Below are 115,343 nucleotides of genomic sequence, written 5' to 3' on the forward strand. Positions count from 1 at the left end.
AAAGTACAAGTCAAACTCCATCCCGAAGTTAGTGCCGATATAGAAATTAAAGTAATTGCACAATAACAATTATCGGGACCTAGTTATCAGTAATCAGTGAAAACTTATCAGAGCAATTAACTAGCTGATGGCTGATAGCTAATAGCCATTCACATCTCAAAAACTATGACTCATCCCACGGATATAAAAACCCTAGCACGCTGGATGGCGGCGGATTTTAGTAATCAAGAACAAGCTTTTGCTAATCCGCCTTTTTTTGCCCATATTCGCGTGTGTATGCGTCCTTTACCCGATGAATTACTGGGGGGAACCAGTTTATTTTTAGAGCAGGCCTACGATTTTATGCTCAATACTCCCTATCGTTTGCGAGTATTTAAATTATCGGTAGTCGATGACCATATTGAACTAGAAAACTTTAAAGTTAAAGAGGAAGCTAACTTTTTTGGTGCTTCTAGAGAACCCCAGCGTCTCAAAAATCTCAGCTTAGAACTATTAGAACCGATGCTGGGTTGTGATATGAATGTCACTTGGACAGGTAACAGTTTTAAAGGGGTGGTGAAACCGGGTAAACAATGTTTAGTCTTTCGCAAAGATAGAATGACTTATTTGGATAATAGTTTTGAAATTAGTGAACAGGGATTAATTAGCGTTGATCGCGGTTTAGATCCCGAAACCGATCAATTAGTCTGGGGTTCGATCGCAGGTCCCTTTGAGTTTGTGCGTCGCAGTAGTTTTGCTGAGGAAGTGTGAGAAAAATTCTTGGTTTTTAGCTATGAAAATCGCCACATGGAATGTCAACTCGATTCGCAGCCGACAAGAGCAGGTAATTAACTGGTTACAACTCAATCCCGTTGAGGTTTTATGCTTGCAAGAAACCAAGGTAATCGATCGAGATTTTCCCAGAGAAGCTTTTGAATCTTTGGGTTATCATCTCTATATTTCTGGACAAAAATCCTATAATGGTGTGGCGATTTTTAGCCAGAAACCCATGGAGGATATCACTGTGGGATTTAGTCCAATTATCGGCGAAAATTTAACAGGAGAACTAGACGAACAGAAACGGCTAATTACTGGAGTAATCGGCGATATTCGGATTATTAATCTCTACGTTCCTAATGGTTCTTCCCTAGATAGTGACAAGTATATTTATAAGCTTAAATGGTTAGAAACTCTGAGGAAATATCTAGATAAAATTATTAATTCTCAACCTGAAGAATTATGTATCTGCGGAGATTTTAATATTGCCTTAGAAGATAAAGATATTTATGATACCAAAGGCAAAGAAAATCATATTATGTCTTCAGCTAAAGAAAGAGAAGCTTTAGAAAAGGTCTTAGAAATTGGCTTACAAGATGCCTTTAGAAAATTCACCTCGGACCCAGGACATTATAGTTGGTGGGATTATCGCAGCGGCGGTTTTGCTCGTAACCGAGGTTGGCGAATCGATCATCTTTATTTAACTCCTCAGCTATACGAAAAAGCTGTCAATTGTCTGATCGATCGAGAACCCAGAAAACAAGAAAAACCTAGCGATCATACCCCTGTTATTCTGGAAATATCAAGCCAAAAATAGCTAAAGGATCAACCTAGACTTTGCACAGCCAGAATTTTGCTCTGTTAGCTTCCCTAACCGGGGACTTTCAGCTTGAGGATTTATTAGGTAACGAGAAAATGCTATGATTCGGGTTGAATTTACCAAGTTTATTAAATTATGCGTTCTCCCCAATTAATTGTTCTATTGCTCGGTTTATCCCTTCTCCCCAGCATCTCCCCCGCTTTTGTCCATGCTAATCCCTCGATAGTGCCGGTGAAACAATCGAGTAATCGCGATGGGGGACAAACAATCAAGGAAGCGGAAATTAAAGCAATGATTCAAGACATTGAAACCGCTATTAAAGATAAAAATATCGCCCTAATCCTCAAACACTATGCCCCGTTTATTTCCTCGCAATTGACCATTAAAACCGATGCTAGTACCGAAATTTTTGAGTTAAATGGCATCACGGAACATAAAATATTTTTAGAGGAATCCTACAAAAATATTAGAAGTATAGAGGTTCTTTCTGAGAATTGGGACGTGGATATTCTTGCTAATAACGAGATGGCGATTATCACTCGCGAGCGGGTAGTCAATATTACCAACACCGAGGGTGATAACTATATAGTGGCATCGGAAGCAGTGGCTAAAGTCGCTCCCATCGACGGCAAATTGAGGATCTTTTCCATTCAAGAAACCGCCGAAGTGGGACGCAGACCAAAAAAATAATCAACCTCTCCGGTTGGGACTAGACCAACCCGACTCCCGCCGTCTTCTTCCCTCGATAAAACCGTCATCATAGTCTCTAGAATTGCGCGGATTATCATAGCGGGCAAAGTTAAACCCGTCCTCTAGTCCGCGCTGAAATTCTTGCTCTGGTGGCACAAATCGATAACGTTGTCTATTATCCTGTACCGCCCGGTTGATTAACAAGGCCCCCGCTCCAATACCAACGGCCTCACCAAAGGTTAAAGACCTAGCATAATCGATGTTAATTGTCAAGAAAGTTGTTGTTAAAATTAAGGCTTTTCCCCAATGCTGACCCATAAAATCCTCCTTCAAAAAATCAAGTTGGCGACAAAACCAGTACAGATACAGAGTTTCTCATAAAATCGACCACCGACTTGCCAAAATGAAAACTTTGTACCTCACGATTACGATAACTGCTATGAGCTAGATTTAGAAGAATGGGAGTGAAAGCGAATCCCCAAGAAGACATCGTAGAGGAAACTCCAGAAATTCTTACCTTGCAGTAAACCTAAAGACTGTTCACAATCTTTCGCGTCTAAAAGCGGTTTAGTGGCATAGTATGCCGGTTGGTATTTGTACCAAGGAATCGACGGCCAGAGATGATGCACGAGATGATAATTCTGTCCTAAAATCAGCAGATTTAAGAGGGGACTGGGGTAAACGCGGGCATTTTTCCAACGATTACGCTCTTGGAAAGGACGATGGGGGAGATAATCGAAAAATAAACCGAGGGCAATTCCCACCACTAAAGCAGGAACAAACCAAAAATTCATCACATAGCTGATAAAACCGTATTGACAGGCGACGATGACTATGGTAGCCACAAAAAGACGACTGAGGAACCATTCCAGCAGTTCGTATTTCCGCCAGAGTTGCCGCTTAAAAAAGAAAATCTCGTGATAAAAAAATCTGGCCGCAATCATCCACAAAGGGCCACCAGTGGAGACAAAATGATCCGGATCATTTTCGGGATCGTTAACGTGAGCGTGGTGCTGTAAATGGACTCTAGTGAAGACCGGAAAGGCAAAACCGAGCATTAAAGCACTGCCATGACCTAAAATAGCATTAAATAGCCGATTACTATGGGCAGAATTATGAGAGGCATCGTGGATAACTGTCCCCGATAAATGTAAAGCGAGGACATTAGCACTAAAACAAATCCAGTCAGGCCAGGACCATAGCCAATAGCCACAGGTAGATAGGGTTATTAGGCTCAAGGCACTGAAAAACATGGTAACGTTTGGGTTGAAGCCCCCCGGTGCTTTTAAATACTCTTTGGGGACTGTCAGCAACATCTCGGCCGACTGCATTATGGGTGTTGCTCCTTATTGTGTTCGCTTTACTGGCGTAAATTATCATACTACGGCTTTTTCATAAAGTTTTGTAACATTATCTTAATTAATCTAAAGTTATGAAGAAAGTAAGGATTTGTTATATGGTCTTCCCCCCTCAGTCCCCGAAGGAAAAGCGAGGCTACAAGAGAAAATCACGGGCACTTAACGCCAGTTTCGCACTTAAACGATTAAAAAATTCGGCCAGAGACTCGGCTTGAGAGGGAGCGATCGCCTGTTTCCCCCCTATCACCGATTCTACTCTATCCCGATCGCCGAAAATATCGACAAGACACTCCCTATCGATATCGAATTCATCAAGTAAAGATTCTAACGTAGCGGTAGGATTTGTTCGGGCGATCGGATAATGTTTCCGCTCGTATTCTTCCACTAATAACACCAGTAAATCAAATAATAGTCCTTCGTCATTGCTTAACTCCCGTGAGATCATCCCTTCAATTATGCTTAAAAATCGCTCGTATTCTTGGGAGTTATTAATCGGTTTCGGTTGATACTGCAATAGTAAATCACCATAGGTTAATGGATTAGAAGTAGGGATCATTTTTCCAGTTCTCCTTATTGTATTCAGCGTGACTTAGAATATATTTAACGAAAATGGTTTGACGAGAATAATTGATGTCAGCGATTAAACGGTATTTGTTTCCCTTGATATTAAAAACTGTAAAATTTCCCACCGCCTCCGCCTTCGGGTAGCGACCTTGAACCTCTACTAAATTTTTCCAGTTAGCCTTACTAGCGAAGTTATACCAATCGCTCAGAGCGTCTTCCGCGTCCGAGTGGCGTTGCCAAAACTCTCGTAATTTAACTTTACTGATCACGCCCATCGATCGCTAGTTTTATTGTTGTTTTTAACTTAGATAAGTAGCTGGTTATAATTAAATTAAAAATGGATTTTAGGTTCGATCCCCCCTGCCCCCCTTGATAAGGGGGGTGCCGATAGGCGGGGGGATCACCCTTAATAAGGGGGGCATCTGATAATTTTTAACGCCTACCTACTTAAACATCGATCGCTCTGATAATTATAGTGTATGTCAATTTGACCGATCGCTCCCCGCACCCCAGAAAAGCGCACCACTTCGCCGCTCTCTTGGCAGATCCCCCTCAATCCCCAATCGAGTAATCAATAGCTAGATAAAGCATAATAAATATAAATAGCAACAACCTTGACAAAATCGGGGGGGGGGTAAGATTTGGCTAGATTTTAAACAAATTCAAGTCAGAATTATGTCCCTGAAAAAATCCTTCAACAAACCCCTAACCGTCGCCCTCGCCACGGTAGCCACCGCCACCCTCGCACCGGTTGCCAGTGCCGCCACTTTTAACTTCTCCTTCGGCAACGTAACCGGTTCGGTCTCCGGAACCGTACAGGGGACGCTCACCCTACCAGACGGAGATGGAACAAATTTGGCCGCCACTTCGGTCATCGTGACTTCCGCTCCCGCCGCCCTAGGCTACACACTCCCCTTTAATGTTCTGGCGAATTTTACTGATTTAGCGAGTAATAGTTTTACGGTCAGTGGCGGGGTGATTACCGCGAGTTCATTTGGCGCTCAGAGTATTGGCGGAGCTTTGGCTCTAAATTTTCTCCCTGGCAGCTTGGGGAGTTTATTCACTGTCCAGGGATCAGCATCTCCATTCAGTGGTGTCGCCGATGTCAATAGTACAACCCTAACCTACTCTCCCGCCGCTCCTACCACCGTTCCCGAACCAGCGACGGTTCTCGGTTTACTCTCCGTTGCCGGGGTGGGTTTATTGTGCAAAGGCCGGAAACTGGAAGGGTAATTTTGACCGATTGATCCCCCCTGCCCTCCTAGGGTTGATTATAAGTAGGGTTGATTCATGAATCAACCCTACTTATCAAGGGGGGTGCCGATCCCCCCTTAGTCCCCCCTTGATAAGGGGGGTGTCTGACAACTTTTAACACCTACCTACTTAACTAAAAATTAAATTGATTGGGAACGGGTTGTGCGATTGTGGCAGCCCGTTTTAGTCTTTGATCAGGATCGAGAGATCGATCGCACGATTAACTAAAGGGAGTAAATTAGATGGTAGATAAAATCACCGCCAACGAGATATTGGAACATTTACGAACCCTGAAACCCGAACTGGAGGAACGATACGCGATCGATCGAATCGGCATTTTCGGCTCGGTAGCCAGAGAGGAAACCCGACCGACGAGCGATATAGATATAGTGGTATGTATGCCCCCCAATCTGCTTAAAAGAGTCAGACTAAAAGCCGAACTAGAGAACCTATTCGGTCGGGAAGTGGACGTGATCCGCTATCGGGATTCTCTGAATCCTTACCTCAAGGCACGGATCGATCGAGAGGCCATCTATGTGTGATCGATCGCTTCTATTCGAGTTATTACTAGAGCTTGAAGAGGCGATCCGCCGGATCGAGCGGCGATTTACCCGGATTCAAAAAGCCGATGATTTCATCGCCGATGATGATGGACTCGATCGATTGGATGGCATTAGTATGATGTTGATCGCGATTAGTGAAAATATTAGAAGACTCGATCGGCTAATGGCAGAGAGTTTAGCGAATCGCTATCCGGAAATTCCTTGGTCGGAGATTAAGGGAATCAGAAATATTCTCGCCCACGATTATTTTGACATCGATCCAGAGGAAATTTATCGGATTTGTAGGGAGGATCTGGCGATTTTGAAGCGGGTACTCGGGAAAATACGTCACGACCTCTTGTAATTATCGAAATTTCCCAATCAAACTGCTCCGCTCGGTCTTCACCCCGACATTTTTGATCAGGTTAAAAATCGCTTGGAGGGCTTACGGTGATGGACGAAAAAGAAACAGGACTAAATGAACGGGAACTAGAGGAAATTCTGGAAATGGCACGGGATGCGGCGGAAAAAGCCCGATCAATGTGCGAGGTAATTACAGAAAATTCAAAAAAATGGCGAGAAAGAGCAGAAAGAATCAATCGAACGGGATCGAGATAGCGATCGAGTATTTCTTCGATTATAGGAGCGATCGAACTTGTATCGGAAAAGCGATCTCGATCAGGGGGTAAAGCAGCGAGAGGAACCCTTGTCACATCGAAACATTTCCTTAAGATATAAGACCGAAGGTCCAGTCTGGATACAGAATTGATATACCTAGAATCGCTACTCTGGCTCACCCTCTAGGCCCTTCCCTTCCAGACTGCTAGGCTATTAGACAAGATGAATAACAATCAAACTCCACGGAAACAAGGACTATACGATCCCCAATTTGAACATGATGCTTGTGGTGTCGGTTTTATCGTTCATAAAACGGGTAAAAAGTCCCACGATATTGTTGAACAGGCCTTAACAATTTTACTAAACCTCGATCACCGTGGCGCGTGCGGTGCGGAAAAAAATACGGGAGATGGGGCGGGTATTTTATGCCAAATCCCTGACCTATTTTTCCGGAAAGTGACCAGTAATCTAGGTTTTACCTTGCCGGCAGCGGGACAATACGGGGTAGGAATGCTCTACACGGCCCCTGATGCCGAAATTCGCGGGAAAAGTCGCCAGGAATTCGAGAAAATCGCCGCCGAAGAGGGGTTAAAAGTTCTCGGTTGGCGTGATGTTCCCACGGATAACTCTAGTTTGGGCAATTCGGCCAAATCTACCGAACCCTTTATCGAACAGGTTTTCATCGAACGCGATGCCAATTTAAGCGATGATCTGGCCTTTGAACGCAAATTATACGTTATTCGCAAGCGTTCCCACCTCAATCGTCAATCCTTTAATCGTTACTGGTATCCTTGCAGTATTTCTAGTCGTACGATTGTCTATAAAGGGCAATTAATGCCGGTACAGGTGGGTGACTATTTCCCCGATTTACACGACCCCGACTTTCAAAGTGCTTTAGGATTAGTCCATTCCCGTTTTAGTACCAATACCTTCCCCAGTTGGGAACGCGCCCACCCTTACCGTTATATTGCCCACAATGGCGAAATTAATACCCTGCGAGGTAATATTAACTGGATGCACGCCCGTCAGTCGATGTTTGCCTCACCCTTATTCGGGGAAGACATCAAAAGAATCCAGCCGGTTATTAATATCGAGGGTAGTGACTCCTTAATTTTTGATAATGCCCTAGAATTAATGGTTTTATCGGGGCGTTCTCTCCCTCACGCTGTCATGATGATGATTCCTGAACCCTGGGCAGCCCACGAATCGATGAGTGATGAGAAAAAAGCCTTTTATGAATACCATTCCTGTTTGATGGAACCCTGGGATGGTCCGGCCTCGATCGCTTTTACCGATGGTACGATGATGGGAGCAGTGTTAGACCGCAATGGTTTACGTCCTTCCCGTTACTACGTCACCAAAGATGACCTAGTAATTATGGCATCGGAAGCGGGAGTTTTACCCATTGAACCAGAACGCGTCGCTTTTAAAGGTCGTCTGCAACCCGGCCGGATGTTCCTTGTGGATATGAAAGAAGGTCGTATCGTGGCCGATGAGGAGATAAAAGAAGCTATTGCCAAAGATCATCCCTATCGCCAGTGGTTAAACGAAAATTTAGTCAATTTAGACGATTTACCAGCCGTTGAAACTGCGCCACCAGAAACTGCTGTTTCCCTAATTCAACAGCAAACCGCTTTCGGTTACACTTTTGAAGAATTACGTCTTTTATTAGCCCCCATGGGCCGGGATGGAGTGGAAGCAGTGGGTTCCATGGGTTCCGATACACCCCTAGCCGTCTTGTCCGATCGCCCAAAACTGCTTTATGATTACTTTCAGCAGTTATTCGCCCAAGTCACTAACCCCCCGATTGACTCGATTCGCGAAGAAATTATCACCTCTCCCATCACCACTATCGGCGCGGAGAGAAATCTCTTGGATCCGCAGCCCGAAAGCTGTCACCTGATTAAACTTAACTCTCCCATCCTCACTAACGCCCAATTAGCGCGTTTACAGGGCAATAGCGAATTTAAAACCGTGACTATTCCCATTCTCTTCGATCCCACTTCGGGAGTCGAGGGGATGCGTAGCACAATTGAGGCAATTTGTCAAGAGGTGGACGAGGCAATTTTAGCGGGCGCAAGCATTATTATTTTAAGCGATCGAGGTATCGATAAAAATCACGCCCCGATTCCCTCACTGCTGGCGGTTGCCGGTTTACACCATCACCTCATCCGGCAGGGAACCCGCACCAGAGTCGGCCTTGTCCTGGAATCCGGCGAACCCCGGGAAGTGCATCACTACGCCCTTTTACTCGGTTATGGTTGCGGTGCGATTAATCCCTATCTAGCCTTTGCCACCCTCGGCAGTATGATCGAGGAAGGTTTATTGGTAGGAGTTGACCACCAGAGTGCCTGTAAAAACTACATAAAAGCCGCCACCAAGGGCGTAATTAAAGTGGCCTCTAAAATTGGCATTTCTACCCTGCAAAGCTACCGTGGGGCGCAAATATTCGAGGCTATTGGCTTAAATCGATCGGTAGTTGATCGCTATTTTACTTGGACAGCTTCCCGCATTGAAGGGGCCGATTTAGAAATTATTGCCCGGGAATCCCTACTCAGACACGGCCACGCTTTCCCCGACCGGGACGTGAATGTGCATACCCTCGATATTGGCGGTGAATATCAATGGCGTAAGGACGGGGAAGCCCATCTTTTTAGCCCAGAAACCATTCATACCCTGCAACAAGCGGTAAAATTGGGCAAATACGACCTCTTTAAGCAGTATTCCCAACTGGTCAACCAACAAAATCAAAAATTCTTCACCCTGCGGGGATTATTAACCTTTAAAAACCGGGAAAGTATCCCCATCGAAGAAGTGGAACCGATTGAAGCGATTATGAAACGCTTTAAAACCGGGGCCATGAGTTACGGGTCCATTTCCAAAGAGGCCCACGAATCCCTCGCTATTGCCATGAATCGTATCGGTGGCAAGTCTAACACCGGGGAAGGGGGCGAAGATTCCGAGCGCTACACTTGGACAAATGAACGGGGAGACTCGAAAAATAGTGCCATTAAACAGGTGGCTTCCGGCCGTTTTGGTGTCACCAGTCTTTACCTTTCCCAAGCGCGAGAATTGCAGATAAAGATGGCCCAGGGGGCAAAACCGGGCGAAGGCGGTCAATTACCGGGTAAAAAAGTCTATCCTTGGATTGCCAAAGTCCGTCACTCCACCCCCGGAGTTGGTTTAATTTCTCCCCCACCCCATCACGATATCTACTCGATTGAAGACCTCGCGGAGTTGATTCATGACCTAAAAAATGCCAATCGTGCGGCCAGAGTGAGCGTAAAACTGGTTTCTGAGGTGGGAGTTGGCACAATCGCCGCCGGAGTCGCTAAAGCTCACGCTGACGTGGTTTTAATCTCTGGTTTCGATGGTGGGACTGGTGCCTCACCCCAAACCTCGATTAAACACGCGGGTTTACCCTGGGAGTTGGGACTAGCAGAAACCCATCAAACATTGGTGTTAAATAATCTTCGCAGTCGCATTGCGGTGGAAACCGATGGCCAGATGAAAACCGGCCGCGATGTGGTGGTAGCAACCCTATTGGGGGCCGAAGAATTCGGTTTTTCGACCGCGCCACTGGTAACGTTAGGATGTATTATGATGCGGGTTTGTCATCTTAATACCTGTCCGGCGGGGGTAGCGACTCAGGATCCGTTATTACGGAAGAATTTCATCGGGGATCCTGAATATACGGTGAATTTCATGAAATTTATCGCCCAGGAAGTGCGGGAAATTATGGCCGAATTGGGATTCCGCACCTTAAATGAAATGGTGGGGCGAACTGATGTATTAGAGCCGAAACAGGCTGTAGAACATTGGAAAGCGAAAGGAATTGACCTAACTCCAATTCTCTATCAACCGGAGGTAGATGCAGAGGTAGGGCGTTATTGTCAGATTCCCCAGGACCACGGTTTAGATAAGTGCTTGGATATAACCGTTTTACTGGATTTATGCAAGGATGCCATTGAAAAAGGCGAAAAAGTCAAGGCGACACTACCGATTAAAAATATTAACCGCGTGGTGGGGACGATTTTAGGCAACGAAATCACTAAACGTCACTGGGAGGGTTTACCCGAAGATACCGTACATCTCCATTTTCAGGGCAGCGCGGGGCAAAGTTTCGGTGCTTTTGTTCCCAAAGGGGTGACACTGGAGTTAGAAGGGGATGCCAATGATTATGTGGGTAAGGGTTTAAGCGGTGGCAAAATCATCGTTTATCCGCCCAAAGGTTCCACTTTTGTGGCCGAGGAGAATATTATCATCGGTAATGTGGCTTTATACGGCGCGACCAGTGGTGAGGTGTATATTTCTGGGGTTGCTGGGGAACGTTTTGGGGTGCGTAACTCTGGGGTGACTACGGTGGTTGAGTCCGTTGGCGACCACGCTTGCGAGTATATGACGGGGGGTAAAGTCGTTGTTTTAGGGCCCACCGGTCGCAATTTCGCCGCCGGGATGAGTGGTGGTGTCGCCTACGTCCTCGATGAGTCGGGGGATTTCGCCACTCGTTGCAATACCCAAATGGTGGCTTTAGAGGCGCTAGAAGGGGAAGAAATCGACGATTTACGCGAGTTAATTCAACGCCATGCTGATTACACCCAAAGTCAAAAAGCGTCCCTAGTTTTAGCAAATTGGTCGGAAATGTTGCCCAAGTTTGTTAAGGTAATGCCCAAGGATTATAAGCGGATGTTGCAGTGTATTAAAGAGGCGTTAGATTCTGGTTTAACCGGCGATTCTGCCCTCGATGCGGCTTTTGAAGCCAACGCCCGCGATGTGGCAAGGATTGGCGGTAGTTAGAGGTTAAGGGGGGGCGTAAATGCCCCCTAGTATTTTATAGAAAAGTCTGGTATTTACACTATTTTTTCCTTTTAGTTATAGTATCTCATTCCTACCTACATTCAATGGTTGTGAAGCGATTAGCTCCTTCATTAGAGAAAAAATTAGCTTGTAACTGTCCATCAACATATCTCTCCTTCCATTTCCAATTTATAGTCCGATTATCCCATCCAAAATCATAGCTCTGCCATTGTTTCCAGTCTGAGTATCCTTTATAGCGACAAAATTGCCTAGCGATCTCGTTCTTAGCGGCTTGATTACAACCATTTTGAAATCGGTAAGATTCAAGACAGGCATCAATATACTTATTCTCGATCCGTGGATTTAGAAAAGTTTCTGCATCGGCGCTACAAGGAATTGCCAAAAAGGAAAAAAGTAGTGCATAAACCTTGGTGTGTCTTTTCATGACTTTTGGCTGTTAGCTGAGAGAAAAAAATTAGTTAATTGGTAATATCGATTCTTACATAAAATCAAAAATCCGTCAATCACATACTTACATATAGCGGTTTTCACAGAAGTGAGTCCCGATTGAAACGCTGAAACGCCTATCTATCAAGGGATTTACTATAGCGCTTTTCACGTTAGTGAGGTATCGACAAGTTTTGCAAACAAAGGGTTTAAGCTCCTTGCCCATACCTCATTTTAATGAAAACTGCTATAGATTGTATAAATCAAAAAAATTAAGCATGAAAATTAACCCGATAAATTAGTGTCGGATTTTTGGTTCTTCCGAACTTACACTGTAGAAAATTCCTCAAGTTCCCTCTCTGCCCAGCAATGCTCTAAAGTTGATAAATATCAATTTAATAAAAACTCAAAACCTTATTATATAAGCTTTTCAAGCATGAGTTGTTGATAGTTTTACATGACAGGTTTGGTAGAGCCGGATTTTTTGATATGTTGGGAAAAACGATTACTGTTGTCACCATGGCCGAAAATTCCCTCCGTTTCCCCGACCCGCTAAGGACCCGTGTTAAACTGATTAATTATGCTGGTGTCTAGAAGCGACCTATGCCGAACTTAACCTTAAGCAACGAACAAGTTATCGACTTATTCAAACAACTTCCCGAAGCACAGCAAGGATGAGCCTTAATAATATGAGCAAAATTTCGATCGAAGTCAGTCCCGAAGCGGCAGAAGTCTATCAATCCGCATCCCCAGAGGAACAAGAACGCGTCCGGGTTCTTGTCGATTTGCTAATTAGAAAGCCAGTTAACAGCGATATCGATTTCTTGAGAAAACTAATGGACGAAATTAGTGATGAGGCGGAAGCTAGAGGATTAACACCCGAAATCCTAGAATCTTTATTAAATGAGCCTTGAATACTATTTCGTTTTCGATACAAATGTTTTAGTAAGTGCGCTTCTCTCTAAAAACGGTAAAGCTCGTCAGGCATTAGACAAAGCCCAAAATATCGGCAAGCTTTTAATGTCCGAATCTACTTTGTTAGAATTGATCACTGTTTTCAATCGTCCCAAATTCGATAGATATGCCTCCTCAGCAAAAAGGCGGCTATTTATAACGGCGATAGAAAGAACCGCGGAAATTGTCGTGATTCGAGAGAAAATCAAGGTTTGCAGAGATGAGAAAGATAATCAGTATTTAGAACTAGCGATCGATGGTCAAGCTACCTGTATTGTAAGCGGTGATTCTGATCTATTAGTTTTAAATCCATTTCGAGAAATCCCAATTTTAACGATTCAAGAATTTCTAGATCATGACTTTTCCCGTTAGCGATCAGTCCCCCCACCCACGAGCCGGCTAGAGACTCGTGTTAAACTGATTAATTAGGGTTTGCTGAAAAAGTTTGTTGGTGGGGGCAGGGTGTGGGGTGTGGGCTTCGGCCGTGAGCTCAGCGTTCGACTGAGCTCACGCCGAAGTCCGAACGGGTGTGGGGTGTGGGGTTTTACCCATTTTCAGGCGGTCAATTACCTATGTCACTACGCCATTGACAAAGCTCGAATCGTAGCCAAAGAACGAGGCTATAATTGGGATACTATGACGGAAGAAGAAAAAGAAGAGTTTATCGATAATATCGTTCACGAACCATCATAATATCCACCGAATTATACAGAGTATATTTTACCATAAATATTACCTTAAATCCCGAATTATAACAATTAATTAACTCTCAATTAGCGACAGGAAACTATAACAGCATTGAAGATTTATTAAAAGACGCTTTGTTAAATTTAGCGGACAAACAAAACCGTCAGACTTTAAGCCAAAAAGTTAAAGAACTCTTTGATAAAACTCAATCCTTAGCCGGCGTTCAGGATATTACCGAAGAAGATATCGCCGCGGAAATTGAAGCCTATCGGAGAGAGGACTTAAAAGAAAAATGGACTAAATGGTTTCAAGAAGTTGAAGAAATGGCATTGACTGGCTCTGAAATTAGCGAAAAGGACTATGAAAATATTTTGATGGATAAATATAAACAACAGGGATTGATCCTATGATACTGTGCGATACTGTTCCTTTATTCTGTTCGGTAGATAAATCTCAACCACGACATCAAGCAGTTAAAATTTTTATCGAGAATGAGTCCTCTTATCTAATAACAACTTGGTCTTGTTTTACTGAATCCATGTATCTCTGCTTGAAACGTGGGGGATGGTCGATGCAAGCTCAACTCGGTAAATTGCTATTGAAGAAAATGGTACGGTTAGCCTCGATCGAAGAAAAAGATTATCCTCGATTACTGTCACTGATGGAAAAATATAAAGATCGCCCAATGGATTTAGCTGATGCGACTTTAGTAGTAACGGCTGAGAATTTAAAAATCAAACTAATTTTAACCTTCGATTCTGATTTTTTCTTTTATCGAATTAACGATTCCCAAGCATTTGAGGTGATCGATCTATACAATTGATAGATTTAAATCATGTTGATCATGGAATAATTCCGATTTAATCGTTTCTAACTAATAAGATTAAGATGCTTTGTTTAATCACTTAAATTAGCAGTTTCTAGCCATTTTTTACCCATTTAAATGGGAATACCGAGGGGAGGACAGAGAATTTTAATTAATTCAATTCCTCCCGTGATTAAAATGTTTCTTAGTTGAGAATTTTTCTTGATTTTTGCGTCAACTTGTGCGACAAAAGTTTGTTTTTCAATTTCGGTATTAGTGGGATAAGTTTGGGTGAGTTGGCTGATAAATTGTTGGATTTCTTGGGCGGCTTCGGCTAAATTTTGGGGTGTGGCGTAATTATGTTGAACTGCTTTTTGATCTCCTTGCACCGTATCGGCAAAGTTAGCAATATTTGCTCCACGAAGGTCATATTTAGGAGTTTCTGACATAGGATTAAAAGATTGAAGATTACTGATGACAATTATAGCATCCATAATGGCAAAACTGACATTAAGATCGGCTTCAATTTCTAGGGCTTGGCATAGAGTGGGAATGGCTTTTTCGGTGGCAAGTTTAGCTAAGGATTGAGCGGCTTTAATCCGAATACTTGGATTCTTGTCTGTGAATAGTCTTTTGGCAAGAGTTCTGATAATTAAATCGAGGGATTCTGTACTCAATTTCATATCAGTTTACTGCATAACGAGAGCCAATTTTACCGAGGGCATCAACAGCACTGAAACGAACGCTATCATCTTCATCGGAACAAACATTTACTAGATAAGGAATAACATCTTCTAGTCCAATTTCACCTAAAGCAATTGTGGCTGTGACACGAACTTTTACTTCCTTGTCTTGTAGGGATTTAATGAGATAGGATATTGCTTTTTCACTACCAATTTTTCCGAGAGATTCCGCCGTGATTATCCGAATATCGGGATTAGTATCAGATAAGCAGGAAGCTAGATAAGGAATTGCGGATTCATTGCCAATTTCTCCTAAAGCTCGAATCAGATTTAGGCGAACATTAAGATCATTTTCTCCTATAGCAAAGAGCGGGATAGTTAGGACATAATAGAGAAAAAGAAATGAGGAGAAGCTTTCATGGCAGCACCCTATAGTGATGATTTAAGACAGAAAGCAGTGAGTGCCGTAGAGCGAGGGGAGAAAAAAAGCCATGTCTGTCGCACCCTCAATATTAGTCGTAATACATTAGACATCTGGCTGAAACGGAAGAAACAAACTGGGACGGTGGCCGCTAAAACTAACTATCGTCGAGGGCCCAAGCCCCAAATTGACGATTTAGAAGCCTTTCAAAAGTTTGCCGAACAATATGGGCATTTGACCCAAGAAAAAATGGCGCAAAAATGGGCTAACCCAGTCAGTAGGATGAGAATTGGTCAAGCCCTCAAAAGAATTGGATTTACTAGAAAAAAAAAACTTATGGCTACAGAGAAAGAGAGGAAGAAGCCCGAAAAGAGTTTCTCCAAAAAATCAGAGGTTATGCCCCGGAAAGATTTGTCTATATTGATGAAGCTGGAATAGATAACACCATCGATTACCCTTATGGATATTGTCACAAATCAGAAAGATTTGAGGCTTTAAAGTTAGGTCACTGTAGCGAACGAGTTAGTGTGATCAGCGGTTGGTGGCGTGGTTCCACTATCGCGCCAATGGTGTTTGAGGGGTACTGTAATACAGAGTTGGTGTGTGAGTGGATAGAACAATTGCTATTACCCGAACTACTACCCGGTCAAATTATCATCATTGATAACGCCAGTTTTCATCCCAAAGAGAGAATCAAAAAATTGTTAGCTAAAGCGGGATGTGAAGTGCTATTTTTACCCGCCTATTCTCCAGATCTCAACAAAATTGAAAAGTTCTGGGCTAGATTGAAAAACTATGTTAGTCAGATTATCAATGATAGTGAAAACCTTGTGGATGCTGTGAGTAAAGCCTTCAGGCATCTGTCCTAACTAACTCGTTTTATGCCATAGCAGGAATTTTGTTCTGATTATCATCAAAAACTGAACAAAGCATCCACAAAAGTAGAGGAGTTTCTCCCAATTCCTTGAGACGATTTCCCAACTGTTTAAGCATTTCTTCGCCTTTTTCAGGCAAATAGGCCTTGACAAAATACCGCATCTGTGGTTCAGTCAGGGGAAGCATTTCCAGCTTTTTTTCAATATCTAAGTCGTCGCTGCCTAAATCCCTTGTCGTGAAAATCATCGGAATTTCTGCATACTGATGGCGAAAGTTTTTTAAATTCTGTCGTGCAGTATATGAGGGCAATTCATTGATACCATCAAATAATAATAATGGGCTAAAATTCTGATTTTCTAACAGCCAACTTTCTAGGGTATTACTATCAATAATTAATTTATGGCGTTTCAGGAATTGTAAAATTAAATCAAGAATTGAGGTTTCATACAAGCGTAATTCGATGAGAATGGGAATTTGAATGATTTTAGCTTGATTTTGTTGATTTAGGCGCAAGCTTTGCGCCCCTACAGATTCTTCTAATAATAATCTGGCTAAAGCGGTCGATTTTCCTGAACCGGGACGACCTTTTAAAAGAACGTGATTAGCGGCATACTTGCGTAAACCATCTAAAACCGTGAATCTTTCGTTTTTTTCTGGTCTTTCTGGTCTTTCTTGTCGGTTTTGTGGTTCTTTTTCAATCGTCTGTACCCACAAATCCCTTAGCAAAGGTGCAGTTTTCGACGGGCGTGTTTTTCCCTCTACGTCCGTGAGGGTGTAAAATGTCTCCCATTGGGCGTACTTTTCCGAGATTGATTTGAGATAGGGAGTCCAGTCAATCATTGATGCTGTCAAGTATTTAAATTACCTGTTGAGACGAGGAAAAAGGCAACCCCCCAACCCCTAGCAGGGGTAGGGTTGATTCATGAATCAACCCTACTATGAATCAACCCTACCTTGCTTATTTTTAATTGTAGGCTAAGAAGATTTGGTCATGACTTACAAGATAGAATCGGAGTTTCTGCTTATCTCTCTCCTGTCAGACAGGGAAAACCCCATCCGAATATAAACACTCACGCTGCTGTCGTACCTTGTTCCAAGCACTTTAGCGTATATCTGGCACGAGTTTTAAGAATTGTTAATTGATCTGTTTTTGCCAACAACTCATCTAACTCAGCTACTTCATCAGCGCAGAGTAAAGATTCTGCATTTCTCGTCACTAAATCATCTAAACGGGTTTGCTCTACTAGGGACAATTGACAACTTGCCAGTGCTTTTAATTCATCCACACTCAAACCAATCAAACAATCTTCATCGAGTCCTAATGAATTGGCAAATCGAGAATAGGTGTTCCAGTCTAATAAAACCCCAACTCGTTCCCCTTGCTCATTTGTTAAGTATTCTACTGGCTTGGACATATTAGAAACACTCACAATACAATATAATACTATTTTAGTAATTAATTCCAGAAAATGCCATTGATCGCCGATCAGGTTATCTTATTTTTGTTTTCCTAATTGTTGGCTTTTCTAAAAAGTTGGTGCGTTACGGCAATATTTAGACCTTGATTTTTTCCCTAAAAACAATGGATGCCTAACGCACCCTACGTTTATTTTTGTTTTCCTAATTGTTGGGCCTTATAAAAAGTTTCTAAACTGTGACTATCCCCGACAAAACGCCAGTGCCAGGGTTCATAATTAATACCCTGGGGATTATTTTCGGGGAAAGATAACTCGAAACTATACTGGGCAGCGTTATTTTGCAACCAACGAAAAGCGGCAGTATTAGCAAAACTGCTACTTAAATTCGTTGCGGGAGCGCGACCATCGCCAATATCGATCGCATAACCGGTATGATGTTCGCTGTAACCCGGAGGTGCGCTCACTTCTGCTCGTTTGCGGGTTTGCTGATTGCGTTGTTTTTTAACTTCAAAAAAGAGCTTTTCTTGGGTTGCTTTCGATCGAAATGCGGAAATCGGCATTAAAATCACCCCCGACCTTCTCGCGTCACTCTGCATCTGGATAAAAGCCTTGGCTGCTGCCTTCCTTAAACGCATAGCACCATCCCCAGTAATAGGGGCTAATTCCGTCTCCGGGGCCTCTTGATAGGGTAAATGACCTAGAATGTTCTCAATGGGGCTAGGAGTGGCTTTAATCAGGGGGGAGGGGTTAATAACCGGTTTTTTTACGGAAGCAGGGGGACGATTCAAGACTGCTATGGCAATTAGGCCGGTTCCCACCAGAGCAAGTAAACCGCTTGCGATCGCTATTAGACCATTAGGATTAGTAGTTTTTCTGTACTGGTTGTCCCGCAAAGCTTCGGGAATATCATCGATCGGTTTCACGGTTTACTTACCCTCCTGCACCATAATTACATTATTCCCCGGCCACTCCATCTTGACGAGCAGCCTGTTGAACGGCGGCGGCCACAGCCGTAACTACACGACCATCAAAAACCGAGGGAATAATATTCTCTCGATCGAGATTAGCAGGAGTGATCAAAGAAGCGATCGCTTTGGCCGCTTCCAGATACATATTATCGGTGATTGCCCTAGCGCGACAGTCCAGGGCCCCGCGAAATAATCCGGGGAAAGCGAGAACATTGTTAATCTGATTGGGATAATCGCTGCGTCCGGTAGCCACCACGGCCACTAAATCATTGATTAATTCCGGTTGAATTTCGGGAATGGGATTAGCCATGGCAAACACGATCGCATTTTTAGCCATTCCCTTAACCATTTCGGGAGTCAATACCCCCGGTGCGCTCACCCCCAAGAAAACATCAGCTCCTTTGAGAGCATCCCCTAGCTTACCACTGGCGGCCACGGCCCAAGCTTGTTTTTCTGGGGTTAAATCGTCCCGTTGTTGGGAGAGGATGCCATGGGAATCACAGAGGATGATATCTGTGGCTCCTGCGGTTTTAAAGAGAGTAGCGATGGCGATTCCCGCCGCACCCGCACCATTAATGACGATTTTGACTGTATCAAGCGATTTTTTGACAAATTTGAGGGCATTAATCAGGGCAGCCAGGGAAACGATCGCTGTACCGTGTTGATCATCGTGGAAAACGGGAATATTTAATTCTGCTCGCAGACGTTTCTCGATTTCAAAACAGCGGGGAGCGCCGATATCCTCTAGGTTAATACCCCCAAAAACCGGAGCGATTCTTTTAACGGTTGCGATGATTTCTTCGGGGTCCTGGGTGGCTAAACAGATGGGAAAAGCATCAATTCCGGCGAATTCCTTGAATAACATCGCTTTCCCTTCCATTACCGGCAAAGCAGCCTCTGGTCCGAGATTTCCTAATCCTAATACCGCGCTACCATCGGTCACTACAGCGACGGTGTTGCCCTTGATCGTCAATGAGTACACAAGTTCGGGTTGGTGAGCGATAGCGGTGCAGATGCGACCAACTCCGGGGGTGTAGGCCATGGCCAGGTCATCTTGGGAGGTGAGGGGAATACGACTTTCAATGGAGATTTTACCCCGACGATGGAGATCAAAGGTGCGATCGGAAACTTTGAGCAGTTTAACATCCGGTAGCGCTTTAACCGCGGCGATAATCTGTTCCGCTTGGTCGGTACTAGCGGCATCAACCATCACTTCTCTGGTGCTAATCTTTAAATTGCGTTCGATTAGAGAAATTTGCCCTAAATTCCCCCCCACATCGGCGATCGCATTGAGGACAGAAGCGAAGGTTCCCGCTTGATTGGGGATTTCTATCTTGAGACTTAGACTATAGCTAGGATTGGGCGTTAAATGAACCATGCTGAAGGCTTCCAATACTGATAAATATTGATTATCTTCTATCTGTGAGAGACTTTGGTATCTAATCGTGCAGTTTCTTTGGCTATTAGGGTCTCTCTGGGCCTAATACCAGGGGAGCGGGGTGTGGGGTGTGGGGTGTGGGGAGAGGGGAGATGGCAAATTAGGTTAGACTTCATCTTAATGAGAAAGACTGTAAATATGACTAGAGAATTATATCCGGCGATCAATCCCTATTGTACTGGTTACTTAAAAGTATCGGCTCTCCACACAATTTATTATGAAGAAGTGGGCAATCCCCAGGGTAAACCGGTAGTATTTCTCCATGGCGGGCCTGGAGGTGGTATTGAGGGGATTTATCGTCAGTATTTCGATCCACAGAAATGGAGAATTGTCCTTTTTGATCAACGGGGTTGCGGTAAAAGTACCCCCCACGCTGAGTTAAGAGAAAATAACACTTGGCTGTTAGTGGCAGATATCGAAAAACTACGAGAATTATTAAAAATCGAGCGCTGGGTAGTTTTTGGCGGTAGTTGGGGAAGTACCCTATCTTTAGCCTACAGTCAAACCCATCCCGAACGCTGTTTAGGCTTAATTTTGCGCGGGATTTTTCTACTGCGAGAAAAAGAATTAAAATGGTTTTATCAAGAGGGAACCAGTTATATTTTTCCCGATATTTGGCAGAATTATTTAGCACCTATTCCCCCAGAAGAAAGGGGGGATTTGCTGGCCGCTTATTATCGGCGCCTGACTAGCGATAACCCCCAAATCCGTCTAGAAGCTGCCAAAGCTTGGTCAATTTGGGAGGGAAGTACCAGCAAATTAATTCCCGCAGACAATTTAATCGAGAGATTCGGTCAGGATAATTTTGCCGAAGCTTTTGCACGCATTGAATGCCATTATTTTGTCAATAAGGGTTTTTTAGAAACGGATAACCAACTGATCGAAAATGTTGATAAAATTCGTCATATTCCTGCGGTTATCGTGCAAGGACGTTATGATATTGTTTGTCCGATGATTTCTGCTTGGGAATTACATCAAGCTTGGACGGAAGCGGAATTTATCATTGTTCCCGATGCGGGACATTCGATGACAGAAGTGGGAATTCGTAGTGCTTTAATTGAGGCTACCGATAAATTTGTTAACTTATAAATCACCTAATTATCGTGATGATTTTGCCAAATTTGTTCGTAGGCTTTTTCCATATCTAGGGTAAATTTTTTTCCATTCCAGAGGGGAGATCTATGACGAGATTGACGTAATTGATAACGAATTTCTTCCCTTAAATTTTGATCTAATCCTAACTTAATTCCCCACTGCACATATTCCTCATCACTCCAAGCTATACCCTGACTAATGCCGGCATTTTTCATAAAAGTATAGCTATTGCGGGCCGCGAATTGTTCACCAACCCTAGTGACTAAAGGAATCCCCATCCAGAGGGTTTCTAGGGTTGTGGTAGCACCATTATAGGGATAGGTATCGAGAACTATATCAGCAATTACTAGATTAGCGCGATGGGTTTCCTCATTGAAATCATTGGGCAAAAATCTTAATCTATCTTGACTAATTCCCAATTCGTCGGCACTTTTGAGAAATAATTCTCGAATGGTTTCTTTGTCGGCAAAACCTTTGATTAAAAGATAGCTATTAGGAACCTGTTGAAGAATCTGCAATTGCAGATAAATCATGTTTAAGGTGCGTTTTAATCCCGATTGCACGGTCAGATAAATAATAGCATCATCGGGAATATTTAAATCAGTTCTTCTCCTAGTGGGAACACCCACTTCAAAACCATCTACAGATAAATAAGAGTTAGGAAGTCGGATGATTTTTTCTGAATAAATTTCTTCAGCATTTTCGGGTAAAACGTAGTTATCGGCAATAAAATAATCAATCGCAGGGATTCCAGAGGCATCTAATCCTAACCAAGTTACCTGTATCGGTGCTGGTTTTAAAGCCATTACTAGACAAGTTGTATTATTAGTTAAGCTATCAATATCCACTAAAATATCTAAGTTATCTTGACGAATTTGGGCAGTTATCTGTTCAATTTTTGCGGGCAAATTATAGCTATAATCTGAGTTATTTATAAACCATTTCTCAGTAATTTCATCCGCTGCTTGGTTGACAAAATAGGTGTAAATTTCAAATTTATCTCGATTATGATAGTGAAATAACCAGCGACTTAACCAACCCACAGAATGACGACGGAGAGTATAGGCAATATAACCAATTTTTATTTTTCTTGCTGGAGATTTTGGAGAAGAAACAGGAGCAATATAGTTATAGCGGATTCTTACATCTGCTTGAAAAATTTCTGCTAGTTTACTTTGTAAATAGCGATTGATTTTCGGATTATCTTGATAGTAGGGAAGACAGATAGTAACCCCTAAAATAGAGTCAATAATAAAAGGACGTGCATTAAATTGTTTAGCATTAATTTGTCGCTCGATTAGTTGTATTAATTCATCAATAAATTTAGGTAAATTTCCCCAGTCTCCTTTAGCTTGTGAAATAGCAATTACTAGAGAAATTCCCAAGAGCTTTTCAGTAGTTGTCTGGCAACTTTTATAAAAATTATCAGCAATTTCTAGAGCTTTTTTATAGTCAACAGTGGTGGTTTTATAAAGATTAAACAAACTATTTTGTAGGTATAAATCCTCTGGGAGAAAGCGCAAACAAAGTTCTACTAAATTAATGGCAAATACACTTTGCTTTTGTTGATAAGCATAATTGACAATTGCTGAGATAACTTTGGCTGCAATTATTTCTGGATTATTGATATGTAAGGCTGCTAATTCTAAAAAGTGGATGGTATATAGCACTTCTTGGAGCTATGAGGTACAATGAAAAGCAAATAGACAAATAATAGAACTCGCCAGCTTCCTATGAGACCCTATTCCGTAGATTTTCGCCAAAAAATTATCGATGTCTGGAAGAAAGAAAAAATTTCTATTCGAGGACTAGCCCAGAGATTTGACGTGGCTAAAAGCTTTATTCAGAAGTTATTGAAGCAACATAAAGAAACAGGAGATATCCGTCCTCGTCCACAAGGGGGAAGTCCGCCAACCAAGTTAAATAGTGAACAACTGATAATTTTAATAGAAATCATCGAATCTAACAATGATGCAACTCTCGAAGAATTATCGGACTTACTGTATGAAAAGACACAGGTGAAAGTCAGTAGAGCCACCCTGGGGCGGCTTACGCAAAAACTCAATTACAGTTTCAAAAAAAAAACACTACACGCGGCGGAAAAAGAAAGTGACAGGGTACAGCAAAAAAGAGTGGAATACTGGTCTCAAGTTCGGGAAATTGAGGCATCAAAACTAATTTTCATCGATGAATCGGGGGTAAATTTAGCCCTTTTGAGACTCTATGCCAGAGCCTTAATTGGTCGAAGAGATCGGGGAAGAAAACCACAAAAAAGAGGGAGAAATATTTCAATAATTAGTGCTATAAGCTTAGAAAAAGTTGTGGCATCAGTCAACATATACGGTGCAGTGGATGCGGTAACATTTGAAGGATTTATTCTGAAGGAAGTGCTGCCAAAAATTAAAGAAGGAGACTGTTTGCTCATGGATAACGCCAAGATTCATCTCGGAGAAATGGTCAGAGAAATAATTGAACAAGAAAAAGCTAGACTCATCTATTTACCTCCTTATTCTCCCGAATTCTCTCCTATTGAAAACTTTTGGTCAAAAGTCAAAGCGATATTAAGAAAACTGAAGGCGAGAACTTACAAAGACTTAATAGAAGGGATTGAATTAGCTATGTTAGAAGTTACTCAAAAAGATATTCGCAATTGGTTTACTCACTGTTGCTACTGTACCTCATGAGTCAGAGAATTGCTATAAGACATCATCTAAGCTTTCAAATCTTAGGACTAATGTTTCAAGTGAGTGAATCAACGGCTCATAATATCTTTACCTATTGGCAAAAACTTTTTGAATAAGAGTTACCGACAAGTTTGTTATAACAAATAAAGAAGTGCCAAAAAGAGGAAATAATAATTGAACAATTAAGGGATTATGAGTTGATTGTCGATAGCGCAAAACAGCTCGTGGAGAGGCCGACCGATTATCAAGAACAAAAAATATATTATTCGGGAAAGCAAAAAAGACATACTTTAAAAAGTCAATTTATTGTTTTGCCAAAAGCTGAAGATATTGTTGATGTATTTATTGGTCAACCTAGTCCGACGAGCGACATAAAAATCTGTCGGGAAACTTTAAGCAAATTCGATTATCAACAAGCTTTTATTGGAGATAAAGCTTACCTGGGAGAAAATCAAATCAGAACTCCTGATAAAAAACCTAAGAACGGAGAATTAACCGAGAATCAAATTAAAGAAAATAAAGTTTTATTATCTCGGCGAATTTTTGTTGAGCATTTAATTCGAGTTGTCAAAGTATTTAAGGTAGTTCAAGAAAGATTTAGATTAAATATAGCGTTTTTCAGTCTGCTGAGGTACAAAAGTTATGGGTTTTAGGCAAAAGGCAAGAGGCAAAAGGCAAAGGGGAAGAAAAACAGGTGTACCTCACTAGCTTAGGAAACGCTATAAAAGTCGATATAAATCGGTTTTACTTACCGTTTGTGGCTTAGTAAGGTTGAGAATTAGTGCGCTAATTTTAGAATTAATAGAATGGGAGCAATCAGGGGAAGTAATTGACGTTATAATTAGCCATAGTTTTCCGTAAAAATTCGATTTTGTCTCTTAAAACCCTGATTAATCGGTTTTTAGAGCTAATTTTGACTCTTGGTCTAATCTGCCTGTATTCCTTGCTGTGACTGACTTACAAATTTTTGGAGATGTCTATTGCTCTTCTCTCTATAATCCCTGCCACCATGAATAAATTCTTGTCTTTCCATTGGGTTCTATCTATTGCTAAGTACAGTCGTTTCCCTGGCTTGAATTTAATTTTAATTATTATTCGATCGAATAGACCGCCGTTGAGATAGGGAATCTTGCCCCATTTTGAATCGAGATTGGGACGCTGTTGGTTCAACGTCTGGAAAAATAAGGGTTCGAGGACGCTAGTGTAATATTCTGTGTCATCGGGGTCGGGTCTTAGATGTTTGTATTGGGTAGTGAGGAAACGACGATCCCCCGCCAAAAACTCTTTCTTCTGGAGAAAGTAGAGGAACATTATCCTTCCTAACAGTCGCTGAGAGAACTGGTGTAAACGGTCTGAGTCCTCAAAATAGGGGTGGTCATTGTGCAACTTTACTGCCTGCTGAACCTGATCAAACAGTTGTTTATATCCCCTATAGAAACTCTTAGTCAGCTTCTCAACATCAAAGGCTTCACACTGTACCTTGTAGAGTTCCTGCGGTGACTTATCTCTGACAGCGATCGCTTCCAATCGATCGAGGTCGTAAGCGGTAGGATTGGTACGGTCAATTAAAAGTTTTCTGATGCTGGCCTTGAGATTCATCTTATCGTCAAAGCTCTTGCGGGGATTGACCAACATCAATTGGTTGTAGTCTTTGGTTGCCAATAAGAGAAACTCGGTATCACGACGACCTACCTGAGAAGCGATCGCTTTCATGCGACTACTGGCAACACTGGGGGAAGACCACTCCTCCGGCTGCAATTGGAACAGCAACACCTGTAATCCCCCATTCCCCTGATCGGCAATCAGGTAGGCATCATAGACGGCTTCGGCACTTCTGGAAGTTAACTGCAAGTCCTCTAGGTTTAGAGGTTGCGCTTCGGCATCGTAACCTAACCGATGGAATAGGGCCGCTACCCCATCGGGGCTAGTTAAAGTCTTTAAATCGTCTAGTCTTAGTAATCGTTCCGGCATTTCCCCAACTTCCAAAACTGATTTCGATTATTCCTCTTAGGCGATCGCCTACCCGCCCTTTGGTGATGGATCAGCAAAACTATCGATTATTATCAATGCAATTGTCAAGGTTTACCACCTATCTCTAGGATGCCACGAATAGCGGTCAATACTTCACTTTCTCTCACCAGAAGTAAAGTAGTACAGAGTTATCCCTTAGTAAAGATGAAGGGGAACTATAGTTAAGAAAGGGAACTGGGAATCGGAACGATGATCGAGCGACACAGAAGGAGATTGGCTAACGGGGAGGAGCGGGTCTATACTTACGGGGTTGGAGCGGACGGTGAGCGTCAGTCTTTGTCGATCCGTTCCGTTGATGGTTCCGTTTCAATCTCCTGCTATAGGGGAGCAGAAAAAGAGCGGGTGGTGGCCGCCCTACTAGCCAATGCCAGTTTGTTGGTGGTGGGGGAAGACGGAGCGGGGAAGACCTTTTTAGCGGAGCGGGTAATCGAGGACTTGTGGGGGCGGGGGTTTCCGGTGGCCGCCCCTGCCATCGGCACGGTCAAACAGATGCTTCTGGAAATCGCCGGGGATTTGGGGGTAGATACGGAAACGCTAGAGGGCAAACCGATGACGGCACAACAGTTACAGGAAACCATCGCCGAATGGTTAGAGGGTAACGTCGCTTTTCTAGTCATGGACAATGCCCACAGGTTCCCCGTTTCCCTGCGTTGTTGGCTGGAAAAACTGCATTTACAGGGACAGCCGATATTATTGTTGGCCACTTACCCCCCGGCCCGAGATATTTTTTTGAAGCTTCCCCGCATCGAATTGGAAGCTTTACCAGAAAGGGCGATCCGCGAAATTATGGAAGGAGAAGCGGTCAGTTTGGGATTGCAGGTGACACCGGGTAAACTAGCCGATTGGCAACAACGGGCGATCGGTAATCCCATGTTAGCCAAACGGGTGGTCAAGGAAGAATATTTAGGATTGGAGGGTAATAATTATGACCATACCCAGTGGATCGACGGTACTCCCCTACTAATTGCGGTTCTCATGTGTTTTATGATTCTGCGATTCTTGGGACTCGGTTTTAATAACACCAGTCTTTATCTGATCGGAGGGATACTGACTGTAGCGGTGGGAATGGTCAGGTTGATGATTTATTCCTTACCCCGACAGTCTAACCGTTTGGGACGCTGATCTTATTGATCAGTTGTTAGTTATCGGTTATCAGTTATCGGCTATTAGTTGTCAGTTTACCTATTACCTATTACCGATTACCGATCACAGCCAAAAACCAACCTTTGCCGATCGATAATTTAATTATAATTTACAATTCTCACCTCCCAATTCAGAACTGATAAACTATAATTTGTAATCTATAATTCACAATTTATAATTCATAATTTATAACTCATAATTTATATTATGATGAGCGTCACTCATATAGCCTTTTCGGTAGCTTTGACGAGCATAACGTTGGGAACCGCCAATCCGGAGATATTGGGCATAGCGGCAGTGGCGGCCTTGTTGCCAGATATTGACACGGGCAAAAGCTCGATCGGACGGCTCTTGTTTCCCGTCAGCAGTTGGCTAGAAAAGAGAACGGTTCACCGGGGCATAACCCACAGTTTCTTTGCGTCGGGTGTCGTCACCCTTGCGGCTTATCCCCTAGCCCTACTGGGTTATAGTCAACTCTGGTACGGTCTGATTCTCGGTTACTTTTTCGGCTGGTTTGCCGATGTTTTTACCAAGTCGGGAGTGCAGGCGTTCTATCCCGGTCGGGGAAGGATGATCATCCCCAGAAATCCTCGTTTGAGGTTGGCCACGGGCAGTAATGCCGAGTGGTTCCTGCTGTTTGTTCTTGTGGTCGTCTCGGTTATGAGTATTTCTATCAACAGTGGTGGTGGTCTGATTCGCGGATTCAATCAGGTGTTGGGTTTGCCGTCGGGAGCGATCGAGACGGTGAACGAGGATGCTTCCCGTTATCTGTTGCGAGTTAGGGTTCAAGGGAGAAATGCCATTACCGAACAGCCGGTGGATGCCACCTACGAGGTAATCGAACCGTTGACCGTTAGCGATCTGCTGGTCAAGGACGAAGGGGGAACGTTGTACCGACTGGGTTCGAGTCAGGAATCTCAGATCATCGCGTCCCGCATTCGGGTGGAACGGGTCGCACCAGTCCAAGTAAAGATCGAAAATATTGTCTTGGAAGATGAGTATTTAGATAGGCTCGCTAATTTAACGGAACCCTTCGGCGTAGCTCAGGGTAACAGGGTATATTTAACGGGAACGCTGACCATTGCCGATGGTTCGGGTCTAAGTTTGCCCAGTCATGCCGACCGTTTCGATACTATTACCCTACAACCGGGTCACGTCGCCTACGCCCGACTTACCGCCGCTAGTCCCCAGTATGTGATCGACAAGTTGGGAGAATACAGCGTTTCAGGTCATCTCATCGCTAGGATCATAAATGTTTAATAAACAGCAGAAACCATTACCCACCGCCGTTTTACGGGCCACCAATTCCCCATCGGACGAATCATCGCCACCGTCTGGCATTCTCTTGGGGGATAACTGTTATTGGAATCCTGGTCATCTCCCCAACGGTCACATCGTCGCCATCGGTGCATCCGGTAGTGGCAAAACCCAGACCCTCAAAGCGATCGCTTATTCCCTCAGACAGACCTATCCCGATATTCAGTTATTTATCATCGATTTCCACGGTGATCAAGAGATTATCGGCGAAACTTGTTATCCCCTGCACATGGCCAGTTCTCACGGCATCAATCCCCTGATTGTCAACCTCGATGCTGAAGGGGGTGGTCCCCATCTACAGGCCATCGCCGTTACCACCACTCTAAAACGTTCTTTGCAGTTGGGACCAAATCAGGAGGGTTTACTGTTAGAAATATTGCAATTTTGTTATGACCGGCGGGGTATCAGCCAAGAACAACCGACAAGTTGGACAAGGGAAGCGCCCAATTTTACCGATTTGCAGCAGGAGATCGAGTCGCGGGTGGAGAGCGGCTGTAAGGAATCGCAAAAACTGAAACTGAAACTGATAGCCACCTTCACCTACGGTGTCTTCTGCCGTCCTCAACCCAACTTCACCGAGAAACATATCCGCATCGACCTCTCGAAATTACCGCCGGAGATCGGGGCGATCGCCGCCGAATCCTTGGCCTGGCAATTGATGAACCAACACCGGTTAACCGGCGAAATCGAAGGGAAACTACCCCGTACCTACCTATTCATCGATGAGGCTAAAGAATTGCGGAAAAGTCGGGCCTGTGACCGCATCATCGCTGACGGTCGTAAATACGGGCTGGGTTTGGTGTTGGCATCCCAATCGGAACGACATCTCAGCGACGACGTGATCGGTAACTCCTCTACCAAAATCGTTTTGCCAGTGGACCAATCGGAAGTGAAACGGGTGGCCGCCAAATTCCGGTTTGCCGAGAAGAAAGTAGCCGAGTTAGTACCCTTGACCGCCCTATGTCGTTTCGGCAAACAGGCAGAAGTGACCAGTATCTTTCCCTATCACCGGAGGGTAGAAGATGGTTAGCACTCTTTCTAAGTCAAAACCCCACCAGCGACGCACCGAGAAGGTTTTTACTATCCTCGACGGCGCACCCCCTGGTACGACCTACGAAGGTCTGATCTCGTTGGTACGGGAGAAAACGGGTAAGGGTTGTTCCCGCAAGCTGATTAGTCGCTGGAAACGGGAACGCACGGGAGAAACCGTCTCAGAAATTCCAACTGTCTTGGAAATTCCAACTGTCTTAGAAATTCCAACTGTCTTAGAAACGATCGCTTCTCAAAAAACACTCAGACAAAGTTCAGTGCCTGGCCTGAGCCACGTCGAAGGGCTTGCCCTGAGAGAAGCCGAAGGGTTTACCCTGAGAGAAGCCGATACTTCCCCCATTGTCCCCAGAATCGAGAAACACAGCGAGAAAACAAGCGAGAGTGTTGCCCTGAGAGAAGCCGATATTTCCCCCATTGTCCCAGAACCTTTCTATTCCCCCCGTCCTGATTTCTTTCGTTACCTGACCGTTGCCGCCGCCGCCATCATCGCCCTAGTCGGTTGCAGTTACACCACCGCCCAAAAAACCCCCAGCACACCCGTTACACCCGTTACCACCTCTTACCCCCCTTATCAAGGGGGGATTAAGGGGGGATCCTCTCCGAAAAAAACCTACTCCACCGTACCGAGGGAGATCAAAATCCGATTGACCCTTACCACCCCCGCAGATCTGCGGGTCAAACAAGGTTCTCGGATCGTTGCGGGTCAGATACTAAGCGATCGCATTACCGAGAGACAACGACTCCAAACCCAACGTCAACAGTTGGAACTCTCCCTAAAAAAGTTACAGATTCCCCTCCCCGAACTCACCTTACCTTCACCACCCCCAACATTAAATAAACTTCCCCCCGTTTCCTACAGGCAAGAAACCGCCCAAATTACTCTGAAAACAGGAGAATTACAAGAGATAGAAGCTAAAATAGCTCAACAACAACAAAAAATCACCCAATTACTTAGCTTGAGTCAAGTTGAAGGTCTGGCCATGAAACCTACGGACGTTCGGGTAGCTTCCGTTCCCACCCGAACGTTCCCTACTTTTGTCAGCATTGATGGGCAAGCCCTGAAACAAGTTGATGGGCAAGCCCTGAGCCAAGCCGAAGGGCAGAAAATATCCGTGGAGAAGATCATCGAGCATGAACGGGCGAAACTCTCCCAAATGGAAACGGAGCGAGAAAAAGCAAAAATACAACTGGAAATCGCCCGTGCCGCTTTATCAACCGCCAAGGAAAAGCGTCTTCAGGAAGAATACCAATTGGCTCTAGAAGAAAACCGACGGGCGATCACCCTTCAGAACCAACAACTGGAAGTGGAGAAACAGAGGGCAGTTCGCGCCGCACAACTTCAGGAACGGGAATACAACCAAGCGGTGATCAGGACGAGAATACAGGAGATCGACAATGCACTGGTTCAATTGGCTACGGTTAAGGCTCCCTACCCCGGAACGGTCAAACGGCTTAAATGGCAGGGTCAGGATGATCGCCTTCTCACTGTCGAGCTTACTGTTGATGTTGACCCTGAGCGAAGCCAAAGGGTTAACCCTGAGCGAAGCCGAAGGGTTGACTCCCCTACAGGCCGCTCCCCTTCCCTGTCTCGATAGTGGTAACGATTGTCTCCGTACCCTCACCGACGCGGCGATCGAATGTTCCCCTGAATTGCAGACCCTCGACGAACGCATCGCCCTGATCGATCGCCGGTTACAGTTGGCTGGACAACGTATCGACCAAGCCAACGCCCGACAATGGACGGGTTATCTCACCACCGACCCGATCGCCATTCTGCAAAATCTGTTTGGGGGTGGTCAGGTACAACAACAGAGGATGGCCATCACCGACCTCGAAATCAGGGCGGCCGACCTAGAGGCGGCCAGGGCTGAATTGGAACGTCAACGGGCTGCCAAACGCTCCCAACTCGGAGAACAGGTCTTAACGCTGGTGATCGCCTACGAAACCGCAGGCGATCGAGAACGGGCGATATTAGCCCAACTGTCAAACCACGACCTCTTGACCAGGATTACCGAGATCGATTACCGTCTGGGCGGTTCATCCACCGAAACCTATCTAACAAGAATCGCCCAACGAGAACAGTTAGAGATTCAGTGGAACCGTTACCGTCTCGAACGGGAAACCGCTAAACGACAACTTCTATCCCTGACGGGGTTTTCTACTCCTGAAACCACTGGGGAAACTACTGGGTAATGGGTTGATATTGTCATGTACATATCCAGCGACTCCACACTTGACGAGGCAATGCACTTGCATTACCATCAAGATGTTTTTACAGGCGTTGCATAATAGAGATATGAATGGAGGAAATCAAAATGCAATGCCCTGAATGTAAATCTACCCATATCCGTAAAAATGGCATCAATAAACAAGGTAAACAAAATCATATTTGTGTAACCTGTGGCCGTCAATTTATTAATAACTATGAAAAACAGAAAGGCTATGACGAAAAAACGAAGCGAGAATGCCTAACTGCCTATGTTAATGGGATGGGATTTAGAGGAATAGAAAGGCTAAAGGGAGTTCATCATACGACCGTAATTAATTGGGTAAAATCTGTGGGAGAATTATTGCCAGTCGCCTATGACCCAGAAACAATTCCTGAAGTAGGGGAACTGGATGAATTGGAAACCTTTGTTGGCTCAAAAAAAACAAAATCTGGGTGTGGACAGCCGTTGACCACTTTAAAAAAGGAATTTTAGGTTGGGTAATCGGAGACCATAGTAGCGAAACGTTTCGCCCATTATGGGAATTAGTTAAGTCTTGGGGATGCTATTTTTATGTGAGTGATGGATGGTCAGTTTATCCATGTTTTATAGCAGAGGGCGACCATATAATTAGTAAGACTTATATGACCAGAGTAGAGGGTGAGAACACACGTTTAAGACATTATCTAGCCCGATTGCATCGCAAAACACTCTGCTATTCTAAGTCTACAGAAATGTTAGGATACTCTATTCGTTTATTAATTCATTATCTGAAGTTTCAAGAAGTGCCTATTCCTTACTGATTCATAGCTTAATTCAGCAACGCCTTTTTACAAACAGGCTGAGAGGTTCCAATGGATGCAACTATGGCTCTATGGCCAGAATCCACTCTTACCGATCGCTATCAGACTACAATTCCCGATTCCGTTCGCAAAGCCCTTGGCTTGAATAAGCGCGATAAAATCTGCTACAACATACAGCCCGACGGCAAAGTATGGATTTCCAGGGCTGACGGGACAGAAGAAAATGATCCGGTGCTTGGGAAATTTCTGAATTTTCTTGCCCAAGATATGGAACAGAACCCTCAACACATACAGCCAATTAGTTCTAACCTAGTCAATCATGTTCAATACTTGGTCTCTGGCGTTGCTCTGGATCTTGATGCACCACTTCTGGATGAGGACGAATAAGGTTGTCTATAGATCAGCCCCTAGTAAATGTATGGAGCATATTTGCTCAACCTCTGTTCCTTGAACAGTTTGAAGAACTTGTGACGCAGATTGAAGAGCTGCACCACAAGTTTCCTCAAGATTACAAAAGGAAAAATGCGACAAAGCGTCTAGCTGCCATAGCAAAGTTAGCCTTTGATACTAAGTACCTAAGCAAAATTAATTACACATATCTAACCCCCCCTTGCCTCTTGCCTTTTGCCTTTCTTCACTAGGAAATTTATTTTGCACGACTACTTAGGGTTTGCTGAATAATGGTAAAAACCTTACAGGAAAGGGCTTTTAGCTTGATTGAGAGCTTCCCAAATGCACTTAAATCTGCTAGAATCTCTTAAAACCCTTGCATCACCCTTGCATCTTCTCTAATTAGTGCTAATGTACCGTAAAAGCGAGTTACCCTCAACCCCACCAGAAAACTTCGAGCTGCCCTTTGAGGGGAAATTATCCCAAGACAATCGTTGGGTAATTATGGCCAACCTCATTCCCTGGTCAGAATTTGAAGCGGAATACGCATCACTTTTTTCAGAAGAAATGGGCACACCCGCCAAAACATTCAGGACAGCACTCGGAGCATTAATTATTAAAGAAAAATTAGGAACAAGCGATAGAGAAACGGTAGAACAAATCAAAGAAAATCCTTATTTACAATACTTCTTGGGGTTTTCATCCTACAGCAATGAACCCCGGTTTGAAGCGTCAATGTTGGTTCACTTTCGAGAAAGAATCACTCTGGAACTAATTAATAAAGTGAATCGCTTTATGGTCAAAAATTCGAGAGAAATAAAAGAAGAAGAAAACACCGAAAAAAAGTTAGAGAGCGAAACCCAAAGTCAACCAGAAAATCGAGGTAAATTAATTTTAGATGCCAGTTGTGCGCCCGCAGATATTAGTTATCCTACGGATTTAAACCTGTTAAATCAAGGAAGAAAACAAACCGAAAAAATTATTGATATTCTCTATGAAACTTTAAAAGGAAAACTTGTTCAAAAACCGAGAACCTATCGTCTTCTAGCCAGAAAAAGTTATTTAGAAGTAGCGAAAAAAAGAAAACCTACCGTCAAACAAAGACGAAAAGCTCTGAAAAGACAACTGCAATATCTGAAAAGAAATCTCGACCATATTGAACAACTTTTAGCAGAAGGAGCCTCTCTACAAAGCTTGAAAAAAAGAGACTATAAACTGTTGTTAGTAGTCACAGAAGTTTATCGTCAACAACTCTGGATGTACCAAAATAACAAACAGAGTATTGAAGACAGAATTGTCAGCTTAACTCAACCCCACATCCGTCCGATAGTCAGAGGAAAAGCTGGAAAACCCGTAGAATTTGGGGCTAAATTCTCAGCAAGCTGTATAGATGGTTACATATTTTTAGACCGAATTAGTTGGGATAACTTTAATGAATCAGGAGATTTAAAAGCACAAATAGAAGCTTATTATGACTATACAGGATACTATCCAGAATCAGTTCATGTGGACAAAATTTATCGAACCAGAGAAAACCGAGCTTGGTGTAAAGAAAGGGGAATCAGAATCAGTGGTCCCCCATTAGGAAGACCAGCCAAAAATGTTAGTAAAGAACAAAAGAAACAAGCTACCGATGATGAGAGGATTCGGAATTGTATAGAGGGCAAATTTGGACAGGGGAAAAGAAGATTTAGCTTAGGTAAAGTGATGGCTAAACTTCCTCATACTTCCTTTTCAGCGATTGCTATTACTTTTTTAGTCATGAATCTTTCTAACCTGTTGAGGCAGGTTTTTTGGGCTTTTTTATGTCTGAAATGGAAAAACAGCACTTTTTCTCGGTCAATGATTAGGATAAGTTATAACTTAAAAATTAATCAACAACTAAAGCTTATGCTTGTAGCTAAGTGAAATCATTGATTAAGAGACCTGTACTTTTCAATGACTTTTTCAGCAAACCCTACTTAGATATACATTACAGCCATCGAACTGCTTGTTTAGTACATAGACCAAAGGCAAGCTGTGACTGGGTTATAATTTTTGGAGATGTCTAATTCACAAGAGATATATTTCCGATCCTGAACAGCTTAATCAGCAAAGGTTTAACTGTGCCACACAGGTGTGAGAAACGCTATAGTTTCTACAATGAAGGTTTTTCACAATCTTTCGTGTATTTTTTTATTGCTGGAAGTGTCGTAAATAGATCTATCAAAAGGCTCTTACCTAATATAATTGGGAGAAAATTACCGATCAACATTTCCCCGATGCTTGCCTCATCACGTCTTCAAGCCAGTAGGAGTAACCCCACTGGACTCACTTCACCTCCCACGGTCGGTTCAATCGTGCGGTGCAGAAATCGTCAGTGGGTTGTTCTACCGAGTGAGCGAGAGGAGGTAATCATTCTACGTCCTTTATCGGGGAGTGAGGAACAAATCTGTGGAATTTACACCGTTTTAGGTGAAAAAATCGAATCCGCCACTTTCTCACCCCCAGAACCGCAAACTTTACGCGACCACGAAGCTGGGCGATTACTCCTTGATGCGGCCAGATTAAGCCTTCGTAGCGGCGCGGGGCCGTTTCGGTGTCTGGGTCGCCTGTCAGTACGTCCCCGTCCGTACCAGATCGTTCCCTTGTTGATGGCACTCCGTCAGGAAACCGTAAGATTGTTAATCGCGGACGATGTGGGGATCGGTAAGACCGTAGAAACCGCGTTAATCGCCCGCGAACTGCTCGATCGAGGGGATATCCAACGTATCGGAGTATTATGTCCCCCTCAATTATGCGATCAGTGGCAGAGGGAACTAAAGCAGAAATTTAATATTGACGCGGTAGTTATTCGATCGGGAACGGTAGCGAAACTGGAAAGAGAATTACCTTCAGGAAATAGCCATATTTTCAGTTATTACCGCCATATTATCGTTAGTCTCGATTATGCGAAATCCGATCGCCGTCGGGCTAGTTTTCTGGCGCATCGTCCCGATCTTGTGATCGTAGATGAAGCGCATACCGCCACACAGAGTAAGGAAGGAGCGAATCAACAGCGACATCAATTGGTGAGTAAACTGGCGGAAAACCCCGATCAGCACCTGATCCTGTTAACCGCGACCCCTCACAACGGGATTGAAACTTCTTTTTTGTCCCTCCTGGGCTTTTTAAAGCCAGAGTTCAGCACTTTTCAATTAGACGCTCTTAGCGAGAAACAACGCGCCGAATTGGCCAAGCATTTCATCCAGCGTAGGCGTGCCGATGTTCAAGACTGGATGGCAGAAAATACGCCTTTTTCCATCCGAAAATCGATCGAGTACCCCTATCAACTATCCAACGAGTATCGAGAGTTATTCGATCGGGTTTTTGATTTCGTCCGTGGCCTAGTTCGTTCGGTCGATGAAAGTCTCAGCCACGCCCAAAAAAGGGGAAGGTATTGGGCGGCCTTGGCGATTATCCGATGCGTGATGTCCTCTCCTGCCGCCGCTATCGCTACCCTATCCAGACAGGCGGATAAAAACGCTAATCTCGACGATCTAGCCGAAAAAACCAGAGATGAATCGGTGGAAGATATCGATCGAGTTGCCTCTCCCTACGTCTATGACGTGACAGAAGAAGAATTGTCGGTGGACAGTACCCCGACCGCATTAGTCGAACAGAGTATCCGCACCTATCCGGACTCGGCGAGAAAAAGGCTGAGAGATTTCGCGAGAGCGGCGGAACAATTAACGAGCAAAAAAGACCAAAAACTTCAATACACACTAAAAATCGTCAAAGAACTACTGACAGAAGGCTATAATCCCATTCTCTGGTGTCGCTATATCGCTACCGCCAATTATTACGCCCAAGCTCTTAAAGCGGAGTTTGTGGGAAAAAGGGGCGTTCAACCGAGGGTTATCGCAATTACCGGCGAACTATCGGAAGACGAGCGGGAGATTCGCTTGGACGAATTAAAATCCTGTCCGCAAAGGGTTCTAGTGGCTACGGACTGCCTGAGTGAGGGGATTAATCTACAGGAACACTTCAACGCTTGTTGCCATATAGATTTGCCGTTTAATCCCAACCGTTTAGAACAACGGGAAGGAAGGATTGATCGCTACGGACAGACGACCCCGCAACTCAAGTGTATTCTTCTCTACGGACAGGATAACCCTGTTGATGGTGTAGTGTTGGATGTTCTCTTGAGAAAAGCGGTGACGATCCATCGTAATCTAGGGATCACCGTACCGATCCCGATGGACAGTGCAACGGTACAGGAGGCGATCTTTCAATCCCTGTTCGAGCGATCGACAACGGTACGTCAATTAAGCCTTTTTGACAGTAACCCAGCCCTGGCCTCACTTCATCAGGACTGGGAGAAAGCGAAGGAAAAAGAAATTCAAAACCGTACCCGTTTCGCCCAACGCTCGATCAAACCGGAAGAAGTTCAACAGGAATTGAATGAGTCCGATGAAATTCTTGGAAATGAAGCGGATGTGGAGCGATTTGTGCGGAACGCGCTCGATCGATGGGAAATATCGCTGGTTAAAAAGAAAGTTGGCTGGCAACTCTCCAGAATTCCCGATTGTTTGGAGATCGAAAATCGACCCCGAACGATCGCTTTTACTACCCCCGTTGCTGAGGGAGTGGAGTATGTGGGGCGGAATCATCCCCTTGTGGAGGGTTTAGCCCGTTATCTATTCGAGGAGGCACTAGAATCCTCCCACTCGATCGCCGAGAGTTCATCTCCCCCGTTCGCCTCCCGTTGTGGCGTTACCGTTACCAATGCGATCGCTAAACCGACTTTTATTCTGTTACTGCGCTCACGTCTCCTATTAACGGGACGGAACACGCGTCCGCTTCTAGCGGAAGAATGTTTGGCAAGAGGTTTTACGGGAACTCCCGATCGACCGTGTTGGTTATCGGGAACGGAAACCCTCGCCCTGTTCGATACCGTTGTTCCCACCACAGATATATCTCAGGAGGAAAAACGAGAGTGGATCGAGATGGTGATTGATCGTCTGGAAGATTTAACGCCCAGTCTGACGGAGATCGCAACCGAAAGAGCCGAGACATTACTCGCCTCTCACCGACGGGTAAGACGGTTTACTGGCGAGGGAATGTTACAAAAAGTCGAGCCACAATTACCGATGGATATTTTGGGCGTTTATATTCTCTTGCCGCCATAAAAATTCCCGAATTTCAACTCTTCACGCTATTTTCGCCATGAATAACGCCGCCGCCTACCGTATCGCCGGAAATCTACTCGCGTCTGACATGACCACCGAAATCGCTTCGGGAGAAAAGGATGGTCAGAGCAATATTCATTTCGGTCTGGAGCGATCGATCAAGTTGGAGGACGAGATCGCTTTCGTTTGGGGCGAGGCCAAGGATCAGTGGCAGATTTTCCAACGTCGTTTAAAACGACTGGGGGAAAGCGATACGGGAACGTCAACAACGCGGGAATTTTGGGTGATTCCCCTGCTTAAACTGCTCGGCTATCAACCCGTCTTACAAGAGAGAGCGGAGACGGTAGATGGTCAAACTTTCGCCATCTCCCATCGGGCTGGTTTTGGAGACGGGACGGGCGATCTTTCCCCTCTCGAATCGCCCCCGGTTCATATCGTCAGTTGTAAGCAATCCCTAGAGCAACGTCCGCCCTCCGGTCGTCCCCGACTTTCCGCTCACGCTCTAGTACAGGAATACCTGAACCGTACCGAGCATTTATGGGGAGTCGTTACCAACGGGTTACGATGGCGACTCCTGCGGGATTGCTCTTTGATGACCCGATTGACCTTTATCGAGTTCGATCTAGAGCAGATCGTCCAGAATGAGAATTACGCGGAATTCTGCCTGTTTTATCGGCTTTTCCACCGTACCCGTTTACCGTGGGGAGTCGAGGATGTGGATAGCTGTTTTCTGGAAGTCTATCACCAAGATGCGTTAGAACAGGGGGGACGGGTACGGGAGCGGCTACGCGACGGGGTTGAACAGGCTTTACTACTATTGGGAACCGGTTTCTTACAACACCGCCAAAATCAGCGTTTAAGAGAGGCGATCAACTCCAGGGAGTTGTCGGAACGGGATTATTACCGGTCCCTGTTGTTGTTGATTTACCGCTTGTTATTTCTAATGGTGGCGGAGTCCCGTAATCTACTGTTAGCAGGGGAAGACGAGGGAAAAGCTCGAATTTACAGCGAGTATTATAGTGTCTTCCGGTTGCGAGCCTTGGCCGAGCGGAAAAGTTACCTTCGGGAGGGTTTTCAGGACAATTGGCAGGGGTTGAGGGTCACGTTTAGTCTATTCGACGAGAGTTGGCGCGGGGAATTATTGGGGTTATCGCCCTTGAACGGTGATCTGTTCGGCTCGAATTCCTTGAAATTGCTAGAAGATTTGGCGATCGATAATCACGATCTACTTCTGGCTATCCGTCATCTCTCTCTGTACGAGAATCGCGGTCAATTACGCCGCGTGAATTACGCCGCGCTCGACGTGGAGGAGTTGGGAAGTGTTTACGAGAGTTTATTGGATTTCACACCGAGAATTGTCAATGAATCCGTATCTTACCGTTTTCTCTTGGTAATCGGGAGCGATCGTAAAACCACCGGATCCTATTACACCCCCCCCGCGTTAGTCGGACAGTTAATCAAATCGGCTTTAGAACCGGTTATCGCCGACAAGCTGAAAGGGAAGGAATCGCCTGAAGACAAGGAAAAAGCTTTATTATCCCTGACCGTATGCGATCCCGCTTGTGGGAGCGGTCATTTTCTACTCGCGGCGGCGCGGCGTATCGGCAAGGAATTAGCCCGCGTCCGTAGCGGGGAAGATCAACCCTCTCCCGAAGAGATCGGGAAAGCCACCCGCGACGTGATCCAAAATTGTATCTACGGGGTGGATTTAAACCCTCTCGCGGTGGATCTGTGTAAGGTCGCCCTGTGGATCGAGGGTTTTTGCAAGGGATTCCCGCTTAATTTCCTCGATCACCGGATTAAATGCGGGAATTCTCTAGTGGGGGTGATGGATCTCGATGTGCTGAAAGAGGGGATTCCCGACGAAGCTTATAAAGCGGTCACGGGCGATGATAAATCTCTCGCTACCAAGCTGAAAAAATCTAACAAGGAACAGTGCAAGGTTCCGAAAGGTCAGTTGTCGCTATTCCAGGATATAGATTTCGAGGTTCGGCAGGGGAACTATGCGGAAGGCTCGCGGCATCTCAACCGCATCACCGATTCGACTCCCGCGGAATATCACCGCAAACAGGAACGCTACGAGGAATTACGCGCTGATTCTCAATGGTGGCAGGATTTTTCCGCCTGTAATCTCTGGACGGCGGCATTTTTTATGCCTTTAACCGAGGCGAATTTACAGCTTATCCCCACTACGGAAGCCCTCCGTCGTCTCCTACGGGAAGCGGAACAGCGTCAGCAACGGAACCCCCTTCAAGGTTCTCTCTTCGCTGACGGGGAAACCTCTTCCTCGACTCCTTTTAGCGTGACGCGAATTGTCGAGGCGGCGAATAATCTCGCGAGAGAACAGCGATTTTTTCACTGGTGTCTGGAATTTCCCGAAGTGTTCGCCGAAGGGGGATTTAGCTGTGTTTTAGGAAATCCACCGTGGGAACTATTACAAATAGCGGAGAAGGAGTTTTTTGCTTCTAAAGATGAAAGTATCGCTAATGAAAAAGATAGTTCTAAAAGAAAAAAACAAATCCAGCAATTGGCAAAAACAAATCCTCAGTTATTACAAATGTTTGAAAATACAAAGCATGATGCAGACGCACAAAATAAATTTATTCGAGAGTCAGGAAGATTTTTATTAACACTAAGAGGGAAAATTAATACTTATTCTGTCTTTGCTGAACTAGTTAAAAACCTAATGTCTTCTCAAGGAAAAAGTGCAGTAATTATTAAATCTGGTATTGCAACAGATGATTCTAATAAAGATTTCATTCAAAACGTTGTTAGTAATTGTTTACTAACTAGCTTTTTTGACTTTAACAATGAAGATTATATTTTTAAAGACATAGAACATACAGTTTCATTCGCTATTCTGACTTTATCCAACATTCCATGTAGTCAGGTATATTTTGCTTCACAGCTAAGAAATTTAAATCAACTTAAAAATCCTCTAAAGCTTTATGGATTGAGTAGTGACGAAATAAGACTTTTTAATCCTAATACTCTAAATCTTCCTATTTTTCAGTCTATAGAAGATCTGAAATTGGTCAGAAAAATTTATCAAAAAGTTCCTGTTTTAAGCAATCTTAAAAAGAAAGAAAACCATTGGAAAGCTTTCTTTAGACAAGGATTGTTTAATATGACATCTGAACGAGAAATATTTTGGATAGAAAGTGAGTTAATCACCAATAATTTTAATTTAAAACGAAATGTATATTTTAAAGAAAATATTATTTATTTGCCTCTTTATGAATCTAAAAACACAGATCAATATAATCATCGGTTTGCAGGTTTTGAAGGAATTAAAGAAGAAGAAAGATACCGTAATAGACCTCCCATTAATGAGGCTAATCAACAGCAGTTGGCTAATGTTACTTGGCAAATTACACCGAGATACTGGGTACAGAATCAATCTGTTGATTTAAAAATCCCCGAACAGTGGAAATATAACTGGTTAATAGGTTTTCGGAATGCTATTAATGCTTTTGCCGATTCAAGAAGCGTAAGATTTACACTTATTCCTAAGTGTGGTGTTGGCAATTCTATGCCTTTAATCTTTTCGGAAGAAAAGCCTAAAATGTTATGCTGTTTAGTAGCTAATTTTAATTCATTGATTCTTGATTATGTTGCAAAACAAAAAGCAAGTGGTGGAAATTTAAACTTTTATGTTGTCAAACAACTCCCTATCATTCCCCCAAACTGGTACACATCAGAAGACATCGAATACATTAGCGATCGAGTCCTTGAATTAGTATACACCGCTTACGACATAAGACCCTTCGCTGAAGATATGGGATACTACGGCGAACCCTTCATCTGGGATGAAGACCGACGGGCGAAACTGCGCGCCGAACTCGATGCGAAATACGCCAAACTCTACGGCTTGACCCGTGACGAGCTAAGGTATATCCTAGATCCCGCCGATGTTTACGGCGAGGATTTCCCCTCGGAAACCTTCCGAGTCCTCAAGAATAACGAGATGAAGAAGTACGGCGAATACCGCACCCGTCGCCTAGTTCTAGAGGCTTGGGATTCAATGAAATAATCGAACAATTTTTTATCTTTCTGAAACATTATGTAGGGTCTGCTGAATAAATCTAAAAACCTTGTTGGGTAAGACTTTTAGACTTTTTGTCAATCAAAAAGTACCAGGCATGGGAGTGATCAGGGGGAAAATTGAGGTACTTTTTCCCTGAAAATTAGGTAGTTGACCACGGCGGTTCGACAAGCTCACCGTCCTACTCGACTGAGCTTCGCCGAACGTCCTGAAAATGGATAAAACCCCACACCCGTTCGGACTTCGGCGTGAGCTCAGTCGAACGCTGAGCTCACGGCCGAAGCCCACACCCCACACCCTGCCCCCACGAAAAACTTTTTCAGCAGCCCCTAATTATGATAAATCTCTTTATCGAGCCGGGCATTTTAAGAGAAAGGACTCATCCACGAAATACCCATGATTCTCAAAGACCTCCTCGCCGGTGGAATTCCCGCCATAACCGCTACCAGCACTTTTATCGGAATGGGAATGCTTCCCCAAAAGCTCAATGCAAACGGGGTGGATACCCTCACTGACGAACAAATCGAAGCCCTTTTCTCCAATATTCCCGCGGATTGGAGTTTCTCCGACCTAGCCGAGAGAGTCTTTGACGAGTCAACCGTAAGTGAGTCTCTAGCCGATCGACTGATCGCCTATATCGATCAAAAACACGGCGGGGAATCTCTTACCCCCGAACCGCGGGAATCATCCGAACCCGAAGGGGATAGCCCCCGAAAATTCGATATTTTTACCCTCCGAGATGAAATTGTCGAGGATTACCGGGGATACATCGAGAGCTTTCTGAGTATTAAGGACAAACGGATAAAAGAGTTCGTCAATAGGGAATTAGACCGGGGACAACTCTGGAAAGATCCCCTCGTCCAACTCAATCCCCCTTACAAACGTGGCGCGACCGTCGGCCAGCTGATCGGACGCGGGATACTCCATCAGGACTGCGATCGCTACTTCCCGAACTTCACCTTTTTCGAGCATCAAGAAACCGCCTTTCAACTAGCCCGCCAGAATTTACCCTACGTCGTCACCACGGGAACCGGGTCGGGAAAAAGCTTGACCTATGTAGTCCCGATCATTAACGACATCCTCGAAAACCCGACATTACAGGGAGTTAGAGCTATTTTGGTCTATCCGATGAACGCGCTCATAAACTCTCAAGAGGAAGAATTCAAGAAATTTCTAGAGAATATCCCCGATAGCCCGATTAAAGTAGCTAAATATACGGGACAAGAATCTTTAACGGAAAAAGCCGAGATACAGAACAATCCGCCCCATATCCTCCTGACGAACTATGTGATGTTGGAGTTGATGCTTACCCGCGTCCACGAGGATAAACTGGTAGCTTCGCCCGACCTGAAATTCTTGGTACTCGACGAACTGCATACCTATCGCGGTCGTCAGGGCGCGGATGTAGCCCTAGTAATCCGAAAACTCAAAAGGCGATGCGATAAGTCCTTAGTCTGTATCGGCACATCGGCCACCATGTCCACCGAGGGCGATCGGGCCGATCGGAAGCGAACCGTCGCCGAAGTCGCCAGTAAACTTTTCGGTGTCGAGATCTCCCCCGATCGAGTGATCGATGAAACCCTGGAACGCGCTATTTCCCGCCCCGATCCAACGGTAGCCGAACTACAACAGTCTCTACAGCAAGAAGTCTCCCCCGAAGAAGAACAAACCGACGAAGCTTTCCAACAGCATCCGCTCGTCGCATGGATCGAGATGAATTTGGGATTAGAGGAGGAAGATGGCTATTTAAAACGCCGTACCCCCATATCTCTTAAGGAAGCAGCTGACCAGTTAGCCAAGTTAACCAAGATCGATACCGGTGTCTGTCTCGATCGATTACGGGAGATGTTACTCTGGAGCGGTCGGTTAAACGCTAGTAAAACGAAGAATTCCAGAGAGGTCAGAGGTCTTCCCTTCCGCCTACATCAGTTTATTTCCCAAGGTGGCAGTGTCTATGCGACCATCGAACCCCACGAACGACGGGAATTAACCCTAGAAGGGCAGTATCGAACTACTCGTGATCGATTGCTCTTTCCGATCGTGTTCTGCCGAGAATGCGGTCACGACTATTATGTGGTTCGCTACGATTCCGAAAAGTACCAGATTACGCCTCTAATTCCCACGGCGATCGACGAGGAAAACGACGAGGATATTACCGAGGGATATTTAACTCTCGACGAACCCGATCTATGGGACATCAATGACGAGGAACGCTTACCAGATACTTGGTTTAACTTAAATAAAAGCGGACGGAAAGTCAAAAAAGATTTCGCTAAGTTTATCCCGCGAGAACTGTATGTTTATCCGGATGGCAGGATCGTCACGGGAGCGTTTAGCACCGACGATCCGATTCAACCCGTTCGTTGTTGGTTTATTCCTAAACCCTTTTTAACTTGCTTGAACTGCGGTGTTGTGTATGATCGCAAGACTACCGAATACCGCAAACTATCCCGTCTTAGTAGTGAGGGGCGTAGTACCGCCACCACTCTACTCTGTCTCTCCACCGTCAACCGCTTAAAGCTGAATCTGAATATTCAAGAAACTGCGGCGAAAATCCTTAGCTTCACCGATAATCGTCAGGACGCTTCCTTACAAGCAGGTCATTTTAACGATTTCGTGCAAACTTCCTTTTTACGGGGCAGTTTAAATAGAGCTTTGCAAAACCACGGATATCTAACCCACGCGGAATTAGCGGCAAAAGTAGTGAACGCGATGGGGCTAACTCAAGAACAATACGCTGAACAACCTGTCACCTTCGGTACCGGCAAAACTCGCAACGAGAAGGCTTTTGAGGATCTGATTCAGTATCGCCTCTACGACGATTTAAAACGGGGCTGGCGCATTGTCCAACCGAATTTAGAACAATCCGGTTTACTGGCGATCGAGTACCCGGATTTAGAAAACAACTGTCAAAATCTCGCTCCCTGGCAAAAATACCCTCATCCCGTTCTCGTCTCGGCAACTCCAGAGCAACGTTTAAAAGCGGCCAGCTTTTTACTGGATCATTTACGGAAAAATTTAGCCCTAGACGCAGACTTACTTCAGTCAAATCGTCTCAACGAGTTACAGAGACGAGTAAATCAAGCTCTTAACCAGGCTTGGAAATTCGATGATCATGAATACCTTCCTCCCGCAACAAAAGCTTCTCACCTTAACAATCCTCGATCGGGAGCCACGGTGAAGTTAACCGCGAAAAGTAAAGTCGGGAAGTATTTGCGATCGGAGCAATTATGGGGACACAAGGTTACGGAAGCCGAATATGAAAGCTTAATTGTATCTTTAATCAATGCTCTAGCGGATTCCGGGTATCTCAAGCGAGAGGGAACGGAAATTCAGCTACGGGTGGATTCGATGGTATGGAAAGCGCAGAAAGTCGATCGGGTAAAACTCGATCCCACCGTTCGGAAACTCCGGGATAGCCTTCTCGAAGAGCGGGAAGTGAACGCTTACTTTCAGAACTTTTATGATCGACAGGCCACGACGATCCGCAAAATGGAAGGGCGGGAACATACTGGACAGGTTGCCAACGACAAACGCCAAGAACGAGAGGAGAAGTTTCGGAAAGGGGAACTAGCGGCTTTATTTTGCTCACCAACAATGGAGTTAGGGATCGACATTTCCGATTTAAGTATCGTCCATCTACGCAACGTCCCTCCCTCGCCCGCAAATTACGCTCAAAGAAGTGGACGGGCCGGTCGGGGCGGACAGGAAGCCCTCGTTATCACTTATGCGGCCTACGGAAACGGTCACGATCAATATTTTTATAATCGACAGGCACAAATGGTGTCGGGGGTTGTTGTTCCCCCGAAATTGGAACTAGCTAACCCCGATCTGGTTAAATCCCATCTTTATTCGCTCTGGCTTTCCTACACGGGGGTCGATCTAGGTAACTCGATGAATCAAATCCTCGACTTAGAGAAAGACGGATACCCGATTAAAGACGGTATCTGGCAACAGTTAAAGTTATCTTCCAATAAACTCAACCTGTGTTGGGATGATGCTCGCACGATTCTCGGTGATGTTTATTGTCAGGGGGATCTCGCTCAAACAAACTGGTACAGTGCAGACTGGCTGAAACAGACTCTAGAAAATGCCTCTGACGAGTTCCACAATACTTGCAATCGCTGGCGTAGGTTGTACCGAGAAGCGACCGAGCAGTTACAAAAAGCCCGCGAGACTATCGATCGAGCCGTTAGAGGTGGAGTGACCGACGAGGAGAAAAAGAAAGCGAATGTTTCAGAAGAAGATGCCAAGCGTCAACGGGACTTATTGGTAGGATCGGACAGGAAAGGGCGTTCTCAAAGCGAGTTTGAATTTTATCCCTACCGTTATTTTGCCAGCGAGGGATTTTTACCTGGATTTAATTTCCCCCGTCTCCCCGTGCGTGGTTTTATTCCCGCAGGGAACAAGGGAGAATTTATCTCCCGCCCTCGTGCCGTCGCTATTCGAGAACTAGCTCCCAGAAATATCATTTATTACGAGGGCAGTAAATTCCAGATCGCGAGAACGAGAATTTCGCCTCAAGGAGAACAGCAGTTCCGCCGAATTTCGGCTTGTTCTCGATGCGGTTATTTCCATGCCGATACGGAAGCGAATCGAGATACCTGTGAAAACTGCGGTGCTAGGCTCCAAGATCGGCTCTACCATGTTCTCGTACTCGATACGATGATTACCCGTAGAAGGGAACGGATCACCTGTGACGAGGAAGACAGACTCAAGTACGGCTATATTCTGACCACCCATTTTCGCTACGACTCCCATAAACGTCGTAAAGCTCTAGTAACCGCGGCGGACAGTACGGAACTTCTAAAAATTTCCTACGGGGAAACCGCCAGTATCCGACGAATTAATCGAGGTTTACGATTTAATCAAGAGCGAGGATTTAGATTGGATACCGCGAAGGGAGAATGGTTAGATGCGAAACAAGATAACCCATCCAGTAACTCGCAAGCGGGCATTAGCCTGATGGTAGAAGATACCCGTAATATTCTCGTCGTCGAACCCTGTTGGGGTAAGGCCGATCTCGCTCCGGAATTCCTAATCACCTTTCAACACGCTTTAGCGAGAGCGATACAAGCTCATTACAAATTGGAGGCCGAAGAATTAGCCTCGGAAAAATTGGGCGAGGGAGGATACATTCTCTTTTGGGAGTCTGCCGAGGGAGGAGCGGGAGTCTTAGCTCAAATTCTCGATAATCCCACATCTTTCCAGAATTTAGCCCAACAAGCCCTTGATATATGCCATTTTAAGCAGGATAAGCCCGATTGCGCTCAAGCCTGTTACGAGTGCTTGTTATCCTATCAAAATCAGTTTGACCATCCCTATCTAAATCGACATTTGATTAAAGATTTTCTAGAACAGCTTGCCGGAAGTCGGTTATCCTTCTCCCAAGAGGGCGATCGGGAACAATCCTATCAAATCCTTCTCCAACAAAGCGATCCCAATTCGGAATACGAGAAAGTCGTGTTAAAGGCTATTTATGAGCAGGGCCTGCCACTGCCAGATCGGGCGGGAGTATATATCCCCGATGCGGACTGCAAACCTGATTTCATCTACGAGAATCTTAAAATTGCAATTTTCTGCGATGGCTCGGTTCACGATCATCGCGATCAACAGGAACAAGATCGCGTCAAACGAGAGAATCTAAAATGGCACGCCCGTTATAAAGTTTTTAGTTTTAATTACCAATCAGACTTACAGGAGCAAATAGATAAACTACAAGCCATGTTAAGTCCAACATAAGACCCTTTTTCGTCCGATTGTGGTTTAACGCCAGTTCGGTTTAAGGGAATTTTGCCATAGCTTCCACGAAAGAATAGGAGTTTCAGGCTACGGTAGTATCAGGGTTTTAGCTTATCCCGAACTGAGGTTAAAAAATTAACAAAACCCTTACTGCATGCAGCTTCTCAGAAAAAATTGACAAGCCGTCACTGGGTACATTTTTCGCTTGAACATGGCTGTATCTGGAGTAGAGCGATTCCCTAAAGTTCGCTGTATAGCGATCGCTAACCTGATGGCAATTAATCTTTAGAGTAAGGGATACCTCTGTAGCCATGTTTTTACTGGTTTTCTGACCCGAAACAAGCTATAATGGTCTAAAGGTCAAATTTGAAAAATTTTGCCTCAAACCCTATCAGCGTAAAGACTTCAGGATTTTGTGTCTAATAGTTCATCAGTATTATATCGCTTTAACTCAGGCTCTCTAAGACTTTTAGCGATAGCTAGTATGTTTATACAGGGGAAGTCAAGTAATGAGATGCTTCCCATAACTTTTCTCTCTAAGTAGTCGTGCAAAATAAATTTCCTAGTGAAGATAGGCAAGAAGCAAGAAGCAAAAGCTTTATCGCAATGTGTAATTAATTTTGCTTAGGTACTTAAAATCTCCAACCTTGGTTGGCAAATATTTAGAGTAGCCAACATTAAACTGTTTTACAAGTAAACTTAAGTTTTTTTCATAATAGGTTTGGTATGGACGATAATTTCACGCTAAAAAATCTTTGCAGAAAAATAAGATTGACACTTACGTCGCTAAAAAATAGGTCAGAAATCATTCGAGATTTTATTCTGGACTTAGAGACTTATTTATAGTCGTATGAGCGGCACATAACAACATTAACTACTTTCAATTAAAATCAATAATCAAAATGAGCAATGTCAAGATAAGACTAAATTTTACAACTAATTTATTTACAGGTATTTTAATTACCTTTGGAATTGCTATATCTGGAATTATTAGTCAAAACAGTGCAGTAATGGCTACTAATATCGACAATCGAATAACTCCAAATTTATCAAAAACAACTAAAAAGACCGTGGCAATTTGCATCTTTGGTTTTTGTGTAGATACTCCTTCTCTTCCAACGCAAATACAAAATACTATAGAACAAGGTGCTTCTTCAATTATATTGCAACAATTCCGTTCTTTTCTCAGTAACGAAATTCCTATATCAGGAACAGAACATAAACTGTATCCTGTTACATATTCTCTCTTTGGCGAAGCATTTTTACCATCTAAATTATATTTAAATCACTTTAAAGACTCTCATTTTATTCAGTCTGGAGACTATCAAATTCCTGCACATTTTTATTGTACTCATGTTTATACTTTCAATGGCTCTGGAAATCGTTATCGCCTTGCAAAAATTAATGGCAAAATGTCACAAGCACTAAGTGCATTGTATAAGCGTGCCAGTTTAAGCGAAGTGCCAGTTCAAGATATTCAGAAATTATCTTGGAGCATTCAAACAGGAGTTTCTTACCATAAATTACCTGAATCTTCTCAAATATTAGTCGATCAGTTAATTCCTGAATATCGCCAAAATATGAATGATAGTTTTATGACTAATACAATAAATTTTTATGATAATCTTTCTCGTCAATTCTCTTTACCATCTTTGGATAAGTTTCTAAGTAATTTGGGAGAGATAGGAACTCTTGTGAAGGCTTTACTCCGCGCACGAGAGCAGGTTATCAATACAAGACTAGATTATTCCACACTTGCTAATTCTTTTGTTATTCAACAAAATCTTAATTTAATGGGAGGCATTGAAAGTACACCTTGGAGCCAAGTAAATGAGCAACTGTACCTACGGTTAATTGCTCCACAAGGAGCGATGAATGATGGAATTATACAAGTTAGAATTCTTAGGACAAACAAACAATCTAAAAAGGTTACTTCCCATCGTCTATTTGCAATGAATACCGATATAAATTCATTTAAACTGCTGACCGTAAATGATAATTCTGTTTCTTCATTACCTACGGCAGGAGAATTAAGGAATATAATATCTCAATTAATTGGTATTCCTGAAGCAAACGGTCATCAAGCAATTACTGCAAGTATTTTATCTCCCCCTGAAATAATGTCAAGGACTGATAGATTGGGAGCGCTTCAAGCAACTAAAGAGTTTAAACCTGGTACTGTTGGCTACGGTGTATATAAGGCAATTGAAGCTCTGTACTATGGAAACGAATTTTTAGGTGGATATGGAGCATTTGCAAATAAATATAGCGCAGAAATTGGTGCTTTTTTTCAGCGTTCAGATATTCAAGAATTAATGAAACAACCAATTAATAGTCAAGCAAATTTATTAGTTGCTAAGGCAGAATTTGACTATTGGACTTTCGTACAAAATAACCCACGATCTACAGCAGAAGATAAAGAAGGGGCAAGAATAGCTCTTAAGTTTTCACCAGAGGTCAGAGCCAAACTACAAGTGTATTATGCGAATGGAGACTATACACGCGCTAATTTGTTAATTATCAAAAATTATCCTGGAATTATTTTTCACTAAAGTATGAACAAAGACTACTTATTAACTAGCACAAATATCTCGAATTCTTACCGAACAACGGTTTTATACAAAATCAGTGTGACCAAATCTCAAACGCTATTGACAATAGGTCAATTTTGTAATCCGTTGAAATGTTTACACTGATATCCGCTAGGTGCTTCTTATTTATAGCGTTTATGCTATCATACCCTTGACCCTTCTGAACCGTTATAAAAGCTATGACATCTCTTAAAAAGATAGTAAATTTACTTAACTGTTTTCTTTGTTTAAATTTATTAAATTTAATTGCTTACAAACCAATGTTAGGACAATTATTTATTGCCAGTCCTATTTTGAAGAATAGTGATGATAAGCAAATCTTAGAAGAACCTAAATTAGTGTTAACTAGAAACAAAAAATATGCAGAATACGAAGGTCAACTTGTCGCACCAGGACATGGTAATCAAAATTATAAAATTATTCGCATAGATACAACTAATTTTATTACAGGTGGAACTTTAAGAATAGATATTCAGGTTGGCTCTGGTCAAAGCCAAGCCTCTTTTGATTTATTTGCAGAGGATGCAGTCATTCCTATTGCGGGCAGACCACAACAAAGTTTAGCTGGTGCTTATGATATTTCACCTGATTCGGGGACATCTCTTACTTATAAATTTGATAAGGGAGAAGTCTTCCAATTTGGTGCAACTGGCAATTGGTTTAGTCCAAAAGGAAGTCGTAATAGCTATAGAATTAAAGCTTATGTAATTCCCAAAATTTAGTCTTTATAATTGCCTTTTAACAAATAGATGAGGAAAATCTATGGTCAATCTTTTAACTTATAGTATGGCTAGTGTTTTTATATTGCATGAGTAATTCGGTTATACACTGCCTGTAAGAATTGCGATAATACCAAGAATTGTATGGCTAAGAGTAATACTATAAAAATTCTTAAAGCGATTATAGTGATATGCCCAATATAAACCGATAATTAAACTTAATAAAACTGTTAGCAGGTCTTGATAAATGCTATGAGCAAAACTATAAAGAATAGCAGTGATGATAATGATAGAACCTTGATTAAGTTGAATTTGAGCAAGTCGATTAAAAAGGTAGGAACGGTATAAAAATTCTTGTAGTGGAGATGAAAGTGAAATGTAAAATACATAGAAATACCAAGGAATACCAGTGTTATCAATTCGCATTCCATGATTAAGATAAAAAACAATCATTAAAACGGAAGATATTATGGTTACGGGTAAAATATCTTTAATCGCTGGTAATAAATTTTGATGATTAAAGCCTAAATCTGCTGGAGCAATCTCGTTGAGCATCGCTAGACCGATAATCAAAGCTCCTGTGATGGTTAATACTAAAAAGCGATCACTAAAGGAAATAACCTTTGTTAGAATTAAAACAACAGGTAGGATATAGAGAAAAGAGATCACTACAGAAGTTGTTATTTGTGATGATGATAAGAGTTTCATGAGCGTAAGAAATTAATAAGTTTTTTAAAGCTTACAAGTTTTTTTTCTAATTGTTTCCCTTCAATCAAGAAAATGATAATAGGATATATGACGAGCATCAAAAAGAAAAACCCACCTGTCCAAGTAACAAAGAGACTTTTACTAGCAATACCGAAGGATTGGTTTATTTTTGACAAAATAAATTGATTTATTGAAATTGAGAAAACGAAAATGGAAATAAAAAGAAAAGCTAAACTTGCTTTGTGATTCCATATTTTAATTCTAGGATTTTTGATTATAAAAACAATAGTCATTAATAGAAGAAAAGCAATAAATAAATAAACAAAAATTCTGAGATTGGTTTCTAAGTTATCTGTTTGAAATAATAAACTTTTAACTTGTTTGGTATAATAATTATCAAAAGGTATCCAGAGAAGTAATCCGATATCACACAACAAAATATATTTGAGATACTTATCAATGTTAAATACAGAGTTGTCATTAAAAATATTTTCCGACAAAAAAGCTGTCAATTCAAAAGCACAGAAAAAAATTGCCCAGTAATTGAACAAATAAAAAAAGCGACTTATAGAGTAATGCTTTGACCAAAGTTGATGACTATGGGCAATACTCAAAAAAATTCCATTAGCTTCATTATTTTTTTCAGGACGCTGAATAATTCCCTTAATAAAAGCTTCGATATATTGTTTATCAAGATTAACTTTCTCTTTTAAATTAATTTCATTTAACCATTGAGGAGGAAGTTGATACTTATTAATATTTTTACTGATTAGAATTGCATTTAATTCCTGTATTTCAAGAATAATACTGCTATCGGGTTTAATTTCAAATAAGAATAAAGGATCAGAATTTAATTCCGTAAAAATAGCGATTACAGATGTAAATGCAATAAGAGTAGTAATTATCAAAATTATGCCTGTTTTTTTTAGTATTAAGCTAAAAGCTCTATAAAGAGAGAATAGTGACAAAGGCAAAAATAATGAGGGATAAACAATGATATGAGGATAAAGCTGTGCATAAAACTGCAAAGTATTAAGACTGCCAAATTCTCCTAAAATACTTAATGGTAATCCAACTACTATAACCATTAAAATAACTAATAAAATTAATTCAATTTTGGAACTAAAGCGACGTTCTATAAACAAACTATCCCAAGTTAAATCAAAGGCTTCTGGATTAGCGACAATAACGGGTAGCCAACTTTTTCCTGATGGTTTAGCTCCCTTATCATATTCCAATAAGAGTTGTTCACGAGCATAACGCATGGATGCAAATATAGATTTTTCCTTTTCAACAAAAGCCTTTAGCAAATGATTAAGTAATGTACCTGCAAAGAAAGAATCAACTCTTTCCCGCATTACGATACAGTAAGGAAGATTCAGAGAAGTTAATTGATTGGCTAATCCTAAACCGTCACAGGAGTTAAAAATTGCCAGTTGTAGTTTGTCATTAATCAATTTTTGCATCCATTTGGTTAATTCATTAATCTCAATTTCTTTTGTTTGAAGTTTTTGATTATCATCTAGCCAACTAATTTGTAGCCAGCCAATTCTACCGTCTGGATTACTATGACTATGACCCGCAAAAAAGAAGATATGCCAACCGGCTGGTTCTTCTAGTGCTTCAATTAATTTTGAGTAATTCGGCTGGTAAAGTGTCTGAATAAAAGCACCATATTTTTTTAATCGATCAAGAGATTCTTTTTCTTGCTTATATTCATTATTTTCATCTAATTCGTTATCTGCGAAAATAGCTAAAATCCGAACTCTTGTATCTAAGCGGTTAATGGTTTGTTTTTGTTCGGGACGTGCGAAATCCGTTGCGCTCACAGATAACTCTGTATTTTTGTGCAGACGAAATAAAGGATACAAAAATTCCCATTCTTGCCAAGGAAATCCTCTTAATATTCGATCTTCAGTTTGTATAAAAAGTTGAATTTCTTCTTGTGAATTTGCGTATTTTTCTAAGGTATTTTGAATTTTTGAGTCAACTTCACCCCTTTCGTTAATCCAACTTTGAGTATCTGTTAACCATTGATTCATTTCTGTTTTTAAATTTTCAGCCAGTTTCTGTAAACTAATATTACCATCGGTACTTAATAGTTGCTCAGAAAGAGATTTTATTTTAGGTCGTCGGGGAGAGTCTGGAATGATGTAATTTTTCCAGATATTAAATGTCTGACTAAGTTGCTCTGGCATAATTGAAAGATAGGAGCTTCTTTCTTCCAAACGTCCTTTAGAGTCAGAGATAGTCAAAGTGACGGGTAGAACTGCCATTCGGTTTGGCAATTGAAGACAGGAACCAATTTTAAAATAAATTTTTTTTGACATAGCAATCTCTTTTCTATCCTGGAAAGCTTTCTACTATCGTAATTTCATTGAGAGTAAAACTAATTTTAAAAGAATCATTGCTTTTACAAACAAAACTATGTGCTATCGTAAGATCAAGAATATTAGTTTGATCATTAGTTCTTTGAGGGGGAAAAAATTCTCCTTCTTCATCGAAAACAGAAACAATTAGGTTTTCAGGCAAATAACCTTTACCATTTTGAGGTCTAACTTTCAAATAGATGCGAATTTCTTTGTTATTAATTTCGTCAATCGTTAAAATTAATTCGAGTAGATGTTGGTCTAATTCAATTACTTTTTTTCGACTAATTGATTTCCCAAGTGTTGCCGTTTTAAATCCTTGATTCTCAAGACAATTTTGCCAGAAACTCAATAGGGAAACTATATCACTTTTTATAGATTCAATAGTGGTTGATGTTTCTCTAACAGCAGATTCTTGAATCGTTATTGTATTTTTAGATATATCTAAAATTTTAGCGTTTGATTTAGCTTCTTCTAACACTATAATTTTTTTTAGACTAAAGGCTTCTAATTCTAAAATAGAAATACCGAGTGCTTTTTCTAATTCTCCAGACTCAAATAGTTCGCATAACCGATCAAATATTTGATAATTACCCTTCAGTTGAATTATAGTATTTTGATTTTGTGTGCCAGTCTGATCAGTCATGATTTGCTCCTCAATTTTACCTGTTGAATATTTGTGAATTTAATGATTTTCAGAAATCATTTATTACTTAGTCTTGAGAAAATAATCCCAATAAATTTAACTAAGATATTATTATCTTACCCTATTATTTGTATATTTTCCTCCTTAATATCAACTTTAAGAAGCCTGAATGCTTCAACTATTATGGAATGATTGATTGAATTTTTATCTGTCTTACTCAGCTTAATATTAATCCCTATCTCTTCATTTTTAACTGAGGGATAAGTATTTTTTCTATAATTCCAAGTGTAGGCTGAGTTAACATGATGCTCAAGGTAGATAGGAACTCGCGCCCAATCACCTATTTGTTTGCCAGAAGCCAGAAAACTTGTCCATTTGTAAATACTTTTAGACAGGTCTCCTTTAATATTAGTTAAACATAAATAGCTTTCTATCTGTTTTACATCATAGCCTTGTAATAGTAAACATAACCAACATTTTTCCTTTGGTTTTAGTGTTTTATTTCCTCTTTGAGCGGACTTCCAGGCTTCATTAGGAACCTTATCAATAGATTCATACTTATCTTGAAGAATAAGTACACATTTCAGATCCTCAAATAATCTATCTAAATCCCAATCTTTTTTAGTCTGGGGACAAAGAGTACAAAACCCCCCTCGACAAAGATCACATTTTTGCGTCTCCATTTTGTTCATAAGCTAATTAAGAATTTATCGCAAAGGCTCTCCTGAATATATGGTCAAAAACACACTTAGGTCTTTTAACAAGGCTTTAAGCATTAACGAACCATATTCTGCTATACATTTTCGCTACTGAAGTCAGAAAAGCCGTCACAGAATCAAATATAACATAACTTTTCTCTCTAAAATCTCCAACCTTGGTTGGCAAATACTTAGAGCAGCAGATATTAAAGTTTTATTAGATTCCTTAATCTAGCCATAAAGTCTTGCACAACAGTAGCTTAGGAGATAAAATGGGTAGTTCAACACAGACTCTTCTCGTTGGTAGTAGCGTTGTTGCGATTACTGTCACCGCTTCGACTTTTGCCATCAACAAAGCTCAAGAAACCTTAGCCTATCGCCATGAATATTTTGAAAAGGGACAAATGGCTTATCAATCCGTTAATTGTCCAGAGGCAACAGCTGATTTTACTCGGGTAGAGGAAACAGCCTCGTTTCCTTTCAATAACTTTGATGGTCTGACAGACCTCGCTCAACGAAAGATGGCAACTTGTTCTTCGTTTATGACCGCCAATCAGCAAGCAAAACAGGCAGAGCAACAGAAAAATTTATCAAAAGCCTTGTTTAGCCGGTATCTTTTTAATGAGCAACATGATAAAGATGAGTTAACGCAAGCAATGAGTCGCTCAATCACTGGGTTATTTTCAACCTACGGTGTGGCCAAATTGGCTGGGAGCGAATCTTGTGACGGCTTGGACAAATTAATAAATGGTGGAGCAATACCTAATATTCAGGTAAATTTACCTTACTTTCATGATTCTTGTGCAAAATTCTACGATAAACAAGGCCAATCTCCACAAGCACTAGCCCAACGTCGCCGTTTCCTTGCTGTTGCACCGAGGCATCCTTTATCTCGAAATGTCCAGATAGCGCTGGTCAAAAACTCGAACATTTGTTCTCATGCTTCAACATTTCAAGATATTCCTAATATTGCGAAATTGCCAGCTTTGATGCCTGTAGTTTACATAAATTGTTCACAGGCTTACTACAACACAATTTCTTATCCTGAATCTAAGTCATTTCTTCAGACTTTACGACAGAATTATCCCAACCATTCTTTTGCAAAAGTCGCCAATAACTGGCTTTTCTCAATTAACCAAGAAATTAAAATGGTTAAGTCCGAAATTTACCAGTCTGCCGAAACCATCAAAGCTAAACTCGCATTATGTACAACTACAGGGGTTGTTGGTTTGGGCTGGGTAATTGATATTTGGGAGTTTACCACTGGAAGGAGCTGCGGTCTCGAAGAACGCCTTGAGGATTGGGAACGTTACGGTGGATTGATTCCTTGGTTTGGGGAAGCAAAAGGACTTGGTAAGGGAAAAAGGGTGTACGATTTTATTCAGGTTGCCTCCCGTTGGCAAGGTATTGACAAAACGCAATCCGCAGCACAGGACGACCAATCTCTCGTTGAATTGCTTAAGGACAAACAAATGATCCTATTATTTGCTCACCATAATCCGAAACTTGCTAAATTGGTAGTACCTCGACTTAATCAGACCGTTGATACCAGCAAAAAAACTCTATTTTTAGAGTATCTTAAGTAACCTATCTCTTTTTTCTCTGACCTATGCTATATACAAAATTGACTTACCCTTTATTGGCTACTTTTTTACTTTGGGTTTCTATTATCCCAGCAGATATTGTACGCTCTGAAATTCCTGCTCATTTAGAGCGATTGAGAAAGACTAACAAATGTCCTAAATGCGATTTACGCGGGGCGGATTTAACTGGCGCAAAGTTAAGTGGGGCTGATCTGTCAGGGGCAAACTTGAGTAATGCTATACTTACGGTAGCCTCACTGAGTGCGGCAAATTTATCAGGGGCAAATTTGACTAATGCGGACTTAGCAGGGGCAAAACTCGTAACGGCAAACTTATCCGGGGCAAATCTATCAGGAATGACAAGGGGCCATAAGGGTTCGGGATCTAATGGGGTAAACTTTAGCTATGCTAATTTGACTAATGCCAAATTTGTAGATGCCGACGTAAGTACGTGTGATTTCCGAGAAGCAAATTTAACTAATACTGATTTTAGAGGTGCAAATTTATGGAGGGCAAATTTAAGTGGTTCTAATACCACAGGTGCCGACTTCCGAGGAGCCAAATTTGATGATACAATTATGCCTGATGGTAGCCGGAGGTGATATCTATAAAATGAAATTCCGTAAAATATGGATTTGAAATCTAAACCCCTAACCGATTTCCCGCTTAGTCGAATAGACGAAAATTGTCAACAGTGCTTGGCTTCTTATATAGTTTGAGTTCTCTTTTATCCGAGTTTATTGTTTTTTTGACCTATGTTACTTACGAAATTAATTTATCCGTTATTGGCTACTTGTGTAGTGGTCATTGCTATTGCCCCCAACAGCTTGGTCAATGCTGAAATTCCCGCTCATTTGGAGCGATTGAAAAAGACCAACAAATGTCCTAAATGCGATTTGCGCGGGGCGGATTTAACTGGCGCAAAGTTAAGTGGGGCTGATCTTTCAGATGCAAACTTGAGTAATGCCTCACTTAAGGGAGCTTCACTTAGTGGGGCAAATTTATCAGGAGCAAATTTGACTAATGCTGACTTAGGAGGGGCAAAACTGGTAACTGCAAACCTATCAGGGGCAAATCTATCAGGAATTAAAAAAAGTCAAAGGGGATGGGAACCGTTCTCCAGTTCGGTAAACTTTAGCTCGGCTAATTTGACTAATGCCAAATTTGTAGATGCCGACGTAAGTATGTGTGATTTTCGAGGAGCAAATTTGACTAATGCTGATTTTAGAGGTGCAAATTTATGGAGGGCAAATTTAAGTGGTTCTGACACTACAGGTGCCGACTTCCGAGGAGCAAACTTTGATGATACAATTATGCCCGACGGTAGCCGTAAATGAGATTAAAACAACGACATTCCGTAAAATATGGATTTGAAATCTAAACCCCTAACCGATTTCCCGCTTAGTCGAATAGACGAAAATTGTCAACAGTGCTTGGCTTCTTATATAGTTTGAGTTCTTTTTTATCCGAGTTTATTGTTTTTTTGACCTATGTTACTCACGAAATTAATTTATCCGTTATTGGCTACTTGTGTAGTAATCGTTGCTACTGCCCCCAACAGCTTGGTCAATGCTGCAAATCCTGCTCATTTGGAGCGATTGATAAAGACCAACAAATGCCCCAAATGCGATTTGCGCGGGGCCAAATTATCTTATGCTAAGTTGGGCTGGGCTGATCTTTCAGGAGCGAATTTAACTAATGCTTACTTGGGTGGGGCAAACTTAGTCGGTGCGAAGTTAGTCAATGCCGATTTGCGCGGGGCAGATTTAAGGCATGCAACATCATCTAGAGCTAACTTTTCGGGGGCAAATTTAAGTGATGCACAACTTTCGGACGTAAAACTAAGTTTAGCAAATCTAACAGGCACAAACTTGAGTAATTCTAATTTGCGTGATGCAACATTAGTCAGTACGAAATTAGTTAATGCTGATTTAAGAGGGGCAGATGTACGGGATGCAAATTTCAATTCGGCAGATTTGTCAGGAGCCAAGTTTATAGATGCTGATCTACTGCTTTGTGATTTTCGAGGAGCCAATTTAACCAATGTTGACTTTCGAGGTGCAAATTTAACTGCTGCAAATTTAAGTGGTTCTGACACTACAGGTGCAGATTTCCGAGGTGCAAAATTTAGAAATACTATCATGCCTGATGGCAGTCGTAGAGGAGATTGAAAGGCCGAAATTCCGTAAAATCTGGATTTGGAAATCAAATACCTACCCAATTTTCTGATTAGTCGAATAGACAAAGCAAAGTCAACAATGCTTCGCTTTTTACATAGTTTGAGTTAGATATTATTGGAGTTTTTTGACCTATGTTATCCACGAAATTAATTTATCCATTATTGGCTGCTTGTGTAGTGACCGTTGCTATTGTCCAAAACGGTGCTGTAAATTCCGCAAATCCTTCTCATGTGGAACGATTGAAAAAAACCGGAAACTGTCCCAGATGCGATTTACGTGGGGCAAATTTAAGTAATATTTTCCTCCAGGATGCAGACCTGAGTATGGCAAATCTCACAGGCGCAATCTTAATCAATGCTAATTTTGCCAGCGTAAAATTAGTCGGCGCAAAGTTAGTCAATGCCGATTTTACGGGAGTCAAAATTCGGGATGCCCTAAATTTTAGTTCGGCAGATTTGACAGGAGCTAAGTTTATAGATGCCGACGTAAGTATGTGTGATTTTCGAGGAGCCAATTTAACCAATGTTGACTTTCGGGGTGCAAGTTTAAGTGGTGCAAATTTAAGTAGTGCTAACACTACAGGTGCAGACTTCAGAGGCGCTCATTTAGAAAATACAATTATGCCTGATGGTAGTCGTCACGAATAAAATTAGGGGATGTTCAGAAGAAACTAATTCCTTTTGGTTTGTTGGTATTAATTAGTAGAAAGCATTCAATGAAAATTTACTCGCAACTTATCGCTTTTCTTAGCTGTTTGGCTCTAACCGAGGGGACTATCTTTACAACGCCTTCTTTGGCTAATAGATTGCCCGTTTCTGCTAAGTGTCAAGCTTCTTTAGATAGAACGCAAGCTAAATTGAAGAAAGCTAAGGCATGGAGTTGGCAACAAGATGTTAATGGTGGGAAAGCACCATCTGAATTTAGTATAGAGACTCTAAATTCATCAAATGAATTCACGTGGATTCAATATAATGGACGAAACAATCCTTGGAAAGCAACCAGAAATAAGATAGTACAAATAACAGTCGGTGAACCAGGATTAAACAATGTTGGCAATTCCCCCAAATTTATGGAATCAATCAGTCAAGACATCATACTTTCCTGTTCGGATGTTGTATTGATTAAGTTTTGGCTAGGATATAAGTGGGGACCAGAAGTCGGTCTTCTTCAAGATGGAAATGTTAGAGTTTTTGAATGTTTGAGTGAGAATAATAGGAATTATGGTGAAGGTTTTCCTTGGGGATATGATGATTGTTGCTGCTAGTTATTAGACATCTCCAAAAATTATCACCGGCTCATAGCTTGCTTTGGGGCTGTGTACTAACTAAACAGTTCAATGGGTGAAATTTGTATCTATCGTTTCTAAATTGAAAAAACATGGGACAATTAAAATCATTACCTAGAAAGATTTGTAGTCTTGAGTTAGTGTTATGTCGAGGTCTATTCAATATGCGATTACCCTGTACACTAGCCGCTTTTGCCACTTACATTCCAGCAGTATATATTCCAATACTTTTGCTAACTTTTGCTCGGCCTCCTTGGGATAGATGGCGATTCCTCGGTGGGGCATTAGTCATCGTTTTCTTGGTTCTTCTTACAGTCGCTCGCTTGCAATTGGGAAATTCTTTTTCTGTAACTGCTCAGGCTAAAAAACTTGTTACTACGGGAATTTATTCACGAATACGCCATCCCATTTACATATTTTCCTCTGTAATTGTATTAGGTTTCGCTTTCTACTTTAAAACTTCTTGGATTGCGTCGCTCTTAATTGTTATTTTGCCCGTGCAGTTTTTTCGAGCTTGTCGGGAAGAAAAAGTTTTAATCAGGGCTTTTGGTGAAACCTATTTATTCTATAGAAATACAACTTGGTTCTAAAGTATTTTCTCTCTTTCAGGCGATCAATTAACCCAAAAATATAAATCTTGAAACAGGACAAGGACAAAATATGTCAGACTACTCTCCAAAGCCAAATCCAGGAAACTACCAATATCGTGAAGACTATCTTAGAGATAAACGAGAATGGGATAAAAAAGAGCGACAAGCCGATATCGAAGCGATTCAAGGGGTTAGAGAAATTTCCGCTCGTCCTTGGTTTCAGAAATTAAGTCTTTTTCTCGGCCATGTAGTTTTTTTTGCTATGCTTTCCGTATCTATATTTGACCAAGAGCGAAGAGCAGATTTTTTAGAAATGATCGCTGACCCAAATCCGCTATTGAGCATTGCAAAGGCCATAGGGTTCATTTTGTTTTTGTATATCATGTGTATAGTCATTTCACCTTTTCTAGCTATTCTAGCTGTAGTAGGCATAGGAATTTTAGCATTTGTGTTACCGTTTATGTTATAAAATTTATGTTAATAGTGAGGCGTAAATTTTTATAGCAAAAAGACAGGAGATAATGCACGATTAGGTCATATTTGGCTAGTCCTTTAAAGTTGACTTTGAACTTGCAGATCAATATCGATTATATTCTTGTTGATTTAGATGGAAACACAACGTTTTAAGTTAAGCGGATCACTTTTAAACACGCTCTAAACTAATAACCAATTTGATGATCTCGTAAACAAGAGGAGTTAAATTATGTCTCATTATCCCGAACCGAAAAGAGGAGAAAATGAAAAAGATTATGAATATTGGGAGCCAGAAATGTTGAATCTCGTAACAAAACTTTACATTTAAGAACATGACAACCCCAGAACGCCATTTTTCAGATTGAATAGACAATTTTCCTAAACCAGTGTACATAGCTGATATGTTGACACATAAAACTCTGTAAATAGCGCAATTTATCTAATAAGCTTTTGCCATGCAAAATTAAATAAGCGATGATACAGCTATAAATTTGTATCCGAATTCCTCTCTTGTTTTTTGTGATTAAACGGTCAAGCTTTAGGTGCATTTTTAAGGTTCTTCCGAACTTACACTGTAGAAAATTCCTCAAGCTCCCTCTCTGCCCAGCAAGGCTCTAAAGTTGATAAATATCAATTTAATAAAAACTCAAAGCCTTAATATATAAGCTTTTTAAGCATGAGTTGTTGATAGTTTTACATGACAGGTTCGGTAGAGCCAAAAAATTAAGGATATGGGAATCCAAAAATATGTCACAAGACCTGAAAAAAGATATAAAGGTCAACGCAGACACAGCAGTTTTTATGTGGGTCAACATCTCTATCATTGGCTCCAGCTACATCAAATGTTCCAAAAAAATATAGAAGAGCTAATGCAAATTAGCCGCTATCGGTTGAAGGATTACATTAAAGGACAAAGAGCGATAGCGCTTGCCTTATCTACCTTCTAGCTCGCTTGTCCCCCTCTCCGGCAGGGTTTAACTGAAAATGGTGGTTATATTGAGCCGCAGGAACAACCGAAGCATCCCGATGATTTACCGTAGTGACTTCATTATAAACTTCTTGGGGAATGATAATTTTGCCAAAGAGTTTTTGGAGTAAGTTAAGTTGACCAACTTTGCCTTTTTCTCATACTCTCAAATCCCTAGTAAACCCTGAAACCCGATGCCAAGCTTGCTCATCTTCTTCTGTATCAACGGGCATTACATCCCTCTAAGAACTCCAATAACTTTTCTTCCCAAGGGTTCAGGTAGGGACGTTTCAAAGAACCCAACGTTTCTAGAATAGCCCTCACCGTCTCCTCTTTCCCTAACGACCGGAGTTCAACCAGACGATCGCTCAGTCGTTGCATATTTTGCCGGTGGTCGGGGGAATACTGCAAATCCCTTAAATTCTCCTCTCTAACGGTATATTCACCGTTCCAAGTCCGCACCAGACAGGAAAATTCTCTCACCTCGATCACGATACACCAACAACCACCCAATCCTCTCAGTTCGGGGTTATCTTTGATCAGGATTTCGCAAACATCACCGACCCGGTAGGGTATGGGAATTTTGGTTCGCTCCAGGATGCGCTGTACGATATCCTTGACGATGCGACCAGACGGCACTTTACCACCAGCAGCTTCTACCGCCTGCTGCCACACTTCTCTCTGTTGGTCTGGTTCCAGTTGGATCAAAGGGCGCACTTGTCTTTCATTCGTCGGTAGAACTTCCACCAATGGTGGAACTTTATCACTAGAGTCACCCAAAAGTTCCACCAATGGTGGAACTTTTGCTAAAAGATTGTCAACCACACCGGTAGCCTCGATCAGTTGGTACGAGCGCGACTGTTTCATCCCGAATCGGTCTTGAACGTACTCCTCAAAAGTCTTGTGGGTAGAACGGTACAGTCGTCTATCCCGCAGTTCCTTCAAGGCTGTTCCCGCCTCATAGAAAGCCCTTTCTACCTTGCGTTCCCAGAACAGACGTTGACGTTCCTCTTCTGGTGTCAGGTCATCTACCAATTCTACCCGTACTGATTGCGGGGGAAACAGATCCAGTTCCAAGTTGACCGCCCCTTCCGGTTCGGGTGGCAGCCGTTTACGGTTCTTTTTAGCCCAATCATCCAGCCACACCCGGGGCGAGGCGAACTTGGTGGTGGCCTTAACGGGAATATCGAGGACAAAACCGTTCGCACTGACGGTGCGCTTGGCACTAAAAGAATTGTACTCAAAACGCCACTCTAACCCGTAGGCTGTCCAGATTTGCGGAGAGCGAGACCAGATGTTCACGCCATTACCTCCCGACTACTTGACTATTTACAGTCGCAAAGTTTGTTTTTTTCAACCAGTGATATTAATATTATAAGTGATAGAATAGACGATAACAATAGTTTTTCTGAGAGGTTGTGGACGTGGTGAAACAGAAGAAAGCGGTGATGATTCCCGTCGAGATGGTCGAGACTATCTCATGGTCGGAGGAGGCGGGATTGAAGTTAAAGGAGATTCGGGAGGGACAGGGACTATCTCGAAACAAGTTGGTAAATAAGATCAGGGATGCCGGTCGGGACATCTCCCCCCAGCACATCCAAAAGTTGGAGACTGGTTTCAAGGCAATAACGGGAGAAAGTCAGACGGCCAAGAGTGTCGGCACGGCTACCCTCCGAGCGATTCTCGACGCTTTGGATTACCCGCTCGATCGATTTCTCACCGAAATCGGTCACAAGTAAACCACCTGAGTGCCTTTTTAATCCCCGAACCAAACCGACGATAACTTCCGAAATTCTTTTGGTTCCAATTGAAGCCTTTTTTTTAGGGACTATACTAGATTTATCCGTTGGTTCCGCATACTTATCCACTGTTTCAGCTTTTTGTCCCCTCGATTCGGTATTTATTTTTTATTCTTAACCCCTCGGAGATGAAAAATTATGCAACAAGCCGCCTCGTTACCCGATCGCTACCGAATAGGAAAAACCCAGTTTTACGAACGCCGTCAGCACCTGATCCGCTTGGGTTACGCCATGGAGGCCGAGAAACACGGCCGAAACAGCTACTACAGTGATGAACAGATTAAAATATTCGATGACCTAAACACCCACTATCGGAAATGGGGTACTCTCGAAGGTTTTCCGAGTGCTACCCCCGAAATCGCTGATAACCAGACCGAAACCGAGAAAAATTCCCCCGTAACTAACGTGCAGACGGGATTAGTTCAGCGAGAGAGTGAAAAAGTAATAAACGATTCCGTCGATGCCGAAGAAATCTTCGTTGATACCAATCCCTTAGAAGACATTCAAGAGGATAATTTTCGTCGTGTGGATGAGGCCGCCCAGTTTGCCGCCGCCCAGAATCTCGTCGCTTTCAACTACCTGACCGTCAACTACATGAAAGAACGCAATTTCAGCGTCCCCGGTCTAACGTCACAGGTAGAAAAATCTGGTCGCGTGGTCGAGGAGTCCCTCGATTCTCTTAAACAGTCCCCGGAATTAATCGCAAAGAAGCTGATCCAACGTACCAAGAAGGAACCAGAACAGATGACCTAACCTTGATCCTACAGGGTGCGATCAATCGAGAACGCCGTCGTCTGTTACATTGGTTTCTCATCTGTCAGATCACGGGATTGTTATCTGGTGGGGTCATATCCATTTCTCTTAAAGGTGAACCCCTATCGGGAGCGGGTTGGGGATTGGGCATCGGTAATCTCCATTTCGGGGTGTCCGTCGGTTTTCTATCGAAAAAATAGTCCTCACCCGATAATCATGCTTAAGGTTGCGACCACACAGTTGCCGTGAGACTTCAGACGTTTGACAAAATGAACGTCCGATCACCTCATCCTGTCATATCATCTCCTTACCACCCGGCCCGCTTTCAACAAAATCGAGTATGTCTTCTGGATACTGAAAGTCTTCTGGGATGCTGGCCAACAATCGATCGAGTGTTGGATTGCATGGCTTCTCTGTGAGTTCAACGATTGAATTCTCGTCAAGTCCGAAGCTTTCAGCGATCTTGCGGGGAATTTCGATATCCATGATCTTCTTGTCCGATAAAGTTAGAAAATTAACCTTAAATACTTATTTAATTCAGTTATCGGTCAAATAAAGGTAAATAACTGCAATTTTTCCCTTAATTAATCGCATTTAGACCTTTTTTCTGCACCAGAGACAGCAGTTTTAATGCGAGTCCGGCTGGATGTTTCTCTCCCCTTTTAAGCTCCTTTTTCTTTCCAGGCTATGAGGTAACGACGATCAGATTTTCAGTCATTTTTATTTCTATTCTATCATCACCGTCAAATGGTAATGTCAAACAATGTTTAACGGATTGTGGAACCATGAGATCGAAATCCATCGGGGTGAGGATTCCCGACGCGATCAACGAACGCTTTGAGAGTTACGGACGGCGGCATTTTCCCAAGGGGGACAGTTTCGACAAGACAAAAACCGCCCTCGACCTCATCTGCAAGGGATTGGAATGTTCTCCCGACCAAGAGAACGATATTAGACCTCTTGCATAAATCCGAAAACAAACGATAGAAACAATAATGGGAGGGACTTTCAGTTAATTATTTATTAGTAGTTGATAATCTTCAAAAATGTTGCTGTACAAGGATCGACTTAAGACTTTTGCAAGAGGTTTACTGGTTACTGTTGACTGTTAGCTGTTCCGCTATCGCCTGATTTGACCATGACAGCAATTTCAGCAGACAAACTACCATTACTGTTTGGGGATGATTCTTCATGGCTTGAGCGGACTTAAATTTTAATTCTCTCTCTGTTATCATTCAAATAAAATTCTGAAACCTTCTTGCTTACAATGATTGTCGTGGGTTAACACTTCACCGATTTTTAATCGTTGCATGACCGTCATTGAAATGCAATCTGTCAGGCTATATTCTTTGTCCGGGCGACGGCGGTATAACTCGAAGCCTATACTACAACCCGGACAGCCTCGATCGGGACGTGCTGGAGTTGATCGTCGGCAAGGCGCGTCACGGCGAGACGGGAACGGCGCGCTGTCTGTTCGATAAGTCCTACGGATTGTTGACGAACTTGCCGGAAGGGAAAGATGAAGAGCGCTAAAAACGACAATTCGATCCGATCGCCCTCCGGCGAGTCCTCTACCGTCCCGCTGGAGAGCGCCGGAACTTTACTAGGGGATACGGAAAATAGTACAGGTTTATCCCCTAGTAAATGTTTCTCCTGTTCGTACCTCGATCGATGCGGTTCGACGGAACGGTATTGTGGCCGACGGGCATTACTTCACCGCGGCCGACGCGCGCGAGTGCGAGCGGTACAGGCCGCGGGGGGAACCGGAACCCGTCACCGGGGAAGCTGTCGGGGAAATCGCCCAACGTTCGCGGCGACGGCGGGGGCAGGGGTCGGGATACCTGTTAACCCGCTACTCCCAGGCGCGAAAGTACGGGCAGAAGTACCCGCAGACTTACTATCAGGTCGAGTTCGGCAAACGGAAGCGATCGATCTTTATCCCCTCGATCGAGGTGGAGAAGATCCGCGCTCTCGATCGCGAGGGGGTCGCGGTGATGGCGGTGCTGGAAGCGATCGATTCCCCGAAGGCGCGGGAAGTGCTGGGGGAATATAGAAGCTTTTTAGCCGAAAAATCGAGAATAAGCCAATGAATACCCGAAAAATTCAAACCATCAGCCTGTGGCAACCCTGGGCATCTCTGATCCCCCTGCTCCTCAAAGGGTACGAGACGAGGGAATGGGCGACGAACTACCTCGGGGTACTGGCCATCCACGCCGCTAAACGTCCGGTCTGTAAAGAGGGAAAACGGCTGATCGCTTATCTGAATGAATTACTCGGACGAACCATCGATCCGGAACGATTACCGTTAGGGGCGCTCGTGGCACTTACCGATCTGACCGATTGTTCGCGGATGGTATCCGGGGAGAGTTCGATCGAATCCTCTGTAGGGGGAACGATCGCCATCGAGTCGGTTTCGGAACTAGAGCGCGCCGTCGGTGATTGGCGATCGGGCCGGTACGCTTGGAAGCTGGAAAATGCCCGGTCTATCGATCCGATTCCCTATTCGGGAAGACAACGGCTGTTCACCGCGGAAATACCGCTATCGCTTTTCGATCGAGCCGAAAGCGGGGGAATATCGCCAGTATCTTAGGGAAAAGTTAGGAGTAAAAGCGATGATTCATAAAGTGCTGATGCCCGATGGAATGACCCCCGCGACTTGCGAGGCGTGGATGATCGCCCACCCCGGCTTTAACGCGGGTTACGAAACGGGGGATTTAATCGATTTGGAGGAAGGTATCTTCGTTCTCGATGATGAGCTTGTACCGTGGAGGTTCGCCACCGATGAGGAAATCGATCGGGCGATCGAGGAAACGTGAGCGCGAGATAATCCTGAAACTGTCCGATGCCTCGATCTAGTCTAAAAACCTTGGTTGATCGTGCTGTGTCGTGATCACAACACACCGTGTAGTCAATAGATTTACTCAAGAGTGAATTCAATGAATTAAAATCCTTTACTCGGCTGAACCCAAAACCGATAGCCTGTCGCGTTCGTAAGTGCAACGGCGAATTGTTCCGCTTCTTGGGTAGAGGTAAAACTGGCGGTTTGTACATTACCATCTTTACGAATAAAGCTATCCGCACAATATCTATTTTTAACTATATTGTAAGCTTGTCTATCTCCTACAACGGCATACCATTGTGAACCACTGCCAGGAGGAGATCCGCAAGTAGCTTGATAGGAAAGGTTAACAACTGGAGAGGAAGGAACAGAGGGGGTTGACGGGGTTCGGTTCCTCGATTGAATACTACAATATCCTAACAATGCGAGAGGGATAGCGATTAATAACAGATATATCCAGCCAGAGCTATTACTAGAGCTATTAGATTGGCTTCTAATTTCATCGTTGTCAAAACTTTTTTTAATTTGTTCGGCTTCCATTCGTGCCAAGGCAGATCTTTTATAAAAAATTGCCAATCGATTATCTGGTTCGAGATTTAAGCAACTTTCACAACATTCAATCGCTTGTTTATATTGTTTCAATTCTAAAAAAGCTTTTCCTTTTATAGCCCAAGCATCAGCCCAGCCAGGCTGTATTTGCAAGCATCTATCACAACAGTAAACTGCCTCATCATATTTTTTTAATTCTGATAAGCTTTCAGCTTTTTTACACCAAGCTTCATAATTGTCAGGCTCGATTTCGATCACTTTTTCAATAGAATTAATAGATTCTTGATATTTTTCTAATTCAAAACAAACGAAGCTTTTTAAATGCCAAGTATTAGAATTATTAGAATCTAAATTGAGTGATTGATTATAAGATTCTAAAGCTTCTTCATGTCTTCCCATTAAAGACAATACCATACCTTTAATTCGTAAGCTTTCAGAATCTTTCGGTTCGATTTTTAAAGCAGTTTCTAGACAGTTTAGAGAATCTTCATAGTTGTCTAATTTGAATAAAGCACATCCTTTATTATGCCAAGCATCAGCATGATTTGAATTGTACTTTATTGCTTGATCGAACGCAAAAATTGCTTCATTTAAATCCCCAATGTTCATTAAGGATAGCCCTAAAATATACCAAGAACCTTCATGATCTGGCATATTCTCTATCGCATTTTTACAGGCGGTAATCGCTTGTTGATCGTTTCCTAAGCAAGACCAACAAACAGCAAGATTATACCAAGTTTCAAAATTATATAAAGGTTCATGATGATTCGGGAGTATTTTTAAAGCTTCTTCAAATGAATTGATAGCTTCTTGATATCTATGTAATTTTAATAAAGCGATACCTTTCCGAGTGAAAGACAATGGAGTTTCAGAGTATAAAACCTCATTAAAACAAGCTATTGCTTCTTCATATTGACCAGCTTCTAATAAATTAACACCTTGCCGATAAACTTGTTTGCTGTCCATGATGAAATCCTTCTATATCCCGGCTCTACCGAACCTGTCATGTAAAACTATCAACAACTCATGCTTGTAAAGCTTGTATACTAAGGCTTTGAGTTTTTGTTAGATTGATATTTATCAACTTTGGAGCATTGCTGGGCAGAGAGAAAACTTGAGGAATTTTCTACAGTGTAAGTTCGGAAGAACCTATATCCCTAACCAATAAAAATTTCCAATCTGTTTGAAAAATCTTTTATAAGCCTATTGGTGTATGAATTTTAGCTTTATCGCTCAAGACTCTTGTCCCTCAAATCTTCGAGGGACTTTCCAAACCGCTCCTTAGATGTTTAATAACGTCTTCAAGATCTGCTATCGAGCCTTGTTATGCGTCACGCGACAGAACTCGCACGCATTTCGATATCGAAATTAACTATTTTTTCTTACTCCGATGATCGGCCAGTTTATTCTGTAAATCGAACCGAGCATCTTCCAGCGTATTCCCATAGCCGTGTATGCCCGTTTCAGTATCCTTACAGTAATAACCACCGTAAATCGATTTTCCCGACTCGATCGCCATAAGTACGCTCTCCTATTTTTTCGTTTTATGGTAGAGGGTATCGGGAACCTCGAAAAATACAATCCTTATGGAGAATTAGCCCATTGACATAAGGCTTGGATGCTCGTTCCGTTGGCGGTAAGCTAATTATTCGAGGTTCCTGATCGATTGTGTTCTGTAGATAGCTTATCCAACTCAACTTGAAAGATCTCAGCACTTTAGAAATATTTATAGCGGGTTTCAGTTGAATGAGGTACAGCATGGATGACTAGGTAGGCTCTTTAAAAGGGGTATCGCAATAGCAACAATGGGTAAACCAGTGATGGATGTCTCGCAATGTAATCTGACTAAAGGCTTGAACGATCGCTTTTTCTAGATCAGCATAGGTACGAGGTGACATAGAACGAATCAGTATTTTCACTTTCGACCAACAGTTTTCAATGGGAGAAAAATCGGGAGAATAGGGAGGTAAAAACTCCAGTCTAGCACCGACTTCTTGAAGAATTGGTTCGAGGGTTTCTTTTTGATGAATCGAAGCATTATCCATTAATACACAAGCTCCTTTCCACAAGTTTGGAACTAATAATGTAGCAATAAATGCTTCAAATATTAAACCATTTGCGGCTCCAAATACATTGATAAAAGCCAGCAAGCCTTTGAGCGCTATCGCTCCAATTATCGTGACGTTTTTTCCTCGGTTTAACGGAACTGAATCATACACTCTCTGACCTTTTTCAGCCCTGCCATAAAGTCTTGTCATCCCTAGATTAGAGCCAGACTCGTCAACGAAAACCAAATCTTCCGCTCTAACATCTCGGATTTTCTCCCAATATTCTTCTCTTAATTTTTGCACTCTTTCCGTGTCTCTTTCCCTAGCGTGTAAGCTTTTTTTTTTGAGTTAAATTTAGCCGTTTTAAAATTCTACTGATTGTTGAGTTACTCACCACCGTCTGTGTTTTTTCCTCAATTTGTTTTCTTAACTCGTCTAAGGTGGCATCTTTCTTTTCTTGGACTAAATCGCCCAGCAAGATAATTTCGTCGCTCTTAAGCTTGAGTTTTTGTCCTCCACCATGCGGTCAGGGATTTAGATTTCCTGTTTCACGCCACTGCTTGATTAGTTTCTGGATAAAGCTTAAAGCTACTCTAAATCTTTTGGCTAACTCACGTTGTGAGAGGTTATTCTCCTCGTAGGTCTCGATGATCTTTTGTCGCAAGTCTAAAGAATAGGGCTTCATCGGGTCGTGGCTCCTGCCTAGGTCTATAATTTATTGTCCTCTTCTATTGTACCTCATGCAAGTGCATACCGCTATAAGCCCTATTTTCTGTGAGCAAATCTGACCTACTGAGCAATAATACTAAATCCTGTTTAAAAAGTATAGGAGAGTGGGGAGCAGGGGCAAGAGGGAAGAGGTAAAAAGGGCAATAGATAATCAGTATTTAATAAACGGATTTAGTATCACACCAGCTGCCATCTGGGGCGCGAGCTTTGCGCCCCTAATCTAAGGTCGAAAAATAACAGACTGATAGCTGAGAGCTTAACCCTATAAATTTTCTTCTACCAAAGCCTCGACCCGTCCTGTTTTGACCGCTTCCACCAAAGCGGCGTGATCTTGTTCTGTCTGCTCGGCATAAGCGATCGCAAATTCGCCCAGGGCTAGATCGAACTGATCTCCTTTCCCCAAATAACCGCTAATGGTGGCCGCGTCTCCAGATTTGGCGTGGGCGCGGGCCAAGGTCCAGCCACAGAACTCGGCGTAGCGTTGCAGTTGGACGGCCGATACTCCTTCAATGGGTAGAGAAAACTTCATATCCCGCAGTTGCCGTAAATAGAAGTTGTTGCCCCCTCTTCCCCGGGTCCAGCCTAAAAATATGTCGCTAGAGGATTGCATCAATCTCTGGCCTGTAACCACCCGTTGTCCCTGATTTTCATACTGGCTCTTGGCGGTATAGGGTTCCAGAACCGAAGGGCAAGCCTCCTTAACTTGTAGGATGAGGGGATGGTTATCTTCCGAGAACAATAGGGCGATATAACATCTGGTGCCGACACTGCCAATGCCCACCACTTTCAGGGCAAAGTCCTCTAACTGGTAGCGATCGAACAGGACCCGGCGTTCCTCCGGCAGGGATTGGCGATAATCTTCCAGACCCTCGCGCACGAGAGTCTCCCAATCCGGTTCGTTGACATGGTAGAGAATGGGCGGCTGATCGACAAAGCGATTGCGTCCCCCGCTTTGGGTGACGATCTTGGGGTAGAGATGTTCGATGATGCGCTCGCGGGCCTTTGTCATCATCTGTTCCCGTATCTTGCGTGTCTTTTCGTCGGGAGCCATCTCGAGCACCTGTTCCACTCCTATGCGCGTGTACCACACCTCTAAGGGACTGAGGCGAGAATATTCCCGCAGGTGTTCCCGATAGGAACGAGCGCAATCGATCGCCGCTGCCTTCGATTCTCGATCGGATAGATCGCTATCCCTGCCGGCGATGACAAAGCTGACCACGAGACGCTTGAGATCCCATTCCCAAGGTGCGGGCAGGGTTTCGTCGAAATCGTTAATATCGAAGACTAAATTGCGTTCGGGGGTGGCAAAAAATCCGAAGTTCAAGAGGTGGCAATCTCCGCAGGCCTGCACGATAATGTCAGTTTTGGGAGTGGTGGCCAGATCGTAGGCCATCAAAGCAGCGGAACCGCGCAGAAAGGTAAAGGGACTCCGCAACATTCGTCCGTAGCGGATGGGAATCAATTCCTGTAATCGCCCTCGATTTGATGCTTCGATGATCTCGATCGGCTCTCGACCAGCTGCGGGGGGTTGCCAGATAGCGTGGCTAGAACGCGGCAATCGCTCCCGCAGGGATTTACCCATCTGGATGCGTTCTTCCCGTGAACGGAATCGAGCTTGAGAGGTTGACCGGATCGGGGTTTCTATTTGGTGGTTCATAGCGACTTTTTCCCCTGAATGAGATTACATCCCTTGCTGTTAGATGACTAATTGACATCCTCGCCGCCCTAAAAGTGCGGCGATTCCTAAACCTCACGATTTAAGTTTCTGCTTCCACCACCGTCGCATACCACAGTTAAAAAACCATGTACTGTCTTACACAGAGTCCACAGACTTTCGCCCCATTTCAGAAGCCCGATTCCGTGTGTCCCACGGTACGTTGACCGCCTATAGCTTCTTGTACTTGTTGCGCGCGACTTTTTACCCAGCCAAGCTTTTCTGGTCGGAACCCCCTAAGCCGAGTTTTCAAGGCTTCGGCCGTGAGCTCAGGCTTCGACGGTGAGCTCAGCCGAACCGCCGAACGGTGCTGCGCCGTCCACTTGGTTTTCGAGACTGGCCTTTTAATTCTAACGTAAAGCCAACCTAGAACGGCGGGGTTTCAGACCCAAAATTTCCGATGAAACGCCTCGATCGCTTCCTCTAGGGTTGGATAAATACGTTCGGTCGAGATCGTCTCGGATAGGTCTCCTTTTTTTAATTGCTGATATAAATCTTGCTTCACCCGCGCCATGGCAAAAGTAATACCACGGCCGATTAATTCTCGATGTAATTCTTTCAACATATCGACCGCCGTAATATCGATATCTAGAATCGCTTCGGCATTGAGAACGAACCACTCGACGGGGACTTGCTCCGCTTCGATCGCCGCTATTGCCCGTTTGCGAAAATTCTCGGCGTTGGCGAAACAGAGGGGCGCATCGTAACGGTAGAGAACCAATCCGGGGATCGTCGTCGCGCCCTGCCAATCCTCGATGTCGTGCAGGCCCGCCAGATTCGGCACTTCCCCCAAAACCGCATCGTGTGGTCGCATCAGCCGCGTGAACAGATCGACCACCGATAACCCCACGGCAACCCCTACCCCGACGAGGATATCGGTGGCCAGGACACCGAACATGGTGACGAGCGCCAATCGGAACTCACTGGTTTTGAAACAGCGCAGACGGTTGAACTCCGAGATCTCGATCAGACGGAGCGCGGCGTAAATCACGATCGCCCCTAGGGCCGCTTTCGGAAACAGGGATAGTAGGGGACGTAAGAACAGGAGTACCAAAATCACGATCAGAAAAGCCACCAGGGAAAACAGTTGCGATCGACTGCCCAGGGAATCGCCGATCGCCGTGCGACTGCCGCTACTGCTGACGGGAAAGCCTTGCATGATGCCGTTACCGATATTCAGCGCTCCCAGGGCGAGTAATTCCTGATTGCCATCGATGCGATAGTCGTTTTTCGCCCCGAAGGCGCGTGCGGTCAAGACGTTATCAGAATAGCCGACGAGGGCGATACCGATGGCCGAGGAGAGTAAATAGACGAATTGCTGGGGAGAAAAGCCTCTCGGTACTTTCAAACTTGGTAAACCGGCGGGAATTTCCCCGATCACGGCGATGCCGCGCTCGTTCAGATGGAACAAATATACTGCCGATGTGGCCAGTAGAACCGCGAGTAAAGGACCGGGGGCATTGGGAAAGCGACGTTGTACCAATAGCAGAAAAATTAAAACACCGGCGGCAAGAATCAGCGTTGGTGGGTGAATCTCCGATAAATGTCGGGAAAATTCCCCGATCTGTCCGAAAAGTGATTCCGCTTTTAGTGACATCCCGCTAATTTTTCCCAACTGACCGACGATCATGATCACCGCTACCCCGGCCATGTAGCCGACGAGGATCGGTTTGGAAAGGAGATCGGCGAGAAATCCCAACTGGGCGAAAGCGGCGAGGCAGCAGACGCTCCCCACGAGTAGGGCCAATAGACTGCACAGACTGGCGTAGTTGCTACTATCCCCGGCGACTAGGGGCATGATAGCGGCGGCGGTCATTACTGCCGTTGTCGATTCCGGCCCGACGGAGAGTTGTGGTGAGGAACCGAGCAGCGCATAGATAAGCATGGGCGGTAGGATCGCCCATAATCCGGCGATCGGTTGTACTCCGGCCAGTTCCGCGTAGGCCAGACATTGGGGAACGAGATAGGCTGCGACGGTGATCCCCGCGATTATATCTCCCCGCAACCAGGCGGAGCGATAGGATCGCAGACGCTTTAACCCGGGTAGGGAAAACTGCTCGCTAGAAAAATTTAATCGAGTAACCATCGTCATATCTTCTCCTGTCATCGAAAAGGTCCCGAAAATATCGCCACCGGCTCAACTGGCGGTAGTAATAATTTTTCGCTGGTTTAACCCGGTTTTTTCTAGTTTATTCTGCTTGCATCGGAACCGAGAAATTTACTCGCCCAGGTCTTAGTCATACCAAATTAAATTGTATTCAGTAAGGATCAAGGGAAATCCTGTCAGAGAAGCAACCCTCTGGAGGTGTTAACTTCTTAAACAATTCATCTACTTTGACTTCTAACGCGCTTAGGGTGATGGGAGCGTCAATTGATAAGTATTCTCTAATTTCTTAAGCCATAATTAAAACTCAATAACTTTAACCAGAGGCGGGGATTGTCTTTTTCTAGCCAGCTTTGGGAGTTTTTTAACCATTGGGGAAACCAGGAACCAAAAAACAGATTTTTGACTCCATCAAGGCTAAAATCGAGATAGGAACCCAACCAACGAATTAAATCCTGACTGCCAGCCATTTCTGCTATCCATAACAGTAAAGCGGGGTTTTTTCTGGCCGCTTTAATTGCTAAACGGCTAAAGGTTAACCAATCGGTTTTATCTTTAATAAAGGTTTCGGAAACCTCCGGCGGTTCGTCGGCCAATAAACCGAAAAATGTGTTTAACATGGCGTTGATTCTTTGGGGTGGTAAGGTTTTTCCTGTGGGAACCATCATTCCTTTAGAAAATAACCAAGTTACCGCCACATTGCTTTGATAGGCCCGCACATTTTCTAGGTCTTTAGCTGTTAGTAAATTGTGTTTCAATGCCATATCCAAAAGATCGGTTAAGCGCTCTAAATTACGCACCAAAGAACCGAATCCAGTAAAGATTAAGGGTGATTGCAGGGAGGCGGCATCACCGATGGCTAAAATGCGATCAAAGGAGACAATTCGATCTTTTTTTCCTGTGCTGAAATGCCCGGGTATATAACCAAAGGTTGGTTTTTTCCAAGTTAATTTTTCTGGGTCACACTGTCGATATTCGGGCAGAATAGTAAAGAAATCTTCGTACATTTCCAACAGAGAACCGGGATTATCGGGATGGACTTGATGATAGTGAAATAGATAGAAGGTTAATTCCTTTCCTTCCCCCGGAAATAATTCCCAAATTAGTTGTCTGCCTTTAGAAATATCGCCATGGGAATTTAAGACATCGCCATAGTGAGAATCCCACACCACCGGCTCGAATCCTTCTACTACTGCCCCCACCGTCGGACAGACACTATCAAAGGCACGCACTCCGTTTAATTGCCAAGCGATGGGAGAGGCGGAACCCATCGCATCAATCAATAAACGACCTTTTATCTGTTGAATTTCTCCACTGTGATTGAGGGTGACAGTAACACTATTAGCAGTAATATTAGCCTTGATAAATTCTGTTTGATCGAGAATTTTACCGCCATGATCCTGTAATTTTTTACCGCAGGATTGCAGCAATTTATCGGAATTAATGGCGATATTTAAAACTGTGGGAGTATGGAGAATTTTTGCTTTCAGATGGGGGGGATTATTGCCATCAAAAAACTTATTAAAGCCATCGAGGTATTCTTGGAAGATTAATTCCTCGAATTCTTCGGCAGTAAATAGGCCTAAATTAATTAAACTTTGAAACTCCGATCGAGAGATATTCCATTCCCGATTCATCCGTCCGAAAGGCAGTCTTTCTACTAAGAGGACTCGATAACCTAATTTGGCCATCTGTGCCGCATGAATTGCCCCCAAGGCACCACCAATATAAATTAAGTCGTAGGCGATGGGATGATCATTTTCCTCACTGCTAGAGAAAATTACCGGCTGCGGTTGTTGGGGATTTTTGGCACTGTCGCGCCAACGTTTTTCCCACCAGTACAAACGTTCTAAATCCGCCTCCCCTTGGGGCATTTTGCGGAAGTAGTGAACCGTTAGGGGATAGTCCGCTTCTAAAGCTGTAAAAATTGACTGATTTTTTTGATCGATGTTTGGTATCGTGGTATACTGCGGCGGGAAACGCTTTTGTAAAGCTCGATCGAGCTGCCGAGTTAGGGATGTTTCTAGGTAATGCGATCGCTCACCCCAGCGGAAAACTTTTAAATAAGTAGTCCGTTGCAGCGTCCAGACAAAGATCGACAATTCGAGCGCCTCCGATAAGCGCAATCTCACCCCGTTAGGTGTATTTGTCTTGACACCGCTGGCCGGTTGCCAATCGGATTGTAACCATTGACAAACGGCGCTCGAGTCAGGAGTCGGAATTTCTCTGTAAAGGATTTCTCTCATCTTGATTTAGTTATTACACCCAAAAATATCCAAAAGTACCAGGTCAAAAATGGTCTGATTACGCTAGACTACACAAAAAGTTTTCTGAAAAAAGTTTAAAAAACTTTACATACCTAGATTAATACACAGCCTACCCCATCTGATTATGAATTATCCCATCCCGACTACCCCCGAAGAAATTGCCGCCCTCCGACAGCGCCCCGTGGATGAGGAGATGATCGCTGCCGTGATTGCGGGAATCATTAGAATGGCCCGCGCTCAGGGTCAATCTCTCAATGATCTTACTGAAGAAATTCTCGCAGAAGACCAGGTTTTAGATCAAGTGCAGCGACGTTGGTTAAGTCAGCTTTTGACTAATGCTTGGCAAAATTTAGCTGAATGGGTGTAATTGAGCGATGGAATGGCTAACAATCACTCTCGCTAGTGTTTTGACCCTGTTAACTCCCGCAGGGGCAATTATCGATCGGGTTTTAGCCGATATCCTTCGCTCCCAAGTCCAAAAAGTGGAACAATTGGCCGTGAGGGTCGATAATACTCCCAATTATCAGGCTCTGCAAGGCAAAATCGATCGAGTTCGCATTTCTGCACGGGGAATTTATCCCCTTGCTGATGTTCGCATTGAGAAGATCGAGCTAGAAACTGAGCCAATTAGCCTCGATTTGCGGCGATTACAGCAAAAAAACGGCAATTTAGCCGCCTCACTGCGCCGACCGGCTGCGGGGGCGTTGCATCTTGTCCTCACGGAAACTAATGTTAATCAAGCTTTACAATCGGCAGCGGTCAAAGGGCCAATTCAGACCCTGATTAATAATCTGATTCCCTCTAGGGAAGAATTCGGTATCACAAAATATCAATTTAGTCAAGCAAATTTTAACTTTCTTAATAATAATCGCGTCGCTCTGAGGCTGCAGCTGGAGACCCAAAGGCTGGACGAACCAGCAGCCAGCCTCGATCTTAGCCTAGAAGTGGGATTTAAGCTAGTGCAGGGGCGAAAAATCGAGCTTATTGACCCCACAGCCACTCTTAATGGTCGTCGCCTCTCCTCGCGCCTTCTCAAGGGGTTTGCCGAGGGTATATCCACCCAGTTAGATTTAAAAAACTTCGAGAAACAAGGAATTATCGCCCGCCTTCTCCAATTGCAGATCGACGATGATAAGCTGAGTATAGCCGCCTTTGGCAGAATTGAGCCTCGATCGGGGAACCCTAATTAAATTTAACGGTCAGAAAACAGGAGATATTTCAGTAATCAGTAATCAGTAATCAGTAATCAGTGAAAAGACACCAGGAAACTGCTATTTAATACTGCTCACTTAAAACTCACATCTGATAAGTACCTAAGCAAAATTAATTACACATTTCGATAAAGCTTTTGCATGAGTGCCTCTTGCCTATCTTAACTAGGAAATTTATTTTGCACGACTACTTAACTGATAACTGATAACTGATAACTGATAACTGATAACTTAAAACTGATAACTGAATTATGCCTAGTTCTCGCTCTAGTGATAAAATCTCTTTGCCTTGGATAATTGGTATCGGCCTCGCTTTATTTACTGCTGGTGGGGCCACTGCTTGGTTTGCCGTCCATCACCTATCTTCCTCCCAGAAAACTAGCGAAAACCCGATTGAATCTCCCAGTCCAGTGCCGATAAGTAAATCGCCAATTGTTGAACCAGTTTCTCCGGGTCCAGTGAAGACAAGTCCGACAGCAACTCCTGCAGCTATTCCTGTTAGGGAAACTCGACAGGTTTATTGGTTAAAAGTGACCGATACGGGTAATCAATTAGTCAGCCAAAAAATTACCGTTCAAAAAGCCGATAGCCGCGACCGAGAGTTAACAGCAGTATTGAAGATTCTATTAGCCGGTCCAAGTAATTCTAAGGATATGACTACTATTCCCCCCGGGACTAAATTACTTGATTTAAAAGTAGATAAAACGGGAATTAAGATTAATCTCTCGCGGGAGTTTGGCAATGATGATGGTCCTGATATGTTAATCGGTCGTTTGGCACAAATCATCTATACTACTACTGCCGAGGATCCCAATGCCAAAGTCTGGATTCAAGTGGAAGGAAAACCCCTAGAATTATTAGGAGAAGGCCACGGTCTTGAAGTTGCCCAACCGATGACTCGTAAGTTTTTTGAGGAGAATTATCAGTTGTAAGTTGTCCGCGCATTTCAATTGTTTGTTGAGATAGCGAATTGAGGTTAACTAGGGGGATTAGTGGGGGGATAGGGAAAAAAAATCGGATAGGGAATTTTAATTCCTTCTTGCTGATAGCGTCGGTGTAGGAGTTTAATAAATTCGTGTTTAATGGTGAGATGTTGAAAAAATTCCTCTTCTACCACCTTGAGATAAACTGTCAGCAGGATACTATAGTAATCGAATTTACCATAACGGATCAAAGGTTGATAGTCACCGAGGTTAGGTTGCAATAACTGGGTGATTTCTTGTATAACTTCTCGCGTAATTTTTTCGACTTTTTCTAAGTCACTATCGTAACTAATGCCCACTTCCACGGGAACCAGTAGGGAGTGATCTGGTAAACTATAGTTACGGAAACTAGAAGAAATGATCTGAGCATTGGGAATGACCAAAAGATTATTGGTAATTTCTTCGACTACTGTGCATCTTAAATCCACATCTCGCACATAACCAGCTTCTCCCGTTCTCAGTTCAATATAATCTCCCGGTCTAACTTTTTTAGAAGTAATAATATTAATCCCTGACATTAAATTAGCTAGGGTATTTTGGAGAGCTAAACCGAGGGAAACACCCCCAATACCAAAGGCAGTAAGCAGCGGAGTTATCGAAATGCCAACCGAGCTTAAAATAAGCAAAAAACCGCAGCTAAAAATCAGAACTTTGGCGAGAAATTCAAATAGGGAAGTTAGGGAAGAAATGCCATCATCTCCCGTGGTATAAACTCGTAATATTTCCACGGATAATTGAGCAATAGCCCAAGTAGCCGAAGCTAAAAAAGCCACTAGCAGAAATTTTTGGCTCAGGAGAATCAGGGAGGGAAAGAGGGGAAGATTGGGAAGGGAGAGGGCAATATTTAAACCCAAAAGTCCGAACCAAAGTATGCTTAATCCACGAAGGGAACGTAAAACCCCTTCCGAGAAACGCAGGTTTTTTTCTCTGGCAATCGATAAAAGTTGACTGACAACGCGCTGTTCTACGAGCCATCCCAACAGCAGGAAACTGAGGACGATGGTGATAGGTAGGATAATATAGGGCCAATCTTCCAGTCTGGTTAATAGGTTCATTGCTAGAGGGTTAGAAAAAGATGCACTTTTGTCTTATATTATTCTCCATTTGCCTATCTCTAGCAGCGGCGGTGGAATTTTGGGGCAAAAAGTTGCAAAATGTAAAGAGAAACTCATCTTTCCTTCGGCAGCTTGCGTGAATAGTCAGTTAGTTAAACCAAAATTCGGGCTTTATCGATTCTTAATGGTTATAATCGTGGTTTTGTTCCTGATTAGCACCTTTTTAATCACCTTTCATCTGGCTAAGATGTCGGATCCCTACATTAAAGAGGTGTTATCCCGACAAGGCAATGTCAGTCGTGGTTACGAAATCTTTCAGATTAACTGTGCTGCTTGTCACGGTCAGTTTGCTGATGGCATCGTCGGACCGAGTTTAGAGGACGTTTCCCGTCGCAAATCGAGAATTAGTCTGATTGAACAGGTAATTAGCGGTAAAACACCGCCAATGCCCAAATTTCAGCCCGATACTCAGGCTATGGCTGATTTATTGGTTTATTTAGAAAATCTTTGAGAAAAACTGACTCTTGGCCCACATTGATGGTAAGTTAAGACGCATTTTCAATGTCTATCCTTAGAATTGTTGCCGTTCGGTGGTTCGGTTGAGCTTCACCGTCGAAACCTCTTAACAAGAGTGCCTCATCTTAAACAGCAATTTAAATGCGCGGGCAGCTTCATTGTATTTTTGTCAACGAGGGCTACTGTCAGATTACTGGATTGACTGCCATTAGGGCCATGGCTAGGGGATGGAGCTAGGTCTCTTTTCCCCTGAGCGACTGATAAATTTTACTTATATAGAAAAATTTTGCTTATATTTGGGTACGCTAGTAGAGACACTTAACGATAAATACTTATGTCTTGGCATTCCCAAGTTGAACCGGCAATTATCCAAGGGGATTTCTGGCAAGTTAGCCAATTTTACGAAGAACTGATAGAAAGAGAACCCCTAGAAATTAGTCATTATTGGTATTTAGGATTAGCCTATCTTTTGGAAGCTAGGGAAGAAGAAGCACAAACTACATGGTTATTCGTCCTCAGTCAAGGGGATGAACAGGAAATGAATTCGTGGACAGTAGATTTAGTCAATATTTTGGATGGGGAAGCGCGAAGACAAGTTGAGGTAAAAAATTGGCAATTAAGCTGGGTAATTCGTCAGCATATCTACCAGATAAATCCAGATAACCTAGAAAATTTATTATATTTAGTCCTGTTAGAAATTAAGCTAGAATATTTTTATCCCCAAAAACTTAAAGATTGGCAAATAGTTGATTTAATTAATTCGGACAAGTTAGAAAATTTCGATATAAATTTACTCTTACACACAATCTATAAACTTCTAGATTGGCCAGCGCAAGAAGTTCTGGATATTATCATAACCCTTTTAAAAATAGACTCACAACAATCGGCAATATTGGAAATTATTGAACAACATATTGAAAAAATTTATTATACCGATAAAACTAATGCTGTTATTTTGACTCTTAGCTGTCTAGATATTATACCCGATCACTTAGTACTTTTACATAAAATTCATCAATACTATATCGACACTGGTAACTTTGAGTTGGCCTTAGAAACGGCTAATAAAATCAAGAATTTATCCAATGATAAAGCTGCAAAACTGTATGGTATTTATCTGCTGCTATATACGGAAATTTTAGCAGGTAATTGGTTAAATATTGACAATAAAACCCAAGAATATTATCAAGCAATTCAAAATAATTTAGAACGGGGTCAATGTCCCATGAGCAATCAAGCTGAGGTTATTTCTATCACTTCTCCCTTAGCTTATTTAAAAGATGACTTAGTAGGCAATCGCTGGTTAACTAATCAGTTAGCTAAACTATTTCAAGAGGCAGTTAGAAAAAGATTTAATCAAGTTACTATCGAGTCTCAGAAGCCTAAAGATGTCAATAAAAAACTAAACATTGGCTATATTGCCCATACTTTACGCCGACATTCCGTCGGGTTTTTAAGTCGCTGGTTAATTCATTATCATCAACGAGATAACTTTAATATTCATCTCTACCTAGTCAATCAAGTCGAGGACGATATTACGGAACAATGGTTTAAAAATAAGGTGGATAAGTATAATAATTTACCAGCAAATCCCCAAATTATTGCTGAAAAAATTAATCAAGATAACATCGATATTTTAGTAGATTTAGATAGTATAACTAAGGATAACACCTGTCGAGTTATGGCACTTAAACCCGCACCAATTCAAATAACATGGTTAGGATTAGATGCCACAGGAATACCTGCTATTGATTACTTCCTTGTAGATAATCTAGTTCTAGAAAAAAATGCCCAAGAGTTTTATCAAGAGAAGCTTTGGCGCTTGCCTAACTGTTATCTTGCCGTGGATGGATTTGAAATCGGAATACCAACGCTAACCCGACAGGATTTAAACATACCAGCAGACGCAATTACTTATTTAACTTTGCAAGTGGGATTAAAAAGAAATCCTGCCACAATTCGCTTACAAATGCAGATTATTAAAGCAGTACCCAACAGTTATTTACTAATCAAAGGTGCGGGGAGTGAAAAGCTTATCAACGATTTATTTATCAGCATTGCTAAAGAGGAAGGAATCGATGAAAATAGATTGCGCTTTCTCTCAGGAGTTGCTAACGAAGAAATTCATCGCGCTAATCTCCAAATTGCCGATGTGGTACTCGATACCTATCCCTACAGTGGTGCAACCACTACTCTAGAAACTCTTTGGATGGGTATTCCTGTAGTGACAAAAGTTGGTCAACAATGGTCATCGAGAAATAGTTATACTTTTATGACTCATGGGGGAATTAGTGAGGGTATTGCTTGGAGTGATGAGGAATATGTGCAGTGGGGAATTAAATTAGGTAAGGATGAACAATTGAGACGCAAAGTTATCGCTAAATTAGATGAATCTAGACAAACTTCACCGATTTGGAATGCACGTCAGTTTACTAAAGATGTGGAAAATGCCTATCGTCAAATGTGGCAAATCTATTGTGAAAGTTAATCAGGGAGAATTAAATCATGTCTTGGCAAAATGAAGTTAAAACCGCTTTAGAAAACAATCAATACGATATTGTTAGTCAGTTTTACGAAGAACTGATAGAAAGAGAAACCACAGAAATTAGTCATTATTGGTATTTAGGATTAGCCTATCTTTTGGAAGATAGAGAAGAAGACGCACAAGCTACTTGGTTACTGGTGTTGAGTCAAGCAGCCGAATCAGAATTATCGGGGTGGATAAAAACTTTAACTCAAATCTTAGATGCAGAGGCAACCAGACAAGAAAATTCCCAAAGACTAGAGACAAGCTATCTAATTCGATTGCATCTACAAAATCTTAATCCTAGTTTTTTAAATAATCTCCTGCATCTGATGGAATTAGAAATACAATTCCAAATTTTTGCGATGGAAAAGTGCCATGATTGGTGTGTATTTGAACTGTTAGAGAATACAGCTACAGCAGCAATTAATCTTGATTTACTGCTGCGAGTGACGGAAAAAGTTTTAATCTACCCCTGTACTGATACCATCCACTTTTTAGAATTAGCAGCCTTACATATCAATAATCCAGAAATAATTGCAACCAAAGTTATATCAGCAATTGTCAATTATGCTTATCAACAAAAACAAAGTGTATTTGCTATTAATTTAGTAGAACTTTGTTTGCGCTTTCTACCGGAGGATTTATACCTACAAAATAGTTTGTTTAATCTTTATAAAACCACCACTATTGACTATAAAAAATCTCTAGAAATTGCTGATAATTTTTATAAAAGTTGCCAGACAACTACTGAAAAGCTCTTGGGAATTTCTCTAGTGATTGCTATTTCACAAGCTAAAGGAGACTGGGGAAATTTACCTAAATTTATTGATGAATTAATACAACTAATCGAGCGACAAATTAATGCTAAACAATTTAATGCACGTCCTTTTATTATTGACTCTATTTTAGGAGTTACTATCTGTCTTCCCTACTATCAAGATAATCCGAAAATTAATCGCTATTTACAAAGTAAACTAGCAGAAATTTTTCAAGCAGATGTAAGAACCCGCTATAACTATATTGCTCCTGTTTCTTCTCCAAAATCTCCAGCAAGAAAAATAAAAATTGGTTATATTGCCTATACTCTCCGTCGTCATTCTGTGGGTTGGTTAAGTCGCTGGTTATTTCACTATCATAATCGAGATAAATTTGAAATTTACACCTATTTTGTCAACCAAGCAGCGGATGAAATTACTGAGAAATGGTTTATAAATAACTCAGATTATAGCTATAATTTGCCCGCAAAAATTGAACAGATAACTGCCCAAATTCGTCAAGATAACTTAGATATTTTAGTGGATCTTGATAGCTTAACTAATAATACAACTTGTCTAGTCATAGCCCTAAAACCCGCACCGATACAAGTAACTTGGTTAGGATTAGATGCCTCTGGAATCCCTGCTATTGATTATTTTATTGCCGATAACTACGTTTTACCCGAAAATGCTGAAGAAATTTATTCAGAAAAAATCATCCGACTTCCTAACTCTTATTTATCTGTAGATGGTTTTGAAGTGGGTGTTCCCACTAGGAGAAGAACTGATTTAAATATTCCCGATGATGCTATTATTTATCTGACCGTGCAATCGGGATTAAAACGCACCTTAAACATGATTTATCTGCAATTGCAGATTCTTCAACAGGTTCCTAATAGCTATCTTTTAATCAAAGGTTTTGCCGACAAAGAAACCATTCGAGAATTATTTCTCAAAAGTGCTGACGAATTGGGAATTAGTCAAGATAGATTAAGATTTTTGCCCAATGATTTCAATGAGGAAACCCATCGCGCTAATCTAGGAATTGCTGATATAGTTCTCGATACCTATCCCTATAGTGGTGCTACTACAACCCTAGAAACCCTCTGGATGGGGATTCCTTTAGTCACTAGGGTTGGTGAACAATTTGCAGCCCGTAATAGCTATACTTTTATGAAAAATGCCGGCATTAGTCAGGGTATAGCTTGGAGTGATGAGGAATATGTGCAGTGGGGAATTAAGTTAGGATTGGATAAAAATTTAAGAGAGGAAGTCCGTTGGAAACTCCGAAAGTCTCGTCATACATCTCCCCTCTGGAATTCCAAACAATTTACCAGAAATTTAGAAACTGCTTATCAACAAATGTGGAATATTTATTGTCAATCTTAGCGGATAAAAACTATGCAATTGCATCAAGACATACAACCCCATTTAAACGACAATAATTATCAACTGGTATTGCAGTTTTATGAACAATTAATTGAAAACAATTCTCCAGTAATTGAGGATTATTTTTATCTAGGATTAGCCTATCTTTTACAAGATAGAGAAGAAGACGCACAAGCTACTTGGTTATTGGTGTTGAGTCAAGCAGCCGAATCAGAATTATCGGGGTGGATAAAAACTTTAACTCAAATCTTAGATGCAGAGGCAACCAGACAAGAAAATTCCCAAAGATTAGAGACAAGTTATCTAATTCGATTGCATCTACAAAATCTTAATCCTAGTTTTTTAAACAATCTCCTGCATCTGATGGAATTAGAAATACAATTCCAAATTTTTGCGATGGAAAAGTGCCATGATTGGTGTGTATTTGAACTGTTAGAAAATACAGCTACAGCAGCAATTAATCTTGATTTACTGCTGGGAGTGACGGAAAAGGTTTTAATCTACCCCTCTACTTATAGCACTTCTTGGAGCTATGAGGTACAATGAAAAGCAAATAGACAAATAATAGAACTCGCCAGCTTCCTATGAGACCCTATTCCGTAGATTTTCGCCAAAAAATTATCGATGTCTGGAAGAAAGAAAAAATTTCTATTCGAGGACTAGCCCAGAGATTTGACGTGGCTAAAAGCTTTATTCAGAAGTTATTGAAGCAACATAAAGAAACAGGAGATATCCGTCCTCGTCCACAAGGGGGAAGTCCGCCAACCAAGTTAAATAGTGAACAACTGATAATTTTAATAGAAATCATCGAATCTAACAATGATGCAACTCTCGAAGAATTATCGGACTTACTGTATGAAAAGACACAGGTGAAAGTCAGTAGAGCCACCCTGGGGCGGCTTACGCAAAAACTCAATTACAGTTTCAAAAAAAAACACTACACGCGGCGGAAAAAGAAAGTGACAGGGTACAGCAAAAAAGAGTGGAATACTGGTCTCAAGTTCGGGAAATTGAGGCATCAAAACTAATTTTCATCGATGAATCGGGGGTAAATTTAGCCCTTTTGAGACTCTATGCCAGAGCCTTAATTGGTCGAAGAGATCGGGGAAGAAAACCACAAAAAAGAGGGAGAAATATTTCAATAATTAGTGCTATAAGCTTAGAAAAAGTTGTGGCATCAGTCAACATATACGGTGCAGTGGATGCGGTAACATTTGAAGGATTTATTCTGAAGGAAGTGCTGCCAAAAATTAAAGAAGGAGACTGTTTGCTCATGGATAACGCCAAGATTCATCTCGGAGAAATGGTCAGAGAAATAATTGAACAAGAAAAAGCTAGACTCATCTATTTACCTCCTTATTCTCCCGAATTCTCTCCTATTGAAAACTTTTGGTCAAAAGTCAAAGCGATATTAAGAAAACTGAAGGCGAGAACTTACAAAGACTTAATAGAAGGGATTGAATTAGCTATGTTATAAGTTACTCAAAAAGATATTCGCAATTGGTTTACTCACTGTTGCTACTGTACCTCATGAGTCAGAGAATTGCTATAATTGGAACAAGGGTTTAGTGCTGCGGATTTTGTTTTCAATTATTTTGTTTCAATCCCTAATAGGGTTTAAGATTAATTGGAACTGAATATTGGATTGTTGAGGGGTAATTATGGCTGGTTTCAATCCCTAATAGGGTTTAAGATTAATTGGAACACGTCTCCGGGTCAACCCCGGAAGTGTCACGGTACGCTGTTTCAATCCCTAATAGGGTTTAAGATTAATGGTTCTTCCGAACTTACCATGTAAAATCAACTAGCAAAATGCCAATTTAATAAACATCTAAGACTAAAGTTTTTAAAGTTTCTAAATCCATAGCCTCTCCTTTTAATCACCTTCAGTTTATTATTAATTCCTTCAACTGTTCCCTGGGTTGTTCGGTTATCAAAATAGGCAGTTATTTCGTCAATCCACCGCCGAATTGTCTGGCAGCTTTTAGGAAAGTAAGCCATCGCCTTTTTGAGCCAATCACTCAAGGCAAATAATCCCTCATTCCCCTCCGTATTTTTCTCAAATACTTCTCTAAATTCCTCTTTTAATTTGTGCATTTCCCCAAGTTTTGGAGACACTTTATATATTTCTTCCAATTTTTTCCTTTCTTTCTCTACTAAGTCTCCTTCATTCTTTAATAAGGCATATTTGCTCTTGGCTATTCCTGCTAAGATATTTTCTTTATTTTTCTTGTTTTTTATCTTAGCTGCCTCTCTTTTTACCTCCTTTCTTGCTTCATCTAGCTCGTTATTTACTTGTTTCATTACATGGAATCTATCCCCTACTATTTGAGCTTGAGGCATTAGTTTTTCTGCCACATTTTTATACCCTATCCACAGGTCTATACTTACTTCCTCTATTTGGCTCAAAACCTCTTCTCCCCAGTGTTTCAGGTATTCTGTTAATGCTTCTTCTGTTCTTTTTTCCCCTAAGCCTATAATTTTTCCTGTGTCTATATTTACTAACACAGCATAGTAATTTCCTTTTCCCTTTATCATGGCTATTTCATCTATTCCTAGTTTTTTTAGCCCTTGAGGTTTTGCGGTTATTAACTCTTCTCCTAAGTCTTTGAGCATCGTCTCTATTTCTTGTTCGCTTACTCCATTTCTTTCTGCCGTATTTTTGAGATCACTATTCAGGACTTCGGCCACTATTTTTTTTCTAAATCTGTCTGTGTAGGTTCTTTTCTTCGGCAAATAATTTAGTTCTTCTGTGAATTTTTTCCCACATTTCTCGCATCTCATCTGACGACGATTGATTCTCAGATATAATGCCTGTTCTCCAAAGGGTAAATCTCGGATTGTTAATTCATTGTTTTGATGAACTTTTTCCGTTTTACTTCCACAATGAATGCACTGGCTTTCTCTTGACATATTTTCTAAATGTAAAACAATTCCTATATCGGTAATAATTTGATAATTGGTAACGACAACTCCTTCTAGGTGAAGTAGCTCGGTCATTAACTTTAATTGTGGATTTGATGGCATAAGTATAGCTTGTGTCTAAAATTGCTGGTCTTGGCTGTCTATATTTTAAACAATAAATTGCTGTATTGCAAGCATAGTCAGCTTTTAAAGATAAATTATTGTTTTATTGGTCAGCAATAATTGTCTGTTTTTTTTTAATTTTACATGACAAGTTCGGAAGAGCCAACATCTATTGATACTCCCGTCTCGATTACAGGTTTCAATCCCTAATAGGGTTTAAGATTAATTGGAACAAATTCAGGGTATTTTGGCTTAAATCCCCAAAATTGTTTCAATCCCTAATAGGGTTTAAGATTAATTGGAACTAGGGTGTAAAGAGTCGATACATAGCACATATCCCGTTTCAATCCCTAATAGGGTTTAAGATTAATTGGAACACGGTTCAACCGACCTAAAACAACTATTAGCAGGGGGTTTCAATCCCTAATAGGGTTTAAGATTAATTGGAACGTTTTTCGGCTATTTTTAGCCCAATTCTGTAGGAGTTTCAATCCCTAATAGGGTTTAAGATTAATTGGAACAAGTGGAATTAATGCTTAAAAATACTGCTGAATTGGTTTCAATCCCTAATAGGGTTTAAGATTAATTGGAACAGGTAACTGACTAGGGACGGTATCAGGCGAATTAGTTTCAATCCCTAATAGGGTTTAAGATTAATTGGAACTCGGAACACTCAAGGATGCCCTAATCTCGTTGTTTGTTTCAATCCCTAATAGGGTTTAAGATTAATTGGAACTATTTCTAGAGATTTTAGGGTAATTTCTAGGATCGGTTTCAATCCCTAATAGGGTTTAAGATTAATTGGAACACCCCGCAGCACTCGGATCGATTTACGATTACCTGTTTCAATCCCTAATAGGGTTTAAGATTAATTGGAACCTGTATCGTGCCGTCGATTTCATCCCCATAGATGTTTCAATCCCTAATAGGGTTTAAGATTAATTGGAACCCCGTTGCCAGTCAGGTCTGTCGCGCCTGAAACTGTTTCAATCCCTAATAGGGTTTAAGATTAATTGGAACAATCAGCAAAGTGTTAAGGCTAGAATGGCGCGATGTTTCAATCCCTAATAGGGTTTAAGATTAATTGGAACCTTGTTTTATTTGGTATCCACTCGATAATATCGTTGTTTCAATCCCTAATAGGGTTTAAGATTAATTGGAACTTTCTTTTTCTTTCGATTGGGGCCGGGAGTGTCTAGGTTTCAATCCCTAATAGGGTTTAAGATTAATTGGAACCCGGGACGGACGGTTATCTACTCAAGCTATCTATGTTTCAATCCCTAATAGGGTTTAAGATTAATTGGAACTCGATCGCCGCGTCGATCTTTTCCTCGAAGTTGGGCGTTTCAATCCCTAATAGGGTTTAAGATTAATTGGAACTCGGATCCGAGTCGGTACGACTGCCAGAAAACTTGTTTCAATCCCTAATAGGGTTTAAGATTAATTGGAACAGTGAGGGTCATCCCTACTACGCGCCCGTTAAGGAGTTTCAATCCCTAATAGGGTTTAAGATTAATTGGAACTTGGGAAAATACCATTATGTTTGGTGATGAAGTCGATGGGTTTCAATCCCTAATAGGGTTTAAGATTAATTGGAACGTTTGATACTGCAATTATACCTATTTGTGATTATGTTTCAATCCCTAATAGGGTTTAAGATTAATTGGAACTTATAGACGTTCCGCGAATACTACTTTAGCCCGTGGTTTCAATCCCTAATAGGGTTTAAGATTAATTGGAACAAAGTCCATCAACACATATATGTGTTGATTTTCGGTTTCAATCCCTAATAGGGTTTAAGATTAATTGGAACAAAAGGCCAGGATTTTACCCTATCTGTACTCGATGTTTCAATCCCTAATAGGGTTTAAGATTAATTGGAACACTTTATACAAGATACTTATACATACTTTATACAAGTTTCAATCCCTAATAGGGTTTAAGATTAATTGGAACTCGAGGGTCGCTGGTAATATAAAATAAATCCGTGTTTCAATCCCTAATAGGGTTTAAGATTAATTGGAACATAATTTAGAAGACTCGATCGATATCCAATCGCTGTTTCAATCCCTAATAGGGTTTAAGATTAATTGGAACATCTAACTGTGACACTTTGAGAATTGGCACTCGATGTTTCAATCCCTAATAGGGTTTAAGATTAATTGGAACAAGAATGATGATGCTTCTTTTCTGTTTTTAGCCTTGTTTCAATCCCTAATAGGGTTTAAGATTAATTGGAACCAGGTCTAATAATTCAAGCCCTGTCTCGTTAAGGTTTCAATCCCTAATAGGGTTTAAGATTAATTGGAACGAAAAAGGGGTGAACCCGAAGGTAACTCGTGGGATTTTGTTTCAATCCCTAATAGGGTTTAAGATTAATTGGAACTAACCTACTCTTTCCATATTTCTTCTCAAGCTGGTGTTTCAATCCCTAATAGGGTTTAAGATTAATTGGAACAAGAATTTTTTCGAGATTGGGAGAAATAGGAAGTGTTTCAATCCCTAATAGGGTTTAAGATTAATTGGAACGTTTCCTCTGATGAGGAAGCGGTGGTTTTTTATGAGTTTCAATCCCTAATAGGGTTTAAGATTAATTGGAACTCAGGATCAAAAGAATTGGGATTAAGATGTAAAAGTTTCAATCCCTAATAGGGTTTAAGATTAATTGGAACATCAATCAAGAAACTCAAGAAAGCAATCAAGAAAGTTTCAATCCCTAATAGGGTTTAAGATTAATTGGAACTAGGTGAGATGCTGAAAAATAAACCCGTCTCTATCTGTTTCAATCCCTAATAGGGTTTAAGATTAATTGGAACATTGTTCCCGTTGCCGGTCAAGTCTTTTGCCCCGGTTTCAATCCCTAATAGGGTTTAAGATTAATTGGAACCTGCTAATTTAGCGACTCCTTTAAATGGTATCGTGTTTCAATCCCTAATAGGGTTTAAGATTAATTGGAACCGGTAGCAATTAGAACTTTACTAGAATCCTCTTTAGTTTCAATCCCTAATAGGGTTTAAGATTAATTGGAACCAGTACACCGGCGATTATATCATTTACAGAATTGTCGTTTCAATCCCTAATAGGGTTTAAGATTAATTGGAACAGTACAAATAAAAGATTATGTAACTTTTATTAGTGTTTCAATCCCTAATAGGGTTTAAGATTAATTGGAACCGTTTTTAACGGTTTTGGGTTTCGTATCCTGATCGAGTTTCAATCCCTAATAGGGTTTAAGATTAATTGGAACTAAAAAACCATTATTTAGAAGCAAGAAAAAATGCCTGTTTCAATCCCTAATAGGGTTTAAGATTAATTGGAACCCTTTACCAGACCGGCATAATTCAAGGAATTGGCGTTTCAATCCCTAATAGGGTTTAAGATTAATTGGAACATTGGGTGCGATACCCGTATCCTTGATAAATCGGTAGTTTCAATCCCTAATAGGGTTTAAGATTAATTGGAACTACCCTGGAATCATCGGGATTTGAAATCAAAGGCGGGTTTCAATCCCTAATAGGGTTTAAGATTAATTGGAACGGTTCAACCGACCTAAAACAACTATTAGCAGGGGGTTTCAATCCCTAATAGGGTTTAAGATTAATTGGAACTGGATAGTTTACATCGCTTTTATCTATCAGAAAGTTTCAATCCCTAATAGGGTTTAAGATTAATTGGAACATGGTGTTTTTTGTAGTCCATATTTTGATATTTCTGTTTCAATCCCTAATAGGGTTTAAGATTAATTGGAACGAAAAAGAATTTGAGAGAAATAAGAGAAGATTTGGTTTCAATCCCTAATAGGGTTTAAGATTAATTGGAACCTATCAGAAAAACTGTTTTATCTGTTGCCACTAAGTTTCAATCCCTAATAGGGTTTAAGATTAATTGGAACTTGTATAGTGTCAAGAGTTTTATTCTAAGTAGTGGTTTCAATCCCTAATAGGGTTTAAGATTAATTGGAACATTAATACTATCTTCTCTATTTCTTTTTGAATTTTGTGTTTCAATCCCTAATAGGGTTTAAGATTAATTGGAACCTGTTTTTTGCTTGCCAGACCTTAATGCAACTGTGTTTCAATCCCTAATAGGGTTTAAGATTAATTGGAACTTCATGGCACGTCAAACTATTTATTAAGCAATGAGTTTCAATCCCTAATAGGGTTTAAGATTAATTGGAACTTTATTAGATTTTTTTTGTGCTATCATAGTAGAATGTTTCAATCCCTAATAGGGTTTAAGATTAATTGGAACCCTCGCTGGTTTCCTTTAGTTTTTTGATGTTTTCCGTTTCAATCCCTAATAGGGTTTAAGATTAATTGGAACCCCCCCTTCCCCCTCCGGCCCGACCGGCGATCGAGTTTCAATCCCTAATAGGGTTTAAGATTAATTGGAACAGCATTAAAGGGGGATAAGGTTATCCCCCCAGCGAGTTTCAATCCCTAATAGGGTTTAAGATTAATTGGAACATGGCGCGGCCGATGATGCTTTTTCCTTCCCCTGTTTCAATCCCTAATAGGGTTTAAGATTAATTGGAACTAACATAAAATTCCCATCGGTTCCATCTTCTACTGTTTCAATCCCTAATAGGGTTTAAGATTAATTGGAACTATTCCCGTCGCTATGTGATTAAGAACAGTCCCTTGTTTCAATCCCTAATAGGGTTTAAGATTAATTGGAACAATCAGGAAACTGTAGAGACTGACTCAATAGATGGTTTCAATCCCTAATAGGGTTTAAGATTAATTGGAACTCGAAAAAGAATTTGAGAGAAATAAAAGAAGATTTGGTTTCAATCCCTAATAGGGTTTAAGATTAATTGGAACAAGCATTGACTCGATTTGTTCATACTTAAAATCGGTTTCAATCCCTAATAGGGTTTAAGATTAATTGGAACGTTTTGATATTGAAAATAAGGATAATAATTGTTATCTGTTTCAATCCCTAATAGGGTTTAAGATTAATTGGAACGTCTGAAAGTCTTGCTAGAAGCAAGTTTCAAAAAGTTTCAATCCCTAATAGGGTTTAAGATTAATTGGAACACGCTACCTACTGCATAACCCAGATACCCTAAAGTTTCAATCCCTAATAGGGTTTAAGATTAATTGGAACTCTCTTTATGAAGGGGAATCGGGCATCTTAATCAAGTTTCAATCCCTAATAGGGTTTAAGATTAATTGGAACGTTCCGTCCTCTACTGACTGTTTAAAAGTGTCACTGTTTCAATCCCTAATAGGGTTTAAGATTAATTGGAACTTGGAACGACCGATTACCTCTCTCTCATGAAACCTTACGGAGTTTCAATCCCTAATAGGGTTTAAGATTAATTGGAACTCCACTGATAACGATAGAATTAATATCATCTAATGTTTCAATCCCTAATAGGGTTTAAGATTAATTGGAACAGCAATGGCTTTAATATGTGGGCATTCAAGCCGGTTTCAATCCCTAATAGGGTTTAAGATTAATTGGAACGCGATCGCATGGCTGATCGTCTAAATCGGACTATTGTTTCAATCCCTAATAGGGTTTAAGATTAATTGGAACTGCCCATCAAACATTGTTTGCTGGCGGTTTTATTGTTTCAATCCCTAATAGGGTTTAAGATTAATTGGAACTCTCAGAATAATGTGGCGGGTGCGGTCAATCTTCTTCAACGTTTCAATCCCTAATAGGGTTTAAGATTAATTGGAACTTGATAGTCTGATCCTGGTACAATATCATTAGTCACGTTTCAATCCCTAATAGGGTTTAAGATTAATTGGAACGTGACTAACGTGATTGCGTTAGGCAATGTCCCTTGTTTCAATCCCTAATAGGGTTTAAGATTAATTGGAACTGTAAAGCTGGTACAACCTTTTTTCGCTCGATCCATGTTCTGGGAGGGGGACAAGCCAGCTAGAAGGTAGATAGAGCAAGCGATATAGCTCTTTGTCCCTTGATGTAATCTTTCAACCGATAGCGGCTAATTTGCATTAGCTCTTCTATATTTTTTTGGAACATTTGATGTAGCTGGAGCCAATGATAGAGATGTTGACCCACATAAAAACTGCTGTGTCTGCGTTGACCTTTATATCTTTTTTCAGGTCTTGTGACATATTTTTGGATTCCCATATCCTTAATTTTTTTACCTTGTAGTGTGGCACTTGTATAGGCGATAGCTATAACAATTATCAGCTTTGATAAGTATTGGGGTGCTAATTGAGAACCTTCTAAGCTATAGCCTCCCGACTTAAAATCTCGGAACATCTCCTCAATATCAAATCTTTTTTGATAGGCAATTATTGCCGTCTCTAAATCCACAAAATTTGTCAGAATATACCAAGGTTCTTTTGTTTGAAAACCCCCATAGGTTTTTTTCCACTTACCAGCTAAGTTAAACTGTCCAAATCCCTGCTCTTTTGTAATATTGACATCATTCAAAAATAGTTGAGTTCCTGGACTTAAACCTAACTCTCTCATTTCTTGATAAATTCCTTCTTTTGTCTTGACATTTGTACTTTTTTTTTGTCTTAAGCAAAAGTATAAACTCTGCTTCTGAAGCCACTTTCCAAGACTGACCGAGCAAAATTCTCTATCTCCTAACACCACTATTTTATGACCTGATAGCACGGTCAATGTTTTTTCTAATACTCGCTGCTGTTCTTCGAGATTACTACTTCCTTTTTTATCTAATATCTCCCAATAGATTGGGATGGCTCTCTTGTCATAAATTAGACTCACCATCAAGATATTTATTGCTCCCCAACTTGTCCGGTCTATGGCAATATACGCTAATCCTTTTGTTGTGAATCTCTGCTGCTGTTTTAACATCTCTTTTAGGCAGAGAAACCAGATTTTTTCAATATTCAGAATTTCCAGCTTTAAAAATCTTTTTAGTTTTTTTCTCCGACTCTCAAACAGGATTGGTATTGGTAAGGCTTCAGCTAATATCTCTAACTTAGCTTGCTTTAGTATTTGCAAGGTTCCAACTATCATTAACAACAGTAGATATCTGGCTCGTCCCAGTTCATTTTCTAACACTTTCTGGTATAGTTCACTTATCATTTTCGTTATTTAGGTCATATATGGTAAATATGACTTATCTTTTTTTGGAGTCTGTGTCTGTATTTTATGCTACATAAGCTTTTCAGCTTGCTTGTCCCCCTGTCAGATCCATGTTTCAATCCCTAATAGGGTTTAAGATTAATTGGAACCCTTGCCCACTGACGCACAAAAGCAATTAAACAAGTTTCAATCCCTAATAGGGTTTAAGATTAATTGGAACTTTCGCTTGATTGGTACTCCAGACAAGGAAAATGTTTCAATCCCTAATAGGGTTTAAGATTAATTGGAACTTTGGTGTTGCAAGAGTGTCCAGATTTGGTACGCCGGTTTCAATCCCTAATAGGGTTTAAGATTAATTGGAACGTGGTATGTGAGCATTACCCATGATCAGGATTCGTTTCAATCCCTAATAGGGTTTAAGATTAATTGGAACAGAACAAAATATTGTCTATTCTATTACGAGAATAGGTTTCAATCCCTAATAGGGTTTAAGATTAATTGGAACAAGTGCGATTGTGGTGGTCGGTGTTGCTGCAGTGTGGAGTTTCAATCCCTAATAGGGTTTAAGATTAATTGGAACTAATGTCAATATCTCTGGAAGTTGGCAAAATAAGGTTTCAATCCCTAATAGGGTTTAAGATTAATTGGAACCTTTTTCGCCATTGTCACGTCTTACACAGTCGATGTTTCAATCCCTAATAGGGTTTAAGATTAATTGGAACGTTATCAGTAATTAACCCATTTAGGAGTACCAAAAAATGACTGTTTCAATCCCTAATAGGGTTTAAGATTAATTGGAACATCTATTGTCCCTTAGCTAATTAGGGTTTGCTGAATAATGGTAAAAACCTTACAGGAAAGGGCTTTTAGCTTGATTGAGAGCTTCCCAAATGCACTTAAATCTGCTAGAATCTCTTAAAACCCTTGCATCACCCTTGCATCTTCTCTAATTAGTGCTAATGTACCGTAAAAGCGAGTTACCCTCAACCCCACCAGAAAACTTCGAGCTGCCCTTTGAGGGGAAATTATCCCAAGACAATCGTTGGGTAATTATGGCCAACCTCATTCCCTGGTCAGAATTTGAAGCGGAATACGCATCACTTTTTTCAGAAGAAATGGGCACACCCGCCAAAACATTCAGGACAGCACTCGGAGCATTAATTATTAAAGAAAAATTAGGAACAAGCGATAGAGAAACGGTAGAACAAATCAAAGAAAATCCTTATTTACAATACTTCTTGGGGTTTTCATCCTACAGCAATGAACCCCGGTTTGAAGCGTCAATGTTGGTTCACTTTCGAGAAAGAATCACTCTGGAACTAATTAATAAAGTGAATCGCTTTATGGTCAAAAATTCGAGAGAAATAAAAGAAGAAGAAAATACCGAAAAAAAGTTAGAGAGCGAAACCCAAAGTCAACCAGAAAATCGAGGTAAATTAATTTTAGATGCCAGTTGTGCGCCCGCAGATATTAGTTATCCTACGGATTTAAACCTGTTAAATCAAGGAAGAAAACAAACCGAAAAAATTATTGATATTCTCTATGAAACTTTAAAAGGAAAACTTGTTCAAAAACCGAGAACCTATCGTCTTCTAGCCAGAAAAAGTTATTTAGAAGTAGCGAAAAAAAGAAAACCTACCGTCAAACAAAGACGAAAAGCTCTGAAAAGACAACTGCAATATCTGAAAAGAAATCTCGACCATATTGAACAACTTTTAGCAGAAGGAGCCTCTCTACAAAGCTTGAAAAAAAGAGACTATAAGCTGTTATTAGTAGTCACAGAAGTTTATCGCCAACAACTCTGGATGTACCAAAATAACAAACAGAGTATTGAAGACAGAATTGTCAGCTTAACTCAACCCCACATCCGTCCGATAGTCAGAGGAAAAGCTGGAAAACCCGTAGAATTTGGGGCTAAATTCTCAGCAAGCTGTATAGATGGTTACATATTTTTAGACCGAATTAGTTGGGATAACTTTAATGAATCAGGAGATTTAAAAGCACAAATAGAAGCTTATTATGACTATACAGGATACTATCCAGAATCAGTTCATGTGGACAAAATTTATCGAACCAGAGAAAACCGAGCTTGGTGTAAAGAAAGGGGAATCAGAATCAGTGGTCCCCCATTAGGAAGACCAGCCAAAAATGTTAGTAAAGAACAAAAGAAACAAGCTACCGATGATGAGAGGATTCGGAATTGTATAGAGGGCAAATTTGGACAGGGGAAAAGAAGATTTAGCTTAGGTAAAGTGATGGCTAAACTTCCTCATACTTCCTTTTCAGCGATTGCTATTACTTTTTTAGTCATGAATCTTTCTAACCTGTTGAGGCAGGTTTTTTGGGCTTTTTTATGTCTGAAATGGAAAAACAGCACTTTTTCTCGGTCAATGATTAGGATAAGTTATAACTTAAAAATTAATCAACAACTAAAGCTTATGCTTGTAGCTAAGTGAAATCATTGATTAAGAGACCTGTACTTTTCAATGACTTTTTCAGCAAACCCTAATTACCAGCAATAGAAGTTTCAATCCCTAATAGGGTTTAAGATTAATTGGAACTAGAGCGTCTAGGAGGGCTGCTTATGGCGTAATCGTTTCAATCCCTAATAGGGTTTAAGATTAATTGGAACACTCGCTAAAGTCTTTGGGGGGAGATGTAGAAATGTTTCAATCCCTAATAGGGTTTAAGATTAATTGGAACATGGGTTAGTCTGTGGGGATAGTATAGAGAAAACTGGTTTCAATCCCTAATAGGGTTTAAGATTAATTGGAACACAGACTCAACCTTATCAGCAATCTCAACGGTATTGTTTCAATCCCTAATAGGGTTTAAGATTAATTGGAACAAGATCGATCTGATCGAGCGATCATCTTCTTTCTTGTTTCAATCCCTAATAGGGTTTAAGATTAATTGGAACATTTAGTGGAATTGGCTAATCAAGCTGGTGATGGTTTCAATCCCTAATAGGGTTTAAGATTAATTGGAACTGCGCTTTTGATCTCAATAACTCAGGATTTAATAGGTTTCAATCCCTAATAGGGTTTAAGATTAATTGGAACGAAACCGAAGATTAATTTTATCAGACTCAAACCTGTTTCAATCCCTAATAGGGTTTAAGATTAATTGGAACTGCCGAAAGGCAAATTCGCAACTTTTGCGGATTTGTTTCAATCCCTAATAGGGTTTAAGATTAATTGGAACAAGCTTTCTTTCAGTACCCGGCTCACAAGCCTGAGTTTCAATCCCTAATAGGGTTTAAGATTAATTGGAACTTATTTGATTCCGATAAGCTATTAGAGCAGTTACAAGTTTCAATCCCTAATAGGGTTTAAGATTAATTGGAACCTTCTTGTCTGAGGATACTAAATAATCTAGGTTTTGTTTCAATCCCTAATAGGGTTTAAGATTAATTGGAACAACGGACGCGATCGGAACCGTAACGGGTGAGGGAATGTTTCAATCCCTAATAGGGTTTAAGATTAATTGGAACAAAAGACAAGCTTTTGGGGACTTGGCAAAAAGCCAAGTTTCAATCCCTAATAGGGTTTAAGATTAATTGGAACGACTTAAGGCCGTCATGGCAGACCGGGATGTAAATGTTTCAATCCCTAATAGGGTTTAAGATTAATTGGAACGCATTAGATGATTTACTGCAATCCCTTGAGGGATTGTTTCAATCCCTAATAGGGTTTAAGATTAATTGGAACGCCGTCAAGGCTCAACCCTGCTAACTGGTAAACTCGTTTCAATCCCTAATAGGGTTTAAGATTAATTGGAACTAGATGGTTTTTTAGGGTGTCTAGAATACTGTTTAGGTTTCAATCCCTAATAGGGTTTAAGATTAATTGGAACCCTTCCTTGCTTTAAGCTTGGCAGCGTACTTGTCTGTTTCAATCCCTAATAGGGTTTAAGATTAATTGGAACCTTAATAGCGAGTCACCCTTGTCGGGGTTAGTCATTGTTTCAATCCCTAATAGGGTTTAAGATTAATTGGAACGGAAATTTCCCCACTGAGAAAGCAGTCCATTAGCGTTTCAATCCCTAATAGGGTTTAAGATTAATTGGAACCGTTGACGGCTGCCGTCCGGGAACCGGCGATGAGAGTTTCAATCCCTAATAGGGTTTAAGATTAATTGGAACAGTCTTCTGGCAATTAGGCCGCGCCCTAAAATTGTGTTTCAATCCCTAATAGGGTTTAAGATTAATTGGAACCCTCACTTTTATACGATTTTATTAATCAATGCCTAGTTTCAATCCCTAATAGGGTTTAAGATTAATTGGAACAAATTACGGTTTTTTCTGGATCGGCGCGAAGGTTGTTTCAATCCCTAATAGGGTTTAAGATTAATTGGAACGAGATCACTTTTACTAATATCCTACTCCAAAAAAGTTTCAATCCCTAATAGGGTTTAAGATTAATTGGAACCGCCCAGTGGTAAAAGCCATACGCTATGGGATTTTCAAGGTTCGTATGCGCCGCACCTGCAATAAACCAATCATACAGCAAGTGACCCAGTTCTTCAAGACCCCGCAAAACCTTACGGGATAAGGTGCGCCCCGCGTTGGAAAGGAAAATCATCTCGAATCTATATTCCATAAGCTTTTCAGCCACCACATAATAGTTAAGAATTTTTACAGCTACCCAGAAGCGCAACCGAGCTAAACAAAAAAAATTGTATTATCCCGGGGTAACTCACCACCGATGCGTTCAACTTTACCCCGACAACAGGCACAGAGAAAATAAAAGCGGATGCTATCGGTATCGGGTTTGATCAACTTACTCAAGCGCCCGCGCAGCTTAGCGTACTGGGTATCGGTTAGATCGCACTCAAAAACACTATACTGCACCCGTTGGCCGTAGGACTTTAACGTATTGTGAATTTTGGTTCGTCGCTTATCATCGGAAATGTCGTAACTGATAACAAAATACATGACCGCCTCTACCTACTTTAAAATCAAAGGTGGATACTTATCCGTCTCGTCCATCAGATATTTCGCCATTAGTCGGGCCTGAATCTCGAAAGCTTCTTGATAAGTACACTGTTTACTCATTACCGGATGCTTAAACTTGGATTGTTTCTTCTGTTCGTACAAGCGCAGGAAAATCTGTAATCCCTCTCTCGTCAAGGAAACCGCACCGCTTAAGGGTTCGGTGGTGAAATGTTCGGGGGTAAGATAAGGATGATTGACCCCATTGAGAACCACGGCATCAACGACGATCGCTCTAAATTCTTCCATCAGATCCAGTGCCAGCGAGGGGCGACCGTAGCGTTGATAGTGAAGATAACCGAGATAGGGGTCAAAACCGACCAAATTGATCGCACTCTGCACGTCATGGCGCAATAACGCATAACCCAGACTCAAAAGAGAATTGACCGGATCTCGCGGGGGGCGACGGTTACGCGAGGCAAAGGTAAAAGTATCGCCGAGAATTAAGGAATCAAAACAACTGAAATAGGCTGCGCTTCCCGCTCCCTCTAACCCCCGGAGAGAATCGATCGCCGAGGTTGTTTCGATCGAGCCGATCGCTGCTTCCAGACAAGCGATCGCCGTTTGTAAATCCAACTCTTTTCGATCGCGTTGACGACGGAGTAGAATGTTGCGGTAATTCTTCAGCTTGCCGCGGACGAATCCCCGCACTAAATGAATGGCTTTCGGGGAATCGCCGGCGGCCTGCCATTGCGCTCGACGAACGAAAATATTTTTGGTCATCTCTGGTTCCAATCTACCGAGATAGCGTCCGGTGGATGTGACGAAACTCAGGGGAATATGACGTTCGAGCAGTTCGATCACCAAAGCTGGGGATAGCGAACCGCGACCAAATAAAACCACCCCATCAACATTTAATAAAGGAACATCGAGGATCGTTTCTTTGGATGCTTTGACCGTTAAACGCTCGTCATTTTTGCCGAGAAATGCGTCTTCTCTCGTCACATATACCGTTCCCATATTTTTTAGTCTTCCTCTTGATATCGTTGGACTTTTTCAGTTAATCGAGGCAAGCAGCGATCAAACAAACTGCATCCCTTGCAGCGGGGTGAATAGACCGCCGGGGGCATTTTTCCCGTCTGGATCAGGGTTTCAACTGCTCGGATCGTAGCGATCGCCCGTTGCCGTAGAGCAAGATCGATCGCCACCGGTTGACGCTGGTGAGAACTGGCATAGTAGATATAGCCAGTATCTAGCCTTTTTCCCGTCATTTCTTCCAAACAGATGGCTTGAGCGCACACCTGCAACTCGTCGTTATCCCATTCGCCCTTACTGCCCCGTTTGTATTCCACGGGGATAAATTCGCCGTCGTGGGACTCGATCAGATCGGCTTTACCGATGAGACGGTAATTATCTGATTTAAGCCAGATCGCCCGAATTTGCCATATTTCCTCGCGGTTTCCCGCCCCAACGGTGTGAACTCGTTCGTGTAAATTTGTTCCCTCGATCGTGTAGCTATTATTAAGAAATTCCCCGGCGACGAACATCCGCCAACAACGGTGGGGACAGTAGGCGTAATGGTTGAGGGCGGCGATCGGTATGTAATCAGATTCATCCATAACTATCTTTTATCTTTAGAAATTCTGCGAGTCATCCCCATTCCCATCGTGGTTTTCCGTCCCACTCCTGCATAGAGGGCAAAGTCCGCCAGTGCATTAATCGCTTTAATCTTTGCGGGTTCCACCTCTCCCAAAAGACGATAGTGAATCTCGCCCACACAACCGATCGACTGGTTTTTATAGGCTTCATCGGTTAATTTCGTTTGAATATCGAAGAAACTGGGAAAAATCGACTCTAGGGCAATAGAATCGAAGGAGATACCGCTATAGCGATTCCAACGACTGAGAAGGCTATTAAACACCAGTTCCCGCGTCGGTAAGGCACTATCGAATTTTCCCTGCCGGAAGGTGACGGGGGTAGCGAAAAGGAAATCAAATTCCCGATTCGTTTCCGAGGCGTTTTCATACAGGTATTGATAAGTACAAGAGTTCGCCCAGGGTTGAACCGATTGCGGGGTGGCGAGGACACTGGTGATAACCAGATCGGCGGAACCGAGATGCCAGGGTTGTTTTGGATTGAGATTCAACCAGAGCGGGGTTAATTTACCGAATAATCGGTCATCGAGCAGAGAAATCCGCCACCAGCAGGGAGTTTCGGGCGCGATCTCCCGTTCGTGTCGCCAGCGTGGGAAATTTATTGTTTTTCTCCTGGACTGCATCTGTAGTGGCGATAAGGTAAAGGCTTTATCCGCATCCGATGCGTGTAGAATGTTCCCTAATTCCTGATCGACACTACTGACAAGGGTAAGGAATAGCGCATGAAGGTGTCGTCCGGTGAGAAAATTCGGATAGATCGGCGATCGGGGTGTGAGATTAAGAACGAGACTATAGGGCATTAACTTAATCGGGCCTTGGCAAAAATTTGTCCGGGGGTTAGGGTTAAATCGGGGAGGAGAATATCGCTCATCTCGTCATCGCCTTTTTTAATCGCCGGGGGTGCATCGGGATAGAAAATTGTGATCTGCTTGGCCTGGGGATCGACGATCCAGACGCGACTGACTCCCGCTTTTAGGTAGTCCACGGCTTTTTCGCTCAGGCTGCTGAAAGATTGTTCCGGAGAAATAATTTCGATGACTAATTCCGGGGGAACGGGACAAGCTTCATCGGTGAGGGTAATATCTCCTAACCTTTCTGGGGAAATGTAGAGGAGATCGGGAACGGGACACCAATCCCGATCGTTTTTGCTTAGGACGATCGCCCATTCGATTCCCACTTCTCCCCGTCCTTGATTCCAGCGATCGAGTAGGAGAAATAAAGCACCGGTTAAACGAGAATGAAAGAATTTCGGTGACATTTTCGGGATCGCTTCTCCATCGACTAATTCATAGGTAATATCGCCATCGGGAGGGGTTAGTGAGAGAAATTCCGGTAAAGTGAGGGATTTAGAAGAGATAAGAGTCATGGTATATAGTGTAGTGAACATATCCCGCGCCAGATAAAAATCAATCTTGTGTTAGAGCAGAAGTGTAGTTAATAACTACTGATCTATCCTTTGTGGGGTTATACTGAAGTCTTTCTTGATAGCCATTTGATCTCCATTTAATAAAAACTCCGGGCAAGTCTTTAAACCCTAATTCATGATCGTAGGAATAAGGCTCAAAAGAATCAGATATGGCTCCCTCCTGAACTGCACAGACTTTGATCACCAGTTCTTTACTGTATGCACATCCCCAATATTTTAAAGGTTCTAACTTATATCGAGTTTCTTCCTTGTCGTAAATCCATTCGTACACAGACACATTAGCGTATTGATTTGTGTAATTTCCTTCATTATTCTTTTTCAAGATTAAACGATCAATAGAGACTTGAATTTGAGGAGATTCTTTGACAATTTTTTCTAAACTATCACCCTGCTTACCGTCATCATATACCAAGGTAACGGATGGAGTCCAGCTACGGGTGATTACTAATCCTTTTTCATGAGCAGATTGACAAGTGAGATCGGCATTATAAACATAGTCTTGCAACAGGGAAAAAAGCTCAACAACTCGATAATCATCAATTGTCTGTTTTGTAGAAACACAATTCATGATCGCTTTCGGATCAAAGTTTTGATCGTGCAAACCCTTAAGAATTGTTTTATAATTCTCTAGTTCTGCCTCGCTTAAAGTATTAACAAATTCAGGAATATTATTGCCAATAACAATGATTTTTGCATCTTCAACATTACCTTTCCGATTGCAACGTCCCGCTCGTTGAATTAAACTTTCTGGGTTACACAGTTGAGTAATCAAACGGGTACTATTTAAATCACAACCAACTTCGATCGCACTGGTAGTAACCAGAATATAAGCTTGGTCATTTTCATCTCTCTCTTTTAATCTTTGATAAAGATTGGTTCGAGAATAATGGGAAGTTTTGGGAATATCTGACAAACGACCATGATAGAGAAACAAAAATTCTTTTTTTTCTGAAAATTTAATGTTTAATGTCTGTTTTATTTTTTCATAAATTGCTATCGCATCTTTAACAGTTTCTACAGAAACGATGATACGATGGCTTGGGTTAGAGTTCCATTCTTCAAGTGCTATTGAGGTCAACTTTTGTTGTAAATTTGTTGGTTCTTCGTAAAATTCAAACTGTTTTAAATTAGAATAGTCTTGCTTCAAAATTTGCTGATAAAAATTATTTAGCTTCTCTAGATTGTCCTGAACATCAATGTAATCGATCATGTTATCCGCAAGATAATCGAATCTTTCCAGATGATTTTGTGATAAAGTTGCCGTCATTAAAACAAGCGAGCATCCTGCTTCATACAAAGCTTTAACCAAACTGCAAAAGTTAGTAAACGAAATATCATCATAGGTATGAGCTTCATCAAAACAAATCAGTGTATTACCATGATAAATTCGATAGGGAAAGATGAATGATTTTTGCTTATCACCATAGCCAAAGTATCGATATATAAATTTATCAATCGTTGTTAAAATAATATCTCCTTTGTATAAATGTCTTCGAGAATTATTGCTAGATTTAACTTCTCCATCTAGATAAACATATCGATTCATTTCGGTTCCTGTATCTATCACCAAAGACACTTCACGTCCTTTGTGTAGGAGTGAAAATTGTTTTAAATATTTATCGCATCTCTGTTTTTGATCTTCTAACAAACTTCGTGCAGGTAGGGGTATAATCAGGCGAGGTCTATCTTCTTTTGTAGATAGCATAGCTAAAAAGGGAATAATAATCGCTTCAAATTTTCCCGCTCCTGTAGGAGCTTTAAGTATAAAAGCTGGATGCTGGTTTTTAACCATCGTTTGAAACACTTCCTCCTGCATTGGATTAGGTTGAAAATTCGCTAATTCTTCATACCACCAAAAAATTGCATTTTCTGATTTTTCTGATGGGGAATAAGTGTTTGAATTATCAGGTTTGATAATGGCAGTAATTGCTCTATCTTCACTGATTGTATGTTCGTTTTTTTTCCACCACTCTTTAACAAGAGTATTCAATTTACTTCCTAATTCTTTATCTTTTCGGTTTTCGTGTAATTGTTGGAGTTGATTTTTATCCTCGTCTGACAAGTTATATGTCCACGAACGAAAATTTAAAGTGATAGTTGGTTCTTTAAAAGGATAGGGATCGAGATAAAAAACACGGTGGTTGCTATCTTCGGATGTACCTTTAGTTATTGTAAAATCCATAAATGTGCGAGATTTTGCCTGTTCGTCGTCTCCAATGACACGACAAGCTAATTCCGCTTCAATTTGATCGCACATTTCCAAAATATAAAGTTCTTTGGCGTATTGTAAGGGGTCTTTAGAGAAAATCTTCTGATATTCAGTATCTTTTTTTAATTGATAGGTATCCTTGATAATTTCCTTAGTTGAATAGTCATGATGTCCTCTCGCTAGAGCCTGCACCCAAAGATTTTGTGGGTTATCTACTTTAAATCGATGCCCTTTAAATGAATAAGTATATTTTGTAAACTCTCCCTGTTTATTAGTTTCAACGCGAATCTTGAAAGTTTGTGGTTTAGCTTTGTCGTGTAAATTGATTCCTTCAATAACTCGTTCTAGAGAAAAGTTGCCATCTTGCCATTTTCTGGCTAATTGTCTAACATTACCTACATGATTACCCAGGGGTTGAAAAAGAATTTTATCAGGAGCAATTGTAGGTTCGCCTGGAAAAAACACGCGGCCGAATTTGAAAAAAGGTTGAGGGTTAGATTTAGACATTAATTGATTCTCTTTGTAAAAGTTCCACAAGTGCTACAGGAATCTGAAGATTTCCATCCGTATAGAAATCTAAAGTGGGTAAAGGATGGGCTTTTTCGGGATAGTAAGCGGCAACAAAGGGGATAAAACCATTAATAGGAGATCGCTCTGTATCGAACAATCCCTTATCTTCATCTTGAGTCTGATCTGCTGACCATTCATGACGATAGAGATTATAAATATCACAACGATTGATACAAGGATTTCGCTGTATTAAAGCTTCCATTGGAACAACAGTTGACGGGTGAGCGGAAAGAATCTTTCTTTGGAGTCGTATAGATTCAGATACCTCGTCAATCACCGCAAATCCTTCCTTACCAATTTTACATCCGACTCCTTGTAGGTTAGAAAATGCCTCTAGACTGGACTTAGATTCGCTTACAACATAGCCGATTAACTCCTCAGCGATAAAATATTCCCAAGTGTGTAACTGAAAGTTTTCTCGATCGCCATCAATGTATAGTCTAGAAAAAACATCATGGTTAAACGATCGAGTTCCTTTGCGATGAGTACGATGGACTCCAGACCATTTATCTAGGACTGGATAGGCTCCTAACGCTATATACTGACGAGGTAGGGTGAAATAAGGCGGATTTTCCTTGTTAATGCTGGTTTCAGGGATATCTAATCCCTCGCTTAACATTACTATCCGTCGGAGAAACCCAGAAAAAGTAGTCGGTGGGACGAAGGGATAAGTGGCGATATTGAGAATCGATCCAGGCAGTATGCGAAATGTCATCGCCGCCGTTGGGATAATCTTAAAGGTCAGGCAATACATGATTTATGCTTGTAAAACTGTATCGACGAATATTGCGGAGTATTCTTGCAATTTGGCTAACGCTTCATTGCCTATCCAGCGATCGAAGTGCGCTTCTTGAATATGATTAGTGAAATTAGTTTCAGGATACAGTGCCAAATAAAGGAAATCATTGATCGCCTTTTGCGGGTCGGTTTCCGAGGGAGAAACGATTGGACGCTTCCCTCTAGGAGATAAATATCTATCCAAAACCAGAAGCGGGGTACGATCGTCCGTTTCCGCGATAGCAATTCCTTTCGGATTTCCTGAACCTATGCGAGGTAATGAATCTAAGAAAGCATAAGCCACAGCTGAAAAGTCTTGATCGGTGATACTCAGAGCGTGGTTATAAACGGGATAGAGAATGCCGGGTTGATTGTATTCTCGTCTAAAAGGTGTGGGAGTTTCATCATTTCGATTGACCAATAAAGCGGGGTGCATTGCTCGTTGTTTTTCGACCGGGTAAATCTCTTGTATGGCAACACCTCCACCATGAGTTACCCGACCGATTAAAGTCCGTTTTCCTGGATCGAGTGCGCCAAATGTAGCACAAATCGGACAAGTGGGTTCAGCACAGGTTTTGGGAATTCCGCAGTTTTGTTTATCTCCTAGCAGTTCTCCACTTTTCACAGGAGACCATAGTAAACAACGTCGTTCAACTCCTCGCCGTTTGGTCGGAGAAATATAACATTTTTCAATTTCTTTACCATCTTTTGTACTCAGTTTAACGATTTCAACTAAGTTAACATTAACCTGTACTTCATGTCCTAGGTAAAGCTCTTGAGAGCCTTCGAGAATGGCATAAATATCAAAATGCAATCTAGGTTTATTAGCATCAGTCTTAGGTAGTCCAGTCGTCACTTTAGATTCGGTAGCCATCGTTATTTATCTCCTTTAGATGAAAGTTTACGAACCAATTCAGGAAACCGCGTATAAAGAGAAAGTTTGAGATTATAAGTTAAATTCTTCCACTCTTTTTCTTGTGCATAATTACCTACTTGATCAGGATTAGCAAAATAGGCATAAGATTTGGTGATGTCGTCAGCATAAAAAACAAGCCATTTTTTACCCGAATTATCAACTTCTTCTCTATTAGTGATTTCTAGCTTATTTTCTAGCATTTTTTTTGCTTGTTCGTAGATAAAGTAATTATCAGGATTGTGATATAGCCTTGCTTGAACACTAATTTTCTTTTCATCTCCTAATGTCGCATAATAACTAAAAGCAACAGGATCATCTACTTTTTCTATTAATTTACTTACCTCACGTTCTGCATCTTCTGGCTTCATTAATTTTTTAGCAGTACTTTCTAAAGATTGGGCAAAAGCGTAAGTTAATCCTGTCAATGCGGCCACGTCTTCATATAATTTTGCCCGTTTCCAAAGTGAATCGATAGTCATAGTTTCTCCTTGAATATCTTGGATGATGGTTTGCAAATATTGTTCCCTAACTCGTTCCAATAATAAACGGTCAGAAATACTGGAAGCTTTAAGTAATGTATAGTCTGCTAAGTAGGGTGAATCTTGTTGTACATAACGAATCGCATCTCCTAGTTTAAGGTTAATATCTTTCCCACTGACGATAATTGATTGATCATAACCTTCTATCAAACCTTTAATAAATATTAATTGACGGCTTACTAAAACTTTTTCTGTTCTTTGAAGCTGAAGAACAAATTTAAAATCTTTAATAACCTCTAAGGGAAAAATCGAGGCAACTTTTGCTAAAGCATATTGAAACTGTCCTAGTTTTTTTGAAGCGGTATCTCCTGTGATTGTTTTTTCAGAAGTTAGGGCAATGTAACAACCCGAAGATAAATGTACTTCTTTATTGGTTAGCATTCGCAAGTAGTCTTTGATTTTAACTTTCGTTACACCTCTATCATCTTGAGATTCAAGTCGTAAGATAATACTATCATCCGTTACTTTTAAGGGGGAGGCAAACGATAATACAGAACAAGAAGAGCAAATGAAAGGTCTATCTTCACTAGAGGATGATTGACGACGTTGAGACGGTCGCTCGAACATAAATCTAGCTACTCTCCATCGCACAGTTTTAGCATCTAAAGTTACTCCGCAAGAGTAACAAAAATCTTTACCATCGTCTCCCGCTGTCCTTGCTGCTAAAATTTTTGGGTTAATCGTTAAAAGCGGTTCTGGAATGGTTTCGAGTTTTGGATTTTCTAACAAACGATACATCTCTAATATACATTGAGTGAAAATATCGCCACGAGTCGAGTTAATTTGTTCTGTGGCAGTTTTGTTAAAAGATTTAGCGATCGCCTGAATTGGCTTCAATAGATCTGTTTGTTTTTGTTTTTCTATAAACTCAAACGGATTTCCGTCTGATTCTTCTAGAAATCTCTGCTTCTCCTCGATCGAATCTTCCTGAAAAATAATTTGTGACTCTATTTTATCCTTTTGCTTCTGTAATTTGCTAACTTGAGCTTTTGACAAACCAGTTTTTCCTAACTGCTCATCAAGGTTTCTTCTTTCATGATAAATAGCTCGTTGCTCATCTAATAATTTAGACAAAACTTTCTGAAAATAATCTCTATATTTATTAAACTCTTTAGCTTGCATTTCCTGCTTGCTTTTTAGCTTCTTTTCAGTGGACTCTAAATCTTTCGAGTTAAGTTCTTCGGATTTAATTTGCTCAATAAGTTGAACGATCTCAGTCTCACGCTTCTCTTGGCGATCCTTTACTTGCTCGAAAATAGCTAAATAAAAAGCCGCTAACACCTTGGCTTGATCTCTGGTAATTATCGGAATTTCTAGGGTGCTAAAACCTCGTCCCGCTAAGGGAACACTTTTTAGCATTGTGATAAAAGTTTGCATTAATCCTGATAGCTGATATTGAAAATCACCATAGATAGAAAAAATAACTTTCGTGATAAATTCTATCCAAAGCTCCTCTATATTATGTGATTGTTGAGTTTGTGGAATAAAAATCTGCACATGGTAATTACTTTCATGCAGGGAAACAATCTGATATTTTTTTTGCAAAAACTCTAAAAACCGATCAATCGTGCTTTCATGAGTTAATTTTGCTTGTAGCTCTCCCGGTGACGGTGATTTGTACACAAGCTGTATTTCACCTATCTCTCGTTCTCGATAAAAAACTTGATTCCCTTGAAACGTGGGTTTAATGAACTCGCTTTCTTTTTGAGGTTGAGAAAGTCGTAACTGTCTAACCAATTTAGGACAATCAAAAGTTTTGGCGATCGCTATCGCTCTTGGATCGTCAGCTAAAGCGGAAATCAATGTCGAGTCGGTTTGAGCGATCGCATTTGCGGTCAAAGCACTCAATAAGATAGTAATTTCAAGTTCGCTAATTTCTTCCGAAGTCGTAACCGCTTTTGTATCTTGCTCTGGAGAAACATTCTCGAAAAGTGAAAGTTGTTTAATCGACATAGTGCTGTCCTTCCTTGATTTCTTGTCTTGAGGGAGTAGGCTGAAAAGTGCCTACTTCCGCTCTCTAGAGGCGTTATTGCCAGGATTCTAGGTTAAATCAGCGAAAATTCTGACTTCGCCTTCAGAATCCAAGACTGGAGACTGCCTCAGTTCTTTGATTTGGCACTGAAGAAGCTCGATTTGGTCTTGAATAATTTCGATTTGCTGGTGAATATCGTCAACATTAGGCATTACTGACCTCCCTTGTATTTTTATTGACGTGGGTATCCATCTGGGGTCAGCTTTGCTATAATGCAAGTACAGAAATTTTTGTATAGATAGCCGACCCCAAAACGGCTTCTTTTAATATAGATCACTGTTCACGTCGTTACAAGTGCGAGGCTAAAAAAGCCAATTATTCTCTTAAGCATATCATGGTAAGATAATCGATCACTGAACCCCTGATACTAAGAGGGATTGAAACGTCACGAGTGGTGAGGCTACTGTTTAGCCTTTTCATCGAATCCCTATTAGGGATTGAAGCCAGACAGGGCAATATGCGATCTTTGTCTATGAGGTTGTCCATGCTACTCTGTCTTTTTTTGTTCACTCCAAATATCTGCCGTTTTAGATCGCCCGAACTCCCCACAACGATGTGGCGGTGACACCATATCGTCAGTGGTATATCCTCCTCATTTCCTCTTACCATAGCTTTTTGAGATCATTTATCATTACAATATAGGCATCGTAGCACAAATATTCTAAAACTACAAGTACATTTTCAGGTGAACCGCAAAAAAGAAACAATTACACTGTCAATCCCTCCCGGCACGAAGGAGAAGCTAGAGGCGATCGCCCGACACTTTAACATCTTTTGGGGGAAAAGTCCTAGTCCGTCAGGTCTAATCGCCGCCATCGCCGAAGGAGAACTGGAGATCGGTGAATCTTTTACCCTCTCGACGAAGCAGGTCGAAGCGATTAAGGAAGCGATCAACCGTCTGGTGCGATCGGGTCACATCAAACAGGCCCAGACTCTTTCTAATTTTCTTTTAGAAAAGGGAAATCTCTCCCCTCAAGAGCGTCGGGAGATTTCCGAACAGGTGAGTCAGTACGATCGCGATTGGCGGCTCGCGGTGGAGAGCTATATCCATGACAGGCAAGCTTTTCGGGTAATGTACAAAGATTCTCAGGGACAGACCCTAGAATTTACTGTTCGCTCTGCCGAGATCATGTTTCGGGAAAAAGAATTCTATCTGGATATCTGGTGTGAGGAAACTGAGGGACTGTCAGAAGAAGATAAAAGAGACTTTCCCGAACTTGTTCACAATCGCTGTCTTAAATTCTCTCGTATTCAAAGCCTGATCCCGATCGAAGAACCATGGCGAGACAGTCTCGATTTTATAAAAGTACAATTACAATTAGAAAAAGACCTCGTGAAGGCTTATGAAAGGAAGGCAAGGGATATCGACGACCGAGAGGTAAACGGAAAAAGGATTATAACCCGTAAAGTCTCTAGTCATTTTTGGTTAATTCGGGAGATTTTACCCTATGGAGATCGCTGTATTGTACTTACACCAGAGCCATTACGCAACCGGATCAAACAAATGTTATTAAATCTTCATCAACAATACGAATCGGGGTAAAATGTGCGATCACTGGTCACAAGAATCGGTTATATAGCGGTATGCACTTGCATGAGGTACAATAGAAGAGGACAATAAATTATAGACCTAGGCAGGAGCCACGACCCGATGAAGCCCTATTCTTTAGACTTGCGACAAAAGATCATCGAGACCTACGAGGAGAATAACCTCTCACAACGTGAGTTAGCCAAAAGATTTAGAGTAACTTTAAGCTTTATCCAGAAACTAATCAAGCAGTGGCGTGAAACAGGAAATCTAAATCCCCGACCGCATGGTGGAGGACAAAAACTCAAGCTTAAGAGCGACGAAATTATCTTGCTGGGCGATTTAGTCCAAGAAAAGAAAGATGCCACCTTAGACGAGTTAAGAAAACAAATTGAGGAAAAAACACAGACGGTGGTGAGTAACTCAACAATCAGTAGAATTTTAAAACGGCTAAATTTAACTCAAAAAAAAAAGCTTACACGCTAGGGAAAGAGACACGGAAAGAGTGCAAAAATTAAGAGAAGAATATTGGGAGAAAATCCGAGATGTTAGAGCGGAAGATTTGGTTTTCGTTGACGAGTCTGGCTCTAATCTAGGGATGACAAGACTTTATGGCAGGGCTGAAAAAGGTCAGAGAGTGTATGATTCAGTTCCGTTAAACCGAGGAAAAAACGTCACGATAATTGGAGCGATAGCGCTCAAAGGCTTGCTGGCTTTTATCAATGTATTTGGAGCCGCAAATGGTTTAATATTTGAAGCATTTATTGCTACATTATTAGTTCCAAACTTGTGGAAAGGAGCTTGTGTATTAATGGATAATGCTTCGATTCATCAAAAAGAAACCCTCGAACCAATTCTTCAAGAAGTCGGTGCTAGACTGAAGTTTTTACCTCCCTATTCTCCCGATTTTTCTCCCATTGAAAACTGTTGGTCGAAAGTGAAAATACTGATTCGTTCTATGTCACCTCGTACCTATGCTGATCTAGAAAAAGCGATCGTTCAAGCCTTTAGTCAGATTACATTGCGAGACATCCATCACTGGTTTACCCATTGTTGCTATTGCGATACCCCTTTTAAAGAGCCTACCTAGTCATCCATGCTGTACCTCATTCAACTGAAACCCGCTATATCTCGACAAAATACTCTAGAACAAGGATGATGGTATGTGATATAATTTGCTCTTGCTTTCAACTACATATTTAAGTAATTTTGTCAAGAAAATGAGCGAATTAAAATCCCAAATCACAGCTATTGATAATCAACTTTCCAAACGTCCGATCGCTCTCGATCCCGCAGGATATTTTATTATTTATCTAGACCGAGAAGCAGGGTTAATCTGTGCCAAACATTACAGCAATATTATCAACGAAAAAGGTTTAGCCGTCGATCCAGAAACGGGAAAAGTTATCGGTGTTAGGCAAAAACTTGATCGTAATCCTGAGACTATTTACACCGCCAGAACTGCCAAAGAATTAGCCGTCAAAGTGATCGAAGAAACCCAACCTTGTCCGATTACTATGTTCGATCATGCTGCTTATTTAGGTCGAGAATTTACCCGCGCTGAATACGCTTTAATCACCGGGGAAGAATATATTCAGGATTAAAGATTGGGCTTTTCAGTGTTGCCAAAGGCACGGCGTAGCCGTCCAGTAAACAGTAATACTAAATCCGTTGAGTATAGGCTACATATCAGGACAGGCAAAAGGCAATAGGCAATAGGCAAAAGGAGCAATAGATAATCAGTTTTTAATAACCAGATTTAGTATAAACAGTGAACAGTAATCAGTAATCAGGGATAAAGATGAAGATAAATAAATAAATAACTTAAAACTTACATCTGATAACTTAAAACTTACATCTGATAACTGATAACTGATAACTGATAACTGTTAAACCGTGCCTTTAAATAAACCTTGGGGACGGAATAATAACAGCAAGATCATAATTAATAAAGCCACGGCTAATTTATAATCAGAACCAATTAAGGGGACACTAATTTCTTGGGCAACACCAATAATTAAAGCACCAGCAATCGCTCCGTAGGGATTACCAATACCACCTAAAATCACGGACGCAAACATGGGTAAGATTAAAAACCAGCCCATATTGGGACGTACTCCCCCGGTAATTAATCCGAACATCCCTCCGGCTAAAGCAGTTAAAACTCCCGTGATTATCCATGTCCAGAAAACAACCCATTCGACGTTAATTCCGGTTACTCTAGCTAAATCGGTGCTGTCAGCTACGGCACGCATCGCCTTACCGATTTTGGTTTTTTGTAATAACAAATGGAGGGCAATAATAACTATAATTGCCAAACCAATGACTAACAAACGATCAAAAGCTACTTTAATCCCCAAAATTTCTGTAGCGGGCATCACAGGCAGATCGTAGCGTTGATTACTGCCGCCCCAAATCATTAAAATACCATTGCGAAGAAATAAAGCCAAACCGATCGAAATAATAATTAAAGTGGTAGAATCAGCCCGTCGATCGCGCATAGGTTTCCACAATAATCTCTCGGCAACGAGCATAGCAATAGCTGTCACTGCTGCCCCCACCAGCATCGCTAACCAGAGATTAATCCCTTGAGCATTTACCACCCAAGTTATGTAAGCACCCAAAGTCATAAAATCGCCGTGGGCAAAATTAGACAGACGCAAAATGCCACAGGTAAGGGTTAACCCGACGGCAGCCAGAGCAATAATACTGCCGACGGCTAAACCATTGAATAAAAGTTGCGGTGTATCCATCAAACCTCTTGTATAAATCAGAAATTGTCCTTAGAAATAGGAGTCAGGAGAGAGAAAATTAATTAACTTTTGTCTTTTACTTTATTTAACTGAAAGCTGAGGGCCTGTGGCTTAAATATTTTTGTTTAGACCAA

The 115,343-nt window shown here is 41.7% G+C and carries 100 protein-coding genes, 5 pseudogenes and 3 CRISPR repeat arrays (1 of these 108 running past the window's edge); of the genes and pseudogenes, 63 read left to right on the forward strand and 42 right to left on the reverse strand.

The window, feature by feature from the left end; genetic code table 11:
- The 4 genes from rplI to myaer_RS17360 all read left to right on the forward strand — a co-directional run.
- Nucleotides 1-66, forward strand: the final stretch of a protein-coding gene (gene rplI / locus myaer_RS17345) for a 50S ribosomal protein L9 (protein WP_012264300.1). Its footprint begins 393 nt before the window's first position; the window shows 66 of its 459 coding nt (coding positions 394-459); its start codon lies off the left edge, out of view; the stop codon is at nt 64-66.
- A 99-nt stretch (nt 67-165) separates the two neighbouring features.
- Nucleotides 166-750 (forward strand): chromophore lyase CpcT/CpeT, encoded by a 585-nt coding sequence (locus tag myaer_RS17350; protein ID WP_046663000.1) that lies wholly within the window; start codon nt 166-168, stop codon nt 748-750.
- A 22-nt stretch (nt 751-772) separates the two neighbouring features.
- Nucleotides 773-1,573 carry an exodeoxyribonuclease III gene (gene xth / locus myaer_RS17355; protein WP_046663001.1) on the forward strand — a complete coding sequence of 267 codons (801 nt, stop codon included), beginning with the start codon at nt 773-775 and terminating at the stop codon, nt 1,571-1,573.
- Between the two features lie 138 nt (nt 1,574-1,711).
- Entirely contained in the window at nt 1,712-2,266 is a 555-nt protein-coding gene (locus myaer_RS17360) for a hypothetical protein (protein ID WP_046663002.1), read from the forward strand.
- On the opposite strand, the gene myaer_RS17365 is transcribed toward myaer_RS17360, so the two are convergent.
- From myaer_RS17365 to myaer_RS17380, 4 genes are all read right to left on the reverse strand, one after another.
- The gene (locus myaer_RS17365) at nt 2,267-2,584 is read right to left on the reverse strand and encodes a hypothetical protein (RefSeq protein ID WP_002782546.1); all 318 of its coding nucleotides are present in this window, start codon (nt 2,582-2,584) and stop codon (nt 2,267-2,269) included.
- A gap of 119 nt (nt 2,585-2,703) precedes the next feature.
- Entirely contained in the window at nt 2,704-3,597 is an 894-nt protein-coding gene (gene crtR / locus myaer_RS17370; protein ID WP_002763623.1) for a beta-carotene hydroxylase, read from the reverse strand.
- Between the two features lie 163 nt (nt 3,598-3,760).
- Nucleotides 3,761-4,180: a helix-turn-helix domain-containing protein gene (locus myaer_RS17375; RefSeq protein ID WP_046663003.1), complete on the reverse strand. Its 420-nt coding sequence runs from the start codon at nt 4,178-4,180 to the stop codon at nt 3,761-3,763.
- Nucleotides 4,164-4,463: a type II toxin-antitoxin system HigB family toxin gene (locus myaer_RS17380; RefSeq protein ID WP_046663004.1), complete on the reverse strand. Its 300-nt coding sequence runs from the start codon at nt 4,461-4,463 to the stop codon at nt 4,164-4,166. The genes myaer_RS17375 and myaer_RS17380 overlap by 17 nt, the downstream gene beginning before the upstream one ends.
- A 400-nt stretch (nt 4,464-4,863) precedes the next feature.
- Between myaer_RS17380 and myaer_RS17385 the strand changes: the two genes are divergently transcribed.
- The 5 genes from myaer_RS17385 to gltB all read left to right on the forward strand — a co-directional run bounded on the left by myaer_RS17385 (nt 4,864) and on the right by gltB (nt 11,399).
- Nucleotides 4,864-5,421 (forward strand): PEP-CTERM sorting domain-containing protein, encoded by a 558-nt coding sequence (locus myaer_RS17385; protein WP_046663005.1) that lies wholly within the window; start codon nt 4,864-4,866, stop codon nt 5,419-5,421.
- 263 nt (nt 5,422-5,684) lie between these two features.
- On the forward strand, nt 5,685-5,984 hold the full coding sequence (locus myaer_RS17390; RefSeq protein ID WP_046663006.1) for a nucleotidyltransferase family protein: 300 nt from the start codon (nt 5,685-5,687) through the stop codon (nt 5,982-5,984).
- On the forward strand, nt 5,977-6,348 hold the full coding sequence (locus myaer_RS17395; protein ID WP_002738003.1) for a DUF86 domain-containing protein: 372 nt from the start codon (nt 5,977-5,979) through the stop codon (nt 6,346-6,348). The genes myaer_RS17390 and myaer_RS17395 overlap by 8 nt, the downstream gene beginning before the upstream one ends.
- An 89-nt stretch (nt 6,349-6,437) precedes the next feature.
- Complete coding sequence (locus myaer_RS21720) at nt 6,438-6,602, forward strand: hypothetical protein (RefSeq protein WP_002738137.1); 165 nt, start codon at nt 6,438-6,440, stop codon at nt 6,600-6,602.
- A 222-nt stretch (nt 6,603-6,824) separates the two neighbouring features.
- Complete coding sequence (gene gltB / locus myaer_RS17400) at nt 6,825-11,399, forward strand: glutamate synthase large subunit (protein WP_046663007.1); 4,575 nt, start codon at nt 6,825-6,827, stop codon at nt 11,397-11,399.
- Between the two features lie 91 nt (nt 11,400-11,490).
- Here the strand turns inward: gltB and myaer_RS17405 are convergent, their stop codons facing one another.
- The gene (locus myaer_RS17405; RefSeq protein ID WP_046663008.1) at nt 11,491-11,844 is read right to left on the reverse strand and encodes a hypothetical protein; all 354 of its coding nucleotides are present in this window, start codon (nt 11,842-11,844) and stop codon (nt 11,491-11,493) included.
- Nucleotides 11,845-12,535: 691 nt separating this feature from the next.
- Between myaer_RS17405 and myaer_RS17410 the strand changes: the two genes are divergently transcribed.
- The 5 genes from myaer_RS17410 to myaer_RS17430 all read left to right on the forward strand — a co-directional run bounded on the left by myaer_RS17410 (nt 12,536) and on the right by myaer_RS17430 (nt 14,310).
- Nucleotides 12,536-12,760, forward strand: coding sequence for a hypothetical protein (locus myaer_RS17410; RefSeq protein ID WP_002748889.1), 225 nt, complete (start codon nt 12,536-12,538; stop codon nt 12,758-12,760).
- A complete protein-coding gene (locus myaer_RS17415; protein ID WP_002748891.1) occupies nt 12,750-13,172 on the forward strand; it encodes a putative toxin-antitoxin system toxin component, PIN family in 423 nt (140 codons plus the stop codon). The genes myaer_RS17410 and myaer_RS17415 overlap by 11 nt, the downstream gene beginning before the upstream one ends.
- Nucleotides 13,173-13,232: 60 nt before the next feature.
- The gene (locus tag myaer_RS22115; RefSeq protein ID WP_066030092.1) at nt 13,233-13,493 is read left to right on the forward strand and encodes a hypothetical protein; all 261 of its coding nucleotides are present in this window, start codon (nt 13,233-13,235) and stop codon (nt 13,491-13,493) included.
- A 128-nt stretch (nt 13,494-13,621) separates the two neighbouring features.
- Nucleotides 13,622-13,897 (forward strand): hypothetical protein, encoded by a 276-nt coding sequence (locus myaer_RS17425; protein WP_235614765.1) that lies wholly within the window; start codon nt 13,622-13,624, stop codon nt 13,895-13,897.
- Entirely contained in the window at nt 13,894-14,310 is a 417-nt protein-coding gene (locus myaer_RS17430) for a type II toxin-antitoxin system VapC family toxin (protein ID WP_046663010.1), read from the forward strand. The genes myaer_RS17425 and myaer_RS17430 overlap by 4 nt, the downstream gene beginning before the upstream one ends.
- A gap of 116 nt (nt 14,311-14,426) precedes the next feature.
- Here myaer_RS17430 and myaer_RS17435 read toward each other — a convergent pair whose 3' ends face one another.
- Both myaer_RS17435 and myaer_RS17440 read right to left on the reverse strand, forming a co-directional pair.
- Nucleotides 14,427-14,975, reverse strand: coding sequence for a HEAT repeat domain-containing protein (locus myaer_RS17435; RefSeq protein ID WP_071846486.1), 549 nt, complete (start codon nt 14,973-14,975; stop codon nt 14,427-14,429).
- A gap of 1 nt (nt 14,976) precedes the next feature.
- The gene (locus tag myaer_RS17440) at nt 14,977-15,417 is read right to left on the reverse strand and encodes a HEAT repeat domain-containing protein (RefSeq protein WP_327348265.1); all 441 of its coding nucleotides are present in this window, start codon (nt 15,415-15,417) and stop codon (nt 14,977-14,979) included.
- On the opposite strand from myaer_RS17440, the gene myaer_RS21725 reads away from it, so the two are divergent.
- Nucleotides 15,394-15,834: a helix-turn-helix domain-containing protein gene (locus myaer_RS21725; protein WP_046662275.1), complete on the forward strand. Its 441-nt coding sequence runs from the start codon at nt 15,394-15,396 to the stop codon at nt 15,832-15,834. The genes myaer_RS17440 and myaer_RS21725 overlap by 24 nt on opposite strands.
- A pseudogene (locus tag myaer_RS22120) lies at nt 15,780-16,265 on the forward strand (IS630 family transposase); the annotation flags it as partial. The gene myaer_RS21725 and the pseudogene myaer_RS22120, both read left to right, overlap by 55 nt.
- A gap of 19 nt (nt 16,266-16,284) precedes the next feature.
- On the opposite strand, the pseudogene myaer_RS17450 reads toward myaer_RS22120, so the two are convergent.
- The 4 genes and pseudogenes from myaer_RS17450 to myaer_RS17465 all read right to left on the reverse strand — a co-directional run.
- A pseudogene (locus myaer_RS17450) lies at nt 16,285-17,112 on the reverse strand (NACHT domain-containing protein); the annotation flags it as partial.
- 230 nt (nt 17,113-17,342) lie between these two features.
- Complete coding sequence (locus myaer_RS17455; RefSeq protein WP_002754005.1) at nt 17,343-17,687, reverse strand: hypothetical protein; 345 nt, start codon at nt 17,685-17,687, stop codon at nt 17,343-17,345.
- Nucleotides 17,688-17,878: 191 nt separating this feature from the next.
- Entirely contained in the window at nt 17,879-18,613 is a 735-nt protein-coding gene (locus myaer_RS17460) for a M15 family metallopeptidase (protein ID WP_046663011.1), read from the reverse strand.
- A gap of 31 nt (nt 18,614-18,644) precedes the next feature.
- Nucleotides 18,645-20,036 (reverse strand): NAD-dependent malic enzyme, encoded by a 1,392-nt coding sequence (locus myaer_RS17465; protein WP_046663012.1) that lies wholly within the window; start codon nt 20,034-20,036, stop codon nt 18,645-18,647.
- A 198-nt stretch (nt 20,037-20,234) separates the two neighbouring features.
- Here myaer_RS17465 and pip point away from each other — a divergent pair, with 198 nt between their 5' ends.
- Nucleotides 20,235-21,185, forward strand: a complete 951-nt coding sequence (gene pip / locus myaer_RS17470) for a prolyl aminopeptidase (RefSeq protein WP_046663013.1) — start codon at nt 20,235-20,237, stop codon at nt 21,183-21,185.
- Between the two features lie 5 nt (nt 21,186-21,190).
- Here pip and myaer_RS17475 read toward each other — a convergent pair whose 3' ends face one another.
- Nucleotides 21,191-22,861 carry an O-linked N-acetylglucosamine transferase gene (locus myaer_RS17475; protein WP_046663014.1) on the reverse strand — a complete coding sequence of 557 codons (1,671 nt, stop codon included), beginning with the start codon at nt 22,859-22,861 and terminating at the stop codon, nt 21,191-21,193.
- A gap of 63 nt (nt 22,862-22,924) precedes the next feature.
- Between myaer_RS17475 and myaer_RS17480 the strand changes: the two genes are divergently transcribed.
- The 3 genes from myaer_RS17480 (at nt 22,925) to myaer_RS17485 (ending at nt 24,528) form a co-directional block, all read left to right on the forward strand.
- Nucleotides 22,925-23,875 (forward strand): IS630-like element ISMae26 family transposase, encoded by a 951-nt coding sequence (locus myaer_RS17480; protein WP_080949779.1) that lies wholly within the window; start codon nt 22,925-22,927, stop codon nt 23,873-23,875.
- Nucleotides 23,872-23,991 carry a transposase family protein gene (locus myaer_RS22375; protein WP_268807279.1) on the forward strand — a complete coding sequence of 40 codons (120 nt, stop codon included), beginning with the start codon at nt 23,872-23,874 and terminating at the stop codon, nt 23,989-23,991. The genes myaer_RS17480 and myaer_RS22375 overlap by 4 nt, the downstream gene beginning before the upstream one ends.
- A gap of 81 nt (nt 23,992-24,072) precedes the next feature.
- Nucleotides 24,073-24,528 (forward strand): transposase family protein, encoded by a 456-nt coding sequence (locus tag myaer_RS17485; protein ID WP_268807280.1) that lies wholly within the window; start codon nt 24,073-24,075, stop codon nt 24,526-24,528.
- 304 nt (nt 24,529-24,832) lie between these two features.
- On the opposite strand, the gene myaer_RS17495 is transcribed toward myaer_RS17485, so the two are convergent.
- On the reverse strand, nt 24,833-25,846 hold the full coding sequence (locus myaer_RS17495) for a hypothetical protein (protein WP_046663015.1): 1,014 nt from the start codon (nt 25,844-25,846) through the stop codon (nt 24,833-24,835).
- Nucleotides 25,847-26,095: 249 nt separating this feature from the next.
- Between myaer_RS17495 and myaer_RS17500 the strand changes: the two genes are divergently transcribed.
- The 14 genes from myaer_RS17500 (at nt 26,096) to myaer_RS17575 (ending at nt 51,066) form a co-directional block, all read left to right on the forward strand.
- On the forward strand, nt 26,096-27,028 hold the full coding sequence (locus myaer_RS17500) for an ATP-binding protein (protein ID WP_046663016.1): 933 nt from the start codon (nt 26,096-26,098) through the stop codon (nt 27,026-27,028).
- 228 nt (nt 27,029-27,256) lie between these two features.
- A complete protein-coding gene (locus tag myaer_RS17505) occupies nt 27,257-28,309 on the forward strand; it encodes a metal-dependent hydrolase (protein ID WP_046663017.1) in 1,053 nt (350 codons plus the stop codon).
- A complete protein-coding gene (locus myaer_RS17510) occupies nt 28,302-29,396 on the forward strand; it encodes an ATP-binding protein (protein WP_046663018.1) in 1,095 nt (364 codons plus the stop codon). The genes myaer_RS17505 and myaer_RS17510 overlap by 8 nt, the downstream gene beginning before the upstream one ends.
- Nucleotides 29,389-31,011 carry an OmpH family outer membrane protein gene (locus tag myaer_RS17515; protein ID WP_046663019.1) on the forward strand — a complete coding sequence of 541 codons (1,623 nt, stop codon included), beginning with the start codon at nt 29,389-29,391 and terminating at the stop codon, nt 31,009-31,011. Before myaer_RS17510 ends, myaer_RS17515 begins: the two co-directional genes overlap by 8 nt.
- Nucleotides 30,920-31,609 (forward strand): TolC family protein, encoded by a 690-nt coding sequence (locus myaer_RS22130; RefSeq protein ID WP_235614766.1) that lies wholly within the window; start codon nt 30,920-30,922, stop codon nt 31,607-31,609. The genes myaer_RS17515 and myaer_RS22130 overlap by 92 nt, the downstream gene beginning before the upstream one ends.
- 122 nt (nt 31,610-31,731) lie before the next feature.
- Nucleotides 31,732-32,426 (forward strand): IS1 family transposase gene (locus myaer_RS17525; protein ID WP_103672714.1). Its coding sequence is split into 2 segments (ribosomal slippage): nt 31,732-32,074 and nt 32,074-32,426, totalling 696 coding nucleotides; the frame shifts between segments, so codons are not numbered across the junction.
- Nucleotides 32,427-32,477: 51 nt separating this feature from the next.
- Nucleotides 32,478-32,813, forward strand: a complete 336-nt coding sequence (locus myaer_RS17530; protein WP_046663020.1) for a type II toxin-antitoxin system PrlF family antitoxin — start codon at nt 32,478-32,480, stop codon at nt 32,811-32,813.
- A gap of 2 nt (nt 32,814-32,815) precedes the next feature.
- The gene (locus myaer_RS22135; protein WP_268807281.1) at nt 32,816-33,067 is read left to right on the forward strand and encodes a type II toxin-antitoxin system YhaV family toxin; all 252 of its coding nucleotides are present in this window, start codon (nt 32,816-32,818) and stop codon (nt 33,065-33,067) included.
- A gap of 160 nt (nt 33,068-33,227) precedes the next feature.
- Nucleotides 33,228-34,724: an IS5-like element ISMae6 family transposase gene (locus tag myaer_RS17540; RefSeq protein ID WP_046660474.1), complete on the forward strand. Its 1,497-nt coding sequence runs from the start codon at nt 33,228-33,230 to the stop codon at nt 34,722-34,724.
- Between the two features lie 353 nt (nt 34,725-35,077).
- On the forward strand, nt 35,078-37,966 hold the full coding sequence (locus myaer_RS17545; RefSeq protein ID WP_046663021.1) for a helicase-related protein: 2,889 nt from the start codon (nt 35,078-35,080) through the stop codon (nt 37,964-37,966).
- 37 nt (nt 37,967-38,003) lie between these two features.
- Nucleotides 38,004-41,999 carry an Eco57I restriction-modification methylase domain-containing protein gene (locus tag myaer_RS17550; protein WP_201261999.1) on the forward strand — a complete coding sequence of 1,332 codons (3,996 nt, stop codon included), beginning with the start codon at nt 38,004-38,006 and terminating at the stop codon, nt 41,997-41,999.
- A 408-nt stretch (nt 42,000-42,407) separates the two neighbouring features.
- Nucleotides 42,408-47,753 carry a DEAD/DEAH box helicase gene (locus myaer_RS17555; protein WP_046663022.1) on the forward strand — a complete coding sequence of 1,782 codons (5,346 nt, stop codon included), beginning with the start codon at nt 42,408-42,410 and terminating at the stop codon, nt 47,751-47,753.
- A gap of 902 nt (nt 47,754-48,655) precedes the next feature.
- Nucleotides 48,656-50,305: a hypothetical protein gene (locus tag myaer_RS17570; protein WP_046663023.1), complete on the forward strand. Its 1,650-nt coding sequence runs from the start codon at nt 48,656-48,658 to the stop codon at nt 50,303-50,305.
- 218 nt (nt 50,306-50,523) lie between these two features.
- Nucleotides 50,524-51,066 carry a hypothetical protein gene (locus myaer_RS17575; protein WP_004269039.1) on the forward strand — a complete coding sequence of 181 codons (543 nt, stop codon included), beginning with the start codon at nt 50,524-50,526 and terminating at the stop codon, nt 51,064-51,066.
- Between the two features lie 99 nt (nt 51,067-51,165).
- On the opposite strand, the gene myaer_RS17580 is transcribed toward myaer_RS17575, so the two are convergent.
- The 4 genes from myaer_RS17580 to myaer_RS17595 form a co-directional block, all read right to left on the reverse strand.
- Entirely contained in the window at nt 51,166-51,771 is a 606-nt protein-coding gene (locus myaer_RS17580) for a CPBP family intramembrane glutamic endopeptidase (RefSeq protein WP_046663024.1), read from the reverse strand.
- Nucleotides 51,768-54,101, reverse strand: a complete 2,334-nt coding sequence (locus tag myaer_RS17585) for a hypothetical protein (RefSeq protein WP_004269043.1) — start codon at nt 54,099-54,101, stop codon at nt 51,768-51,770. Before myaer_RS17585 ends, myaer_RS17580 begins: the two co-directional genes overlap by 4 nt.
- Nucleotides 54,102-54,114: 13 nt before the next feature.
- Nucleotides 54,115-54,786 carry a DUF1822 family protein gene (locus tag myaer_RS17590; RefSeq protein ID WP_046663025.1) on the reverse strand — a complete coding sequence of 224 codons (672 nt, stop codon included), beginning with the start codon at nt 54,784-54,786 and terminating at the stop codon, nt 54,115-54,117.
- A gap of 116 nt (nt 54,787-54,902) precedes the next feature.
- Entirely contained in the window at nt 54,903-55,478 is a 576-nt protein-coding gene (locus tag myaer_RS17595) for a hypothetical protein (protein WP_046663026.1), read from the reverse strand.
- A gap of 278 nt (nt 55,479-55,756) precedes the next feature.
- Here myaer_RS17595 and myaer_RS17600 point away from each other — a divergent pair, with 278 nt between their 5' ends.
- The 8 genes from myaer_RS17600 to myaer_RS17635 all read left to right on the forward strand — a co-directional run bounded on the left by myaer_RS17600 (nt 55,757) and on the right by myaer_RS17635 (nt 61,591).
- Nucleotides 55,757-57,070 carry a tetratricopeptide repeat protein gene (locus myaer_RS17600; protein WP_046663027.1) on the forward strand — a complete coding sequence of 438 codons (1,314 nt, stop codon included), beginning with the start codon at nt 55,757-55,759 and terminating at the stop codon, nt 57,068-57,070.
- Between the two features lie 23 nt (nt 57,071-57,093).
- Nucleotides 57,094-57,669, forward strand: a complete 576-nt coding sequence (locus myaer_RS17605; RefSeq protein WP_052734194.1) for a pentapeptide repeat-containing protein — start codon at nt 57,094-57,096, stop codon at nt 57,667-57,669.
- Between the two features lie 153 nt (nt 57,670-57,822).
- Nucleotides 57,823-58,404, forward strand: a complete 582-nt coding sequence (locus myaer_RS17610) for a pentapeptide repeat-containing protein (protein ID WP_046663028.1) — start codon at nt 57,823-57,825, stop codon at nt 58,402-58,404.
- Between the two features lie 153 nt (nt 58,405-58,557).
- On the forward strand, nt 58,558-59,238 hold the full coding sequence (locus tag myaer_RS17615) for a pentapeptide repeat-containing protein (RefSeq protein ID WP_046663029.1): 681 nt from the start codon (nt 58,558-58,560) through the stop codon (nt 59,236-59,238).
- Nucleotides 59,239-59,378: 140 nt separating this feature from the next.
- Nucleotides 59,379-59,894, forward strand: coding sequence for a pentapeptide repeat-containing protein (locus tag myaer_RS17620; protein ID WP_052734197.1), 516 nt, complete (start codon nt 59,379-59,381; stop codon nt 59,892-59,894).
- A gap of 68 nt (nt 59,895-59,962) precedes the next feature.
- Nucleotides 59,963-60,511, forward strand: coding sequence for a hypothetical protein (locus tag myaer_RS17625; protein WP_046663030.1), 549 nt, complete (start codon nt 59,963-59,965; stop codon nt 60,509-60,511).
- Nucleotides 60,512-60,696: 185 nt separating this feature from the next.
- Nucleotides 60,697-61,122 carry a methyltransferase family protein gene (locus tag myaer_RS17630; protein ID WP_158524811.1) on the forward strand — a complete coding sequence of 142 codons (426 nt, stop codon included), beginning with the start codon at nt 60,697-60,699 and terminating at the stop codon, nt 61,120-61,122.
- Nucleotides 61,123-61,192: 70 nt separating this feature from the next.
- Nucleotides 61,193-61,591: a hypothetical protein gene (locus myaer_RS17635; protein WP_046663031.1), complete on the forward strand. Its 399-nt coding sequence runs from the start codon at nt 61,193-61,195 to the stop codon at nt 61,589-61,591.
- A 361-nt stretch (nt 61,592-61,952) separates the two neighbouring features.
- On the opposite strand, the pseudogene myaer_RS17645 reads toward myaer_RS17635, so the two are convergent.
- Together myaer_RS17645 and myaer_RS17660 are read right to left on the reverse strand one after the other, a co-directional pair.
- Nucleotides 61,953-62,150, reverse strand: a pseudogene (locus myaer_RS17645) (IS4 family transposase); the annotation flags it as partial.
- Between the two features lie 635 nt (nt 62,151-62,785).
- Entirely contained in the window at nt 62,786-63,865 is a 1,080-nt protein-coding gene (locus tag myaer_RS17660; RefSeq protein ID WP_201262000.1) for a hypothetical protein, read from the reverse strand.
- A gap of 116 nt (nt 63,866-63,981) precedes the next feature.
- Here myaer_RS17660 and myaer_RS17665 point away from each other — a divergent pair, with 116 nt between their 5' ends.
- The 3 genes from myaer_RS17665 (at nt 63,982) to myaer_RS17675 (ending at nt 65,315) form a co-directional block, all read left to right on the forward strand.
- The gene (locus tag myaer_RS17665; protein ID WP_046663033.1) at nt 63,982-64,302 is read left to right on the forward strand and encodes a helix-turn-helix domain-containing protein; all 321 of its coding nucleotides are present in this window, start codon (nt 63,982-63,984) and stop codon (nt 64,300-64,302) included.
- Nucleotides 64,303-64,500: 198 nt separating this feature from the next.
- A complete protein-coding gene (locus myaer_RS17670) occupies nt 64,501-65,115 on the forward strand; it encodes a hypothetical protein (RefSeq protein ID WP_046663034.1) in 615 nt (204 codons plus the stop codon).
- Nucleotides 65,116-65,117: 2 nt separating this feature from the next.
- A complete protein-coding gene (locus myaer_RS17675) occupies nt 65,118-65,315 on the forward strand; it encodes a hypothetical protein (RefSeq protein WP_046663035.1) in 198 nt (65 codons plus the stop codon).
- 94 nt (nt 65,316-65,409) lie between these two features.
- On the opposite strand, the gene myaer_RS17680 is transcribed toward myaer_RS17675, so the two are convergent.
- Nucleotides 65,410-65,601 (reverse strand): hypothetical protein, encoded by a 192-nt coding sequence (locus myaer_RS17680; RefSeq protein WP_046663036.1) that lies wholly within the window; start codon nt 65,599-65,601, stop codon nt 65,410-65,412.
- Between the two features lie 299 nt (nt 65,602-65,900).
- On the opposite strand from myaer_RS17680, the gene myaer_RS21235 reads away from it, so the two are divergent.
- Nucleotides 65,901-66,083 carry a hypothetical protein gene (locus myaer_RS21235; protein WP_149039036.1) on the forward strand — a complete coding sequence of 61 codons (183 nt, stop codon included), beginning with the start codon at nt 65,901-65,903 and terminating at the stop codon, nt 66,081-66,083.
- Nucleotides 66,084-66,346: 263 nt separating this feature from the next.
- Here myaer_RS21235 and myaer_RS22140 read toward each other — a convergent pair.
- A pseudogene (locus myaer_RS22140) lies at nt 66,347-66,496 on the reverse strand (type II toxin-antitoxin system VapC family toxin); the annotation flags it as partial.
- On the opposite strand from myaer_RS22140, the gene myaer_RS21240 reads away from it, so the two are divergent.
- Genes myaer_RS21240 through myaer_RS17705 form a run of 4 tightly spaced genes read left to right on the forward strand, consistent with a single transcriptional unit; the run spans nt 66,436 to nt 67,931 of the window.
- Entirely contained in the window at nt 66,436-66,648 is a 213-nt protein-coding gene (locus myaer_RS21240; RefSeq protein ID WP_149039037.1) for a hypothetical protein, read from the forward strand. The pseudogene myaer_RS22140 and the gene myaer_RS21240 sit on opposite strands and share 61 nt — an antisense overlap.
- A complete protein-coding gene (locus myaer_RS17695; RefSeq protein WP_149039038.1) occupies nt 66,635-67,168 on the forward strand; it encodes a hypothetical protein in 534 nt (177 codons plus the stop codon). Before myaer_RS21240 ends, myaer_RS17695 begins: the two co-directional genes overlap by 14 nt.
- A 33-nt stretch (nt 67,169-67,201) precedes the next feature.
- Nucleotides 67,202-67,705, forward strand: coding sequence for a hypothetical protein (locus myaer_RS17700; protein WP_052734199.1), 504 nt, complete (start codon nt 67,202-67,204; stop codon nt 67,703-67,705).
- 22 nt (nt 67,706-67,727) lie between these two features.
- Nucleotides 67,728-67,931, forward strand: a complete 204-nt coding sequence (locus tag myaer_RS17705; protein WP_046663038.1) for a hypothetical protein — start codon at nt 67,728-67,730, stop codon at nt 67,929-67,931.
- 125 nt (nt 67,932-68,056) lie between these two features.
- Here myaer_RS17705 and myaer_RS17710 read toward each other — a convergent pair whose 3' ends face one another.
- From myaer_RS17710 to myaer_RS17730, 7 genes are all read right to left on the reverse strand, one after another.
- The gene (locus myaer_RS17710; RefSeq protein ID WP_046663039.1) at nt 68,057-69,469 is read right to left on the reverse strand and encodes a tetratricopeptide repeat protein; all 1,413 of its coding nucleotides are present in this window, start codon (nt 69,467-69,469) and stop codon (nt 68,057-68,059) included.
- 406 nt (nt 69,470-69,875) lie between these two features.
- The gene (locus myaer_RS21405) at nt 69,876-70,022 is read right to left on the reverse strand and encodes a hypothetical protein (RefSeq protein WP_158524812.1); all 147 of its coding nucleotides are present in this window, start codon (nt 70,020-70,022) and stop codon (nt 69,876-69,878) included.
- 247 nt (nt 70,023-70,269) lie between these two features.
- A complete protein-coding gene (locus myaer_RS21735) occupies nt 70,270-70,854 on the reverse strand; it encodes an IS630 family transposase (RefSeq protein WP_002759745.1) in 585 nt (194 codons plus the stop codon).
- 223 nt (nt 70,855-71,077) lie between these two features.
- The gene (locus tag myaer_RS21740; RefSeq protein WP_201262001.1) at nt 71,078-71,236 is read right to left on the reverse strand and encodes a helix-turn-helix domain-containing protein; all 159 of its coding nucleotides are present in this window, start codon (nt 71,234-71,236) and stop codon (nt 71,078-71,080) included.
- Nucleotides 71,237-71,542: 306 nt separating this feature from the next.
- A complete protein-coding gene (locus myaer_RS17720) occupies nt 71,543-72,937 on the reverse strand; it encodes a DUF2252 domain-containing protein (RefSeq protein WP_046663040.1) in 1,395 nt (464 codons plus the stop codon).
- A 439-nt stretch (nt 72,938-73,376) separates the two neighbouring features.
- Nucleotides 73,377-75,080 carry a solute carrier family 26 protein gene (locus tag myaer_RS17725; protein WP_046663835.1) on the reverse strand — a complete coding sequence of 568 codons (1,704 nt, stop codon included), beginning with the start codon at nt 75,078-75,080 and terminating at the stop codon, nt 73,377-73,379.
- A 299-nt stretch (nt 75,081-75,379) separates the two neighbouring features.
- Nucleotides 75,380-77,344 carry a flavin-dependent dehydrogenase gene (locus tag myaer_RS17730; RefSeq protein ID WP_046663041.1) on the reverse strand — a complete coding sequence of 655 codons (1,965 nt, stop codon included), beginning with the start codon at nt 77,342-77,344 and terminating at the stop codon, nt 75,380-75,382.
- A 145-nt stretch (nt 77,345-77,489) separates the two neighbouring features.
- On the opposite strand from myaer_RS17730, the gene myaer_RS17735 reads away from it, so the two are divergent.
- The 3 genes from myaer_RS17735 to myaer_RS17745 all read left to right on the forward strand — a co-directional run bounded on the left by myaer_RS17735 (nt 77,490) and on the right by myaer_RS17745 (nt 79,508).
- Nucleotides 77,490-77,732, forward strand: coding sequence for a hypothetical protein (locus myaer_RS17735; RefSeq protein ID WP_046663042.1), 243 nt, complete (start codon nt 77,490-77,492; stop codon nt 77,730-77,732).
- A 7-nt stretch (nt 77,733-77,739) separates the two neighbouring features.
- The gene (locus tag myaer_RS17740; RefSeq protein WP_046663043.1) at nt 77,740-78,555 is read left to right on the forward strand and encodes a DUF2993 domain-containing protein; all 816 of its coding nucleotides are present in this window, start codon (nt 77,740-77,742) and stop codon (nt 78,553-78,555) included.
- A 272-nt stretch (nt 78,556-78,827) separates the two neighbouring features.
- Nucleotides 78,828-79,508, forward strand: a complete 681-nt coding sequence (locus myaer_RS17745; protein WP_046663044.1) for a GerMN domain-containing protein — start codon at nt 78,828-78,830, stop codon at nt 79,506-79,508.
- A gap of 44 nt (nt 79,509-79,552) precedes the next feature.
- On the opposite strand, the gene myaer_RS17750 is transcribed toward myaer_RS17745, so the two are convergent.
- On the reverse strand, nt 79,553-80,614 hold the full coding sequence (locus myaer_RS17750; RefSeq protein ID WP_046663045.1) for a mechanosensitive ion channel family protein: 1,062 nt from the start codon (nt 80,612-80,614) through the stop codon (nt 79,553-79,555).
- A gap of 28 nt (nt 80,615-80,642) precedes the next feature.
- Here myaer_RS17750 and myaer_RS17755 point away from each other — a divergent pair, with 28 nt between their 5' ends.
- From myaer_RS17755 to myaer_RS17775, 5 genes and pseudogenes are all read left to right on the forward strand, one after another.
- The gene (locus myaer_RS17755; RefSeq protein ID WP_080949780.1) at nt 80,643-81,125 is read left to right on the forward strand and encodes a c-type cytochrome; all 483 of its coding nucleotides are present in this window, start codon (nt 80,643-80,645) and stop codon (nt 81,123-81,125) included.
- A 339-nt stretch (nt 81,126-81,464) separates the two neighbouring features.
- Complete coding sequence (locus myaer_RS17760) at nt 81,465-83,618, forward strand: O-linked N-acetylglucosamine transferase (RefSeq protein WP_046663046.1); 2,154 nt, start codon at nt 81,465-81,467, stop codon at nt 83,616-83,618.
- Between the two features lie 17 nt (nt 83,619-83,635).
- A complete protein-coding gene (locus myaer_RS17765) occupies nt 83,636-85,801 on the forward strand; it encodes an O-linked N-acetylglucosamine transferase (RefSeq protein WP_046663047.1) in 2,166 nt (721 codons plus the stop codon).
- 12 nt (nt 85,802-85,813) lie between these two features.
- Nucleotides 85,814-86,314: pseudogene (locus tag myaer_RS17770) on the forward strand (O-linked N-acetylglucosamine transferase, SPINDLY family protein); the annotation flags it as partial.
- Nucleotides 86,315-86,385: 71 nt separating this feature from the next.
- A protein-coding gene (locus myaer_RS17775; RefSeq protein ID WP_103672725.1) for an IS630 family transposase occupies nt 86,386-87,278 on the forward strand; the annotation gives its coding sequence in 2 pieces (ribosomal slippage) (nt 86,386-86,728 and nt 86,728-87,278; 894 coding nt in all).
- Between the two features lie 323 nt (nt 87,279-87,601).
- On the opposite strand, the gene myaer_RS17780 is transcribed toward myaer_RS17775, so the two are convergent.
- Both myaer_RS17780 and myaer_RS17785 read right to left on the reverse strand, forming a co-directional pair.
- Nucleotides 87,602-88,828: an ISL3 family transposase gene (locus myaer_RS17780; protein WP_046661002.1), complete on the reverse strand. Its 1,227-nt coding sequence runs from the start codon at nt 88,826-88,828 to the stop codon at nt 87,602-87,604.
- Nucleotides 88,829-89,024: 196 nt separating this feature from the next.
- Nucleotides 89,025-94,665: a CRISPR direct-repeat array (repeat unit 37 nt; unit sequence GTTTCAATCCCTAATAGGGTTTAAGATTAATTGGAAC).
- Nucleotides 94,666-94,723: 58 nt separating this feature from the next.
- A complete protein-coding gene (locus myaer_RS17785; protein ID WP_235614767.1) occupies nt 94,724-95,848 on the reverse strand; it encodes an IS4 family transposase in 1,125 nt (374 codons plus the stop codon).
- A 136-nt stretch (nt 95,849-95,984) separates the two neighbouring features.
- Nucleotides 95,985-96,673: a CRISPR direct-repeat array (repeat unit 37 nt; unit sequence GTTTCAATCCCTAATAGGGTTTAAGATTAATTGGAAC).
- 158 nt (nt 96,674-96,831) lie between these two features.
- Here myaer_RS17785 and myaer_RS17790 point away from each other — a divergent pair.
- Nucleotides 96,832-98,328: an IS5-like element ISMae6 family transposase gene (locus myaer_RS17790; protein WP_046660474.1), complete on the forward strand. Its 1,497-nt coding sequence runs from the start codon at nt 96,832-96,834 to the stop codon at nt 98,326-98,328.
- 68 nt (nt 98,329-98,396) lie between these two features.
- A CRISPR array of direct repeats spans nt 98,397-100,301; the repeat unit is 37 nt; unit sequence GTTTCAATCCCTAATAGGGTTTAAGATTAATTGGAAC.
- Between the two features lie 233 nt (nt 100,302-100,534).
- Here the strand turns inward: myaer_RS17790 and cas2 are convergent.
- The 10 genes from cas2 to myaer_RS21410 form a co-directional block, all read right to left on the reverse strand.
- Complete coding sequence (gene cas2 / locus myaer_RS17795) at nt 100,535-100,807, reverse strand: CRISPR-associated endonuclease Cas2 (RefSeq protein ID WP_046663050.1); 273 nt, start codon at nt 100,805-100,807, stop codon at nt 100,535-100,537.
- 12 nt (nt 100,808-100,819) lie between these two features.
- Nucleotides 100,820-101,824, reverse strand: coding sequence for a type I-D CRISPR-associated endonuclease Cas1d (cas1d, locus tag myaer_RS17800; RefSeq protein WP_046663051.1), 1,005 nt, complete (start codon nt 101,822-101,824; stop codon nt 100,820-100,822).
- Between the two features lie 5 nt (nt 101,825-101,829).
- Nucleotides 101,830-102,423 (reverse strand): CRISPR-associated protein Cas4, encoded by a 594-nt coding sequence (cas4, locus tag myaer_RS17805; protein WP_046663052.1) that lies wholly within the window; start codon nt 102,421-102,423, stop codon nt 101,830-101,832.
- A 2-nt stretch (nt 102,424-102,425) separates the two neighbouring features.
- Nucleotides 102,426-103,259, reverse strand: a complete 834-nt coding sequence (gene cas6 / locus myaer_RS17810; RefSeq protein ID WP_046663053.1) for a CRISPR-associated endoribonuclease Cas6 — start codon at nt 103,257-103,259, stop codon at nt 102,426-102,428.
- A complete protein-coding gene (locus tag myaer_RS17815) occupies nt 103,259-103,825 on the reverse strand; it encodes a Uma2 family endonuclease (RefSeq protein WP_046663054.1) in 567 nt (188 codons plus the stop codon). The genes cas6 and myaer_RS17815 overlap by 1 nt, the downstream gene beginning before the upstream one ends.
- A 40-nt stretch (nt 103,826-103,865) precedes the next feature.
- On the reverse strand, nt 103,866-106,601 hold the full coding sequence (cas3, locus tag myaer_RS17820; RefSeq protein WP_046663055.1) for a CRISPR-associated helicase Cas3': 2,736 nt from the start codon (nt 106,599-106,601) through the stop codon (nt 103,866-103,868).
- Nucleotides 106,594-107,418, reverse strand: coding sequence for a hypothetical protein (locus tag myaer_RS17825; protein WP_046663056.1), 825 nt, complete (start codon nt 107,416-107,418; stop codon nt 106,594-106,596). The genes cas3 and myaer_RS17825 overlap by 8 nt, the downstream gene beginning before the upstream one ends.
- Before the next feature lie 3 nt (nt 107,419-107,421).
- Nucleotides 107,422-108,315, reverse strand: a complete 894-nt coding sequence (locus tag myaer_RS17830; RefSeq protein ID WP_012266052.1) for a hypothetical protein — start codon at nt 108,313-108,315, stop codon at nt 107,422-107,424.
- Between the two features lie 2 nt (nt 108,316-108,317).
- Nucleotides 108,318-110,849, reverse strand: coding sequence for a hypothetical protein (locus myaer_RS17835; RefSeq protein WP_046663057.1), 2,532 nt, complete (start codon nt 110,847-110,849; stop codon nt 108,318-108,320).
- Nucleotides 110,850-110,936: 87 nt separating this feature from the next.
- Nucleotides 110,937-111,080: a hypothetical protein gene (locus tag myaer_RS21410; protein WP_158524813.1), complete on the reverse strand. Its 144-nt coding sequence runs from the start codon at nt 111,078-111,080 to the stop codon at nt 110,937-110,939.
- 533 nt (nt 111,081-111,613) lie between these two features.
- On the opposite strand from myaer_RS21410, the gene myaer_RS17845 reads away from it, so the two are divergent.
- The 4 genes from myaer_RS17845 (at nt 111,614) to myaer_RS17855 (ending at nt 114,060) form a co-directional block, all read left to right on the forward strand.
- On the forward strand, nt 111,614-112,471 hold the full coding sequence (locus tag myaer_RS17845; protein WP_046663059.1) for a helix-turn-helix transcriptional regulator: 858 nt from the start codon (nt 111,614-111,616) through the stop codon (nt 112,469-112,471).
- 108 nt (nt 112,472-112,579) lie between these two features.
- Nucleotides 112,580-112,942 carry a helix-turn-helix domain-containing protein gene (locus myaer_RS21745; RefSeq protein WP_046663060.1) on the forward strand — a complete coding sequence of 121 codons (363 nt, stop codon included), beginning with the start codon at nt 112,580-112,582 and terminating at the stop codon, nt 112,940-112,942.
- Nucleotides 112,943-112,961: 19 nt separating this feature from the next.
- Entirely contained in the window at nt 112,962-113,546 is a 585-nt protein-coding gene (locus myaer_RS21750) for an IS630 family transposase (RefSeq protein WP_046663061.1), read from the forward strand.
- Between the two features lie 130 nt (nt 113,547-113,676).
- Entirely contained in the window at nt 113,677-114,060 is a 384-nt protein-coding gene (locus myaer_RS17855; protein WP_008197426.1) for a DUF4346 domain-containing protein, read from the forward strand.
- A gap of 285 nt (nt 114,061-114,345) precedes the next feature.
- Here myaer_RS17855 and myaer_RS17860 read toward each other — a convergent pair whose 3' ends face one another.
- Nucleotides 114,346-115,209, reverse strand: coding sequence for a branched-chain amino acid ABC transporter permease (locus myaer_RS17860; RefSeq protein WP_046663062.1), 864 nt, complete (start codon nt 115,207-115,209; stop codon nt 114,346-114,348).
- Nucleotides 115,210-115,343: the final 134 nt, after the last annotated feature.

The organism is Microcystis aeruginosa NIES-2549 (assembly GCF_000981785.2).
GTDB classification, from domain to species: Bacteria; Cyanobacteriota; Cyanobacteriia; order Cyanobacteriales; family Microcystaceae; genus Microcystis; species Microcystis aeruginosa_C.

Bases quoted from the DNA above. Each gene is read 5' to 3' on its own strand.
- myaer_RS17350 (WP_046663000.1), top strand. From the start codon at position 166: ATGACTCATCCCACGGATATAAAAACCCTAGCACGCTGGATGGCGGCG.
- xth (WP_046663001.1), top strand. From the start codon at position 773: ATGAAAATCGCCACATGGAATGTCAACTCGATTCGCAGCCGACAAGAG.
- myaer_RS17360 (WP_046663002.1), top strand. From the start codon at position 1,712: ATGCGTTCTCCCCAATTAATTGTTCTATTGCTCGGTTTATCCCTTCTC.
- myaer_RS17365 (WP_002782546.1), bottom strand. From the start codon at position 2,584: ATGGGTCAGCATTGGGGAAAAGCCTTAATTTTAACAACAACTTTCTTG.
- crtR (WP_002763623.1), bottom strand. From the start codon at position 3,597: ATGCAGTCGGCCGAGATGTTGCTGACAGTCCCCAAAGAGTATTTAAAA.
- myaer_RS17375 (WP_046663003.1), bottom strand. From the start codon at position 4,180: ATGATCCCTACTTCTAATCCATTAACCTATGGTGATTTACTATTGCAG.
- myaer_RS17380 (WP_046663004.1), bottom strand. From the start codon at position 4,463: ATGGGCGTGATCAGTAAAGTTAAATTACGAGAGTTTTGGCAACGCCAC.
- myaer_RS17385 (WP_046663005.1), top strand. From the start codon at position 4,864: ATGTCCCTGAAAAAATCCTTCAACAAACCCCTAACCGTCGCCCTCGCC.
- myaer_RS17390 (WP_046663006.1), top strand. From the start codon at position 5,685: ATGGTAGATAAAATCACCGCCAACGAGATATTGGAACATTTACGAACC.
- myaer_RS17395 (WP_002738003.1), top strand. From the start codon at position 5,977: ATGTGTGATCGATCGCTTCTATTCGAGTTATTACTAGAGCTTGAAGAG.
- myaer_RS21720 (WP_002738137.1), top strand. From the start codon at position 6,438: ATGGACGAAAAAGAAACAGGACTAAATGAACGGGAACTAGAGGAAATT.
- gltB (WP_046663007.1), top strand. From the start codon at position 6,825: ATGAATAACAATCAAACTCCACGGAAACAAGGACTATACGATCCCCAA.
- myaer_RS17405 (WP_046663008.1), bottom strand. From the start codon at position 11,844: ATGAAAAGACACACCAAGGTTTATGCACTACTTTTTTCCTTTTTGGCA.
- myaer_RS17410 (WP_002748889.1), top strand. From the start codon at position 12,536: ATGAGCAAAATTTCGATCGAAGTCAGTCCCGAAGCGGCAGAAGTCTAT.
- myaer_RS17415 (WP_002748891.1), top strand. From the start codon at position 12,750: ATGAGCCTTGAATACTATTTCGTTTTCGATACAAATGTTTTAGTAAGT.
- myaer_RS17430 (WP_046663010.1), top strand. From the start codon at position 13,894: ATGATACTGTGCGATACTGTTCCTTTATTCTGTTCGGTAGATAAATCT.
- myaer_RS17435 (WP_071846486.1), bottom strand. From the start codon at position 14,975: ATGAAATTGAGTACAGAATCCCTCGATTTAATTATCAGAACTCTTGCC.
- myaer_RS21725 (WP_046662275.1), top strand. From the start codon at position 15,394: ATGGCAGCACCCTATAGTGATGATTTAAGACAGAAAGCAGTGAGTGCC.
- myaer_RS17455 (WP_002754005.1), bottom strand. From the start codon at position 17,687: ATGTCCAAGCCAGTAGAATACTTAACAAATGAGCAAGGGGAACGAGTT.
- myaer_RS17465 (WP_046663012.1), bottom strand. From the start codon at position 20,036: ATGGTTCATTTAACGCCCAATCCTAGCTATAGTCTAAGTCTCAAGATA.
- pip (WP_046663013.1), top strand. From the start codon at position 20,235: ATGACTAGAGAATTATATCCGGCGATCAATCCCTATTGTACTGGTTAC.
- myaer_RS17480 (WP_080949779.1), top strand. From the start codon at position 22,925: ATGAGACCCTATTCCGTAGATTTTCGCCAAAAAATTATCGATGTCTGG.
- myaer_RS22375 (WP_268807279.1), top strand. From the start codon at position 23,872: ATGAGTCAGAGAATTGCTATAAGACATCATCTAAGCTTTCAAATCTTA.
- myaer_RS17495 (WP_046663015.1), bottom strand. From the start codon at position 25,846: ATGCCGGAACGATTACTAAGACTAGACGATTTAAAGACTTTAACTAGC.
- myaer_RS17500 (WP_046663016.1), top strand. From the start codon at position 26,096: ATGATCGAGCGACACAGAAGGAGATTGGCTAACGGGGAGGAGCGGGTC.
- myaer_RS17505 (WP_046663017.1), top strand. From the start codon at position 27,257: ATGATGAGCGTCACTCATATAGCCTTTTCGGTAGCTTTGACGAGCATA.
- myaer_RS17510 (WP_046663018.1), top strand. From the start codon at position 28,302: ATGTTTAATAAACAGCAGAAACCATTACCCACCGCCGTTTTACGGGCC.
- myaer_RS17515 (WP_046663019.1), top strand. From the start codon at position 29,389: ATGGTTAGCACTCTTTCTAAGTCAAAACCCCACCAGCGACGCACCGAG.
- myaer_RS22130 (WP_235614766.1), top strand. From the start codon at position 30,920: ATGTTGACCCTGAGCGAAGCCAAAGGGTTAACCCTGAGCGAAGCCGAA.
- myaer_RS17530 (WP_046663020.1), top strand. From the start codon at position 32,478: ATGGATGCAACTATGGCTCTATGGCCAGAATCCACTCTTACCGATCGC.
- myaer_RS17540 (WP_046660474.1), top strand. From the start codon at position 33,228: ATGTACCGTAAAAGCGAGTTACCCTCAACCCCACCAGAAAACTTCGAG.
- myaer_RS17545 (WP_046663021.1), top strand. From the start codon at position 35,078: ATGCTTGCCTCATCACGTCTTCAAGCCAGTAGGAGTAACCCCACTGGA.
- myaer_RS17550 (WP_201261999.1), top strand. From the start codon at position 38,004: ATGAATAACGCCGCCGCCTACCGTATCGCCGGAAATCTACTCGCGTCT.
- myaer_RS17555 (WP_046663022.1), top strand. From the start codon at position 42,408: ATGATTCTCAAAGACCTCCTCGCCGGTGGAATTCCCGCCATAACCGCT.
- myaer_RS17570 (WP_046663023.1), top strand. From the start codon at position 48,656: ATGAGCAATGTCAAGATAAGACTAAATTTTACAACTAATTTATTTACA.
- myaer_RS17575 (WP_004269039.1), top strand. From the start codon at position 50,524: ATGACATCTCTTAAAAAGATAGTAAATTTACTTAACTGTTTTCTTTGT.
- myaer_RS17580 (WP_046663024.1), bottom strand. From the start codon at position 51,771: ATGAAACTCTTATCATCATCACAAATAACAACTTCTGTAGTGATCTCT.
- myaer_RS17585 (WP_004269043.1), bottom strand. From the start codon at position 54,101: ATGTCAAAAAAAATTTATTTTAAAATTGGTTCCTGTCTTCAATTGCCA.
- myaer_RS17590 (WP_046663025.1), bottom strand. From the start codon at position 54,786: ATGACTGATCAGACTGGCACACAAAATCAAAATACTATAATTCAACTG.
- myaer_RS17595 (WP_046663026.1), bottom strand. From the start codon at position 55,478: ATGAACAAAATGGAGACGCAAAAATGTGATCTTTGTCGAGGGGGGTTT.
- myaer_RS17600 (WP_046663027.1), top strand. From the start codon at position 55,757: ATGGGTAGTTCAACACAGACTCTTCTCGTTGGTAGTAGCGTTGTTGCG.
- myaer_RS17605 (WP_052734194.1), top strand. From the start codon at position 57,094: ATGCTATATACAAAATTGACTTACCCTTTATTGGCTACTTTTTTACTT.
- myaer_RS17610 (WP_046663028.1), top strand. From the start codon at position 57,823: ATGTTACTTACGAAATTAATTTATCCGTTATTGGCTACTTGTGTAGTG.
- myaer_RS17615 (WP_046663029.1), top strand. From the start codon at position 58,558: ATGTTACTCACGAAATTAATTTATCCGTTATTGGCTACTTGTGTAGTA.
- myaer_RS17620 (WP_052734197.1), top strand. From the start codon at position 59,379: ATGTTATCCACGAAATTAATTTATCCATTATTGGCTGCTTGTGTAGTG.
- myaer_RS17625 (WP_046663030.1), top strand. From the start codon at position 59,963: ATGAAAATTTACTCGCAACTTATCGCTTTTCTTAGCTGTTTGGCTCTA.
- myaer_RS17630 (WP_158524811.1), top strand. From the start codon at position 60,697: ATGCGATTACCCTGTACACTAGCCGCTTTTGCCACTTACATTCCAGCA.
- myaer_RS17635 (WP_046663031.1), top strand. From the start codon at position 61,193: ATGTCAGACTACTCTCCAAAGCCAAATCCAGGAAACTACCAATATCGT.
- myaer_RS17670 (WP_046663034.1), top strand. From the start codon at position 64,501: ATGCAACAAGCCGCCTCGTTACCCGATCGCTACCGAATAGGAAAAACC.
- myaer_RS17680 (WP_046663036.1), bottom strand. From the start codon at position 65,601: ATGGATATCGAAATTCCCCGCAAGATCGCTGAAAGCTTCGGACTTGAC.
- myaer_RS21235 (WP_149039036.1), top strand. From the start codon at position 65,901: ATGAGATCGAAATCCATCGGGGTGAGGATTCCCGACGCGATCAACGAA.
- myaer_RS17695 (WP_149039038.1), top strand. From the start codon at position 66,635: ATGAAGAGCGCTAAAAACGACAATTCGATCCGATCGCCCTCCGGCGAG.
- myaer_RS17700 (WP_052734199.1), top strand. From the start codon at position 67,202: ATGAATACCCGAAAAATTCAAACCATCAGCCTGTGGCAACCCTGGGCA.
- myaer_RS17705 (WP_046663038.1), top strand. From the start codon at position 67,728: ATGATTCATAAAGTGCTGATGCCCGATGGAATGACCCCCGCGACTTGC.
- myaer_RS17710 (WP_046663039.1), bottom strand. From the start codon at position 69,469: ATGGACAGCAAACAAGTTTATCGGCAAGGTGTTAATTTATTAGAAGCT.
- myaer_RS21405 (WP_158524812.1), bottom strand. From the start codon at position 70,022: ATGGCGATCGAGTCGGGAAAATCGATTTACGGTGGTTATTACTGTAAG.
- myaer_RS21740 (WP_201262001.1), bottom strand. From the start codon at position 71,236: ATGAAGCCCTATTCTTTAGACTTGCGACAAAAGATCATCGAGACCTAC.
- myaer_RS17720 (WP_046663040.1), bottom strand. From the start codon at position 72,937: ATGAACCACCAAATAGAAACCCCGATCCGGTCAACCTCTCAAGCTCGA.
- myaer_RS17725 (WP_046663835.1), bottom strand. From the start codon at position 75,080: ATGGTTACTCGATTAAATTTTTCTAGCGAGCAGTTTTCCCTACCCGGG.
- myaer_RS17730 (WP_046663041.1), bottom strand. From the start codon at position 77,344: ATGAGAGAAATCCTTTACAGAGAAATTCCGACTCCTGACTCGAGCGCC.
- myaer_RS17735 (WP_046663042.1), top strand. From the start codon at position 77,490: ATGAATTATCCCATCCCGACTACCCCCGAAGAAATTGCCGCCCTCCGA.
- myaer_RS17740 (WP_046663043.1), top strand. From the start codon at position 77,740: ATGGAATGGCTAACAATCACTCTCGCTAGTGTTTTGACCCTGTTAACT.
- myaer_RS17745 (WP_046663044.1), top strand. From the start codon at position 78,828: ATGCCTAGTTCTCGCTCTAGTGATAAAATCTCTTTGCCTTGGATAATT.
- myaer_RS17750 (WP_046663045.1), bottom strand. From the start codon at position 80,614: ATGAACCTATTAACCAGACTGGAAGATTGGCCCTATATTATCCTACCT.
- myaer_RS17760 (WP_046663046.1), top strand. From the start codon at position 81,465: ATGTCTTGGCATTCCCAAGTTGAACCGGCAATTATCCAAGGGGATTTC.
- myaer_RS17765 (WP_046663047.1), top strand. From the start codon at position 83,636: ATGTCTTGGCAAAATGAAGTTAAAACCGCTTTAGAAAACAATCAATAC.
- myaer_RS17780 (WP_046661002.1), bottom strand. From the start codon at position 88,828: ATGCCATCAAATCCACAATTAAAGTTAATGACCGAGCTACTTCACCTA.
- myaer_RS17790 (WP_046660474.1), top strand. From the start codon at position 96,832: ATGTACCGTAAAAGCGAGTTACCCTCAACCCCACCAGAAAACTTCGAG.
- cas2 (WP_046663050.1), bottom strand. From the start codon at position 100,807: ATGTATTTTGTTATCAGTTACGACATTTCCGATGATAAGCGACGAACC.
- cas1d (WP_046663051.1), bottom strand. From the start codon at position 101,824: ATGGGAACGGTATATGTGACGAGAGAAGACGCATTTCTCGGCAAAAAT.
- cas4 (WP_046663052.1), bottom strand. From the start codon at position 102,423: ATGGATGAATCTGATTACATACCGATCGCCGCCCTCAACCATTACGCC.
- cas6 (WP_046663053.1), bottom strand. From the start codon at position 103,259: ATGCCCTATAGTCTCGTTCTTAATCTCACACCCCGATCGCCGATCTAT.
- myaer_RS17815 (WP_046663054.1), bottom strand. From the start codon at position 103,825: ATGACTCTTATCTCTTCTAAATCCCTCACTTTACCGGAATTTCTCTCA.
- cas3 (WP_046663055.1), bottom strand. From the start codon at position 106,601: ATGTCTAAATCTAACCCTCAACCTTTTTTCAAATTCGGCCGCGTGTTT.
- myaer_RS17825 (WP_046663056.1), bottom strand. From the start codon at position 107,418: ATGTATTGCCTGACCTTTAAGATTATCCCAACGGCGGCGATGACATTT.
- myaer_RS17830 (WP_012266052.1), bottom strand. From the start codon at position 108,315: ATGGCTACCGAATCTAAAGTGACGACTGGACTACCTAAGACTGATGCT.
- myaer_RS17835 (WP_046663057.1), bottom strand. From the start codon at position 110,849: ATGTCGATTAAACAACTTTCACTTTTCGAGAATGTTTCTCCAGAGCAA.
- myaer_RS21410 (WP_158524813.1), bottom strand. From the start codon at position 111,080: ATGCCTAATGTTGACGATATTCACCAGCAAATCGAAATTATTCAAGAC.
- myaer_RS21745 (WP_046663060.1), top strand. From the start codon at position 112,580: ATGAAGCCCTATTCTTTAGACTTGCGACAAAAGATCATCGAGACCTAC.
- myaer_RS17855 (WP_008197426.1), top strand. From the start codon at position 113,677: ATGAGCGAATTAAAATCCCAAATCACAGCTATTGATAATCAACTTTCC.
- myaer_RS17860 (WP_046663062.1), bottom strand. From the start codon at position 115,209: ATGGATACACCGCAACTTTTATTCAATGGTTTAGCCGTCGGCAGTATT.